Here is a 108459-nt window from a genome sequence, read left to right as displayed (position 1 = left end):
TCGTGGGCTGGATGCACTTCAAGCAAGGCGTGCAGGTCCTGATCGAGGACTACACAGGCGGCGCCACGCGCACCGCCCTGATCGTCGCCACGACCTGCCTGAGCTATGCCGCGGCGGCCGCCGGCATCTTTGCCGTGGCCCGCATCGCGCTCTGAGGAGATTACCCACATGTCCGCTTACGAATTCATCGATCACACCTATGACGTCGTCGTGGTGGGGGCCGGCGGGTCCGGCCTGCGCGCGACGCTGGGCATGGCCGAGCAGGGCCTGCGCACCGCTTGTGTGACCAAGGTCTTCCCGACCCGTTCCCACACGGTCGCAGCCCAGGGCGGCATCGCCGCGAGCCTCGGCAACATGGGCCCGGATTCGTGGCAATGGCACATGTACGACACGGTGAAGGGCTCCGACTGGTTGGGTGACACCGACGCGATGGAGTACCTCGCCCGTGAGGCACCGAAGGCGGTTTACGAGCTGGAGCATTACGGCGTCCCGTTCTCGCGCACCGAGGAAGGCAAGATCTACCAGCGCCCCTTTGGCGGCCACACGACAGAGTTCGGTGAGGGCCCGCCCGTGCAGCGCACCTGTGCGGCCGCCGACCGGACCGGCCACGCGATCCTGCACACGCTCTACGGCCAGTCGCTCAAGCAGCAGGCCGAGTTCTACATCGAGTACTTCGCGACCGACCTCATCATGTCCGAGGATGGCGAGTGCCAGGGCGTGATCGCGTGGAAGCTCGACGACGGCACGCTGCACCGCTTCAACGCGAAGATGGTGGTTCTGGCAACGGGTGGCTACGGCCGTGCCTACTTCTCGGCGACCTCCGCCCACACCTGCACCGGCGACGGCGGCGGCATGGTCGCGCGCCAGGGCCTGCCACTCCAGGACATGGAGTTCGTCCAGTTCCACCCCACCGGCATCTACGGCGCAGGCTGCCTCATCACCGAAGGCGCACGCGGCGAGGGCGGCTACCTCACCAACTCCGAGGGCGAGCGGTTCATGGAGCGCTACGCGCCCACCTACAAGGACCTCGCCTCCCGCGACGTGGTCTCGCGCTGCATGACGATGGAGATCCGCGAGGGCCGCGGCGTCGGCAAGGACGGGGATCACATCCACCTCCACCTCGACCACCTGCCGGCCGAGGCGCTGGCCGAGCGGCTGCCCGGCATCTCCGAAAGCGCGCGCATCTTCGCCGGTGTCGACGTGACCAAGGAGCCGATCCCGGTGCTGCCGACGGTCCACTACAACATGGGCGGCATCCCGACGAACTACTGGGGCGAGGTTCTCGACCCAACCGAGGACGATCCCGACCGCATCGTGCCCGGCCTGATGGCCGTGGGCGAGGCGGGCTGTGCCTCCGTGCACGGCGCCAATCGCCTCGGCTCCAACTCCCTGATCGACCTCGTGGTCTTCGGCCGCGCCGCCGCGATCAAGGCGGGCAAGGTCGTCGATCCCGAGGCGAAGAACGCCGACCTCAACGCGAAGAGCGTCGAAAGCGCGATGGATCGCTTCGACAAGCTGCGCCATGCCGAGGGCTCGACCCCGACCGCCGAGCTGCGCCTCGACATGCAGAAGGCCATGCAGGCCGACGCCGCCGTCTTCCGCACCGACAAAACGCTGGCCGAGGGGGTCGAGAAGATGACCGCCATCGCCGGCCGGATGAGCGATGTCAGCGTGACCGATCGCAGCCTCGTCTGGAACTCCGACCTGATGGAGACGCTGGAGCTCACCAACCTGATGCCCAACGCCCTCGCCACGGTTGTCTCGGCCGAAGCCCGGAAGGAGAGCCGCGGCGCCCACGCGCACGAGGACTACCCCGACCGCGATGACGAGAACTGGCGCGTCCACTCGCTGGCCTATGTCAACGGCAAGGGCACGACGCTAGGCTACCGCCCCGTCCACCTCTCGCCGCTGACGGGCCACAACGAGGGCGGCATCGACCTCGCCAAGATCGCCCCGAAGGCCCGGGTGTACTGAGGCCCAACCGCATGGAGATCCGCTTCGAGGACAAGACTTTTGCCTTCCCCGATCTGCCGCCCGGCGACCACATCGCGCGGCAGATCGAGAAGAAGCGGACGTTCTACGAAGTCGACATGCTCACAGCACTCGCCCGCCGGGTTCCGGCGGACGGCTGGGCGATCGACTGCGGCTCGAATATCGGGAACCACGCGCTGTTCTTTGCGGGCGTCATCGGATTGCGTTGCATCGCGTTCGAACCTGTGGCGCGCAACCGCCTCATCCTCGAGCGGCTGATCGAGGCAAACGATCTGATCGATCAGATCGAGGTTCGCCCCGAGGCGGTCGGCGATGCTCCGGGCGAGGTCGTCCTGACCACACCGAACGAAGGCAATGCCGGCATGTTCCGCATCGTCGAGGGTATCGACGCAGGCGAACGGGCGGCCATCGTGCGTCTGGATGACGCCCTGCCCGCCGACCGGACGCCCATCCGCCTCCTCAAGATCGACGTGGAGGGTTACGAGACCAACGTGCTGCGCGGCGCGGCTGGCGTCATTTCCCGCGACCGCCCGGTGATTGTTGCGGAGCTTGCCAACCTGACCGAGTACGACCGCTTCCGCGAGGAGCTTGAACAGCACCGCTATGTCGCGGCCGAAGTGCACAACGCGACACCCACCGTCGTCTTCGCGCCCGAAGGCCGTGAAAACGGCCGCTCCATCCGGCGCGAGATCGCGCGGTTCGAAAAGAAGCACGGCGTCCGATGATCGTAGCGAACCTCGCGACATATCCGGCCCGGCGCTCCCATCTCCTGCCCGTGATCGAGGCCATGGCCCCGCAGGTCGACCGGATCAACCTCGTGCTCAATGAGTACAATGAGGTGCCGGACGAGTTGGCGGGCGTCCCAAATCTCAATCCCATCATCCCGGCCGACAACACCCGCGACACCGGCAAGTTCATGCCCGATGTCGAGGACGCAGACCTCGTGTTCCTGATCGACGATGATCAGATCTACCCACCAGACTACGTCGACTACGCCAGGAGGTCGGTCGAGAAGATCGATCTCAATCGCTTCGTCGCCGGCTTCCACGGCACGATCTACAAGCGGCGACGGCTGAAGACGCTCTTCAAGCCGATCCTGCGCCGCCGGCAGGTCTTCTTCTTCAAGAAGGCGCTGGAACGCACGACCCGCGTCTCGCAACTCGGCACGGGTCACTTGATCGCACGGCCCTCCATGCTGCCGCCCTTTGACTACATGAAAGACGCGAAGCGCTTCGTGGACATCCGCTTCGCCCGGTGGTGCCATGAGAAGAAGATTCCGATGCTCTGCCTGGCCCGGCCCGAAGGCTACCTGAACGACATCGAATTCGATGAAACGATCTACCGCGACTTCACGATCAAGCAACACGAACACGTTGTGAGCGAAATCATGACCTTCGCTCACAAAGGAAAGGATGTGGGCCGCGCCGCTCCGCTGCTGTCGCAGTGACGGTTGCACGCCCCCAAGACTGGAGAGGATCCGCAAATGGTTGAACTCGCACTTCCCAAGAACTCCCGCGTCACCGTGGGCAAGACCTGGCCGAAGCCTGCCGGGGCCACGAACCTGCGGACATTCAAGATCTACCGCTTCGATCCCGACAGCGGCGAGAACCCGCGGGTCGACACCTATTTCGTGGATCTCGATACGTGTGGCCCGATGGTTCTGGACGCCCTCATCAAGATCAAGAACGAGATCGATCCGACGCTGACCTTCCGCCGCTCCTGCCGGGAGGGAATCTGTGGCTCCTGCGCGATGAATATCGGCGGGATCAACACGCTCGCATGCATCTATGGCCTGGACGAGGTGAAGGGCGACATCGCGATCTATCCGCTGCCTCACATGCCGGTGGTCAAGGACCTGATCCCCGACCTCACCCACTTCTACGCCCAGCATGCCTCCATAATGCCGTGGCTGGAGACCAAGACGAACCGCCCGGCGACCGAGTGGCGCCAGTCGATCGAGGATCGCAAGAAGCTCGACGGTCTCTATGAATGCGTGATGTGCGCGAGCTGTTCGACCGCCTGCCCGTCCTACTGGTGGAACGGCGATCGGTATCTCGGCCCGGCGGCCCTGCTGCACGCCTACCGCTGGATCATCGACAGCCGGGACGAGGCGACGGGCGAGCGGCTCGACCAGCTTGAGGATCCGTTCAAGCTCTACCGCTGCCACACGATCATGAACTGCACCAAGACCTGTCCGAAGGGTCTGAACCCGGCGAAATCCATCGCCGAGATCAAGAAAATGATGGTTGAACGCCGCGTGTGACGCTTTGTTTGCGCCACCCCGTTGCAAAGGCCCGCCGATCGCGCAAGATCGGTGGGCCATTTTTCATTCGGGGGGAGGAATTATGGTCCGGATATCCATCGTCGCCGTGGCGACTACAGTGCTTGCAGCGTGCGGAAGCGCGTCCTTCGGGGCGGGCCTGCGAGATGTGGCGGCTGCATGCCGCTCGTCCGAGGACATCGTCGGCACCTTCGTGATGTCCTATGAGCTCGGCGCCGATGGGGAGCAGTACCGCATCCAGACCGGTCCGAACGTGACGCAGCAGCAGGCCGACCGGATCAATGCCTGCATCGCTGCGGGTGGACCGCAGGTCGCCTCCACCGCACCCGCCCCCGTGACCATCGCAACGCCGGAGCCCACGGTACCCGCTCCAACTCCGGCCCCTGCCCCTACCCCTGCGCCGGTCGAGACCGCCGCCGGTAGCCTTCCGCTACCGACGCAATACGTCCTGCAGGCCGGCGATGCGGAGCTCTGGGCGTCGCTGACCAACGCACAGCAGCGGCGCGCACTCCTGTTCCTCGAAAGCGGCTCGACCATCCGCTCGTCGCTCGCCACCGACTGAGGTTCGGCAGCCGCGTTGGATGCGCATATCGCGACGCAGCGGAAACCCTGATTTCGAAGACAACCTCGGTGCGGCCGTTCTTTCGGCTGCCTTGGCGCTGTAGGGCTGCGCCAAGCCGCCCCAGGCGTCGATTCCGACCCGTCCGGACACCACGATGCAGCAGGCGCGCACCGACATCCGCGCGTGCAGCACCGAGGCGAACCAGTCCGCCGACACCGCCATGGTCGGCACCTCTATCGGCATGGCGCTGGCCGGCGGCCTCGTGGGTCTGGCCGCGACCGCCAGCGACGATTCCGACCTGCGCGCGCGGGCGGAGGCCAACGGCATGGACGCCTGCCTGAGCCGCAGCGGCTATTCCCGCCGCATCCTGACGCAGGCCGAGCTCGACGCGCTCGATGCGCGGACCGATCCGAACCGCACGGCCCTCCTCGACTACCTGGTGGCGGGCGGCGATCTCGCGACCTACCCGGGCGTCTGACCCGATGCGGGCGGGCGGGCACAGGCCCCGCCCGCCTTGCCCTGCGACCTTGTTCCCCGCCTCGTCGGCTCGCTTTCCCGTCCCCGCGCTCCATCTCGCGCGATGAACGCAACGACACAGGACGCGGGATGACCGACACGACGGAGACCGTCTACGAAGCCCTCACGGATGCACGCGCGCAGGACGATGCGGTGCCCGAGAGTGCGCCGCGCAACTTCGTCACGCATCTGCTCAGCCTCTCCTCCAGCAAGGTCGCCGACGGACTGATCGACCCGAAACTGGTCCTGAGCTGGCTGCTCACCAGCCTCGGCGCACCCACGCTCTATGCCGGGCTGCTGGTCCCGGTGCGGGAGGCCGGGGCGCTGCTGCCGCAGATTTTCACCGCCGGCCCGATCGCGAGCCGCGCCCGCCGCAAATGGGTGTGGGCCGCGGGGGCTGCGGGCCAAGGGATCTGTGCAGGCGGCATGGTCGTGGCCGCCCTCACCCTGAGTGGAGCCGCCGCCGGAGCCACCATCGTCGCCCTGCTCGCGGCCCTCGCCCTCAGCCGCTCGATCTGCTCGGTCGCCTATAAGGACGTGCTGGGCAAAACCGCCCCGCAACACGCGCGAGGCACCGCCACCGGGCTCGCCGGGTCCGTGGCGGCGGGCGGCACGATCCTCTATGGCCTCCTTCTGAGTGCCGGGATCTTCGACAAGCAGGTGCTCGTCATCTGCGGTATCGCGCTGGCCGCGGGACTGTGGTTGCTCGCCGGAGCGCTCTTCACCACGCTGGCGGAAGAGGCGAACCCGGGCGAAGGTGGCACGCCACGCGAGACCCTCGCGAAGCTCCCCCTCATCTGGCAGGAGCGCGCGCTCGGCCGCTTCATCCTCGTTCGCGGCCTGCTGACCGCCACCGCTCTCGCGCCGCCGTTCATGGTCACCCTCGGCACGTCCGGCGCGGGCGAGAGCTTCGGCGCCCTCGGCCTCCTCGTCCTCGCGTCGGCGGGCGCGGCACTGGTCTCCGGCTGGGTCTGGGGTCGCTTGTCGGACCGATCGAGCCGCAAGGTGCTGATCTATGCGGGCCTCGCTGCCGCCGTGACGCTGGGCCTGACGACGGCCCTCGCGCTGTCCGGACCGCTCGGCATGGTCACGCTGCCTGCGCTCCTCTTCGGTCTCATGCTCGCCTACCAAGGCGTCCGCGTCGGCCGCTCGACTTATCTCGTCGACCTGGCACCCGAAGAGCAGCGGACGCTCTACACCGCGCTCTCCAACACCGTGATCGGCGTCATCCTGATCGCCGGCGCGGGCTTCGGCATCCTCGCCCAGTTCGCCGGCGCGGCGACGGTCATCGCCATCATGGCGGCGATGAGCGCGGGCGGCGCCCTCCTCGCCCTGACGCTGGAGGAAGTGCAGGACTGACCCCGCTGCCTTGCAGAAGTATCCTCGGTGGCTGAAAGCCGCCGGAGATCAATCCTCACCCCACCCCGCACTGCGCATCTCGTGCAGCCGGCTCACGGTCCGCTGGAACTCGAACGCCCCGTCGCCTTCGGGATAGAGCGCCTCGGGCTCCGCCGCCGCGCTCGCCACCAGCCCCGCCTTTGCCTCGTAGAGCGCGTCGATCAGCGTGACGAAGCGCTTGGCTTCATTGGCCCGCGCCCGGCTCAGCGTCGGCACGTCCTCGATGAAGAGGACCCGGACCGCGTCCGCGATGGCGAGGTAGTCGCCAGGCCCCAGCGGCTGGCCGCACAAAGCCGCGAAATCGCCCCGCCCCGCCCCGTTGCGGAAACGCGGCACCACGACCTCGCGCCCCTTGCGGTGCAGCACCAGCGGCGCGCAGTCTCCGCCCGCAATCTCGCCCCAGAGCGCATCGAAACCCGGATCGCCCGCCGCGAACCAGCGCTTCGCCCCCTCTAGCCGCCCGGTCCGGTGGTCTGTGCCGTCCGAGAGCTCATGCACCTCCATCCGCTCCTTGATCAGCGCGATGAACGGCAGGAAAAGCTGGCGGTTCAGCCCGTTCTCGTAGAGCGCATCCGGATGGCGATTGGAGGTCGCGACCACGATCACACCGCGCGCGAACAGCTTCTCGAAGAGACGCCCGACCAGCATCGCATCCGTGATGTCGGTGATCTGCATCTCGTCGAAGCAGAGCAGCGTCGCACCCTCGGCAATCGCCTCGGCCACGGGCTCCACCGGATCCTCCTGCCCCCGCGCGCGCGCCGTGCCGATCCGCTCGTGCACGTCCTGCATGAAGGCGTGGAAGTGGACGCGGCGCTTCGGCTCCACCGGTGCGGTCTCGAAGAACAGGTCCATCAGCATCGACTTGCCGCGCCCGACCCCGCCGTAGATGTAGAGGCCCGGAATATCGGCCTCCCGCACCCGCTCGCGCCCCCAGCCGAAGAGGCCGAGCCGCACCTTCTTGCCCGCCTTCGGGTCGTAGCCCTTCAGCCGGCCGTGGAGCAGTTGCAGCTTCTCCGCCGCGAGCCGCTGCGCCGGATCGGCGTTGAGCGCACCGTCGGAGACCAGCGCGCGGTATCGGGGAAGAGGTCCGTCGGTCATGTGTCCCGATTAGCGGCACCGCGCCGCGCTGACCAGCCCGCGGTGCTCCGGGGCGCGCCCGATCGGGCGCGGGGCTTCCGGCGGAGATATTTGGACAAGGAGGAAGGCGGGCGAATGTACTCGTTGTGCTCGGGCGCGACCCGACCATCTCCCGCCGCGGAGGATCCCCGGGATAAGCCCGAGGATGACGTCCGGCCCGCGGCAGCGCTAAAGTCCGAGCATGACCCCGCCGATCCGCCCTGCCAGCCCCGAGGACGCCGCCACCATCGCGCGCATCCATGTCGAAAGCTGGCATGAGACCTATACCGGCCTGATCCCGAACGCCTTTCTCGACCAACTGGACGTGGCGCGCAGCACGGCCTTCTGGACGAAGCAGATCGCAGCGCCCGGCGCCAGCCGCATCCTGATCGCCGGTGAAGTCGCCTTCGCCAATGCCGGTCCGATGCGCGACGATGGCCTGCGCGCTGCCGGCTGCCTGCACGAGCTCTACGCCCTCTACATCCTCAAAAGCGGCCAGCGACGGGGCCTCGGCACGGCCCTGTTCACCACGGCCCTCGAGGGTCTCGACGGCGACACCGGCCTCTGGGTGCTGGAGGACAACCATGCCGCCCGCCGCTTCTACACCGCGATCGGCGCTGCCAGGATCCCCGGCGCCGACAAGGACGTGCCCTTCGGTGAGGCCACGCGGACCGAGCTCGCTTACCGCTGGGCATCGTCACATCAGGAATCCTGAACCGAACCCATACAATAATTCGTTTGAGCCGCCCCCGGCCTCGCGCCTACCCTCGCGCACCCGGAGGAAGCCGCCATGACCCAGTCCCGCCTGTTCACCCCCGTCCTGATCGCGGGCTCGCTCATCATGCTGGTGAGCTTCGGCATCCGTGCGAGCTTCGGCGTCTTCCAGATCCCGATCGCTGAGGAGTTTGGCTGGCTGCGCGCCGAATTCTCGCTCGCCATCGCCATCCAGAACCTCGCCTGGGGCGTCGGCCAGCCGATCTTCGCCGCGATTGCGGAGCGGTTCGGCGATCGCAAGGCGATTATCCTTGGCGCCGTGGTCTATGCCATCGGCCTTGCGCTCTCGGCCTATGCGGTGAACCCCGCGCAGATGCAGCTCCTTGAAATCCTTGTCGGCTTCGGCATCGCGGGCACCGGCTTCGGCGTGATCCTCGCCGTGGTCGGCCGGGCGACGGCGGACGAGCACCGGTCGATGGCGCTCGGCATCGCGACCGCCGCAGGCTCCGCCGGTCAGGTCGTCGGCCCGCCGGTCGCCGCGGCGCTCCTCACCTTCATGGACTGGTCCGGCGTGTTCCTCGTCTTCACCGTCCTCATTCTTGCCTCCCTCGCCTTCCTGCCGCTGATGCGCGTGCCGCAGCCCGCGCCGCGCTCGGCAGTGGAGGAGACCATGGGCCAGATGCTCGGCCGCGCCTTCCGCGACCCGTCCTACATCCTGATCTTCGTCGGCTTCTTTTCCTGCGGCTATCAGCTCGGCTTCATCACCGCGCACTTCCCGGCCTTCGTGACTGAGGTCTGTGGCCCGATCTCGCCCGGAGGAGTGCTCGACAGCGTTGGCATCTCCGACACCGCGGCGCTCGGCGCCTGGTCCATCGCGCTGATCGGTTTGGCCAACATCGCTGGCACGATCTACGCGGGCAAGCTCGGCGCGACGCTGCCCAAGAAGTACCTGCTGGCAGGCATCTATGCGGGCCGGACGGTGATCGCGGCGCTCTTCATCGCGCTGCCGATGACGCCGCTGACCGTCATCGTGTTCTCGATCACCATGGGCTCGCTCTGGCTCGCCACGGTGCCGCTGACCTCGGGGCTGATCGCGCATCTCTACGGGCTGCGCTACATGGGCACGCTCTACGGGATCGTCTTCTTCTCCCACCAGCTCGGCAGCTTCACTGGCGTCTGGCTGGGCGGCGCGCTCTACGACATCTACGGCACCTATGATGCGGTGTGGTGGGTGGGCGTCGGCGTCGGCGCCTTCTCCGCCCTTGTCCACCTGCCCATTCGGGAGAACGAGCCGAGGCCGCTCGCCGCCTGATCCATCACTCTCGTCCAATACGCCCGCCGGAGGCGGACCGGCGGGGCGTCAGCCCCGCCGCCGGACCCACAGCACGAAGGGTAGAGCGACGAAATACATCGTGATCCCGTAGACGCCGGAGGCGAGCGAGAACGGCCCGATCACCGAGCCACCGCCGATCAGCGCCCCCACCGTGATGCCGAGCGTGCCGTTCTGAACCCCCGCCTCGATGGCGATCGCGATCCGCTCCTTCGTCTCCAGCCCGCCACCGCGGGCCAGCGCGTAGCCCACCGCCAGCATCACCGCGTTGAGCACGATCAGGAGCGGCCCGAGCACCGGCAGGTTCTCCACGAACACACCCCAGTTCGCCGCCAGCGCGCCCACGATGATGATGACGAAGAGCACCGTGGCGATGCGCGAGGCCACCCGCTCGAACCGCACGCCGAAGCCCGGCGCCAGCGCCCGGAGCCCGACGCCGAGGCTCACCGGCACCGCCGTCAGCGCGAACATCGAGAGCGCCAGCGAGGTGACATTCACCTCCGGCGCGGCCTCGCCCAGGAACCAGTCCACCGCGAAGGCGACCAGCAGCGGCACGGTGACGACAGACAGCAGGCTCACCACCGCCGTGAGCGACACCGACAGCGCCACCGCCCCGCCCGCCAGCTTCGTGATGATGTTCGAGGTCACGCCCCCCGGCGCGTAGGCGAGGATCATCACGCCCACCGCAAGCTCCGGCGGCAGCTCAAACACTTGTAACAACAGGAACGCGATCAGCGGCAGCAAGGCCACCTGCGCGACCGCGCCGATCAGGAACGCCTTGGGCATCCGCGCAACCCGCGCGAAGTCCGCCGGCATCAGTCCCAACCCCAACGAGAACATGATGAACGCCAGCGACAGCGGCAGAAACACCTCGATGAGCATGTCCGTCCCTCCCCTTTTCTTTTTGTCGGCAGAGAGTGCGGCGCGACGGCCCGCCGCACCAACCGAAAACCGCATGACGTTGGGGAAGGGCGATGCGCTCCGGTCCCGAAACCGCTTTAAGTTGCACCGCGGCAAGCCTTTCCCTTGAAACGAAGCAGCCCGTCCCGCAGGAATGACGCGATCGCAGCAACGACCCTCGGGAGACGCCCCCATGGCCACCAAGACCGCGAAAGACAACATCTTCTCCGACCGCATGCTGAGCCTCGGCCTCGCACGGGTGTCGGAGGCCGCGGCCATCGCGGCGGCCAAGCTCATCGGCTCGGGCGACGAAAAGGCCGCCGACCAGGCCGCCGTGGACGCGATGCGCACCCAGCTTAACATGCTCGACATCAAGGGCGTCGTGGTGATCGGCGAGGGGGAGCGGGACGAGGCGCCCATGCTCTATATCGGCGAGGAGGTCGGCTCCGGAAACGGCCCCGGCGTGGACATCGCCCTCGATCCGCTGGAGGGCACGACCCTCACGGCCAAAGACATGCCCAACGCGCTCGCCGTCATCGCCATGGGTCCGCGCGGTTCGATGCTGCACGCGCCCGACGTCTACATGGACAAGCTGGCGATCGGCCCGGGCTATCCCGACGGCCTCGTCACCCTCGACATGAGCCCCACCCAGCGCATCCAGGTCATGGCGGCGGCGAAAGGCACGACGACCGAAGGCGTGATGGTCTGCGTCCTCGAACGCCCCCGCCACCAGGACCTGATCGCCGAGATCCGCTCGACCGGCGCCCGGATCCGCCTCATCACCGACGGCGACGTGGCCGGCGTCATCCACTGCGCGGAGGCCGAAAAGACCGGGATCGACATGTATATGGGCTCCGGCGGCGCACCGGAGGGCGTGCTCGCGGCCGCAGCACTCAAGTGCATGGGCGGCCAGATGCAGGGCCGTCTCCTCTTCCGCAACGACGATGAACGAGGCCGGGCGGAGAAGGCCGGGATCACCGATCTCGACCGAATCTACGAGCGCGATGACATGGTGACCGAGCACGTGATCTTCTCGGCCACGGGCGTCACGGACGGCTCCGTCGTGCGCGGCGCCCGGCGCGACGGCGAGTATCTGGAGACGGAGACGATCCTGATGCGGTCGAAGACCGGCTCCGTCCGCCGCCTCTTCTACCGCCAGAAAAACCAGTAACCCGGGAAAAGTCCCCTCCACCTCCAAGGGGGAGGGTTAGGGAGGGGGCAGTCACCCGATCTACCCCCGATAATCCTCCGCCCGAAACCCGTCGCCGCCGCTCACATAGGTCTCGGCCCCCGGCACGATATCGGTGTTCTGCACCGCCACCACCTGCCAGCCAGCGGCGACCTTCCGCGCGACGAAAATCAGGATGTTCTGCCGATCCCCGGCGACCGAGCCATCCGGCGCATACTGCCCCGACAGCCGCGCCCGCCCATGCACCACGGCCACATCACCCAGCATCCGCACCTTCACCCGGCCAAAGCGTAGCACGCTGTCCCGAAAGAAAGTCGTCAGCCCGTAGTGATGCGCCTTTTCGATCGCCGCGCGGTCATGCCACCAGATCCCCACGACGTTCACGAAGTCCGCATCCTCGGCCATCAGCCCGGCCAGCGCCGCCGCATCCCGCGCCATCCACGCCTCGGCAAAGGCCGCGGGAATGTCCTCTGGGGTCTGGGGCAGCTCCATCATCTTCCACCTTGAACGAAAATATCCTCGCGCGGCAGCGCGAAACCGCGTCTCAGTTCACCTCCACCACCTTGCCGGGGTTGAGGATGTTGCCCGGGTCGAGCGCGCGCTTGATCTCGGCCATCACCTGCCAGCCCGCGCCGTGCTCGGCCTCCATGTAGCGCTTCTTGCCGATGCCAACGCCATGCTCTCCGGTCACGGTCCCGCCCATCCGCAGCGCCCGCTCGGCCATGGCGTGCGCGAGCCGCTTCGCTTCCGCCAGTTCACCCTCATGGCCCGGCTCGATCAGCAGGGCGGCATGGAAGTTCCCGTCGCCCACATGGCCAAGGATTGGCCCGGGAATGGCGCTCTGCGCGATCTCCGCCGCCGTCTCCGTCACCGCCTCCGCGAGGCGGGAGATCGGTACGCAGACATCGGTCGTCACCGCCCGGCAGCCGGGGCGCAGCGCCTTCACCGCGTAATATGCGTTGTGCCGCGCGTGCCAGAGGCGGTTTCGCTCCTCCTGAGCCGTCGACCAGCCGAAATCGCCGCCGCCGAACTCGGAGACGATCTCGCGCACCGTCTCCGCCTGCTCGGCCACCCCGGCCTCGGAGCCGTGGAACTCCATGAAGAGGTGCGGGGTCTCCGGCATGTCCCGCCTGTCCCAGGCATTGACCGCCCGCACGCACTCGGCATCGAGGAACTCGATCCGCGCCATCGGCACGCCCATCTGCATGGTCGCCTGCACCGCCGCCACGGCACTGTCGATATCGGGAAAGGCGCAGACCGCGCTCGCCGCCGCCTCCGGCTGGCCCTGCAGCCGCAGCGTCAGCTCCGTGATGATCCCCAGCGTCCCTTCGGAGCCGACGATCAGCTTCGTCAGGTCATACCCGGCGGAGGATTTCCGCGCCCGGCTGCCGGTATGAATCACCCGCCCGTCGGCCAGCACCACCTGCAGCCCCAGCACGTTCTCCCGCATCGTGCCGTAGCGCACGGCGGTGGTGCCCGAGGCGCGCGTCGCCGCCATCCCGCCCAGCGAGGCATTGGCGCCGGGATCGACCGGGAAGAACAGCCCCGTCGCGCGCAGTTCCTCGTTCAGCGCCTCGCGGGTGCAGCCGGGCTGCACGCGGCAATCCATGTCCTCGGCGTTCACCTCCAGCAACGCGGCCATCTCGCTCATGTCGAGGCTGATGCCCCCCTTCACCGCCAATGCATGCCCCTCCAGCGACGTTCCGGTCCCCCAGGGCACGATCGGGCAGCCATGCTCCGCGCAGGTCCGCGCGATCAGCGCCACCTCCTCCGTCGAGCGGGGGAAGACCACGGCGTCGGGCAGCACCTCGTCATAGTAGCTCTCGTTGGCGCCATGCAGCGCGCGCACGCTCTCCCCGGTCTGCACCCGGTCGCCGAGGGTCTTGCCCAGGGCCACGATCGCCGTTTCTATGCTCATGTCACTCCCCCGGTTTTCCGCGATCCTGCGAAGACCGCGGCCCCAAGTCAAAGGCTCCCGATGTCTCGTCCGCTCACCGGCCATGACGGCCCCTACGCCGCCCCCTTCGAGACCTCCGAGCAGACCGTGCCGCCCGAGTGGATCGACTATAACGGCCACATGAATGTCGCCTACTACACGATGGCGATCGACCGGGCGCAGGACGAGCTGCAGGACGTCCTCGGCCTCGGCGAAGCGCATGCGAAGGCCGACCGCATGGGGCCCTACGTGCTGCAGACCCACATGCACTATCTGGGCGAGATGCTGGAGGGCGCGACCTTTCACGGCCGGTTCCTCCTGCTCGACCACGACACGAAGCGGATGCACATCTGGGCCGAACTGGTGAGCGAGGGCGAGGTCCGCGCGACCTCCGAGCTCATGGTGATGAACGTCGATCTGGACGCCCGCCGTGGCGCGCCGTTCCCCGACTGGGCGCTGAAGCGGCTGGAGCGGATGAAGGCCGACCACGCCGCCGTGCCCCACCCGCCCCGCATCGGCGCGCCTCTCGGATTGCGACGGTAGGGGATCGCCGCCCCAATCCACGACAGGCCCCGGATCAGGTCCGGGGCGGTAAGATGCAGAAGAACCCTACCGCCCGGCGGCCCCAAGAACTATCGGCACCCCGGCGCTGCCCCTTCGATAAATGTCCGCACGCTGTCCAGCGTCGGGGCCTGCCCTCGGAACGGTTCGCCCAGCGCGCCGAGGATGCTCAGGTGGCCGACGCCGCGATAGATCTCCAGCCGCACACGGTTGCCGCCCTTGCGCAGGGCCTTCGCGAAGCTCTCCGCCTGCTCGACGTCCACGATGTTGTCCCGCGCACCGTGCAACAGCAGCGTGGGCGGCGCCTCACCCGCACCGAAGTTCACCGGCTGGCTGGCGTCCCGCGTCGCCTCCGGGAAGATCGCACCGAACCGCGGCCCCTCGATCGGCAGGAAGTCATACGCTCCCGCAATCCCGACGAAGCCTGCCACGGACCCGCACGGATCGCTCCCCAAAGCTGCCAGATAGTGGGGGTCATGCACGATCAGCGCCCCGATATGCGCGCCCGCGGAATGCCCCACCAGCCAGACCGGCGCGCCGCCCGCCACGTCGCGGCGCACCGCTTCGACCACGGCAGCCACGTCCTCCACGAAGGTCGGGAACACCACCCGCGGCGCGAGGCGGTAGTTCGGCACTGCGACCCGCCAGCCCTCCGCCGCCAGCGCCGTGCCGATAAAGCGGTAGAAGCGCTTGTCCCCCGCCGACCACGCGCCGCCCTGCACGAAGACGACCACCGGCCCCTCCCCGCCCGGATCGTAGAGGTCGTAGCGCTGCCGCAGCTCCGGCCCGTAGGCCACGTCCCGCGTCTCCACCACGCCCTCGACCCCCGCCCGCGCGTTCACGAAGTCGATGGGCGAGCACCCGGCCAGCGCCAGCACCACACACAGCCATTTCCACATCGTCAGATCACCCGGAACAGAAGCCAGACCGTGCCCCCGGTGAAGAGATAGCCCGCCAGCGCCAGAAGCCCGTCCCGCCCGATCAGCGCGAGCCCGAAGGCGAAGATCGCCGCGGCCGCGGGCAGCATGGCGAAGGGAATGAAGCCCAGGAAGTAGATCGAGAAGGCGAGCGCCGCGCAGATCAGCGAGATCACGATGCGCGCGGGCCAGCTTCGCACCAGAAAGACGAGGCGCTGCTTCAGCAGGCTGTCCACCCGGCGCGCATAGGGCCGCGCCCAACTCAGCGCGCCCTTCAGCCGGTCATACCCGACATCGCGGTTGGCGATGAACTTCGGCAGCCAGATCCCCTTCTGCCCCACCCAGCTCTGCACGATGAAGATCAGCATCAGCGTGGCGGCCACATCGGGAAGGCCCGGGATCCCGCCGACGAAGGGGATCAGCAAGACGCCCGACAGGAGGGTGAGCAGCACACCGAGCGGGCGATCCTCGAAGGCGTGGACCAGCGCGCCGACCGTGGTGCCCTCCTGATCCACGGTCTCTCCGAAATCGTCGAGGACATCTTCCAGCGGTCGGGTTCGATCGGGCATGTCCTCTCCTTGCACGAACAACGCGTCAGAGATGTGAACGGGCGCGCGGCGGCTCAAGGACGGATTTGCAGCTTCCCGTCAGGTAGATGCGGGTGAGGCGGTTCGGGCGTCTCGGCCTCCGGGCTTGCCCTGCCCGTTGCCCATACACGCCCAACCAAAGCCGGGCGAGCGCGTGCCCGTGGGATGGCGCCCCCGCCCTGCGGACGACGCACTTTATGCCTGCAAGGTCGTTGCTACCTGCGAACCGAGCACGCTGCCGCAAAGCGCCAGCCCGCCGGAACGGGCAGGCGCTCGCCCGGCGCCTTCGGCTTGATTCCGGGCGGTTCGTCCCCGTGGCAACCGTGCTCACGCGCCGCCGGATCGAGGGAAGCACCCGAACCCAAAAGCCCCGATCCCAAAAAGCCCGCGCGCAACGCTTGCGCCACACCCGCCGCCCCCGTAAACCACCGCCAATTTGCCCGCACCCGACCCGGAGTCGCCCTCATGCCAAAGCGCACCGATATCTCCTCGATCCTCATCATCGGAGCGGGGCCCATCGTGATCGGGCAGGCATGCGAGTTCGACTATTCCGGCGCCCAGGCCTGCAAGGCCCTGCGGGAGGAGGGCTACCGCGTCATCCTCGTCAATTCCAACCCCGCCACGATCATGACCGATCCGGGCATGGCGGACGCCACCTATATCGAGCCGATCACCGCCGAGGTCGTCGCGAAAATCATCGAGAAGGAGCGGCCCGACGCCCTCCTCCCCACCATGGGCGGGCAGACGGGCCTCAATACCGCGCTCGAACTCGACGATCTCGGCGTGCTGGAGAAGTTCGGCGTTGAGCTGATCGGCGCCAAGCGCGCCGCCATCGAGATGGCCGAGGACCGCAAGCTTTTCCGCGAGGCGATGGACCGGCTGGGCCTCGAAAACCCCAAGGCGACCATCGCAAACAGCTTCGACGAGGCGATGGAGGCCCTGCCCCATGTGGGCCTCCCCGCCATCATCCGCCCCGCCTTCACGCTCGGCGGCACCGGCGGCGGCGTCGCCTACAACCGCGAGGACTACGAGACCATCTGCCGGAGCGGCCTCGACGCCTCCCCCGTCTCCCAGATCCTGATCGACGAGAGCCTGCTGGGCTGGAAGGAGTACGAGATGGAGGTCGTCCGCGACAAGGCGGACAACGCGATCATCATCTGTTCCATCGAGAACGTGGATCCGATGGGCGTCCACACCGGCGACTCCATCACCGTCGCCCCCGCCCTCACGCTGACCGACCGCGAATACCAGATGATGCGCAATGCCAGCATCGCCGTGCTGCGCGAGATCGGGGTGGAGACCGGCGGCTCCAACGTGCAATGGGCCGTGAACCCGGAGAACGGCCGCATGGTCGTGATCGAGATGAACCCGCGGGTGTCTCGGTCGTCGGCTCTGGCGTCCAAAGCCACGGGTTTCCCGATCGCCAAGATCGCGGCGAAGCTCGCCGTCGGCTACACGCTTGACGAGCTGGACAACGACATCACCGGGGTCACTCCTGCCTCCTTCGAGCCGACCATCGACTATGTCGTCACCAAGATCCCCCGCTTCGCCTTCGAGAAGTTCCCGGGCTCCGAACCGAACCTGACCACCGCCATGAAGTCCGTGGGCGAGGCCATGGCCATCGGCCGGACCTTCCATGAGAGCGTGCAGAAGGCGCTCGCCAGCATGGAAACCGGCCTCACCGGCTTTGACGAGATCACCTTCGACGGGCGCGAGGCTCTGGTTGCCGAGCTCTCCAAGCAGACCCCCGACCGGCTCCGCGTCATCGCGCAAGGGATGCGCGAAGGCCTGGGCGATGACGAGATCCAGGCGCTCACCTCCTTCGACCCGTGGTTCCTCGCCCGCATCCGCGAGATCGTGGAGGAGGAGGCGCAGATCGCCGCCAGCGGCCTGCCCGAGACCACGGCCGGCATGCGCCGGATCAAGATGATGGGCTTCACCGACGCCCGCCTTGCCCACCTCACCGGCCAGTCCGAAACCGACGTGCGCCACCACCGCCATCGGCTCGACGTGCGCGCGGTCTTCAAGCGCATCGACACCTGCGCCGCCGAGTTCGAGGCACAGACCCCCTACATGTACTCGACCTACGAGGCCGACATGATGGGCGAGGTCGAGTGCGAGGCCCGGCCCACCGACGCCAAGAAGGTCGTCATCCTCGGCGGCGGCCCCAACCGCATCGGCCAGGGCATCGAGTTCGACTATTGCTGCTGCCACGCCTGCTTCGCGCTCACGGACGCGGGCTACGAGACCATCATGGTCAACTGCAATCCGGAAACGGTGAGCACCGATTACGACACCTCCGACCGCCTCTATTTCGAGCCGCTGACGCTGGAGCACGTCCTCGAAATCCTGCGGGTGGAGCAGGAAAACGGCAGCCTGCAAGGCGTCATCGTCCAGTTCGGCGGCCAGACCCCGCTCAAGCTCGCCAACGCGCTGGAGGCCGAGGGCATCCCGATCCTCGGCACCTCGCCCGACGCGATCGATCTCGCCGAGGATCGCGAGCGGTTCCAGGCGATGCTCAACGAGCTGGGTCTCAAGCAACCGCGCAACGGCATCGCGTCGTCGGCCGCGGAGGCCATGCGCATCGCGGACGAGGTCGGCTACCCGCTGGTCATCCGCCCCTCCTACGTGCTGGGCGGGCGCGGCATGGAGATCGTGCGCGATACTGCGCATCTGGAACGCTACATCGCCACCGCCGTGCAGGTCTCCGGCGACAGCCCGGTCCTGCTGGATTCCTACCTTGCCGGTGCGGTGGAGGTCGACGTGGACTGCCTCAGCGACGGCACCCGCGTGCACGTCGCCGGCGTGATGGAGCATATCGAGGAGGCCGGCGTCCATTCCGGCGACAGCGCCTGCTCGCTGCCCCCGCATTCGCTCGACGCCGCCACTGTGGCCGAGTTGAAGCGGCAGGCTGAGGCGATGGCCCTGAAGCTGAACGTCGTCGGCCTGATGAACGTGCAGTTCGCGATCAAGGACGGCGAGATCTTCGTGCTGGAGGTTAACCCCCGCGCCTCGCGCACCGTGCCCTTCGTGGCGAAGGCCGTGGGCTCGCCTATCGCCTCCATCGCCGCACGGCTGATGGCGGGTGAGGCCCTCGACGCCTTCGAGCTGAAACCCGCCGAAACCCCGCATATTGCGGTCAAGGAGGCGGTCCTGCCCTTCGCCCGCTTCCCCGGCGTCGATACCCTGCTCGGCCCGGAGATGCGGAGCACCGGCGAGGTCATGGGCCTCGACACCTCCTTCGAACGCGCCTTCCTCAAGGCCCAGCTCGGCGCGGGCGTGGACTTGCCGCGGGAGGGCACCGCCTTCATCTCGATCAAGGACGCCGACAAGGGCGCCGCGATGCTGGAGGCGGCGCAAACCGTCGCGGGTCTCGGGTTCGAGATCGTGGCCACCACCGGCACCGCTGCATGGCTTGCGCAGAACGGCGTGACGGCGACGAAGGTCAACAAGGCGCATGAGCCGCGCCCCAACATCGTGGACGCGATGAAGGACGGCACCGTCGCCCTCGTGATGAACACCACCGAGGGTGCGCAGTCGATCGCAGACAGCCGCGACATCCGCCGCGTCGCCCTGAACGACAAGATCCCCTACTACACCACCGCCGCCGGGGCCCGCGCAGCAGCGCTCGCCATGCGCAATCGCCTCGATGGTGAGATTGCGGTGATGCCGATCCAGGGGCTTGGCGCGGCCTGAAGGCTGCGTCCTCGGCCCTGTGCCGGTGCTTCAGGTCACTTTTGAGATCGGGTTAACAGACCACCGCACGGTGCTGCGGTGCACAGGTGTCATACGCTCTGTGCGCGCAAATCACACGCGTTTCATACGCTCCTTCAGAGCCCGAATGACGTCACGGCAATTCAGCGGGTCGTCGGCGTGGGGGCGGTGGGTCAGAACGTGTGTTGCACGCGGGTGTGGCGTGTCCGCACCGCTCTCCACGATGCGCAGCGGGACATAGCGACCGCCCGCCAGCCGCGCGTAGATCGCCACCGCACCTGGCGCCGGGACGTGTAAGCCCCTGACCTCGAAGCGGAAACGCATCCCATCTTCGCCATCGAGCCAGATGGCGCCGAGATGATCCGCCCGGGTCTCCTCGTTCGAGAAGTCGAACAAAACCTGCCCATTTCCTTGCCTGTTATCCCACAAGGTTTGGACCTAGGGCGGTTTGTGTCAACCACATATTGCGATAGTGTCGCAGCCAATTTCCGGATTCGAGAAACTCCCAACAATGGCAAAGCTTTACTTCAACTACTCGACGATGAATGCCGGCAAGAGCACGATCCTGTTGCAGGCCAGTTACAACTACCGCGAGCGCGGCATGGACACGCTTCTCCTCACGGCTGATCTGGATCGCCGCGCGGGGCACGGCACCATCGCCTCCCGCATTGGAATCGCCTCGGATTCAGAGACTTACGTGCCCGAGGACGATCTCTTCGCCCGAGTCGCGGAGCGGCTGGAGGAACGCACCCTCGCCTGCATCTTCGTCGACGAGGCGCAGTTCCTGACCAAGGAGCAGGCCTGGCAACTCGCCCGCGTGGCCGACGATCTGGGCGTGCCGGTAATGGCCTTCGGGCTGCGGGTGGACTTCCGCGGGGAGCTCTTTCCGGGCTCCGCGACGCTGCTGGCGCTGGCGGATTCCTTGAGGGAAATCAGGACGATCTGCCATTGCGGGCGCAAGGCGACGATGGTGATCCGGCAGGATGAGAACGGGCGGACGCTGACCGATGGCGAGCAGGTGCAGATCGGCGGCAACGAGACCTACGTGTCGCTCTGCCGGAAGCATTGGCGGGAGGAGACGAGGAACTAGCCCCCCCCCCTCACGGGGAACTAGCCCCCCCCTCCCTGGCCCTCCCCCCGCGGGGGAGGGGACGACAGTTAGGGCACGTATTTCTGTACGAAGCCCACGACCCGCTTCACCGTGTCGTTCTCGAAGAGCCGCGGCACGTAGTATTGCCCCGCCGCGCGCTTCGTGACCTCGGTCATCGTCGGGTACGGTGAGACCATCGAGGTCAGCGCCGAGATCTTCAGCCCGTTCGCGATCGCCAGCGCATAAGGTTGTATGAGCTCACCCGCGCGCATCCCGACCATGGAGGCGCCAACGGGTTTTCCCTTGTGCACCATGACCTTGATGAGCCCCTCGGTCCGTTTCTCCGCCTGAGCGCGGTCGTTCTCGGCAAACTTGAAGCGGAGCACCTCGACACCTGCGCCGTGCCGCTTCTTCGCCTGCGCCTCCGTCAGGCCGACCTGCGCGATCTCCGGGTCGGTATAGGTCGCCCACGGGATGTGGTCGCTTTTCGCCTTCGAGGGCAGGCCGAACAGCATGGACTTGATGATCACCGTGGCGTCGTAGCTCGCCTTGTGTGTGAACTGCAGCCCGCCGGTCACATCGCCGATGGCGTAGACGCGCTTGTTCGAGGTCTTCAGCCCCTCGTCCACCTTGATCGCGCGGTCATACTTCACACCCGCCTTGTCGAGGTCGAGGCTATCGACATTGGCCTTCCGCCCCACCGCGACCAGCAGGTGCGAGCCGGTGACGGAGCGGCCATCCTCGGCGCTCACGGTCACGCCGCCCTCGGGCGAGACCGTGACCACCTTGAACCCCTCCTCGATTTCGACGCCGTCCGCGCGGATCCGCTCCAGCGCGATGGCGGTGATCTCGGGATCGTCCTTGTTGAGGACCTTGTCACCCTCAACCACCGTCACCGGCACGCCGAGGCGGGCATGGGCCTGCGCCATTTCCATCCCGATGGGGCCGCCGCCGATGATGACCAGCCGGGACGGCGTCTCGCGCAGATCGAACAGCGTCTCGTTGGTCAGGTAGTCCACCTGATCGAGCCCCTCGATCGGCGGCACCAGCGGGGAGGAGCCGGTGGCGATGACGAAGCGCCGCGCCTCGATCACCGTATCGCCGGCCTGCACCTCGGTCTCGGAGATGAAGCGGCCGTACTCGGTGATCACGTTGACGCCCAGGCCCTCGAACCGCTCTACGCTGTCATGGGGCGCGATGGCGCCGATGACCTCGTGCACGTGATCCTTCACTGCGGCGTAGTCGACCTGCGGCGTCACGTTGGCGATGCCGAAGGCCGCGGAGTGCGCTTGCGCATGGGCGTAGTGTGCGGCGGAGATCATCGCCTTCGACGGCACGCAGCCGTAGTTCAGGCAGTCGCCCCCCATCTTGCCGCCTTCGAGCAGCGTCACGCTGGCGCCCATCTGGACGGCTCCGGCTGCGACGGACAGGCCTCCGGAGCCTGCACCGAGGATGCAGATATCGGTCTTGATGCGGTTCATCTGATTATTCCTCGACAGGCAGGGCGGACTTACCGCGGATGGCCTTGATGACGATGGGAAGCGCCGCGAGGGCACAGAGACCCAGGATCGGCCCGATGATGTGCGGCTCGAAGATGATGCCGAGGTTCGGGCTTTCCCCACGGGCAAAGACCTCGCCGAGACCCACGCCGACCCACGTGTAGACGACAGAGCCCGGCATGATGCCGAAGAAGGTGGTGAACGCGTAGTTGCGCAGCTTCACGCCGACCAGCGCCGGGATGAGGTTCGCGGCGAAGAACGGGATCGCGGGCACGAGGCGCATGAGAAAGAGCACGCTGATCTCGTTCTCGTTGAGCGCCTTCTTCATCTTGGCGACCGTGCCGCCGGAGGCATCCATCTTCGCGGCGAGCGTCTCCCCCAGGCCCGCCTTCGCGGCAAGGAAGATCGCGATGGCGCCGATCGTGGCCCCCGTCACAGACAACAGCACTCCGCCGACAAGGCCAAAGAGGAAGCCCCCCGTCAGCGTCATGATCGCCGCCCCGGGCAAGGAGAAGGCGACGACGACGATGTAGGCGACCACGTAGACGCCGGCGGCGAGCACGTAGTTCGCATCGCGCCAGGCGATCAGCGCCTCGCGGTTTTCACGCAACGTGTCGAAGGTGAGATAGTCGCGCAGGAAGATGAAGCCGAGCACCGCCACCGCCAGGATGGCGATCAGCGGCAGTGCGCGCTTGAGGTCGAAGCCTTGCTTGGGGTCGGACATGGGCCGGTCCTCCGGTCGGGGGTGAGCGTTTCGGGTCGGCCCACATCTGCGCGGCTTCGGCAGGCGGTGGAAGAGGCCTCACGCCGGGTTGACCCTGCACCGCCATTTGTTTCAAAGCAGGGCTCCGACAAATCCGTGAGCGGGGAATTGACTTCACCCGGACCGCGCCGTAACAGGGCGGCTCACGAGAATTCGGGGTGACGAATCCGCCTATTGCTGGCGTCGGCACCCGCGCGGGGGACGTCCTCGCGGCATGACGAGGGCGCCCGAGCGGCGCAAGGAGAGACGAGATGAAGCGCACCTTTCAGCCGAGCAACCTAGTCCGCAAGCGGCGCCACGGCTTCCGCGCCCGCATGGCGACGAAGAACGGCCGCAAGATTCTGAACGCGCGCCGCGCGCGGGGCCGCAAGAGCCTCAGCGCCTGATCCGGACCTGATCCGATGACCCAGCCGCCGAAGGCTCCGCTCGTGCAGCCGGAGCCTCCGGCGGCTTTGTCGTGGGCGGATGTCGGCGTGATGCGCAAGCGGCGGGACTTCCTGGCCGCGGCCCGCGCACGGCGGCAGGCGATGCCCTCGATGGTGGTGCAGGCTCGCAGGCGGCGGCAGGACGAACCGTCCGAGACCGCGGTGCGCATCGGCTATACCTGCTCCAAGAAGGTCGGCAACGCGGTCGCCCGCAACCGCGCGAAGCGCCGCTTGCGCGAGGCAGCGCGTCTGGTGCTGCCCGGCCTCGCCCGGCCCGGCTGGGATTACGTGCTGATCGGGCGGCGCGACGTGACGGCGGCGCGGCCCTTTGAACTGCTGAAATCCGACCTAGCGGCGGCGCTTGCGAAGGTGCACGGATGACGCCGCTCGCCCACGTCCTCGCCCTGCCCGTCCGGGCCTACCGCGCCGTCTTCTCGCCCTGGGTCGGGCACAACTGCCGCTACCAACCGACATGCTCCGCCTACGCTCTGCAGGCGCTGGAAAAGCACGGCGCCTTGCGCGGCGGTTGGCTCGCCCTGCGCCGCATCGGGCGCTGTCACCCATGGGGCGGCTTCGGCATCGACAACGTCCCGGACTGACCGACAGTACCCACTCGGGGCGCTGCCCCGAGACCTGGGCTCCGCCCGTCCGGGCCTGAACCCCCGGGATACTTCGAGACAGATGAAGGAGGGCCGCATATCGGTCGGGCCTTCCTCGTCGCATCGGGCGTGCCTACTTAACGGAGGTATTGGAGCACCGGAGACGACCGATGCGTGTCGAGCTGACCTGCCATATCGACGCTCCGCCGGACGAGGTCTGGCGGCTGTTGCAGAGGTCGGCCCTGCTTGAGCACATAGCGGCGCCACTCGTCGTGTTCCGGCCGATCGATGGCCCGTTTCCGGAGCACTGGTCGCCCGGGCGTTATCGGGCGTGGATGCTGCTCGTCGGCGTTCTGCCGATGGGGCGGCAATGGATCGACATCAGCTTTCCCGACGAGTTCACCCTGCGCGACAACGGCGCGGGCGATCTGGTGCGGCGGTGGGATCACTGGATCTTCGTCGAGGCGGAGGGGAATGGTACACGCTACACTGACCGGGTCGATGTGGAGGCGGGCCTGCTGACGCCGTTCATCTGGTTCTTCGCCCGCGTCTTCTACGCCCATCGCCAGCGTCGCTGGCGGGCGCTGGCCGCCGATGGGTTCCGCGCCTTCGCGACGTAGAACGGCCCGGCGCATCGTGCACCGGGCCGCCTGCTGCCCTGCGGTCCGGCCTGCGGCGGCTGCCGTCGGGCCGGACCGGCGGAGCGGAGCTCAGAAAAGGGCCCGGCGCAGGGCCGTGATGAAGCCGTGGGCCGTGCGGGAGCGCTCGCGATGCGCGCGCTCCAGAGCTTCGTGCAGGCTCATGGGCTTTGCGGTTTCGTCGAGGTAGCGGCTGTCGAGACTGTCGAACATCTTAACTCTCCTGATCCGGGGCGGCGGGGCGCCGCGCTGTCTTGAGACTGAATATGCTGACGGATCGCCTCTCCGACAAACGAGTCTTTCTTCCGGGTCGGATAAGCTATATTTAACTGAGCCATGCCGGATCGCCTGCCACCGCTCACCGCCCTGCGCGCCTTCGAGGCCGCCGCCCGCCACATGTCGTTCCGCGATGCGGCCGATGAGCTCGCAGTCACGCCTGCGGCCCTCAGCTATCAGATCAAGAGCCTGGAGGAGCATCTGGGCGCGCCGCTCTTCCGCCGTCTCAACCGCGCCGTGGAGCTGACGGAGGCGGGGCGCGCACTACTACCGGGCGCGAGCGAGGGCTTCGATCAGCTCAGGCTGGCCTGGCGCGCGACGCGACGGATCGTCGATGACACGACACTGACGATCACCGCCGGGCCGGGCTTCACGGCGAAGTGGCTGGCGCCCCGCATGTTCTCCTTTGCCCAGGCGAACCCGGATATCGACCTGCGCGTCTCGGCCTCGTTGCGGATCATGGACCTGCCGCGGGACGAGATCGACGTCGCGATCCGCTTCGGGCGCGGGCAGGACGAGGGACTGTTCTCGACACCCCTGCTCGACGAATGGGTCTCCCCGATCATGGTGCCGGAGATCGCGGAGCGGGTGCGGCGGCCGGAGGATCTTCTGAACGAGACGCTGATCCACGACGACAGCCTGAACTTCCTCAACCCCTGGCCCGGCTGGGCGCTTTGGCTGGAGACCGCGGGTGTCACCGCCAGCAACCTCCATGGCCCGAGCTTCAGCCAGGCGGATCACGCAGTGGACATGGCGCTGGAGGGTTCGGGCGTGGTGCTGGGCCGAGCCTCGCTCTGCGATCGCTACCTGATGTCGGGGCGGCTGGTGGCCCCCTTCAGGCTGTCGCTCGCGACGGAGGCGCATTACCGCTTCATCTGTCAGGAGGGGGCGGAGGAGCGGCCGATCATCGCCCGCTTCCGCGCCTGGCTGGAGGAGGAGATCAAGCCGACCGCCGCCCTCGCCGACACGCGCGAGATCGTCCGCTTCTGACCCCTTTCCCTTTGCCGCGCGCCTGCCTACCTTCGCGCCGACGGAGGTGCGCCATGAAGATCGGCATTCTGGAAACGGGCGAGGTCGCGGGCAAGCTCGGCGAGGATCACGGGCAGTATCCCCCGATGTTCGAGGCTCTGCTGGGCGCGGCCGACCCCGGCCTCCGCTTCGAGACCATCCGCGTCGTCGCGGGCGAGATGCCGGAGAGCCCAGGGCAATGCGACGGCTGGCTCGTCACCGGCTCGCGCCACGGGGTTTATGACAATCTGCCGTGGATCGAGCCGCTGAAGAGCTTCCTGCGCGACTGCATCGCGGCGCGCGTGCCGGTGGCGGGCATCTGCTTCGGCCACCAGATCCTGGCCGAGGCCATGGGTGGCAAGGTCGTCAAATCCGACCGCGGCTGGGGCGTCGGCGTCCATGCCTACGAGGTGCAGGCGCAGCCCTCCTGGATGGAGGGGCTGGGCGAGATGTTCGCCGCCCGCGCGGTGCACCAGGACCAGGTCGTCGAGCGGCCGGAGAACGCGACGGTGCTGGCGAGCTCGGCCTTCTGCGACTACGCCGCCCTCGTCTACGGTGATATCGAGCGGCCTGCGGCGATCAGCGTCCAGCCGCATCCCGAGTTCACTGCCGAGTTCGTGGGCGACATCATCCACAAGCGCATCGGCGACACGATCCCGACCGAGACCGGGGAGATCGGGCTCGCGAGCCTCGCGCAGCCCGTGCACAACGCCGAGTGGGGCCGCTGGATCGCCCGCTTCTTCCGCGACGCGGCGACGTGAAGGCGACGCTGATCGGCAGCGGCGCGGTCGCGCTGTGGGCGACGCTGGCGCTGTTCACCGTGATGGCGGAGCCCGTGCCGCCTTTCCAGCTCACCGCGATCTGCTTCGCCATCGGAGGACTGATCGGCGTGGCCTGGACGCTCGCCGGCCGCGGCTTCGGGGTGCTCAAGGGGCTCGGCTGGCCGGTCTGGGCGATCGGGATTGGAGGCCTTTTCGGCTACCACTTCTTCTACTTCACGGCGCTCAGGAATGCGCCGCCGGCGGAGGCCGGGCTGATCGCCTATCTCTGGCCACTGCTGATCGTGCTCTTCTCAGGCCTCCTGCCCGGGGAGCGGTTGCGGCTCGGCCATGTCGTAGGCGCGCTCATCTCCTTCGCCGGGGCGCTGGTGCTACTGGCGCAGGCCGATCTCAGCTTCTCCGGCGAGCACGCAGTGGGCTACGGCGCCGCGATCCTCTGCGCGCTGCTCTGGTCGGGCTACTCGGTGCTGTCGCGGCTTGTGGGCAGTGCGCCCACCGAAAGCGTCGCGCTCTTCTGCCTCGCCACCGCGGTGCTCTCGACCGGAGCGCATCTGGCGCTGGAGGAAACCGTCTGGCCCAACGGCCTGCGCGGCTGGGCGGGTGTCCTGCTGCTCGGCCTCGGCCCGGTGGGCGCGGCCTTCTACCTGTGGGACATCGGGGTGAAGAAGGGGGATATCCAGTTGCTCGGCACCGCCTCCTACGCGGCGCCCCTGCTCTCGACCCTGTTGCTGGTGGTGACGGGTGCGGCCCCCGCGACTGTGACGCTCGCGGTCAGCGCGCTCCTCGTGACCGGCGGGGCGGTGATCGCCGCCCGCGCCGGGAGGGGCGTCAGGCCCGGCCGCTCAAGCGCGTGATCTCTTCCTTCAAGCGCAGCTTCTGCCGCTTCAACTCGCTCAGGCGCAGGGAATCGGTCCCCGGATTTCGCTGCGCGGTCTCGATCGATTTGGACAGTGTCTCGTGCTTTTTGCGAAGCTCGGTCACGTGCGCGTTCAGACTCATGCGGGTCGTCCTCCTCTTCTCTCTCAACCCTTCTAATCTGGGGCGAGAGGAGGTGAATTGTCAGGGCTGATTTTGCGGACGATTCGACTTAAGCTTCGCCCAGACTCAGGCTTGCCCCCTCAGTCAGTATCCGTTCCGCCACCGCTGTGAAGTCCGGCGCGTCCGCTATATGGCGCTCGCCCTCATGCACGATGAGCGGTGCCAGAAGGCGCAGCGGCGCCCGCCCACCCTTGGTCGCTTGCACGATCACCCGCCCCGCATCGCGGCCCGTCCGGGGCGCCAGCGGCAGCACGAGGATACCGCCCGCGCGCCCCTCCAACGGCGCGATGATGCCCGCCAGCCGCTCCGCCCGGTGGATCAGGGTGAGCGTGCCGCGCGGCTTCAACCGGCGCAGAGCCGCGTCGATCCACGTGGCGAGCGGCGTCGCCTCGCGGTTGGCCGTGTCCCGGCCCGCATCTGGCGAGGGCAGGCTGTCGGTGGCGAAGTAGGGCGGGTTCGCGATCACGTGATCGAAGCTCCGGCCCCGCAGCTCCGCGGGCATCTCGGCGAGGTCGCCCTCCACCACCTCGCCGTCCAGCCCGTTCTCCGCCAGGTTCCGCCGCGCGAGCGCCGCATAGCCTGGCTGCAGCTCCAGCCCCGTCAGCGCGGCCCCCGTCCGCCAGCCCAGACAGCAAAGCGCCGCTCCGGCCCCGCAGCCGAGCTCCAACACGCTCTCCCCATCTCGCGCCGGGCACGCCGCCGCCAGCCACACCGGATCCGTCGCCGCGCGGTAGCCCCGCCGCGGCTGGTGCAGCATCACCCGCCCGCCCAGAAAGGCGTCGCGCGTAAGTTCATGCTCGGAAAACCCGCTCACCGCCGGCTCGGCTCGATCCCGTTATCGGTGAGGATCGCACGGGCCTGGAACGCTTTTTCCCGCGCCACCATCATCCGGCGCGGCAATATGCCGATAGAGCCCTCGAGCACGCTCATGTGGACGTCCAGCACGAAGGAGTCTATCTCTTCGGCGCTCAGCAGCGCCTGGGCGAAGCTCAGTGTCACGGGGTCGTTGGTGCGCAGGATCTCTTCCATGCCATCGGTCTATCCCGGGTCCCCCCACCCGTCCACACCCGCGCCGGCGGGGCCTGCCAGGATATCGATGTGACCACCCCCATCACCGCGCTCCAGTCCCTGCTCGCTCCGAAGATGGAGGCCGTCAACGCACTGATCGCCACCCGCATGGCGAGCGAGAACGCCCCCCGCATTCCGGAGGTCACGGCCCACCTGATCGGCGCGGGCGGCAAGCGGGTGCGCCCGCTGATGGTGCTCGCCGCCGCCGATCTCTGCGACTATGCGGGCGATCATGACGTGCGGCTGGCCGCGACGGTGGAGTTCATCCACACCGCGACCCTGCTCCACGACGATGTGGTGGATGAGAGCGAGCAGCGCCGCGGGCGGCCCACGGCGAACCTGCTCTGGGACAACCCGTCGAGCGTGCTGGTCGGCGACTACCTCTTCGCCCGGTCCTTCCAGCTGATGGTCGAGACTGGCTCCTTGCGCGTCCTCGACATCCTCTCGAACGCCGCGGCCGTGATTGCGGAGGGCGAGGTGCTCCAGCTCTCGGTCGCGCGCAATCTCGCTACGGATGAGGAGACGTATCTCAAGGTGATCCGCGGCAAGACCGCGGCCCTCTTCGCCGCAGCCTCCGAAGTCGGCGGCGTGATCGCGGGCACCTCGGAGGCGAAGGTCGACGCCCTGCGCACCTATGGCGACGCGCTCGGCATCGCCTTCCAGATCGCCGACGACCTGCTGGACCTGACCGGCGACGACATCGGCAAGAACACGGGCGACGACCTGCGCGAGGGCAAGCTGACCCTGCCTGTGATCCGCGCCGTCGCGGGCGCCGATTCCGAGGAACGCGCCTTCTGGGACCGCGTCATCGCGCGCGGCAGGTACCAGGACGGCGACCTCGAGCAGGCGCTCGACCTCATGACCCGCCATGACGCGATCGAAACGACGCGCAAGACAGCGCTAGACTGGTCCGCGCGGGCGAAGGACGCGCTCGACCTGTTCCCGGAGGGCGAGATGCGCGACACGCTGCGCGCCCTCGCCGACCATGTGGTGGTCCGCCTGCTCTGACGCGCCCGCGCCTTCATCTGTCCCGAAATATCCCCGCCGGAGGCAAACGCGCCCTCAACCGGACGCCGCGATCGCCGTCGGCATGACCCACCAGCCCGGATGCGCGCGGCGCAACGTCTCCGCCGCCGCCAGCGCCTCGGCGTCACTGCCAAACAGCGCAAAGCAGGTCGCACCAGAGCCCGACATCCGGGCCAGCGCGGCACCGGGTAGCGCTGCCAGTTCTGGCAAGACCTGATCGAGCACCGGCGCAACCGCCCGCGCCGGGGCCTCCAGATCGTTGCGCTGCTCTCGCAGCCAGCCCGCGAAGTTATGGAAATCGGTAAACCGCTCAGGCAGGTCTATCGGCCGCCCGAAGCGCTCCAGCCGGGCGAAGACCCGCGCCGTCGCGACCGGCACGCCGGGATTGACCAGCACCAGCCAAGCCGGAGGCAAAGCCGGCGCCACACTCAGCTCCTCACCGATCCCCCGCATCCTTTGGGGCGCCGCGGACAGGCACACGGGCACATCGGCGCCGAGCGCAGTAAGCGTCGCCGCTTCTGGCAGTGCGCCGCCATTCATCCGCGCTAGCAGCCGCACAGCCGCCGCCGCATCCGCCGAGCCGCCGCCGATGCCGGAGGCGACCGGCAGGTTCTTCCACAGCCGCAGCGCCGCCCCCGGCCCACCCATCCGCTCGGCCGCGCGCAGCACGAGGTTGTCGCCGCCTGCATCCAACGCCGAGCCGAACGGCCCGTCCAGCGTCAGAGACAGGGTCGAGGCGGGCTCCGCCTCCAGCACGTCACCGCATTCGGCAAACACCACGAGGCTGTCGAGCACGTGCAAACCATCGGGCCGCCGCCCGGTCACGTGGAGCGTCAGGTTGATCTTGGCGCGGGCCAGTTCCCGCAACGGCGCAGCCGTCACGGGTTACTCGGCAACCTCGAGCGGGGCGTCGCCCACGCCGTTCGCCTCTTCCTCCTGCAGCACCACGTCGAGACCGACATCGAGCTTGCGCAGGATGCGGGCCCGATCCTCGGGCTCCGGGTCGAAGGAAAGGGCGCGCTTCCACTGGAACTCCGCCTCGCGCTTGCGGTCGACCATCCAGTACACATCGCCGAGATGGTCGTTGATGATCGGGTCGACGGGGGCGAGTTCCACCGCCCGCTCCATCGGCTCCACCGCCTCCTCGAACCGGCCGAGGCGGTAGTAGACCCAGCCCAGAGAGTCGGTGATGTAGCCATCGTAAGGCCGCTGCGCGACCGCCCGCTCGATCATGTCGAGCGCCTCTTCGAGGTTACGGCGTTCCTCGACAAGCGAATAGCCGAGATAGTTGAGCACCAGCGGGTTTTCCGGCTCCAGCTCCAGTGCTTGCCGGAAATCGGCCTCCGCAGCGGGCCAGTTGTCGGCCTGATGATGCGCGATGGCGCGCTGATAGAAGACGAGCCAGTGCTGCTCCTCAGGCTCACCGACCAGCGTCACGGCGCGGTCGAGCACGCGCACCGCCTCGTTCGGGCGCTCCGCCTGGCGCAGGGCCTCGCCCAGCAGGTAGTGCGGGCGCAGGCGATCCGGATAGGCGCGGGTCAGGCTGGTCAGCACGCCGATCGCCTCATCGATCCGCTCGGCATCTTCCAGGGCCTCAGCCCGACCCAGCTCCGCCTCGATGAATTGCGGCGCGGTGGCGGGAACAGCATCGTAGGCCTCGGTAGCAAGCTCGTGCTGGCCCTGGTTTCGCAGGATGCCCGCGACGGTCAGCAGCGCCTCGACGAATTGCGGCTCCAGATGGGTGGCGAGGCGGCCGTAGATCAGCGCCACATCCTGCCCTTCGTTGCCAAGCACGGAGGCGAGGTCGAAGAAGACCTCCGACACGCCTTGCTCCGCCGTGCGCACGACGTCGAAGGTGATCTCCTCCCCCGCCGCGAGCCGGGCGCCCAGCGCCTCGAACTCCGCATCGCCGAAGCCGGTGGCGAGCACCTCGTCCACAAGGCTCGACGCTGCCTCCCGCTCGCCGGTCGCGGCCAGAAGCTGGATACGCGCAAGGGTCGAGCGGCGGTTGAGGCGAACGGGACCGGCGCCGGTCTCCTCCATCCGGGCGGACGCTTCCTCAAGCCGACCCTGCGCGCCGAGCGCGAGGCCCACATGGTAAGCTCCGAACATCGCGTAGGTATCGTTGCCCGAGATCGCCTCGAAGACGGCCAGCGCCTCCTCCGAATCGCCCATAGTCAGGAGCACCCAGCCCCGCAGCAGGTCGGCGAGCAGCGGCGTCATCCCCTGCTCCCCCTGGTCGAGCCGGGCGAGCGCTTGGGCCGGGTTGTTCTCCTTGATGTCCTGGGTCATCGCGACCAGTGTCGCGAACTGGTTCTCACCGTTGAGGTTGAGCAGCCGCTCCGCGATGGTCGCGGCCACAGCCACGTCGCCCTTGGCCACATGGGCCTGCATGGCGCGCTGCAGCAGCACCGAGTTCTCCGGATCGTAGGCCAGGGCGCGGGTGTAGTAGAGCGCGCTTTCCACGTGGTCGGAGCGCAGTTCGGCCTGCGTGGCAGCGAGATAAGCGCCCGAAAGCGTCCGGGCCTCGCCCCCTCCGACGGCAAGGAACAGGGCTGTACTTAGGGCGAGGGCATGACGCAGGCGCATGGACGGCTCCAAAGGTGGCTTGCCTCAAAAGTTATGCGCGCCGCCCGGCAAGCGCAACGCACGTCGCTGTGGGCATTTGCCTCAGTTGCGCGGCGCCCACGCCTCATTCGCCTGCGCGGCACCCCACCGCTGCAGCTCCGCAAGCAGGACGCGGGCACGCTCGCCCTCGGGGCCGAGGCGGTACTCCACGACCTTCGGCGGGTCCGCGACCAGTTCCCGCCGCTCGATCAGGTCATCGGCCTCGAGCGCCGCGAGCTGCTGGGCGAGCATCTTGTGGGTGATCGGCACGAGCGCGCGGTGCAGCGCGGCATAGCGCATCGGGCCATCGGCGAGCGTCAGCAGAATCGGCACCTTCCACCGGCCCATGAGGCGCTTCAGCGCCTCGGTCGCGGCGAAGCGCGGACAGGGCCGGTCGCGATGGGCAATGCGGGCCATACTCACCTCAAAGTGCGATCTTCCACGCGTCGGGCGCGGGGTGTCAGGTCTCCTCACCGAGAAGGAGATCGACCATGAAGATACTGATGACAGGCGCTACGGGCTATGTCGGATCCGCGACGGCGAAGGCGCTTCTGGCCGCCGGGCACGAGGTCACCGCTGCCCTGCGGGACGCGAGCCGGACCTCAGCACTGCCGGCGGGCGCGGCTCACCTCGTGGCCGATCTGAACGAACCAAAGGCCCTCGCCGACGCCGCACCCGGCCACGACGCCGTTCTGCATCTGGGTTTTCCCAGCCACGGCGCCGACTGGTTTGCGGCGGTGGAGATGGAGCGGGCAGCGCTCGACCATCTGGCGGACGCGCTGACGGGCACCGAAACACGGCTGATCGTAACGAACGGCACCATCTTCCTCGATCCCTCCAACGGCCCAATGGACGAGGACACACCCGTGCTTGACGATCACCCGGCGGCGGTCCGCGCCCGGTCACTCATGGCCCTCCGGACCCGGCCCGGCCTCGCCTGCACGGAAGTCCGCCTCGCCTCCTTCGTCCATGGCCGCGGCGGCAGTGTCTTCCTGCCGATCCTCATGAAGCACGCTCGCGAAACCGGAGAGGTCCCGGTGGTCGACGACGGAGCCGCCCGGCTCTCCGCCCTTCACGTGGACGACGCGGCCCAGGCCTTCCTGAAGCTGATCGCGGCTGACAACCCTGCCCCGCTCTACCATGTCGCGGCCGATGACAGCCCCACCGCCCGCCAACTCGCGGAGGCCACCGCCGCGGCCACTGGTGCCAGCCCGAAGCAGGTCAAACCGGACGAAGCGGCCGCAGCCCTCGACCCCTTCACCGCGATGTTCCTGCAAACCGACAACCGCCTCGACAGCCGCCGCATCCGATGCGAGCTCGGCTGGGCGCCGCAGGCCGACACGACCCTGATCGCCGACGTCGCCTTTGGCTCCTACCGCTAGGCCCTTCACCTTCGCGAAATACGCAAGACGGCCCGCAGGGCTAAAAAGCAGTCGGGGGCCTGAAGGCCCCCGTCCGCTGGATCACATGTTGGGATAGTTCGGTCCGTCGCCACCCTGCGGGACCGTCCAGACGATGTTCTGGAGCGGGTCCTTGATATCGCAGGTCTTGCAGTGGACGCAGTTCTGGCCGTTGATCTGGAACTTGTCCGATCCGTCCTCTGCCTTCACGAACTCGTAGACCCCTGCCGGGCAGTAGCGCTGCGACGGGCCGGCGAATTTCGGCAGGTGCACGTGGGTCGGCAGGTCCGCGTCCTTCAGCTTCAGGTGCGTCGGCTGGTCTTCCTCATGGTTCGTGCCGGAGAACGACACGTTGGTCAGCCGGTCGAAGCTGATCTTGCCGTCGGGCCGCGGGTAGTCGATGGGCTTGTGGCGCTTGGCAGGCTCCGTTGCCTCCGCATCGGTCTTGCCATGGCTGATCGTGCCGAAGAGCGGCCGGCCGAGGATGGTGGCCGCCCACATGTCGACGCCGCCACCGACGAGGCTCGCGGTCAGGCCATACTTGGACCACATCGGCTTCACGTTGCGCACTTTCTTGAGGTCCTCGCCCACCGGGCCGTCGCGCAGTTCCTTGTCGTAGCCGGTCAGTTCATCGCCCGAGCGGCCCTCCTGGATCGCGGCATAGGCATGCTCCGCCGCCGCCTTGCCCGAGAGCATCGCGTTGTGGTTGCCCTTGATCCGCGGGACGTTCACGAGCCCGACGGAGCAGCCGAGCATCGCACCGCCCGGGAAGCACGCCTTCGGCATCGACTGGAAGCCGCCTTCCGTGATCGCCCGCGCGCCATAGGCGACGCGCTTGCCGCCCTCCAGCACCTTCGCGATCTCCGGGTGATGCTTGAACCGCTGGAATTCCATGTACGGGAAGACATGCGGGTTGGTGTAGTTCAGGTGCACCACGAAGCCGAGATACACCTGATTGTTCTCGGCGTGGTACATGAAGGAGCCGCCACCGGCGTTCGAGCCCAGCGGCCAGCCCATGGTGTGGGTGACCTGGCCGAGCTTGTGGTTCTCCGGCTTGACCTCCCAGATCTCCTTCATGCCGAGGCCGTATTTCTGCACGTCGGACGCGGCATCGAGGCCGTACTGCGCGATCGCCATCTTCGACAGCGAGCCGCGCACGCCCTCGGCGAGGAAGACATACTTGCCGTGCAATTCCATGCCCGGCTCGTAACCCGCGCCCTTGGTGCCGTCCTTCGAGATGCCGAACTCGCCCGCGACGACGCCCTTCACTTCACCGTTCTCGCCGTAGACGAGCTCGGAGCAGGACATGCCGGGGAAGATCTCGACGCCCAGCGCCTCGGCCTGCTCGGCCATCCAGCGGCAGACATTGCCCATAGAGACGATGTAGTTGCCGTGGTTGTTGAGGAGCGGCGGCATCGGCCAGGTCGGGATCTTGAGCGAGCCCTGCGGGCCGAGGACCATGAACCGGTCCTCCGTCACTTCCGTCGTGATCGGCGCGCCTTTCTCCCGCCAGTCGGGCATGAGCGCGTCGAGGCCAACGGGATCGAGCACCGCGCCGGACAGGATGTGGGCGCCGACCTCGGAGCCCTTCTCGAGCACCACCACGTTGAGGTCCGCATCGAGCTGCTTGAGCCGGATCGCGGCGGACAGCCCCGCAGGCCCCGCCCCGACGATCACGACGTCGTATTCCATGCTCTCGCGCTCGATCTCTGCCATTGCGTTCCTCTTCGCCGGTCGAGAAATATCGTTGCGCAAAGAGGTATTCAGAGGTTACGCGCAGGTCAATCGGCTGCTGTGCCGAACGCTTGGTCACGGGCGCTTCTGTCGCGCCTCGTGACGAAACGTTTTGGAGAACCTTGGCCACGCCGCTTTCGCTGGTCGCCATCTTGCAACGCCGACGCGCCAGACCTATCGTCTTTGAGGCCGCGTTCCGAGAGGACGCGGCTTTTTCAGTGAAAGACATTTCTGCGCCCCGTGTCTTTTCGGGGCCGGTGGAGGAATGAATGGACAAGGTGCCCCTGACCGAGAAGGGTTTCGCGAAACTCGATGCCGAGCTCAAGAAGCTGAAGCTGGAGGAGCGACCCGCCGTGATCTCCGCCATCGCGGAGGCCCGCGAGCATGGCGACCTGTCCGAGAATGCCGAGTATCACGCCGCGCGTGAGAAGCAGTCCTTCATCGAGGGCCGGATCAAGGAGCTCGAAGGCGTGATTTCCCGCGCCGACGTCATCAAGGTGACGGGCCTGTCGGGCTCCATCAAGTTCGGCGCGACCGTCACCATCGCGGACGAGGACACCGACGAGGAGAAGACCTACCAGATCGTCGGCGAGCAGGAGGCCGATATCGAGGCGGGGCTGCTCAACATGCGCTCGCCCATCGCGCGCGCCCTGATCGGCAAGGAGGAGGGGGACAGCGTCGAGGTCGTGACGCCCGGCGGCACCCGCTCCTACGAAGTCGTCAGCGTGGCCTTCAAGTAGGAGCGCGGCATGGGGGGGATCTGGCGCGGATGGCTGTTGGCCGGGGGCGCGATCCTCGCCTGGGCCGCCGTGGTCCTCGCCTGGCTGCTGACCCAGCCGGCCCCCGGCATGGCCGTCGCCCTCTTCTGCGCTCTCGCCGTGTTGGTGCCCGGCGGGCTCGCCTTCGTCCTGGCACTCACCATCCGGCGGCTGGAGGACTGGCGGGCGGAGGCCCGCGCGCTCGCCTTCATCGTTGACGAGTTGCAGGAGACACCGCCCGTCCCTGCGAAACCGTCCAAGGAAGTCTCCGACATGCTCGCCCGGATCACCGAGCGGCAGCGGGTGACGGACCGGGCGCTCTATGCTCTCCTGGAGGGGCGGGAGGCCGACCGGACCGTGCTGGAGAAGGTGGCGGAGAATGCGGCCCGGGCTGCTGAAAGCGGCAAACCCAGCCGGTTGCTCGCCAAGCCCCTGCGCCCCGCGCCGAAGCCCGAGACGGCGCAGCGCTCCCTCCCCTTCGACGAGCCGTCGGCGGCGGAGCCCTCCGGCCCACCCGAGTGGCCGGAGATCCTGCGCGCCCTCAACTTCCCGACCGATGCGGACGACACCGCGGGCTTCCGCGCCATGCGCCGCGCGATGCAGGACCGCTCCGTTGCCCAGGTCCTGCGCGCGGCGGAGGACGTGCTGAACCTGCTCTCCCAGGACGGGATCTACATGGACGATCTCGACCCGGTCGCCACAGACCCCTCCCTCTGGCGCCGCTTCGCCGAAGGTGAACGCGGCAGCGAGCTTGCGGGGCTCGCCGGCATCGAGGACACGACCGCCATCAGCCTCACGCGCGGACGGATGCGCACGGACGAGGTGATGCGCGACACCGCGCTCCACTTCCTGCGCCACTTCGACCTGCTGTTGAAGGAGATGGCGCCGACACTGGCCGACGAAGATATCGGGCGGCTCGCCGACACTCGCACCGGCCGCGCCTTCATGCTGCTCGCGACCGTGACCGGCGCGCTCGATTAGCGCACGGTCTCGCCACCGTCCCAGATCCGACCGAGCCACAGGGCGAGCACCAGCCCGATCAGCGACATCACCCCGGCGATCCCGTAGGTGAGCCCGCCCGCCATCGGATAGACCACCGAGGCGATCGCCATACCGAGCGCCATCAGCACCCCGCCCGCCGCCGAGCTGAACATGCCCTGGGCCGAGGCCGCCAGCCGCTCCGGCACGGCAGCCGCGATGAAGGCGATCCCGCCCAGATGCCCCGCGCCGAAGGTCAGCGCGTGCAGCACCTGAAGGCCCCAGAGCGTCGCCCCCGTCGGATCGAACATCATCCAGCCCCAGCGCACCACCCCCGCCGCGGCACTCAGTGCAATAGCCCCCACCGCGCCGAAGCGCCGGATCAGCCAGGTTCCGGCGATCAGCATCAGCACCGTCTCCATCGCGACGGCAAAGGCCCAGAGCTGCCCGATCACCGGCTCGCTGACCCCCAGCGCCTCCCAATGCAGGGAACCGTAGGCGTAGAGCACGGCATGCGAGCTCTGCGCCATGCCGATGGCGACGATGAAGATAACGAAGCGCTTCTCCGTCAGCATCCGCCCCAGGTCACCCAGCCGCGGGGGATGCGGCTGGCGCACATTGCCGCCGCCCGGATGCGTCCACGCGGTCCAGACGCAGAAGATCAGCGCCACCACGATCCACCACTGTGCGACGACCACGCCGTAGCGCGCGATTAGCCAGCCGACCGCGAGGCTCGCCAGAAGGAACGACAGCGAGCCCATGGAGCGGACAGGCGCATAGCCGAAGCCTCCCGTCCGTGCCGCGGCCGTGCCCAAGGCATCCGCGATCGGGATCATCCCGGCAAAAACGACACCCGTGACCAGCGTCGCGACCAGCAGCACGCCGCGCGCATCGAGCAGCCCGTGGACGGCGAAGGTCACCGCCCCGATCCCGGCCACCGCCGCCAGAACCGCGCGCCGCGCGTCCAGCCGGTCGGCGAGCGCCGGCACCGCGAGCCCCGCCAGCACCCGGATCACGATGCCGGCGGCTGTAAATCCCCCGATCTCCGCCGCGGTCAGCCCCCATTCGGCGAGCCAGAGCGGCCAGAACGGCAGGTGCACACCGAGTGCGGCAAAGATCGCGGCATAGGCGGCAGCGGTCCGCAGCCCGGCAGGGCTCAGCGCATTCGGTCGGGGCATGGTGATCTCCTCACGCCGGAGCGGCCCGCCACTGCTACCACCGCAGCCGCCTCGCGCAAGCACCCGCCTTCATCTTTCTCCAAATACGCGATCCGAGAGGGGTCAGAGGCCAAACGCCTCGAACGGCAGGTACCGCACCGGGGTGCCGGGTTTCACGTCGAGCCCGTCGTCCGGCAGCTCGCACAGCCCCTCGGCCCAGCTCAGGCCCGAGACGCGGCCGGAGCCTTCGGAGGCGAAGACCTCCACCTGCCCGTCCCGCACCCGCGCGCGCAGGTACTCGCGCCGACCCGGCTTCTTGCGTTTCTCGAAGGCCGCAGGCAGCCACAGCGGCTGCGGCACCTGCCAGCCCGCCCCCGCCATCAGCCCCAGCGCGGGCCGGGCGAAGATCAGCGTGCAGACGAAGGCCGCGACCGGGTTGCCCGGCAGGCCGAAGACCGGCGTGCCCTGCCACATCCCCAGCGCCAGTGGACGCCCCGGCTTCACGGCGATGCGCCAGGTGGAGACGGAGCCCTCGGCGGTCAGAAGGGCCGAGATGTGATCCTCGTCCCCCGCCGATGCGCCGCCGGAGGTCAGGATCGCATCGGCCTCCGCCGCGCCACGCTGGAGCGCGGCCCGAACCTCGCCCTCCCGATCCCGCGCGATGCCCAGATCGACCGGCGCGTAGCCCCAGCGCCGGACCAGATCGAGCAACATCGGCCGGTTCGCGTCGAAGATGGCACCCGGACGGGCCGCGCTGCCGGGCTCCACGACCTCATCCCCGGTAGACAAGACGGCAACGCGCAGAGGCTTGCGCACGGCGAGCCGGTCCACCCCTACGGCACTTGCCAGCGCGAGGTCCTGTGGGCGCAGCAGTAGCGGCGCTGCGAGGACCTCGGCCCCGGCCTCGGCGTCCTCGCCAGCAGGGCGGACATTGGCGCAGGGCTTCAGCCGCGCCTCGAATCGGACCGCACCATCCTCGACCGCCACATCCTCCTGCAACACGATCGTGTCGGCCCCCTCGGGCAGCACTGCGCCGGTCAGGATGCGCAGCGCATGACCGGGTGGCACGGTTCCGTCGAAGGGCGCCCCCGCCGCCGCACGGCCCGGGGCCAGCGGCAAACGCACCGGGCCGGCGAGCCCCGCCGCCGCGAACGCATACCCGTCCACCGCCGCATTGGCCGCGGGCGGGTTGGACCGGCGGGCCACCACGGCCACCGCCAGCACCCTTCCGCCAGCCTGCGCCACCGGGACCTGCTCCACCTCGGCAATCGGGATGAGACCGGCGCGCAGCCGCTCCAACGCCTCGTCCACCGGCGTCCAGTCCACGCCCGGCGGTAGGGCGAAGCAGTCGTTGGAGAGCTTGGGTGTCGATGCAACCGCACCCGGCACCCCGAGGATCCACCCCTCCTCCCGCGCGATGACCTCGGGCTGCTCGACGGTAGGGCTCAGAAGGCTCGCCAGCGTCCCTTCCCGATCCCACTGCGCGATCCGCTCCGCCGTCACGGCGACCTGCACGGCGTCCTTGATGTCGCCGTCGCCGAGCCGCGTCTTCACCGCGTCGTTGAAGAGGGAGGGATAGATCTCCGCCAGCACCGCGTCGCCCTCCGGCACCGTGAGGCCGGTGTCGAAGGGCCAGACTTCGGCCCCGGTCTCCGCCGCCAGCCGCTCCAGCGCCGCGACACCGAGGATCGCCTGCGAGCCGACGGAACCTGCGCCCGCGAGCTGCCAGACCTCCTTCGCGCCGCGCACCTGCTCCTCGATCAGCCGCCGGCGCGGCAGGCCGTGGCCGTCGCGCAGATCGGTGAAAGGGATCTCCGCCCAGCGGTCGCGATGCGACTTCGACCAGTACGGGCCGACGCCCGGCAAGGCCCGGTTGACAGCCTCGGCCACGTCATAGCGGTTGTTGGCGTTGTCCGGCGCATCCTCGATCCGCCCCGCGAACCAACGCCAGAGGTCGCGCGCCCGCGCCTCTCCGGTCAGATGCGCCGCCAGACCCCGCGGCCAGCCGAAGGGAAAGTCGAAGCCGACGAGGATGCGGCGCCCCGCGACACGATCCTCCCAGATCAGCGCGGCGATCGCCTCCAGCGCCGCCGCCCGCGTTCGATGATAGGTCGGCAGCTCCGCCACGCCGCCGCGCACCACGCCGATCCAGATCGCATCCGCCGCGGGCTTTGCTGGCGAGGGCTGCGAGCGCGCCGACCAGTCCACCGCGACATGCGTGTCGAAGATCATGCGAGGCCGACCTCGCGCAGGATGAACGCCGCGATCGCCTCCGTATCGTCGAGCGGTAGGACTGGCACCGCCAGCCCCTCGGGCGCGCTGTCGCTCGCCACCGCACGGATCGTGGGATCGTCCCGCGCGATCAGCGGTTGGCCGGTGGCCACCCGATGCGCCTCGACCTTCGGATGGCGGTCGCGCTTGTAGCCCTCGACCAGCACCAGATCGACCGGGGAGAGGCGCGCAAGCAGCGCCTCCAGCGGCGGCTCCTCGTCGCCGCGCAGCTCGTGCATCAGCGCCCAGCGGTTGCGCGAGGCGAGCAGCACCTCGGTCGCACCGGCCTCCCGGTGGCGATAGCTGTCCTTGCCCGGCTGATCGACGTCGAACGAATGGTGCGCGTGTTTGACGGTGGAGACGGTGAAGCCGAGGCCCGCAATCTCGGCCACCAGCCGCTCGACCAGCGTGGTCTTGCCGGAATTCTTCCAGCCGGTCACGCCGTAGAGCCTCATGCCCGCGCCCTCGCCCGCTCCAGATCCTCGGGGGTGTTGACGTTGAAGAACGGGTCTTCGCCGTCGAAGACGACGCGGGCGACGCCGTGCGGATCGGTCCAGGCGATCACCTTACGGGTGCCACCGGAGAGGGCCGCGCGCAGGTCGTCGCGCAGGGAGACGGACCAGAGGCCGAACGTGGGATGCCGGTCGAAGCCGCCCTCGCGGGCCGTCTCGGCCCGCGCGAGCGGTACACGCTCCGACACCATGCCGAGGTAGAGGCCGTGAACCAGGCTCTCCGGAAAGAACGGCGTGTCGGCGGCGGCGGTGGCGATCAGATCGAACCCCTCACCCGCAGCCCAGTCCATGCCCGCAAGCACGCCAGCGAGCGGTCCCGGATGGCCTTCAACATTATCGGCGATCACGGGGAGGCCGAATGCGGCAAACCGCTCCGGATCGCCGTTTGCATTGATCGCCAGGGCCTCCACCTGCGGGCTGAGCCGGTCGATGACGTGGGCGAGGATCGGCTTGCCGCCGAGCTCCAGCAGCCCCTTGTCACCGCCGCCCATCCGGGTCGCGAGACCACCGGCGAGGATCACCCCGGCGATCTTCACGAGCGCCCCAAAATCTTCGATCGAAGATTTTGCCCAAGACTTTTCGGAGGAAAAGTCTTCACCCCGCCGCTCCCTTCCGGCGCAGTTTCGCCGGTTCGTCCTCGACCGCGGCGGGGTCGGCGTCGCGCACCAGGCGATCCGCACCCGAAAGGCAGATGAAGCGTTTGCCCCGCATCCGCCCGATCAGCGTCAGACCCACGCGCCGGGCGATCTCCACGCCCCAGGCGGTGAAGCCCGAGCGGCTCGCGAGCACCGGGATGCCCATCAGCGCCGTCTTGATCACCATCTCGGAGGTCAGGCGCCCGGTGGTGTAGAGCATTTTGTCCTCAGGCCCCACACCCTCCATCCGCATCCAGCCTGCGATCTTGTCGACGGCGTTGTGGCGCCCGACATCCTCCATGTAGACGAGCGGGCGGTCGGCTCGGCAGAGCACCGTGCCGTGGATCGCGCCCGCCTCCAGATAGAGGCTCGGCGTCGTGTTGATCTCCTTGGCCAGCGCGTAGAGCCAGGAGGTGCGGACCTCCGCGGCGGGCAGTGTCACGCCGTCGAGCCCCTCCATCATGTCGCCGAAAACGGTTCCGACCGCGCAGCCCGAAGTACGGGTCTTACGGCTCAGCTTCTCCTCGTAATCGGTGGCGCGCTCGGTGCGCACGACCACGGTCTCGACCTCCTCGTCGAAATCGACGCCAGTCAAGCGGTCGGTCGGCAGCAGCATGCCCTGGTTGGCGAGATAGCCGACGGCGAGCCATTCCGGATGGTCTCCGATCGTCATAGCCGTCACGATCTCCTGACTGTTGAGGTAGATCGTCAGCGGCCGCTCCTCGACGACGCGGATCTCCTGCACCTGCCCCTCGTGGTCCACGCCCTCGACCGCCCGCGTCAGCCGCGGGTTCGCCGGATCGGGACCGATGAGGTAGCCGCTCATGCCGCCTCCGCCCGCGTGAAGCGGCCCTTGCGCAGGAAGGCGCCGACCTGCGTCGCGGCATCGGCGGAGAGCGGCAGCATCCCGTGAATCGTCGTGGTCAACAGCGCATCCGCGTGGTCGATGCCGAGCGCGGAGGCCACGGGCACCATCCCGTCGGACGGCCCGTCGATACCCCAGAGCTCCGTCACCCGGCCCAGCGGGGCGGAGCCCGCGATGATGCCGAGGTCGCGGGCGATGGCGGGCGGCAACTCCTCCAGTCCCAGATCCGCCGCGGCGATCCTTTCGAGTGCAGGCCCCATCAGATCGGCCACGAAGCGCACGTCGCGAAACGCCTCGGCCATCGGTGAGCCCTGGTTGGGCGAGCCGAGCTGCACGACGCGGCGCACACTGTCGGGATGGTCGCATTTCAGCCGCAACGCCAGAACGCCGCCAAGCGAGTGGCCCACGAGGTGGCAGCCCTCCGGGGCTTCACGCGCGATCTGCGCTTCGAGCACCGCCTGCGCCTCGGCCGGCGGCACGTGTCGGGAGGGGTAGTCGAGCAGAAAGGTCGCGAAGCCCAGCCGCTCCAACCGGTTCGCCATGACCCGCATCGAACCGGGGCCGCGCCCCAGCCCGTGGATCAGCCCGACCGGCCTGTCTGTGCTCATCCCGTCCTCCATCTCGCCCCCGAGTTAGAGAGCTTTGCCCGGGCCTTGTCCACCGCCCATCGTCCCTTCATCGCGTCCGGCGATTGCGCCCGTCACAATTCAGCATTTGTAGATACCGGCCGCGATACCTATCCCTCAGGATCGGAGGATTTCACGATGAGCGGACCGAGCACGCGCACATGGTACTGGCAGGGCGTCCGCGACGGGCTGCCCTTCACGCTGGTGGTGACCCCCTTCGCGCTGCTCTTCGGCGTGGTGGCGACCGAGGCGGGGCTCGACATCGCGAGCACGATGGGCATGACGATCCTCGTGATCGCGGGGGCCGCGCAGTTCACCGCGCTCGCGCTGATGGAGGAGCAGGCGCCCACCTTCGTCGTCCTCCTGACCGCGCTGGCGGTGAATCTGCGGATGGCGCTTTATTCGGCGTCGATGAGCACACATCTGCGCGGCGCGCCGGTCTGGCAGAAGGCGATCGCGGCCTATTTCCTGGTAGATCAGTCCTATGCCGCCGCCGCCCTTAAGTACGAGCGGGAGCCGGGGGCGTCAGTCTCCGCCAAGCTCGGCTACTTCTTCGGAGTGATGACGCCGGTCGCGCCGCTCTGGTACGGCTTCACGCTGGTGGGCGCGGTGGCGGGTTCTGCGATCCCGCCGGAATACGCGCTCGACTTCGCGATCCCGATCACCTTCATCGCGCTGGTCGCGCCCTCCTTGCGGTCGCTGCCGCATCTGGTGGCGGCGACGGTGTCGGTCGTCCTGGCGCTGGCGCTGGTCTGGGTGCCCTACTCGCTCGGCCTGATCGCGGCGGCGATCGTGGCGATGGCCGCAGGGGCTGCGACCGAGATCGCGTTGGAGCGGCGGAGGGCCCCGGCATGATCGATCCTGTCACGGTCTGGACTGTCATCATCGTGCTGGGGCTCGGCACTTTCCTGATCCGCTTCTCCTTCCTCGGCTTGATCGGCGACCGGGACCTGCCGGACTGGGCGCTGCGCCTGCTGCGCTACGTGCCGGTGGCAGTGATGCCAGGACTGGTCGCACCGCTTGTCGTCTGGCCCGAGGCGACGGGCGGCAGCCCCGACGCGGCACGGATCGGCGCGGCGCTGGCGGCCTTCGCGATCGGGGCGGCAACGCGGAACACGCTGGGCGCGATCCTGGGCGGGATGGCGGCGCTGTATCTGCTGCTATGGGTGACGTAGCTCCGGGGCGCTGCCCGCCGCCGCCGCCAGGCGAAACAATTACAACGGCAACCCGCCGCCCGCGCGAACCGTCCTGAGAGCGAAGCTCGAATGCATCTGGGCCACGCCCGGCAGGCGGGACAGGTATTCGCGGTGGATACGGGCGAAATCCTCGCTGTCCGCCGCCATGACCTTCACGAGGTAATCCGCGCTGCCCGCCATTAGGTGGCATTCCACGACGTCCGGCACGCGGGCGAGCGCTGCTTCGAACGCATCGAGCACCTCCTCGCTCTGCCCCTGCAAGGTGATCTCCACGAAGACGACCGTCTGCCGCCCCACCGCCCGAGGATCGAGGCGCGCGATGTAGCCGGTGATGACGCCCGCCTTCTCCATCCGCCGCACCCGCCGGTGGCAGGCCGACGGCGAGAGGTGCACCTCCTCCGCCAGGGCCGCGTTCGTCAATCGCCCGTCCCGCTGGAGGGCGCTAAGAATCGTCAGGTCGAGCGTATCGAGCTCCATCAACGCAAGATCCTTCGACAGATCAGCGCCAGAACGCCGATGTTTGCAGCGCACAATGCCGCCTAGCGCAGGATCTTCGCAAGCACATTCGCGGCACAACACGGCACACTTCCCGCAAACAGGAGGTTTCGACATGCGCATCGGTTGTCCTAAGGAGATCAAGACCCGCGAGTATCGCGTGGGCCTTAGTCCCGCCGCAGTCACGGCCCTCACAGCCCGGGGCCACTCGGTGGTGATCGAGACCGGCGCCGGAGAGGGCGCGGGTTTCGACGACGACGCCTACCGCGCCGCGGGGGCCGAGATCGGGGACGTGGACGCCGCCTTCTCCGCCGACATGATCGTCAAGGTGAAGGAGCCGCAGGCCGTCGAGCGCGCGCGCCTTTCCGAGGGGCAGCTTCTCTTCACCTATCTCCACCTCGCGCCCGACGTGCCGCAGACCGAGGAGCTGCTGGCCTCGGGCTGCACCGCCATCGCCTATGAGACCGTCACCGACCGCGACGGCCATCTGCCGCTGCTCGCACCGATGTCCGAGGTCGCTGGACGGCTCGCGCCGCAGGTCGGCTCCTGGGCCCTGCAGAAGGCCAATGGCGGCCGCGGCGTACTGATGGGCGGCGTGCCCGGCGTCGGCCCGGCGGAGGTCGTGGTGCTCGGCGGCGGGGTGGTCGGCACCCATGCGGCCCGGATCGCGGCGGGGATGGGGGCGGAGGTCACGGTGCTCGACCTCTCCCTGCCCCGGCTGCGCCAGCTCGACGACCTGTTCTCCCGCGACTTCCGCACGCGCTACGCCAGCGAGGCCGCCATCGCAGACCTCATCACCCGCGCCGACATGGTGATCGGCGCCGTCCTGATCCCCGGGGCCGAGGCGCCGAAGCTCGTCCGCCGCGCCCACCTGCCCACGATGAAAACCGGCGCGGTGCTGGTGGACGTTGCCATCGACCAGGGCGGCTGCTTCGAGACCTCGACGCCCACCACCCATGACGAGCCCATCTACGAGGTGGACGGCATCGTGCACTACTGCGTGGCCAACATGCCGGGCGCTGTGGCCCGCACCTCCACCATCGCGCTCGGCAACGCCACGATGCCCTTCGTGCTGGCGCTGGCCGACAAGGGCTGGGCGCGGGCCTGTGCCGAGGACCCGCACCTCGCCGCCGGTCTCAACATCCATGCCGGGCAGCTCACGAATGCCGCCGTGGCACAGGCGCAGGGGCGGGACTTCGCCGCCCCCGCGGAGGTCGCTCAGGCCGCCGCCTGATCCTTGGCGAGCAGGTCGCGGATCTCGGCCAGGAGCTCCTCCTGCGTCGGGCCCTTGGGCTCGAGCTCGGGGGCCTCTTCCTTCTCCGCCACGCTTTCCTTGATCCGGTTCACGCCCTTGACCAGCAGGAACACGACGAAGGCGATGATCAGGAAGTTGATGACCGCGTTGATGAAGGAGCCGTAGGCGAAGGTGGCCACGCCCGCATCCTGCGCCGCGGCAAGTGAGGCGAACTCGCCCTCGCCCAACAGAACGAACTGGTTCGAGAAGTCGACGCCGCCGGTGATGATCCCGATGATCGGATTGATCAGATCCTCGACGACGGAGGTCACGATTGCGGTAAAGGCCGCGCCGATAATGATCCCGACGGCCATGTCCATGACGTTGCCGCGCGCAATGAAGTCCTTGAATTCCTGCCACATGGTGAGCGTCCCCTGGTTGACGGTTCCGTATTGAAACGGTGCACACACAACTTTTGCGTGTGCAAGTTTTCTTTCGGCAACAGAACAATCTCGGCGTTTGGGATAGTTTGTTTCGGCTAGGGCGATTGGACGCAGCGCGCCGCCGGGATAGCTCCTGACCCGCACCACACATCAGGGAGAGGCCCGTGTCCGACCTTCTCGACCACCCGATCACCAAGCTCCGCCCACCCCAGCATCCCGACCGCCTGCAGCTCTACTCCTTCCCGACGCCCAACGGCATCAAGGTGAGCGCGATGTTGGAGGAGACGGGTCTGCCCTACGAGGCGCACACGATCTCGATCATGCGCGACGACCAGATGACGCCGGAGTTCCTGGCGCTGAACCCCAACAACAAGATCCCCGTGATCATCGATCCGGACGGCCCGAACGGCACGCTCGCCCTCTTCGAGACGGGCGCGATCCTGATCTATCTCGGCGAGAAGACGGGCCAGTTCTATCCGACCGCGCCCGAGAAACGCTTCGAGGTCACGCAGTGGCTGATGTGGCAGATGGGCGGGCTCGGTCCGATGCTCGGCCAGTTCGGCCATTTCTACAAGTTCGCCGCCGACAAGGTGAGCGATCCCTATGCCAAGACCCGCTACACGGACGAGGGCAAGCGGCTCCTGAAAGTGCTCGACGGCCACCTGCAGGACCGGGAGTTCGTGGCGGCCGGCGAGTACACCATCGCCGACATCGCGATCTGGCCCTGGATCAACGTCATCGCCTTCTATGGCGGGGAGGAGGCGCTGGGCCTCGCCGACCTGCCCAATGTGGTGCGCTACCGCGATGCCTGCCTCGCCCGGCCCGCCAGCCAAGCCGCGCGCAACATCCCGCCGCGCGACGGCTGAGGCCCCGCGACGCCGCGCCGCTGGACCGGCGCGGCGATTCCTGAGACGCTAACGCGGTGCGACCGGGGATCCATCGAGATGAGCGACGTCGACACCCGCCTGAAACCGAAAGCGAAGACCAAAACGGAGCGTCCGCCGCTCTACAAGCTCATCCTGCTCAACGACGACTACACCCCGCGCGACTTCGTCGTGACGGTCCTCAAATCGATCTTCCGCATGAGCGAGGGCGAGGCGATGGGCGTCATGCTCACCGCCCACCAGCAGGGCGCCTGCGTCGTCGCCGTCTTCACCAAGGAGGTGGCCGAGGCGAAGGCCCAGCAAGCCACCGACGCCGGCCAGAGCCAAGGCTACCCCCTCGCCTTCACGACCGAGAAGGAGGGTTAAGCCCGCATCCCAGTCGCGATCTTTTCCGCCATCATGATGGTGGGTGCGTTGGTGTTCCCGCCGATTAGCGTCGGCATCAGGGAGGCGTCGACGACCCGCAGGCCCTCGACCCCGCGGATGCGGCCCTCGGGGTCGGCGGGCGCGTCGGGGCCGCCCATGCGCACCGTGCCGACCGGGTGGTAGATGGTGTCGGCGCGGGCGCGGATGTGCTCGACGAGGTCCTCGTCGGCGACGCCCTCGGTGTAGATCTCCCGGCTGCTATAGGTCCGCAGCGGCGGCGCGTCCATGATACGGCGCATGGCCGAGACGCCCTTCATCAGCACCTCCAGATCCTCCGGCGCGTCGAGGTAGTTCGGATCGATCGCCGGCGCCTTGCGCGGATCGGACGAGGCGAGCCGGACAGTTCCGCGCGATTTCGGCCGCAGCACGCAGGCATGGCAGGAAAAACCGTAGCCCAGGTGCAGCTTGCGCGCGTGGTCGTCGATGATTGAGGGCACGAAGTGGAGCTGCACGTCGGGCCGGTTGAGCGCCGGATCAGTGCGGAGGAACGCCCCCGCCTCCGACCCCGGGCTCGCGATCATCGAGGTTCCGTCACGCCGCCATTGCAGGCTGTCGCGGATGAGCTGCGTGATCCCCGCGAGGCCGATGCCGAGGCCCACCGGCCGGTCGGACTTGTAGCAGAGGATGAAGTCGAGGTGGTCCTGCAGATTGGCGCCGACCTCCGGGCTGTCATGCAACACCTCGATCCCGTGCTCGGCAAGACGCGCTCCGGGCCCGATGCCGGAGAGCTGAAGCAGGTGCGGTGAGCCGAACGCACCGGCGCTCAGGATCACCTCGCGCCGTGCGCGTACCGTTTTCTGCCCGCCTTTTCGGTAGGTTACGCCGGCCGCGCGGTTCTCCTCGAACACCACCCGCTCAGCCTGTGCGCGTGTGATCACATGCAGGTTCGGCCGGTCCATCACCGGATGCAGATAGGCGGCCGCGGCCGAACAGCGCTCTCCGTTCCGTTCGTTGCCGGAGTACTGCGTGACCTGAAAGAGCCCGGCGCCCTCCTGCTCCGCCCCGTTGAAATCTGTTGTCCGGCGGAGCTGCGTCTCGGCGGCGGCATCGACAAAGGCGTGGCTGATCTCGCGCGGTGTCTGCTGATCGCTCACTGCGAGCGGACCGCCGACCCCGTGCAGATCGTCGGCACCTCGCGAGTTATGTTCGCAGGCCCGAAACCATGGCAGCACGTCGTCCCACGACCAGCCCTCGGCGCCCGCCGCGGCCCAGTCGTCGTAATCGGAAGGATGCCCGCGGACATACAACATCGCGTTGATGGCCGACGAGCCGCCCAGCGCCTTGCCGCGCGGCTGGAAGCCCCTGCGGTTGTTGAGATTTTTCTGCGGCACCGTCTGCAGTGCCCAGTTGTTTACCTTGGGCCGGCCCGAGATCATGGTGGCGATGCCCAGCGGCGCGCGGATCACGAGGTCGCGGCCCTCGCCACCCGCCTCCAGCAGGCAGACCGTGATGCCCGGATCCTCGCTGAGGCGCGCGGCCATCACGCAGCCGGCCGAGCCGCCGCCCACGATAACGTAGTCGAATTCCATCCGTCCCCTCCCGTTTTTCCGCGAGGGTCGCAGGATGGGACTAGCCGGGCAAGCGCCCCGTCAGCACGTAGCGCAGGATCTCGGCTACCTGACGCGGCGTCTCGCAGACCGCGTTCGCCGCCGCATCCACCTCCTTCAGCGCGTGGGCGTGATCGGAATTGTGCAGGATGACGAGGGACTTGCCGAGGGCCGCGGCGTAACCAGCATCGAAGGCCGCATTCCACTGGCGGTACTTCTCACCGAAGCGGACGACGACCACGTCCGCCTCCTCGATCGCGTGGCGGGTTCGGATCGCGTTGATCTTCGCGCCCTTGTGGTCGTGCCAGAACTTGTTCGGTTCGGCGCCCAGAATGGCCACGCCGCAATCGTCGGAGGCCGCGTGATCGGTCACCGGCGCGGTAAAGGTCACGTCCAGCCCCTCGGCAGCGCGAGCCACCTCCTCCCGCCAGTCGGTGTGGATCTCACCGGAAAGGTAAACGGTCCAGGCCATGCGCGTTAACTCCGTTCGGGCCCGTGCACAGCGCGTATGATTTGCGTATGACGCGCGTATGCCAAGCGTTTCAGTCGGGAAAGGGCGTTAACCTTGGTAAACGCCCTCTCTCTTCACGAAATATCCCCGCCGGAGGCCGGCTAGCGCCGTCAGGCGCGCAGCTCTCCGCCGGTCGCTTTCTTCACCGCAGCGACGACCTTTTCGCCGACCGCCTCGATCTCCTTGTCGGTCAGGGTCGCCTCGGTCGGTTGCAGCCGCACCGCGATGGCGACGGATTTCTTGCCCGCGCCCATCTGCGCCTCGGCCCGCTCACCAGCGAAGACGTCGAAGACGCTGACCGCCTCGATCAACGCCTTGTCGGCGCCCTTGGCCGCCCGCACCAGCTTGTCGGTTTCCAGGTCCGCATCGACGATGAAGGCGAAGTCGCGTTCGACCGCCTGCAAATCGGCCAGCGTCAGCGCGGGCCGGGTCGCCGACTTCCGCTTCGGGAACGGGATGTTGGCGAGGAAGACGGTGAAGGCCATGGCAGGCCCCTTCAGGTCCAGCGCCTCGACCACGCGCGGGTGCAGCTCGCCGAAAACCGCGAGCGGGTTCTTCGGGCCAAGGCCGAGCACAGCAGAGCGGCCCGGATGGTACCATTCGGGCGCGCTGCGCATCGGCATCAACCGCTCGACCGGTGCGCCGAGGGTGGCAAGCAGCGCCTCGGCATCCGCCTTCACGTCGTACAGATCGACGGGCCGCCGGGTGCCGTGGGCGTTGCGCGGCGCGGTCTGGCCGACGCGGATGCCGGTGGCGAGCAGCTTCTCCTCACCCGGCTCGCCGCCGGGGAAGGCCATGCCGACCTCGAAGAGCGCGAGATCGGCGAAACCGCGTGCTTGGTTACGAGCGGCGGCGTTCATCAGGCCGGGCAGGAGGGTGGGCCGCATGTGGCTCATCTCGGAGCTGATCGGGTTCGCGACCTCCGTCGCGTCCGTCCCGCCACCGAAGAGCGCCGCATGGTCCGCCTGGATGAAGGAATAGGTCACGCACTCATTGTAGCCGAGGCCCGCGATCGTGCGCCGCGCGCTGGCGGTCCGGGTCTGCATCGGAGTGAGCACGGGCTTCGCGACGCCGGGCTTCGCGCGGCGCATCGGCTTGCCTTCGAGCTTGGTGAGGGAGGCGACGCGAGCGACCTCTTCGACCAGGTCGGCCTCGCCCTGCACGTCGGGGCGCCAGGAGGGGACGCCGACGCTGATCTCACCCGCCTCGGCGAGGGGGGCGACCGGACTGAGGGCCGCCATGGCCTTCGCCACGGTGCCGGGCTCGGCGCAGTCGAAACCGAGCGCTTCGAGAATGCGGATCTGTTCGGCGCGCGGGATCTCCATGCCGACAAGGCTCACGACCCGCTCGGGCCGCAGGATGTAGCGGCGGGCGGTGTCGGGCACCTCACCGGCCTGCACGACCTCGGAGGCCTCGCCGCCACAGAGATCGAGGATCAGGCGGGTGCCGAGCTCCATCCCATCGGGGGTGAAGGCAGGGTCCGCGCCGCGCTCGAACCGGTAGCGGGCGTCGGAGTTGATCTTGAGCGCGCGGCCTGTATTCGCCGTGCGGATCGGGTCGAACCAGGCCGCTTCCAAGTAGACGTTGGTGGTCGTCTCGGTGCAGCCCGAGAGCTCACCGCCCATGATGCCGCCGATCCCCTCAGGTCCTGCCTCGTCCGCGATCACGGTCATGCCGTCCGCGAGCGCGTAGTCCTTCCCGTCGAGGGCCGTCAGCGTCTCGCCGTCCTTCGCGAAGCGCACGGTGATGTCGCCCGTCACCTTGTCCGCGTCGAAGACATGGAGCGGGCGGCCGCGGTCGTAGGTGACGTAGTTGGTGATATCGACGAGCGCGGAGATCGGGCGCAGGCCGATGGCGATCAGGCGCTGCTGCATCCATTTCGGGCTTGGGCCGTTGGTCACGCCGCGGATGTGGCGGCCGAGGAAGAGCGGGCAGGCCTCATCCGCGACCTCGGGGGCGAGGTACACCTTGATCGGGCTGTCATACTGGCCGGGGACCGCCGGGATATCGGCCTGTTTCAGCGTACCGAGGCCACGGGCGGCGAGGTCGCGGGCGATGCCGCGCACGCCCAGCGCGTCGGGGCGGTTGGGGGTGATCGCGATCTCGATCACCGGGTCGTTGAGGCCCGCATAATCGATGAAGCGCTGGCCGACCTGCGCGTCCTCGCCCAGCTCGATGATGCCGTCATGCTCGTCCGAGAGCTCCAGCTCGCGCTCGGAGGCCATCATGCCGTGGCTCTCGACGCCGCGGATCTTGCCAACCTGGATGGTGGTGTCGATGCCCGGGACGTAGTCGCCGGGCTGAGCGACGACGACCTTGATGCCGGCACGCGCATTGGGCGCGCCGCAGATGATCTGCTGCGTACCGTCGGCGGTCTCGACCATGCAGACGCGCAGACGGTCGGCGTCGGGGTGCTTCTCTGCCGACTGGACATAGCCGATGCGGAAGGCGCCGAGCCGGTCCTCGGGATTTTCCACGCCCTCGACCTCCAGCCCCAGATCGGTGAGGGCGTAAAGGATCTCGTCCAGCGTCGCCTCGGTGTCGAGGTGATCCTTGAGCCAGTTGAGGGTGAATTTCACGGCACGGCCTCCTTCGTCGTCGGAGGACCGTCTAGCGCATCGCCTCCCGCCGCGAAAGGGGGGCGGAGCCGGGGCTGAGCCGGTCCTTCGTCTCGCCAATCAGGCGGGTCGCCGTCTCGGCCAGGGCGCGGATCTCGTCGGAGATGACGCCGAAGCTGCGCCCGGCCTCGCCGCCCGCCCGCGCGGCCTCGACCGAGGCGTTGAGCGCGATGAGGCGCACCTGCAGGCCAATCTGTTCGAGCTGGCCGACGAGGCCGTCGATGGTCGCGCGGTTGCGCTCGATCTCCTGTATCCGCTCGTCGGCGGCGGCGCGGTTGCGCTCGGCCATCAGGTTGAGGAGGTCGTAGACGGCGGGCACGACATCCTCGCGCGAGCGGCGCGCGATCTCGACCGCGGTGGGGCGGTCGATCCGGACCTGTCCGGACAACAGGCCGCGCAGGTCGCGCAGGAAGGAGCGGATCACGTTGGCTGGTGCGTCGGCGCGCTGGTCGAGGGTCGCCACCTCGTCGCCGTCGACCACGGCGCCGCCGTCGAGGGCGCGGTCCAGCATCTCCCGCATCAGGGGGGTGAGGCCGTCGGCCTCCTCCGCCGAAGCCGTGGCGTACTGGATAGCAAGCGCCCCGAGGTTTAGCGAGAGGCCGCGGACCGTGCCGAGGCGGGTGAGCGCGCCGGTGCTGTCGACCTCCGAACTGAACGGATCCTTCTGGAAGATCCGGTGCGTGCCGGTGCCACCAGGCCGCGTGGCGATGGGTGCGGGACTGTTCATGCGACCTCTGATGACGTGTCGGGGGCGGAGCGGCCCCGCGCATTGCCCATCGCGGCGTCGAGCCGGTCGACATGCTGGCGGGCATCGCGCGCAAGGCGGTTGGTGGTGTCGGCGAGGGCGCGGATTTCCTCGGCGATCACGCCGAAGCTGCGGCCCGACGCGCCGCCGGCGCGCGCCGCCTCGACCGAAGCGTTGAGCGCGATGAGGCGGACCTGCAGGCCGACCTGCTCGATCTCGACCATGATGCCGTCCACGGCGCTGCGCATCTGGCCCGCGGTCTCAAGCCGTTGGCTGGCGGCCCGCGCCTCCTCCTCCCCCAGCCGGTTGATGAGCTTGCTGATCGCGGGCGAGAACTGGTGCCAGATCGCGTCCGAGAGGGCGACGGCGGTCTTGCGCGACATGCTGAGCGAGCCGCTGCGCGCCGTCGCGTCCTCCAGCCGCCGAAGGACGGAGCGGATCACCTGGATGTCGCCGCGCAGCTCACCGGTGTGGTCGTCGCGCTCGGCCTCCGGCAGCAGTTCGTCGAGGGAGGCCCGGATCTCCTGCACCTGCATGTCATAACCGTCGCGCAGGGCCTGTCGTTCCTCCTCACTGTCGGCAGTGGCGGCGGTGAGGGCGATGTTGGCGCAGAGGAGCGCACGGCCACGGCAGAGGCCGACGCGCAGCATCCGGTCCCCCATGGGGGCGTGAAAGACGTCCTCTTCCGTCGTGTCACGCATGAAATGCCCTTGCCGCCGATGCTCCGCTCCGTCCCTCGTCGCACGAAGCGGTTGCAATGGCGTTAACGGCGCAGGAGTGCGAAGAGCAGGAGCGGCAACAGCAGGACCGCCCAGATCGCCGCGTTGACCAGCGTGAGCCTGAGCGCGACGTCGAAGGGCATCCGGTCCGATGTGAGCATGGCGATATGACCGCCCACCACCATCAGGGCGAGCACGATAAACCAGAGGCGACGCAAGCTAGACATGCCGCGAAAAGAACGCGTCGCCCTGCCAGCCGCAATTCACCAGAGGGTCGCGCGGCGGGACGCCTCAGGCGAGATCCTCGACGAGGCGAAAGCGTTCGAAGACCAGCATCATCTCGGGATCGAACCCACCATTGCGCTTGAAGTACTCCGCATGACCGGCGCGCCAGCCCTCCAGCGTCTCGTCCTCACCCTCGGCCAGCGCCAGCTCCTCGGGCACGTCGCAGAAGCGGATCTGCTCGGTGTGCAGGGTCTCGATCACGAAGACCGGGTTGCCATCCCAGTCGAGCGCGATGTCTCGACGGCCAACCACGGGCACGTCGTCCTTGCCGGCTTCGTAATCGGCAAGCGGCCCGCATGTCGCCCGCTTCTTGCCGGCGCGGACCAGCGCGATCAGCCTGTCGCAGAGCATGCGGCTGTCGCCCATGGTGAAGGTGATGGCGCCGGGATAGCGGGCGGAGAGCTTCTCAATTGTATTACAGTCGTTTCTCACCACTCGCCTCCGAGGCGATTGCGCACTTCTTCCTTAAGCAAAGCAACAGACACGTCATAAAGTATGGGCAGCGTCACAGATCCCGCCCGATGCTTGATCTTAGACCATCTGCTCTCCGAGCGCACTGCTTCTAAAAAATCATGACCCTGACTAGTAAGGCGGTAGCTGGTCTCACCAACTGGAAGCATCAAACCAGCATCACAAAGAAGCTCTATATGATAGTAACGCTTCTTTTCTTCCAAACTAGCACCAAGCGTCAGCGAAGAAAGCACGATAAAATCGCTGCTCGACTCAAACTCTGTCAAAAGCTCGCGAAGATAGTCCTCGTCTCTCTTCAACGACTCAACCCGCCCTGTACGCTGGGGACGTCGAGCGCCGCGAAGCCGTAGTGGCGCAGCCAGCGCAAGTCGCTGTCGAAGAAGGCGCGCAGGTCGGGGATGCCATATTTCAGCATCGCGATGCGGTCGATGCCCATGCCGAAGGCGAAGCCCTGCCACTGGTCGGGGTCGATGCCGCCGGCCTCCAACACCTTGGGGTGGACCATGCCGGACCCGAGGATCTCCAGCCAGTCGTCGCCCTCGCCGATCTTGAGCTGGCCGCCAGCCCAAGAGCAGCGGATGTCGACCTCGGCCGAGGGTTCGGTGAAGGGGAAGTGCGAAGCGCGGAAGCGCAGCTCGACCCCGTCCACCTCGAAGAAGGCGCGGCAGAACTCCTCCAGCGTCCACTTGAGGTTCGCCATGGAGATGTCGCGGTCGATGGCGAGCCCCTCGACCTGGTGGAACATCGGCGTGTGGGTCTGGTCGTAGTCGGCGCGGTAGACGCGCCCCGGGCAGATCGTGCGGATGGGCGCGCCATGCTCCTGCATCGCGCGGATCTGCACCGGCGAGGTGTGCGTGCGCAGCACGTGGGGCGGACGGTTATCGCCCTCGCCCCGCTTCATGTAGAAGGTGTCCATCTCTGCCCGCGCGGGATGGTGGCCGGGGATGTTGAGCGCGTCGAAATTGTACCAGTCGGTCTCGATCTGCGGGCCTTCGGAGACCGTATAGCCGAGATCGGCGAAGATCGCGATGACCTCCTCGCTGACCTGGGAGATCGGGTGAAGCGTGCCGGATTGCGCGGGCCGGGGCGCGGCGCTCACATCCATCCACTCGGTCTTCAGGCGCTCCTCGAGGGCGGCGTCGGCCAGCGCGGCCTTGCGGGCGATGAGGGCGGAATTGAGCTCGTTCTTCAGGGCGTTGAGCGCGGGGCCGGCGGTCTGCCGCTCCTCCGGGCTCATCTTGCCGAGCTCGCGCATCTTGAGGCTGACCTCGCCCTTCTTGCCCAGCGCGGCGACGCGCGTGTCCTCCAGCGCGGCCTCGTCGGAGGCGTCTGTGATGCGGGAGAGCCAGGTGGCGCGGAGCGTGTCGAGATCGGTCATCGGAAAGCCTCGTCGGATCGGTGGGAGCGGGGTATCACATGGCGGGCCGATTGCAAGATTGCGGGCGGTGGACCGGGGCGGCTGCCCCGGACCCCGCGGATATTTGCACAAGGAAGAAGGGGCGTGGGGCCGTGGGGATCACTGTGGGAATCGTGGGCTGCGGGGTCGGCGGGCTCGCGCTCGGCACCTTGCTGGCGCGGCAGGGCGTGCGGGTCGTCATCCATGAGCGGTTCGAGGCGGCTGGGCCTGTGGGATCGGGCCTCGTCATCCAGCCGGTAGGGCAGCGGGTGTTGGCGCGCCTCGGCGTGCTGGAGGAGCTGCTGGCCGCGGGTGTGAGGATCGAGCGGATGCTGGGGCATGAGGTGCGCGGCGCGCGCCGGGTGCTCGACGTGCGCTACGACGGTGCGGGGGCCGGGCGGTTCGGGCTCGCGCTGCATCGCGCGACGCTGTTCGAGGCGCTGCATGGCGCGGCGCGCGCGGCCGGGGTCGAGATCGTGACCGGGGCCGAGGTTGTCGGCGTGACGGAGGCGCCGGGGCGGCGGCTGGAGCTCGCGGGCGGCGGGCGGAGTGGTCCCTTCGATCTGATCGTGAACGCAGGCGGTGCCCGCTCCGCCCTGTCGCCGGAGTTCGGGCGGGTGCTGTCGTTCGGTGCGCTCTGGGGCACGGTCCCCGCGGAAGGGCTGCCTCCGGTGCTGCGCCAGCGCTATCGCCGTGCGTCGAAGATGCTGGGTGTGCTGCCGGTGGGCCGGGTGCCCGGGCGCGCGGGGCCGCAGGCGACGATCTTCTGGTCGTTGCCGCAGACGGCGGAGGCGGCCTGGCGGGCGACGCCGCTGGCCGACTGGCACATGGAGGTCGCGGCGCTGTGGCCCGAATTCGCGGAGCTTGCCGCCGGGATCACGACCCATGACGACCTCACCTTCGCCCGCTACCGCCACGGGTCCCTGCGCCGGGTGGCGGCGCGGGAGCTGGTGCATATCGGCGATGCCGCGCATCGGGCGAGCCCGCAGCTTGGTCAGGGGGCCAACATGGCGCTCGTCGATGCCGCCGTGCTGGCCAAGGCGCTGGAGGGCCATGCGGTCGATGCCGCCCTCCGCCGCCATGCGCGGGCCCGCGCACTGCACGTTGCGCTCTATCAAGGGATGAGCGCGATCTTCACCCCATTCTACCAGTCCGAGAGCCGGGTGCTGCCGATCCTTCGCGATCGTGTCATGATGCCGCTGAGTCTGATCCCGCCGATGCCACTGATGCTCGGCCGTCTCGTCGGCGGGGATCTTTGGTGGACCGGGATGGGCCCCGACGCGGCTGCCCCGGCGCAGGAGCAAGCCGCGTGAGGGGAGTGTCATGGAGACGGAGCGCCTCAAGGCCATCGTCGATTTTCTGCAGGCCGCCGAGGCGCTGAAGGACACGCTGCGCTCCGGCCATACCGGCGCGGGGCGGCGGGAAAGCACGGCGGAGCATACGTGGCGGCTGTGCCTCCTCGCGCTGTTGCTGGAGGGGGAGACGGAGGTCGACGCGCTGCGGCTGCTGCAGCTGTGTATCGTGCACGATCTGGGCGAGGCGATCTCCGGCGACATCCCCGCGACCGAGCAGCAGGCGGAGGACGGCCGCAAGGAGCGGGAGCGGGCGGACATGGCCCGGCTCTGCGCCCCCCTGCCCCCAGATCTGCGCGACCGGATGATCGGCCTCTGGAAGGAGTACGAGGCGGGCGAGACGGCGGAGGCGGTGATGGCCAAGGGCCTCGACAAGATCGAGACCATGCTCCAGCACCTCGCCGGGCGGAACCCGGAGGATTTCGACTACGGCTTCAACCTCGGCTACGGGGTCGGTCGCACGCAGCGGCACCCCTTGCTGCGGACCCTGCGGGCCGAGGTCGATGCCCGTACGCGGCGGCGCATGACGGAGTGACTTGTTTTTCACCGGCCGGTGATGAATGATCGGGCCATGGCCCGACCGCTCGGACATGACCCGCAGGAGATCCGTCGCCGGACGCTGGAGGCGTTCTGGATCGGCGGCTATGCCGAGACCTCGCTCGCGGATCTGGAGGCGGCGACCGGGCTCGACCGGCGGCAGCTCTACAACGGCTTCGGCGACAAGACGGCGATGTTCGTGGCCGCACTTGAGGATTTCGATGCTGTGGCCGGGCAGATGTTCCTCGCCCCGCTGGAGGCGGAGGGAAGCGGGCTGGCGGAGATCGCGGGGCTGCTGCGCGGCTTCGTGGAACTCTCGCGGGAGCCCGAGGGGCGGCGAGGCTGCCTCGTCTGCAACACGGCGCGCGAGGCGGCGGCGGACCTGCCGATCGTGCGCCCGCGCGTCGCCGCCTATTTCGACCGGATCGAGCGGGCCTACCTGACGGCGTTGACCCACGCGCGGGACGCCGGGGCGCTCGCGCTGGACGACGAAGCCTTGCGCCGCACCGCGCGAATGCTCTTCGGTGCCCATGTCTCGCTCTGCGTGCTGGCGCGGGCCAGGGTGGATACAGACGTGCTCCACGACATCGCGGAGGAGACGCTGCGACGGCTTGGCTGACTTATTTGCCCATTCTTCACTGATCGTTGAACATGGAGGACGCAATGACAGAGACGAAAGTGAGTGCGCAGGCGGCGGCCCTGCGGCGAGAGTTGAAGCTCGATGCGGAGTATCCGTTCGAGAGCCGGTTCGTCCGGACGCCGCAGGGCATGATGCACTACGTGGATGAGGGATCGGGGGCGCCAGTCCTGCTGCTACATGGCAACCCGACCTGGTCGTTCCTGTGGCGGCGCTTCGTGACCGGGCTGTCGGAAGCGCACCGGGTAATCGCGCCGGACCATATCGGCTTCGGCCTGTCGGAGAAGCCGTCGGACAGTGCGGCCTATTCGATCGACACGCATATCCGGAACCTGGAAGCGCTGGTGGAGCGGCTCGATCTCACGGACATCACGCTGGTGATGCAGGACTGGGGCGGGCCGATCGGGCTCGGCATGGCGGCGCGGCATCCGGGGCGGATCGCGCGGCTGGTCGTGATGAACACGTTCGGGTTCTGGCCACCCGCCGACGGGATGGATCCGGAGAACCTGCCCCTGCCCGCGCCGCTGCGGCTGATGCGGGCTAAGGGGCCGGGGGACGTTCTGGTGTGCCGCTTCGGCTTCTTCGAGCGGGTGGTGATGCGGATGGCGACCGGGGACGGGAGGGCGCTGCGGCGGGTGCACCACGCCTACAAGGGGGTGTTCCGCAGCCCGGCGGAGCGGGCGGGCGTCATGGCGTTTCCGCGGCTGATCCCGACACGCTCCGCCCATCCGTCGGCGCAGATCCTGCTGCGGGAGACGGGGCCGTTCCTGGAGCGCTTCGAGGGTCCCGCCCGGATCTTCTGGGGCATGAAGGACCCTCTGTTCCCACCAGAGGCGCTGGCGGCGTGGCGGACGCGGCTGCCGCAGGCGGAGGTGACGGAGCTGCCGGAGGCGAAGCACTACCTGCAGGAGGATGCGCCGGAGGAGATCGTGGCGGGGCTGCACCGGTTCCTCGCCGCTTAAGCCGCGAGCAGGCGGTATTCGCGCGGTTGCAGCAGCGGCCGCGCGGCGGGGCCGTAGCTCTCGGGCATAGCGCGCAGGTCGGGGCGGATGGCGAGTAGCGTCTCGCGCAAGGCGGCGTCCATCACGTCGAGACCGGTGCGGCCGGGTAGGAAGGTCTCCGCGGCCACGCCGTTCGCGCGGACCACGTGGTGCTGTTCGAGCAGGATGTGGTGGTAGTCGACGGGACCTGCCGCGATCCGGCGCGCGGCCCGGCCGTCGACCAGCGCGCGGGCAGGCACCAGCAGCTCCGCCGTGCCGAACAGCAGCATGGCCCGCGGGCCGCGCAGCAGCAGGCGATGCTGGGGTGAGACGACGAGGGCGGAGGTGTTGCCCAGCACCCCCGGCGCGATGCGCACGGGGCGCGTGCGGCCGCTGGCGACCATGCGGGTGCACCCGGCCCAGACCACCGCTTGCGGACCGGCATCGAGGGTGAGGACGAGATCGCCGGGCCGCAGATCCTCGATCGGTCGCGGCCCGTGCGGCGTCTCGATCCGCGTTCCGGCGGCGAAGCAGACCGAGCCGGACGCCCCTTCCGAGATCGGCTCGTTGCTCTGGGTGCCGGGGTTGGGCTGGTTGAACTGGATCGAGTAGGTGGCGCTGTTTGGATCGGTCGGGACCGGCAGGTTGGTGGAGGTCGCCCCGTCCGCCGGGCCGCCCGACGCCGTGATGTTCTGCGTCCCGCCGCCGATGTCGTAGAAGTCGATGACGGTGGAGGTCGAGCTGTCGACCAGCGCATAGGCCTCGTAATTCGTCGACCCGCCCCCGTCGGGATCGGTCAGCAGGATCGGGAAGGTGTCGGCGGAGATGACGTAGACCCACTCCTTCGCATCCGCGTCGAAGCTCTTGCGCACGCCCGCGTCGGTTAGCGAGATCTCGATGCCGAAGCTGCCATCGGCCTGGTAGAAGCCCACGACGAAATCGTCCTCGTTCGCCTCCTCCGCCTGGGAGAGGGAGACCTCGAGGAATTCATCGATCCCGGTGGAACGCGCGAAGGCGTTCGAATAGTGCAACTCGCTGATGCGCGCCATGCGCCGCACCCTTCCCCACGTTCAGTCCCCACGCCGCACAGCATAAGGGCCCCCGCACGGCTGTGCGAGGGCCCCCGATTGTCTCTTTCGTATAGCCGCTTAGGCGGGCAGTGCGGCCTTTGCCTGGTCCACGATGGCGTTGAACGCATCGGGCTCGTGCACGGCGAGATCGGCGAGGACCTTGCGGTCCACCTCGATGCCGGCGAGCGACAGGCCGTTGATGAAGCGGCTGTAGGTCATCGCTTCGTCATGGGCGCGGACGCCTGCGTTGATGCGCTGGATCCACAGGGCGCGGAAGTTGCGCTTGCGCGCCTTCCGGTCGCGGGTCGCATACTGCTGCGCCTTGTCGACGGCCTGCGTCGCGGTGCGGAAGTTCGTGGAGCGCGCGCCGTAGTAGCCTTTGGCCTGCTTGATGACCTTGCGGTGGCGGGCGTGCGTAACCTTGCCGGATTTCACTCGGGACATGTGCCTGGCCTCCTGATCAGCGGTTGTACGGCATGTATTTCTTGACGATGCCCTCGTCGGGCTTCGACAGGACGGTCGTGCCGCGGGCGTCGCGGATGAACTTGTTGGTCCGCTTGATCATGCCGTGGCGCTTGCCGGCCTGCGCAGCCTTCACGCGGCCGGAGGCGGTCATCTTGAAGCGCTTCTTGGCGCTCGACTTCGTCTTCATCTTGGGCATTTCGATCTCCTTGGTCGGGTCGTGGAGATGCGACTCGGCAGCCCGTGTCGCCGGCCGCATCGGGATAGAGCGCGTGGCATTAGACGCATCGCGCCCGCTTGGCAAGGGGAATCCGTGCTATGATGGCCTCCCATCCAGAGGAGGACAGAATGCAAAAGATCACGGGTCACGGCGATTCCGGCACGCTCGTCCGCGCCTATACCGCCGTCCGCCGCCGCACGGCACCCGAAGGCAGCGCACCCGCTGCCAAGACGCTCCACCGCCGCGCGCTGAAGGGGCCGCGGGCCCGGCTGGGGCACTATCTGCGCATCGACCGGGGCGTCGAGCGCTGAATTAGAAACCGAAAGGTTGCGCTTTATCGCACGTCTCCCATATAGCAACTCATAGGTTGCATATAGGAGAGCCCGATGACCGACCTGGCTGACACGATCGAGCGTGAGCTGCGCATCGCCGCCCCGGTGGACAAGGTCTGGACCGCCCTGACCGACTACAAGGAGTTCGGCGCCTGGTTCCGCTGCGACCTCGACGGGCCTTTCGTGCCCGGTGAGGTGACGCGCGGCGTGATGCGCTACGACGGAACGCCCGGCAAGGCGATCTACATGCGGACCGAGGAGCTGGAGGCACCGCGCCGCTTCAGCTTCACTTGGCCGCTGGACGAGGATCTGCCCTTCGAGGATGCCCATGCCGACGGGCGCACGACGAAGGTGACGTTCGAGCTGGAGCCCGATGGCGATGCGACCGTGCTGCGGCTGGTGGAGATCGGCTTCGAGAGCCTGCCAGAGGGCACGCGCCTGCCGCATTTCCGGCGCAACCAGAAGGGCTGGACCGCACAGATGGAGAACCTGACCGCCCATGTCACATGATCCCGCTGCCGCCGCCGCGCTCGCACCGCTCTTCGGGGCACTTGGCGATCCCACACGGCTTGCCATCGTGGCGCGGCTCGGCGGCGGCGCGGACCTGTCGATCACGGCACTGGCGCGGGGCACGGACATGACCCGGCAGGCGGTAACCAAGCATCTGCGAGTGCTGGAGGATGCCGCCATCATCGGGCGGCGCAAGGCGGGGCGGGAGGTGCGCTATTCGCTGCGCCCCGACCGTCTGACCGAGGCGCAGCGCTTTCTCGACGCCGTGGGCGCGGAATGGGACGCAGCGCTGGTGCGCCTCGCCGATCACGTCGAGGGCGGCTAGCCGAAGACGAGACCGCCGTCGACGATCAGGTTCTGCCCGGTGACGGCCCGCGACCACGGGCTCGCGAAGAAGAGGACGGCATCGGCCATCTCCGCGGGCGTCGTGACCTGGCCGAGGGGCGTCTGCGCGGCGACGATGTCGAACACCTCCTCGGGCGTGGCTGCACTCGCATCGGTAGTGCGCAGCAGCCCGCCGGAGACCATGTTGACCGTGACGCCGAGGGGCCCGAGCTCCTTGGCCGCCGTGCGGGTGAGGGCCAGCAGCGCGGATTTCGCGGCCGTATAGTCATGGTAAGGCACGACCGGGTTCTGAACGAGGTTGGTGCCGATGGTGATCAGCCGCCCGCCCCCGGCGACCTCCCAACGCGGGCGCATGACACGGATCATGTTGAGCGCGCCGCCCACCGCCGTCTCCCCCTGCCGGGCGATATGCTCCCACGCCAGCGTGTCGAGATGGGTGCGCGCGTCGCCGTTGAAGCTGTAGTCGGCGAGCGCGTTATGGATGATCGTGGTGGGCGCACCGAACCGCTCCTCGACCGTGGCGATCATGGCCTCGACGGCATCGGGATCGGTGACGTCGGCCTGCACGGGAAGCGCCCGCGCGCCGAGCTGGCCAGCAAGCGCGAGGGCTGCGTCGGCGCTGTTGCGGTAGTTGATCGCGACGCTCGCGCCCTCCCGCACGAAGGCGGCGGCGATGGCCGCACCCAGGCCGCGTCCGGCTCCGGTCACGAGGACGCACTGGTCCTGCAAGGTAGACGTCATTCGGTTTGTCCCTTCTCGAAGGCGTGGAAATGGTGGACAGGCCCGTGGCCGCCGCCGACATCGAGCCGGTCGGAGGCGGCGATGGCGGATGCAACATAGCGCTTGGCAGCGGCGGCCGCGTTGGGCAGCGGCAGACCCCGGGCGAGCAGCGCGGCCAGCGCCGCCGACAGCGTGCAGCCGGTGCCGTGAGTGTTTGCGGTCGCGTGGCGCTCCCCCTCCAGCCAGGTGAGCGCGTCGGACATGGCCAGGAGATCGGGACTTTCGCCCCCGGCGAGATGCCCGCCCTTCAGCAACACCGCATCGGGGCCGAGGGAGAGGAGCGCGCGGGCCTGCGCCTCCATCTCCGCCGGAGTGGCGGCCTCCGCGGTATCGAGCAGGTCGGCGGCCTCGGGCAGGTTCGGGGTCAGCACGGTGGCGATGGGCAGCAGGTCGTCGCGCAGGGCGCCGACCGCCTCGGGCGCGAGCAGGCGGTGGCCGCCTTTCGCGACCATTACCGGATCAACAACGATAGGTGCCTTGAGGTCGGCGAGCGCCCCGGCGACGGCCCGGATGATGTCGGCGGTGCCGAGCATCCCGGTCTTCACCGCATCGACGCGGATGTCCTCGCGCACCGTCTCGATCTGACGGGCCACGAAATCGGGGGCGATCATCTCTGCCGCCGCCACGCCGCGGGTGTTCTGCGCGGTCAGCGCCGTGAGTGCCGCCATCGCATAGCCGCCATTCGCACTGATCGCCTTGATATCGGCCTGGATGCCGGCGCCGCCTGAGGGGTCGGAGCCCGCGATGGACAGGATGTTGGGGATCATGAGGCCCTCCATTCGGCCAGCAGGGAGCGGGTCGCGGCCTCAGGGTCCGGCGCGCGGGAGATGGCGGAAACCATGGCAGCCCCCACAGCACCGCTCGCCCGGACCGCGGCCATGTCACCGGGGCCGACACCGCCGATCGCCACGCAGGGCAGCGGCGTCGCGGCGACGATCCGCGCAAGCCCGTCGAAGCCGATGGGCGGCGCGTGGTCCGGCTTGGTCGCGGTGGCGCGCACCGGGCCGACGCCGAGATAGTCGACGGCGCCTTCCGGGATGGCAGCGAGTTGGTCGGCATTCTCGACGGACAGTCCCAGAAGCTTGCCCGGGCCAAGCGCCGCGCGCGCTTCCCGTGGATCACCGTCGCCCTGCCCGATGTGGAGGCCGTCGGCATCGGCGGCGCGCGCAACCTCTATCCGGTCGTTGACGATCAGCCGGATGCCGCGGGGCGCGAGCAGATCTTTCAGCCCGCGGGCGAGCGGGATGAGCTCCGCATCCGGCAGCGTCTTCTCGCGGAGCTGGATGGTGGAGGCGCCGCCGCGGGCCGCCGCCCGGGCCTGCGCGGCGAAGGTCAGCGGCGCGCTGGGATCGGTGACGAAGTAGATCGGGCCGATCATACCGGAACGATCCGCGCGCTTGCGTTCACCTCCGCCGGGGTCACGGCGTGGAGCGCGTCGAGAAAGGCGACCTGGAAGCTGCCGGGACCCGCCGCCTGCGCCGCGGCGCGCTCGCCCGCGATACCGTAGTAGGCGAGCGCCGCGGCGGTGGCCTCAAGCGGCGGCTGCCCGGCACAGAACGCGCCGACCACGCCGGTCAGGGAGCAGCCGAGGGCGGTGACCCTGGTCATCAGCGCGTGCCCGTTGCCGACGCGCAGGCCGCTTGTGCCGTCGGTCACGAAGTCCTCGGCCCCGGTTACCGCGACGACGCCGCCCGTGCGGGTGGCAAGGGCGCGGGCGGCATCCTCCGCCGCCGCGACGCTATCGCCCGCATCGACGCCGCGGGCCTTTGCGGCGGTTCCGGCGAGGGCCAGGATTTCGGAGGCGTTGCCGCGCACCACCGTGGGCCGCGCTTCGATCAGGCGGGCGCAGAGCTCCTGCCGGAAGCGGGTGGCGCCGACGCCGACCGGGTCGAGCACCCAGGGACGGCCAGCGGAGGTCATCACGGCGGCCGCCTCCTCCATCCCTTGCGCCCATTCGGGGTCCGCTGTGCCGATGTTGACGGTGAGTGCTGCGGCGATCCCGGCGAACTCCGCCACCTCGGCACGGGCATGGACCATGGCGGGCGAAGCGCCGGCGGCGATCAGCACATTGGCCATCACGTTCATGGCAACGAAGTTGGTGATGTTGTGGACCAGCGGTGCGGCGTCCCGCATCGTCGCGAGGTACTGTCCGGGATGTTCCATCAGCTCTCCCCTGCGGCGGGGAGAGACGGGGACGAGGGGCGGCAGATGCCGCGTCCGACCACCGCGACTTCCTCCGCCGGCATTATCCGGTTCAGGTTCGAGGGTTCTTCTCAGCCCGAGTGAACGAGCGCCCCTGTCGCAGGTTCGGGATCGCAGCCCGGGCGTTGCGTGTCAAGGGCGAGCGGCAGGGAGCGGGACGCGCGCCCGGCCTGGAAAGCGCTTGTGGGACAGGATTGAGATGTCCGTCCCCTCAAGCGTCGATCTCGCGGAATCTATGAACGACATCGCCAACGCGCCCTCCGAGGGGGAGGTCGGGCGCGGCCCGGCGGTGCCGCCGCGCGGGACGCTGCTTCGGAGTAGTACTACCACGGACGTGATCCGGGGTCTTTCGCCAAGGAGCGCCTCGAGGCCAGAAGGTCCCGGCGCTTCGGCCGGGACGGTGGCAAGGGTCGTCAGAGTCGGGCTTGGCCCGTCCATCGCATGCATTGGGAGATCCTCGGGTCAGGCCCGAGGATGACGTTGTGCGGGAAAGCGGGCGATCCCGGCTCTGCGGCCGGGACGGTGGTGCCTCGTGCAACCGCCCCGGACCTGATCCGGGGCCTTTCGGTGCGGAGATCCATGCAATCAGCGATGCCCGCCGAAGGGCGGCACCGGCCCCCTCAAAACACCTGCGCGGCGACGTCGATCAGCGCCAGCATCACCGCGCCGAAGCTGGCGGATGCGGGGGTGGCGAACTCGATGAAGAGGGCAAGGCCCAGCGCCGTGGCCGCCCAGAAGGCGGGTCGCAGCCAGCCATCATTCGACAGGATCGCCTCGACCCCGCGCCCGATCAGGGCGAGGATCGAGGCGCCGTAGGCAACGAGCAGCCAGTCGAGGGCGCTCACCCCTGTTCGCCCTCGTAGATGTCCTTCTCCCGGCAGGGTGCGACGCGCAGGATGTTGGTGGTACCCGGCATGTTGAAGGGCACGCCCGCGGTCACGATGATCTTGTCCGTTTCCTCGGCGAAGCCCTGCTGCACCGCGGCGCGCACCGCGGCGACGACGGCGAGCTTGAATCGGTTGACCTCCGGCGTGATGACGCAGTGCAGGCCCCAGACGAGCGAGAGCCGCCGCGCGGTGGAGATCATCGGGGTCAGCGCCAGAACCGGCACGCGCGGCTTCTCGCGGCTGGCGAGGATCGCCGTGGTGCCGGAATGGGTGAACGTGCAGATCGCCTTCACCTCGATCGTCTCGGCCACCTCGCGCGCGGCGGTGGTGATCGCGTCGGCCTGGCCGCGATGGGTGCGGGTGCGGCTCGCCTCAATGATCTGGCGGTAGACGGCATCCTGCTCGACCTCCACCGCGACGTCGTTCATGGTCTGCACGGCCTCGACCGGGTAGTCGCCGGCGGCGGACTCCGCCGAGAGCATCACCGCGTCCGCGCCCTCGTAGATCGCGTGGGCGACGTCTGAGACCTCGGCCCGCGTCGGCACGGGAGCGGAGATCATGCTCTCCATCATCTGGGTGGCAACGATCACGGGCTTGCCCACGTCGCGGCACTTGCGGATCAGCTTCTTCTGGATCGGGGGGACGGCTTGCACCGGGAGCTCCACACCGAGATCGCCCCGGGCGACCATGACACCGTCGGTCGCCTCCAGGATCTCGTCGAAGGCGCGGACGGCGGCAGGCTTCTCGATCTTCGCGATCAGGGCGGCGCGGCCCTTGGCGAGCGTGCGGGCCTCCTCCACGTCGGCGGCGCGCTGGACGAAGGAGAGCGCCAGCCAGTCGACGCCGAGCTCGCAGACGAACTCCAGGTCCTTCTTGTCCTTCTCGCTGAGGGCAGCGAGCGGCAGGACCACATCGGGCACGTTCACGCCCTTGCGGTTGGAGATCTCGCCCGCGACCTCGACGATGCAGTCGGCACTTTCCTTGTCGCAGGCCTCGACCTTCAGCCGGATCTTGCCGTCGTTGACGAGGAGGGTGGAGCCGGGCTCCAGCGCCTCGAAGATCTCCTTGTGCGGAAGCTGGACGCGGGTCGCATCGCCCGGTTTGTCGTCGAGGTCGAAGCGGAAGCTCTGCCCCTCCTCCAGCTCGATCGGGCCGTCCTTGAAGACGCCGCAGCGCAGCTTGGGGCCCTGCAGGTCGGCGAGGACGCAGATCGGGCGCTGCGTCTCGTGCTCGATCTCGCGGATGAGCTGGTGACGCTCCGCGATCTCCTCATGGCTGCCGTGGCTCATATTGAGGCGGAACACGTCGGCGCCGGCCTCGAAGAGCGACTTGATCATGGTGCGGGAGGAGGAGGCGGGGCCGAGCGTGGCCACGATCTTGACGCGACGGTCGCGTTTCATACGGTTTTCCTTCTTGTCCCAACGGCCCGGGGGTGACGGGCCAAAGCGGTTCGGTCGCGCCTCGTTTACTGTCACCGGTCGGGCCTGTCCCGCAAAAATCGGGACAGATCATGTCTTTTTGCGCTGTCCTGCGCGCAGAGGCAAAGCTAGATCAGGAGCGCTGAATCACAACATGAGCGACCGCTGGATGCCGCAGGACTGCTACGAAACCGTGAAGGGCGCGCCGGGCCACCGGCTGGTGCTGACCTGCGACCACGGCTCCAACCGCGTGCCGGAGGAGCTGGGCGATATCGGGCTGAGTGCAGACGACATGGCGCGGCACATCGCGTGGGACGTCGGTGCGCGGGGCGTGACGCTGGGTCTCGCGCGGCGGCTCGGGGGCGCGGCGGTGCTCTCCACCGTGAGCCGGATCGTGATCGATCCGAACCGGGCGGAGAACGATCCCACGCTGGTGCGCCGGATCTACGACCGCAGCGTGGTGCCGGGCAATCGCGGTGTCGATGCGGCCGAGCGGGCCCGGCGGATCGCGGCCTACTACGCGCCCTATCATGCGGCGGTAGATGCGAAAGTCGACGCGGTGCTGGCGCGCGGCGAAGTACCCTCGGTCGTTGCCATCCACTCCTTCACCCCGCAGCTCGCCGGACGGCCGCCGCGGCCCTGGGAGGTCGGGATCCTCTGGGACGGTACCGACGGGCGGATCGCGGTGCCTTTGATGGCGCGCCTTCGGGCCGAGGGCTGGTGCGTGGGCGACAACGAGCCCTATCCGGGGACCTATGGCGGCGACAGCCAGGACCGGCACGCCATGCAGCGCGGCCTGCCCAACGTGCTGATCGAGGTGCGCAACGACCTCATTTCCGACGCGGCGGGGCAAGAGGCTTGGGCCGGGCACCTCGCGCCGCATCTGGCGGCGATCCTGGCGGATCCAGCCGTGGGGCGGCGCTTCGAGGCTGCGTAGGCGCGGGCGCTGCGGGTTTCGCGCTTCCGCGCGAGGATATTTCAGGCAAGCTGGAATGGTCAGGCGCGGGGCCAGTCCTCCATCGGGCGCCAGCCGTGGCGGGGCCGGCCGGTGTCGAGGTCGACGGTGAAGAAGTGGCCGCCGCCCTGCTGGTCCTGGCTGCGGTCAATCGGCAGGCCCGCGAGATGGCAGTAGAGCAGCGTTCCGACGCCGCCGTGGCCGGTGAGAAGCAGGCTGCCTTCCGTCTCCGCGATCGCGCGTTCGGTGGCCGAGACGATGCGGGCCTGGGCGTCGATGGCCCGCTCCCAACCGCGCACGCTCTCGTCGGGGCGGGCGAAGAAGGCGTCGGCCCTCTCCTCGAACTCCGGCGGCGGGAGGAAACCGGTGGCGGAGCGGTCGTTCTCGTGCATCCGCTCCATGATCTCCAGCGGCGCATTGGCGGCCTTGGCCAGCGGCTCCGCCGTCTCGATCGCCTTGCGCTCGGCGCTCGACCAGATGCGGGCAATACCGCCGAGATCGCCGGTCTGCGCAAGTTCCCGGACGCGGGCGGCACCCGTCTCGTTCAACCCCCAATCGGGGACCGGGATGTCGGGATCGATGCGGACTTGGGGATGGGTCAGGTAGTGCAGCAGGCGTGTCATGGGCGCGGACGCTACACCGGCTTCGCGACGGATTTCCGACAGCTGCGCACTGGAAAGCGGGCGGCTCGCGGCCTTACATAGCGCTCAAGCCAAAGGGAGAGGATCCATGGACGACCAGACGCGCCTCGAGCTCGAAGCCGCCGCCTTCCGCCGCCTGCGCGACCACCTGCGCAAGCGGACCGACGTGCAGAACATCGACATGATGAACCTGACGGGGTTCTGCCGGAACTGCCTGTCGCGCTGGTACCAGGAGGAGGCCAACGCCCGCGGGATCGAGATGGACAAGGCCGAGGGGCGCGAGGTCGTCTATGGCATGCCTTATGGCGAGTGGGTCGAGCGCTACCAGACCGAAGCGAACGACGCACAGAAGGAAGCTTTCGCCGCGGCGCCCAAGGCGCACTGAGGCCCGCTACTCCTCCGGCTCGGCGAGCTGCATGACGGCGAAGGCGATCTGTGCCGTCGCGAAGGTCGTGCCGAGGGAGAAGGTCAGCAGCACCAGCGGCCAGATGCCGAGGCCTGCACGCTCCACGAGCGTGGCGACGCCGCCGATGTTGAACTCCCAGAGGATGGTGACGAGCAGGGCCGCCAGCACGAAGCCGAGCGCGCCTGCGGTGACGAAGAGATTGACGAGCCGGGGCATCGGCCTCTCCTGCACTTGGGATCGGATATAGAGGTTACGTCCGATCGTTCCGCACGGATTGGCCGCTGCGCAACTTTATTTCGCGTTCGTTTTACCCTGAGACCGTCAGGTCGCGGTGGCGAGCGCTTCCTCGATGTAGATCTCGCGCAGGCGGCGGGCGACGGGGCCGGGAGTGCCGTCACCCAGCGTGGTGCCCGCGATCTCGACCACCGGCGTGACGAAGGAGGAGGCGGCGGTGACGAAGGCCTCGGCGGCACCTTGCGCCTCCTCCGGCGTGAAGGGGCGTTCCTCCACCTCCATCTGCGCCTCTCGGGCGAGGCGGAGCACGGCGGCGCGGGTGATGCCGTGGAGGATGGAGTTGGAGAGGTTGCGGGTCACGATCCTGCCACCCCTGGTGACGATGTAGGCGTTGCTCGACGTGCTCTCGGTCACGTGGCCGTCCTCGACCATCCAGGCATCGTCGACGCCCTCGGCCCGGGCGGCCATCTTGCACATCGAGGGCGCCAGGAGCTGCACCGTCTTGATGTCACGCCGCCCCCAACGGATGTCGTCGACGAAGGCGATGCGCAGGCCGTTGGCCGCCGCCGCCGTCTCGATCAGCGGCTTTGCCTGGGTGAAGAGGACGAGGGAGGGTTTCGGCTCCTCCGGATAGAGAAAGTCGCGATCGGCGGCACCGCGGGTGACCTGCAGGTAGATCAGGCCCTCGGTCAGGTCATTCTCCTCGATCAGACGGCGGTGGATCGCCTCGATCTCCGCATGGGTAGCGGGCGACGGCATGTCGATCTCGGACAGCGAGCGATCGAGGCGCGCCATGTGGCCCCCGAAATCGACGAGGCGGCCGTCGAGGACGGAAGTGACCTCGTAGACGCCGTCCGCGAACAGGAACCCGCGGTCGAAGACGGAGATCTTCGCGTCCTGCTCGGGCAGGTAGTCGCCGTTGACGTAGACGGTGCGGGTCATGGCGTGCTCCTGTGCGCGGCTGCCGTTCGGCGGGTCATTTTTGCAAAAAGTGTTGGAGACATCTGCCTACCCCCAGAGTGCGGCGGCGGGCGGATGGACCTCGGCGCCCTCGTAGGTGAGCGGCGGATCGCGGTCCTCGGCCAGCAGGAGCGGGCCGTCGAGATCGACGATCTCGGCCCCCTGCCCCACCAGCACGGCGGGCGCCATCGCGAGGGAGGAGCCGACCATGCAGCCTACCATGATGCGGAACCCGTCCGCGCGGGCGGCGTCGCGCAGCGCCAGCGCCTCGGTCAGGCCGCCGGTCTTGTCGAGCTTGATGTTGACCATGTCGTACTTGCCCGCGAGATCCGCGAGCGAGGCGCGGTCGTGGCAGCTTTCGTCGGCGCAGACCGGCAGTACGCGGTCGAGATCGGTGAGGGCAGCGTCCTCGCCCGTGGGGAAGGGCTGCTCGACCATCTCCACGCCGAGCTTCACGAATTCCGGGGCGAGGGTCGCGTATTGCTCCGGCGTCCAGCCCTCGTTGGCGTCGACGATGATACGGGCGGCGGGGGCGCCGGCGCGGACGGCGCGGATCCGCTCCACATCCTCCGGCCCGCCACCGAGCTTGGTCTTGAGGAGCGGGCGGGCGGCGTGGCGGGCCGCGGCGGCGTTCATCGCCTCCGGCGTGCCGAGGGAGAGGGTGTAGGCGGTGGTGAGCGCCTGTGGTTCGGGAAGGTCCGCGAGCTGCCAGGCGCGGCGGCCCGCAGCCTTCGCGGCATGGTCCCAGAGGGCGCAGTCGACGGCGTTGCGGGCGGCGCCGGGCGGCAGCATCTCCTGCAACGCGCCGGGGTCGACTGTCGCGGGCAGGCCCTCCACCTGCGCGCGGACACTCTCCACCGTCTCGCCGTAACGGGCATAGGGCACGCATTCGCCGCAGCCGGTGATGCCGTCGCGGGTGACGGTCACGGTGATGACCTGCGCCTCGGTCTTCGTCCCGCGCGAGATGGAGAAGGCCTCGGCCAACCGAAAACTGTCCGCGGTGACGGAGATCATGACGCCTCCGGCGGAGATATTTGGAGCAAGAAGAAGGTCATGGCAGCGCATCGACCAGGCGCGCGGCGCCGTGGCGGTAGGGGTCGATGGTGGGCAGGCCCATGCGCTGCTCGATGCCTTTCAGCAGGTCGGCGGCGGCGGGTTCGTCGAGGGCGGCGGTGTTCAGCGAGATGCCGGTCACGGTGCAGCCCGGGTTGACGACATGGGCCATGGCGAGGGCGCTGTCGCGCAGCGCCTCCAGGCTGGGCAGGTCGTAGCCCGGCAGACCGCGCATGTGGCTCCGCGTCGGCTCGTGACACAGGATCAGGGCATCGGGCGCGCCGCCGTGGATCAGGGCCAGCGTCACCCCGGAATAGGAGGGGTGGAAGAGGCTGCCCTGCCCCTCGATCAGGTCCCAGTGGTCGGGGTCGTTGGGCGGGGTTAGATGCTCGATGGACCCCGCCATGAAATCGGCGATGACAGCATCGAGCGGCACGCCGTCGCCGGTGATCAGGATGCCGGTCTGGCCGGTGGCGCGGAAGGTCGCCTTCATCTCGCGCGCGCGCATCTCCCGCTCCATGGCGAGGGCGGTGTACATCTTGCCGACGGAACAGTCGGTGCCGACGGCGAGGCAGCGCTTGCCTGCGCGCTTTTCGCCGTTGGCGATCGGGTAGGCCACGGTGGGCACGCGCACGTCGTGGAGTGTGCGGCCGTGCTTCTGAGCCACTGTCACCAGCGCGGGCTGGTCACGCAGGAGCGTGTGCAGGCCCGAGGCGATGTCCATGCCGTGGGCGAGCGCCTCCTCCAGCACCTGCATCCAGGCGGGCGAGATCACGCCGCCGCGGTTGGCGACACCGATCACGAGGGTCTTGGCCCCCGCCGCCGCGGCCGCCGCGATGTCCATGTCCGGCAGCTTCATGTCGGCATTGCAGCCCGGCAGACGAAGCTGGCCAATGGCCGCGTCGGGCCGCCAGTCGCGGATGCCCTGCGCGACCTTGGCGGCGAGCGGATCGGGCGCGTCGCCCAGGAACAGCAGATAGGGATGGGGGATCATCGGCGGGCCTCCGGCTTCGCGCGAGGCTAGGCCGATCCTGACCATTCGGTCAAATGCGAAGTGCGGCCGCGGCAATGCGCTACAAGGGGATTTGCCGACCTGGGCGAAGTGAAAAGGGCCGCCTGCAGGAGGCGACCCTTTCAACACGTTTTGCAAACATGCGCCGTCTGCGCGTCAGGCGGCTTGTGGTCTTGCCGGAGCGGGGGCCGCAAGCGCCATCTCCGCGCCATCGAGCACCGCGTTGGGTGCCACCTCGTCCGGCGTCGCGCAGATGCCGCGCCGTTGCATCCAACGGCCGAGCGCCGGGGATGCGGTCAGCAGCGCGAACGGGATCGCGAGGAACATGCCTGCGAGCACCGGTGCTGCCCAGGGCAGCGCGCTCGGCGCACGCCAGAGGATCAGGGCTGCGAGCACCGCGCCCGCGAGGGTCTGCGGCCAGAGCCCGCGCAGCGCCGTGAGCGGCGGCAGCGCGTAGGGATCGCGGTTCTGCCCGCCCCAGATCACCGAGCGGCCGAAGGCGAGCCCGATGAGGAAGATCGTCACCCGCATCGCCACAACCGGCGCGAGAAGCATGGTGAACGCGGTCTCCATCAGCGCGCCGAGCGCGAAGCGTCCCGCCCCGCCATAGCTGCGCACGCCACCGGGGCGCAGGGCGACATCGATCCAGCCCGCGATCTTCGGAAACAGGCTCATGCCGATCATGATGAAGAACATGGCGAGGCCGAAGGCGAGATCGACCTGCCCCACCTCGTCGTTCATCATCTTGAAGGCCGCGGCACCGGTCATCAGCATCCAGGCGGGCGCGCCGAAATACATCATCATGGCCGAGAAGATCTGGAAGCGGCTCATTGGCTTCAGGCCCTTCCAGAACATGATCGGACCGTACTGCATGTTGCCTTGGCACCAGCGCAGGTCGCGCTTGGTGAAGTCGAGGATGGTGGGCGGGTTCTCCTCCCAGCTTTCGCCCTCGACCGGCATGACGCGGCACTCGTAGCCCGCGCGGCGCATCAGCACCGCCTCGACCTGGTCGTGGCTGAGGATGTGCCCGCCGAGCGGGGCCTTGCCGGGCAGTTGCGGCAGGCGGCAGTGCTTGCGGAACGCGTCGACGCGGATCAGGGCGTTATGACCCCAGTAGGGTCCGCACTCGCCATGCCACCAGGCCGCGCCCAGCGTGAAGGAGCGCATGCCGTGCCGCATCCCGAACTGGAAGATCCGGGCGAAGGCCGAGCGGGCAGGCGCGCCGACCACGAGGCTCTGCAACAGACCGATCCGAGGATGGGCCTGACAGATGCGGACCATGCGCAGCATGGCGGCACCAGACATCAGGCTGTCCGTATCCAGCGGCAGGAAGAAGTCGAAACCGTCACCCCACTGCCGCAGGAAGTCGCGGACGTTGCCGGCCTTGTAGCCTGCATTGACCTCGCGCCTGCGATAGACCGCGTTGGAGCCCAGCGCGTGACGGTGGCGGGCCATCGCCATCTCCTCCGCCGCAGCGATCGCGGGATCATCGGTGTCGGAGAGGATGAAGATCTCGAACCGGTGGCCCCAACCCGTGGCGTCGAGCGAGCGGCGCATCTCCACCGCGCGGGCGAAAGTCGGCTCGGGCGGTTCATTGCGCAGGAAGATGGCGAGCGCGGTGCGGCTGACGATCGGCGCCGTCTCGTCGATATCGCGCATGTGCGGTGCAGCACTCTCGAGCCCGTCGCGGTGGAAATGCATGAGCCACAGGCCCAGCACCGCGTTCCAGAAGCCCATCACGGTCCACGGCGCGCCGATGCAGACGCAAACGAGGATGACGGTATCGGTGACGGTCCACCCGCCCATGCCGAAGACCTTGACCACGCCGGCGATGATCGCGGCGAGCGTCAGGAGGTTGAGCACGGCGACGATGCCGCGGCGGCGGGCAAGCAGGCCCGTCTGCTGCAGGCCGGCCGGCGTGCGCACGCTGTCGTGACCCGGGACCGGGTCCAGATGCTGGACGTGATCTTTCATACGCTTATCGTCTCGCGAAACGCGGGGAGGGAACGGGCATGGAGCCTCGGGCAATCTGGTACACGGGGCAGCGCGGTGTCGCGATCCGCCCGGCGAAACTCGGTGAAGGTGAGCTGCTGCTGCGCATGGTTGCCTCGGGCCTCTCCCGCGGGACGGAGCGCATCGTCTGGTCCGGCGCCGTCCCCGAGAGCGAGCGCACGCGCATGGCGCTCCAGACGCAGGAGGGCGATTTCGGCTTCCCGGTGAAGTACGGCTACGCGGCCGTCGCGCGGATCGAAGAAGGGCCGGAGCGCCTTCGTGGCCGTCTTGTCTTCGCGATGCATCCGCACCAGACCCTCTTTCGCCTGCCGCTCGAAGCGGTTCATGTCCTGCCGTCCACCCTGCCGCCGGCCCGGGCCACGCTTGCCGCCAACATGGAGACGGCGCTCAACGCGATCTGGGACGCCCAACTCAGACCCGGGTCCCGCGTGGCCGTGATAGGGGCCGGCCTCGTGGGCTGTCTGACGGCCTATCTGGCTGCACGCATTGGAAAAGCCAAGGTGACGTTGGCTGACAAGATAGAGAGCCGCCAAACACTGGCGAGTGAACTTCGCGTGAGTTTCGCATCTGCGAAAAACCGCCTGTCTGAGATGTCCACGGTATTCCATTGTTCCGCGAGCGCGGGGGGCCTTGCCGCCGCCATCGACGCGCTGGAGTTCGAGGGGCAGGTGATCGAAATGAGCTGGTACGGGGCCGAGCCCGTGCCGGTACCGCTGGGCGGCGCCTTCCACGCGAACAGGCTCTCCATACGCTGCTCCCAGGTGGGTCATGTGGCACCTGGCCGCCGCGCCTCGGTCAGCCATGCGGAGCGGATGCGCACGGCCATCGGCCTGCTCGACGATCCCGCGCTCGACGCGCTCGTCACCCATCACATGCCGTTCGAGGAGGCGGAGACGCTGCTGCCCGAGCGCCTCACCGAGGGGGCCGACGGCATCGCGACCGCGATCACCTATGGGTGAGCGACGCGTCAGGTGAGGTGCAATCCCCCGTCCACCGGCAGCACGACGCCCGAAATGTAGGGATTGGTCATCAGCGCGACCGCCGCCTGCGCGATGTGTTCGGGCCGCCCGGCGGTGCGTACTGGCAGTTCTGCCTCCATCCACGATCCCAGTTCCTCCCGCTGCGTTTCGGTCCAGACGTTGGTGAGTACTACCCCGGGGGCCAAAACGTTCATTCGCAGCGGTGCGAGTTCGATGGCGAGCGACCGGCCAAGCTGCATCACGGCGGCCCGCACGCCGTTCATGACCGACAGGCCGGAGTCCGGTCCGGACGGTTTCAACCCGGCCACGCTGGCGAAAAGCGTGGCGGACCCGCCCCGTTCCATCCGGGCCGCGACCGCGCGCAGGACGTGGACCTGGCCCCAGAACTTGTCGAAACTGGCGCGCATCGTCTCCTCGGTCAGCTCGGTAAAGGGGCCGCGCTTGGCGTTCTCGTCCGCAACGGCGGAGATCAGGACGTGGTCGATGTGGGGCACGTCGGCGAGCGCCGAGGTCACCGAGGCGGGGTCGAGGTAGTCCATGGGCACGATGCGCGCCCAGTCGGGACGTGGCAGCGCGTCCCGCACCGCCTCCAGCTTCGCCGCAGACCGGCTGGCGAGGATGACCTCGGCGCCCAGTTCGGAGGCAAGCGCCGCCGTCGCGGCCCCGATACCCGAGGACGCGCCGACCACCAGCACCGTCCGGTCCGTCAGCGTGAAGGGGTTGCTCACCATGGTCCGATCTCCCGTCCCGGCCGCAGCGTGGCCGATTTTTGCAATGCAGCATTGCGGATGCCGACCGATCCGCTAGGTCATGGGCAACTGCAATGCTGCGAGGAGCCGCCCATGTTCGCCGTCGAGGTCCGCGACCACATCATGATCGCCCACAGCCTGAAGGGCGAGGTCTTCGGACCCGCCCAGGCGATGCACGGCGCCACCTTCGTGGTCGACGTCACCTTCTTTCGCGAGACCCTGTCCGCCGACAACATCGTGGTGGACATGGGCCGGGCGCATGACGTGCTCAAGCGCGTTCTCGGCCCGATCAACTACGCCAATCTCGACGAGGTCTTTCCGGGCGAGGTCACGACGACCGAATACCTCTGCCGCCACATCCACACCGAGATCGCCAAGGCGGCGCGCGAGGGCGGGCTGGGGCCGGGCTCCGACGGGCTGTCGGCGCTGCGGGTGACGCTGAACGAGAGCCACGTGGCGAAGGCCTGGTACGAGGCCGCGATTTGAGCCTCGGCGATTTCGCCATCCCCGGCGATCTGGAGATGCGGACGGGCGGTTACGCCTATGACCGCCATGTGCTCGCCGCACTGCCGGGGTTGCGGCATGTCGCCTTGCCAGGCAGCTTTCCGGCCCCAACGGACGCCGATCTTGAGGAGACGCGGGCGCTGCTCAGCGGCCACGGCCCGGTGATGATCGACGGGCTGGCGCTTGGTGCTACGCCGGTGGCGCTGCTGGAGGGACTGGAGCGGCCCATCGTGGCGCTCTGTCATCATCCACTGGCGCTGGAGACGGGGCTGGACGCTGTGCAGGCGGAGGCGTTGCGGGCGAGCGAGACCGCGGCGCTGGGCGTGGTTGAGGCCGTGATCTGCACCAGCACCACCACCGCCCGCATCCTCGCGACGGAGTACGGCGTGGACGATGCGCGCATCACGGTGGCGGAGCCAGGGCTGGCCCAGATGGACGCGGCGGCACGGCAGGGCGAGCCGCCGGTGATCCTCACCGTGGGCTCTTTCACGCCGCGCAAGGGGCATGACGTGCTGATCGAGGCGCTGTTGCGGCTGGAGGACCTGCCCTGGCAGGCCCGCTGGATCGGCGCGCGACCGGACGAAGAGTGGGCCGCGCGGATCGAGGCACGGGTGGCGGAGGTCGGCCTCACCGACCGCATCGCGATCGAAGGGGCGGCGACCGACATGGCGGCGGTCTACGCGGGCGCCGATCTCTTCTGCCTGCCCTCGCATTACGAGGGCTACGGCATGGTCTTCGCTGAAGCCATGATGGCCGGCCTGCCCATCATCGCCTGCGCCGGCGGTGCCGTGCCGGACGTCGTTCCGGCGACGGCGGGTCGACTGACGGAGCCGGGCGATGCGCGTGCGCTGGCCGACAGCCTGCGGATGGTCCTCGACGATGGGCGCGTGGCTGAGCGGATGGCGACCGCTGGACGGGCCCATGCGCTTTCGCTTCCGACCTGGGCCGAAACCGCGGCCCGGATCGCCGATGTCCTCGAAGGAGTGCGGGCATGAGCTTCTCCCCCGACTGGCTGGCGCTGCGCGAACCGGCCGACCACGCGGCGCGCAGCCCGGCCCTGCTCGGCCGGCTGGAGCGCTGGGTCGGCGGGCGCGACCTGCGGATCGTCGACCTCGGCAGCGGGACGGGGTCGAGCTGGCGCGCGCTGGCGCCGCGGCTGGGCGGACACTGGACGCTGACCGACCTCGATCCGGTTCTACTGGAGCGGATGCCAGCAGGCGTGGAGCGCCGTCAGGTGGATCTCTCGGCGGAGTTGGAGGACATGGTGGTCAGGGCCGACATCGTGACCGGCTCGGCCCTCATCGATCTGGTGTCGGCAGAGTGGCTCGACCGGCTGGTCGCCGCGCTTGCGCCGTCCACGGCGGTCTACTTCGCGCTGAGCTATGACGGGCGGGAGGACTGGTCCCCTGCCCCGCCTTTCGAGGCGCAGGCGCTCGCCGCGTTCCGGCAGCATCAGGAGGGCGACAAGGGGTTCGGCCCCGCGCTCGGGCCCGGAGCGACACAGCATCTTGGGGCAGCACTTGCAGCGCGGGGCTGGCAGGTGTCGGTGGCGGACAGTCCATGGCGGCTCGGGTCCGGCCAGCGGGCCCTGATCGAAGCCCTCGCTGATGGTGCCCGCGATGCGGTCGCGGAGACCGGGGCGCTCATCGGCACTGAGCTCGAGGCGTGGTGGCAGGCGCGGCGGACTGCCCAGCGTGCCTCGGTGGGGCATCTCGATCTGCTGGCGTTGCCGCCGTCGTAACTCAGGCGCCTTTGTTGGAAACTATCCGCAAAGCTCCAACACTTTTTGCAAACATAAGTCGCGGCGTCAGCGCACCATGCGCGACAGCACCCCGTCCCGCTTGACGATGCCGTGGTAGAGCGCAGCGGCAATGTGCACCACCGCCAGCGCGATCAGCAGCCGCACGGCGAGGCCGTGGCCGTCGAGCAAGGTCCGCGACAGCTCCCGATCCGGCCCCACGAGGTTGGGCATGTCGAAGAAGCCGAAGACCGGGAGGGGCGCAGGAAACGCACTGACCCCCGCCCAGCCCAGCACCGGGACCACGATCAGCAGCACATAGATCAGCCCATGCACGATGCCGGAGGCCATGCGCTGAGCCGGTGCCAGAGGCTGCGCATAAGGCGGCTTCGGCATCACCACCTTCACAATGATCCTGAGCAGCATCAGGCCCAGCACCAGGAAGCCGACGCTCTTGTGCATGTTGTAGAACCGGTCGAAGGACCCGGCGCCGAAGGTCGCCTCGATCGCGTCGCGATTGTCGAAGTCGGTGAAGATGAAGCCTGCCGGGATCATCGCAACGAACAGCAGCGCCACGATCCAGTGCAGGGCCTTCTGCGTGATCGAGTAGCTGTATACGTCGCTCATGATGTCCGGTCCCAGGCCTCTCTCAGGTCGCAGGTGAAGAGCACGTCGCCGTCGTCGAAGACATGGACCCGCGTTACCGGGCGGCGCGCCTCCTCCAGCCGTTCGACGGGCGCGAGCTTCAGCCCCGCCTTTCCGGAGCCGAGGATCATCGGAGCCATCAGGATATGCAACAGGTCGATTGCATCGGCGTCGAGAAAGCGGGCGAGCGTGTCGGCGCCGCCCTCGATGAGCAGGCGTTCGAGACCGCGCTCGGCCAGCGCCGCCACGATGGCGCGGGGGTCGAGCTGCTCCCCGTCGCAGGGCACCTCGACCACCTCGGCCTTTGCCCGGACACGCTGGCCGGGGCGGGTGACGACGTAGACCGGGGCGGCCTCGTCGGAGAAGAGCGTCAGATCCGGATCGACGCGGCCGTTGGGGTCGATGACGACCCGGGCCGGGTTCTCCCCCGGGCAGCGCCGCACGGTGAGCTGCGGATCGTCGGCAAGCGCGGTGCCGACGCCGACCACCACCGCGTCCACTTCGGCGCGGAGACGGTGCAAGTGGTCGAGCGCCGCCTTGCCATTGATGTACTTCGAGGCGCCCGTCACGGTCGCGATCCGACCGTCGAGCGTCTGGCCGAGCTGGGCGATCACCACCGGGCCGGTCGCGCAACGCGGCGGCAGCAGGGGGGTGATCGACTTGGCGGCGGCGATATTCATCTCGGGCTCTCCCTCAACGCGGGTAGGGACTTAGCACGATGCACTCGTCAGGCGAGTGCACCACGAGGTGAGGCAGGGGCGGGGTTCGCGGCGGGCGGGGTGGGCTTGCCCCGCCAGGGCTGACCCTTGAGCCAGCCGACGAAATAGGCGCATCCGATCAGGACGGCGAAGCCCCACAGGTTCACGGCCCACCAGGTGATCGGCTCGCGCCCCACGACGTCGAGCAGGAAGCCGTTGAACCGCGACAGCGGGATCGACAGCATGAAGCAGGCGAGGCTCTGCGTACCGACCTTGCGCACGACGGGGACCACGTGGCCGATCAGGTCGTGAGTCATCCAGTGCCGCCACTTCGGACCGATCGCGGCCCAGATCAGGATGACCGATCCGATCAGGTTGAGAAGCTGGAAGACGCCGATCCGGTCCACCGGCACGAAGAGATCGGTGCCGAAGACACTGATCGCGGCCGGACCCAGTAGCCAGCCGAAGAACTGGTCGAGCGGCGGCAGCCCCACGCGCATCATGTCGATGTAAGTGTAGGGAACGGTCAGGATCACCACGATCCCGGCGAGCACCAGCGTCCCGGTCTGGGCCGCGCGCGGTGCGTCGAACCCCTCGCTCAGCCGGATGCCGCGCGGGCCGACGAGGTACCACGCAATATAGGCCGTTGCCAGGAAGTGCAGGTATCGCAGCGCCCCCTGGTCGGGCTTCAGCCACAACGGGCGGATCGCCTCGCGCGTGTCGGCGATGAGGTTCTGGATCCACCAGTCGTCAGGCAGGTAGAGGCCGCGGTGGATCTTGAACCAGGCAAACGGGATGACCAGCACCACGTAGACCACGCAGATCCAGAACAGGCGGCTGGAGCGCGGCGGCGCCTTCACCCACTTCATCCCCAGCACATAGCCTGAGAAGAAGATGAGCTGCCAGGCGAACGGGTTGAAGAACCAGCGTCCCTCGCCCCACGGCGTCGACGGCAGGTTGAGGAAGGAGAAGGTCTGCCCGATCCCGTAGAGCACCTGTTGGAGCCCGTTCAGCATTACAGGCTCCGCCATGCGATCGATCCGGAACGCGTAACCGGCGAGGTTCGAGGCCAGCCACAGCAGGAACATCGAAGCGAGCACCGCCGGCGTGCCGCCCGCGCGGTGGATCAGCATCAGGAACGGGATCATGCCGAGGATGACGATATACATCGGCAGGATGTCGAAGAGCCCGGGCACGTAGGTCAGGGTGAAGAGGCCGATCAGCGCCTCGCCCGTATTCTCGAAGAGCGGCACGACATAAGGCCCCGTGATGTAGGTCCGCTCCGGATCGCCGAGATCGTAGTGGTCGAAAATGAACAGCATGATCGCGGTGACGAGGAAAATCCCGATATGCGCCCAGTAGACCTGCCACATCCGGTGCACGATCCGCACCGCGCCCAGCCACCAGGCCCGGTCGGTGAAGATCGCGCCGAAGGCGAGGGCCGAGGCCATGCCCGAGCAGAACACGAAGAGATCCGCGCCGTCCGAGAAGCCGAACCGCGCCGGGATCCACAGCGCCCAGGTGTTTCCGGGGGTGTGCGCGAGCAGGATGATGAACATCGCGCAGCCGCGGAAGAAGTCGAGACGCGGGTCACGGGGCTTCTTCGCCTTGGGGGCGTTCACCTCGTTGACCGGCTTGGCTCCGGCTGCGGATACGTCCTGTGCAGGCTGCGCCATTGGCGCAGCCCTGGCTGCGTCGCTCGTCATGGGGTCGTGTCTCACTCCGCCGCGATACCGGCGGCGGCCAGGTCGGCGCGGCGGGCGGCGATCTGGCTCCGCCGTCTTTCGGTATAGCCGTCCTCGGCGCCGCGTTCCAGCGTGCGGCGCGCTAGCAGTCCTTCCGCCTCAGCACAGCGGCCGGCGCGCAGATGCGACTCGACCGCGAGACGCCAGAAGACGTCGCGCTGCGCGTGGCTGCCGCCAGCGCGGGGCAGATGCTCCAGCCCGCGGGCGAGATCCGTGGCCGCACGGTCGTAATCTGCAGCACGGAAGGCGAGCATGCCGCGCGCCATCGGCACGCCGGTCAGCGCGCTCACCTCGTGCTGATCGTGGTCGAGGGTCGAGGCATCGGTGGCGATGCGGGCGGTCATCGCCTCCGCCTCCGCCTCGCGACCGGTGCGCATCAGCGCCATCATGTAGTGGAGATCGGCGAAGATGAGCGAGCCATCATCCCAGCGGTTGGCGGAGAGATCGGCCAGCTCCTGCCAGCGCTCACCCACATCGACGCCCTCGACCTCCAGCCGGAAGAGCAGCGAGGCGGCGTTCGAGATGTCGCGGAAGTCGTCGGTCGGCTCGGGCCGCACCTTGCGGTCATAGAGCTCCAGCACCGGACCATAGGCGCCGCGGTCGAGGTGGAACAGGGCCAGATGCCACCACACGTGGTAGCCGAAGTTGTTGCAATGCGACCAGTGGCGCGAGCGCCCGGCGAGCCAGCGCACGCCATCCTCGGCCCGGCCGGTCATGTCGTGCACATGGGCCACGGCATGCAGGCCCCATGCGTCGTCGGGCGACAGCTCCAGACCGGCGCGGCCGACACTCTCGGCCGCCGCGTAGTCGCCATTCTCCTCCAGCGCGAAGGCCTCGCAGCCCATCAGGTAGCCGCGCATCGCGTGATCCGGCGCAAAAGCCTGCTTGGCGAGCCGGGTGGAGGCGAGCATTCCGGTCGCATCCCCCAGCATGAAGCGCACGGCCTGCGTGAGTTTCATGGCGAGCACGTCGCCCGGCCACGCCATGGTGATCGCGTCGAGTGCCGCCGCCGCCCGCCGCCAGTTCCCGGCCACCGCGGTCTCCAGCACGGCCACGTAAGCCCGCTCCCGCGCATTCGCGCCACCGGCGTCGGAGGCCTTGCGCGCCGCATCGAGCGCCATCGTCACGGTCGGCATCAGCTCGGACCGGCCCAGGAGCAGGTAGAACATGCCCTTCGCCGCATGTCCCAGAGCGAAGCCCGGCTCGGCCTCCAGCACCCGGCCCAGGTGGACCGGCGTGGACGCGCCATGGGCGAGAAACGCGCGCTGCACGGCGTTCCATTCCGCAACTAGACGCGGATCACCGAGGGTGACTTCAAGGCTGTTGAGATCCGACAGCATGTTCTCTCCGGGATCGAATTGACGCAAAGCAACATAAACCCGGTGTCGCGACTGTCTTCATCACGAGGGGGTTATTCACCGATCTGTTATCCGTCGGGAGGTCGGTTCCGCGTATTCCTGCCGAACATGAACCGAATTCCTCTGATCGCGTCCCTTTTCGTTCTTCTGTTCCTCGCGGCGTATGCGTGGGCGGTGGAGGGTGAAACACATCTGGCCGCCGTCCTGATCGGCGGGCTCGCGGGCGTGGTGCTCTACAATGCAAGCTTCGGGTTCACCGCCGGGTGGCGGAACATGGTGCTGCAGCGGCGCGGGCGGGGCCTGAGGGCGCAGATGCTGCTGATCGGGCTGGTGGCGGTGGCCGCCTATCCGCTGATCGCGGCGGGCGGCATCGGTGGCTTCGACGTACGGGGGACGGTGCTGCCGATGGGCGTGGCCTCGGCGCTGGGCGCGTTCGTCTTCGGGATCGGGATGCAGCTCGGCTCCGGCTGCGCGTCGGGCACGCTCTTCACTGCCGGAGGTGGCTCGACGCGGATGATGCTGGTGCTCGTGTTCTTCATTGCGGGCAGCGTGTGGGCGACAGCGCATTGGGATTTCTGGGCGAGCCTGCCGCGAACGCAGGCGGGCACCTCGCTGATCGTGGAGCTCGGCTGGGCCGGCGCGGTCGCCGTGATCGTGGCCGGGGCGGCAGCGATCTGGTGGCTCTCCGTCCGGGTCGAGCGGGCGGCGCACGGATCGCTGGAGGCGGGCGGGGGCACGGCACGCTGGTCGATCTGGGCGGGGGCCGTGGGCCTCGCGGTCGTGGCCGTGCTGTTCCTCCTGTTTCTCGGACGGCCCTGGGGCATCACCTATGGCTTCGCGGTGTGGGGCGCACAGGCCGTGGACGCGCTCGGCGCCGAGCCCACGACCTGGACCTATTGGGAGGGCTGGCGGCGCGGCCACGTCGAGGGCGGCGTGATGTCCTCGACCACCAACGCCTCCAATCTCGGCATCGTCGCAGGCGCCATGGCGGCGGCGAGCCTTGCCGGGCGCTGGAACCCGATCTGGCGGCTGAGCCGCCGCGACGTGCTCACCGCCGTCATCGGCGGGCTGATGATGGGCTACGGCGCACGGCTCGCCTATGGCTGCAATATCGGCGCCTATCTCGGCGGGCTGACCTCGGGCAGCCTGCACGGGATCTGGTGGCTCATCTGGGGCTTCGCCGGATCCTTCGTCGGCGTGGCGCTGCGGGTGCGCATTGGCATGGACCCGCGCCCGGCCCGCCCAATCGTCGCCTGAGCCTTCATCTTTCCCGAAAATACGCCCGCCGGAGGCCTCGGACCGCCCGCGACACGCGATCGGTCGCTTCCGGGCTGCACGACCTGCAAAGCCGGTCTAGAACGAGGGCGGAGGGAGGGGCCGATGTTCCTGAGCGTCTTCGACATTTTCAAGGTGGGCGTCGGGCCGTCGTCCTCCCATACGATGGGTCCGATGATCGCGGCCGCACGCTTTCTCGATGCGCTGCGCGACGGGGCGGACCGGGTGCCGGGCGCGGGCGCGCCAACGCGGATCCGGGTGCAGCTCCACGGCTCGCTGTCGCTGACGGGGCGGGGGCATGCGACGGATCGCGCGGTGCATCTGGGCCTGCTGGGCTTTCGGCCCGATGTGTTCGATGCTGCTGCCGCGGCGACAGCGTTGGAGGAGCTTGCGGAGACGCGTTCGCTGTCGCCCGAGGGGCTGCCGGGGCTCGCCTATGATCCCGAGCAGGACCTCGAATTCGCCTCCAGCACGCCCTTGCCCGGCCACGCGAACGGCATGGTGATCGAAGCGTTCGATGCCATCGGAAACCTGCATCTGGTCGAGACCTACTACTCCGTCGGCGGCGGCTTCGTCCTGACCGAGCGCGAGTTGGAGCGGCAGGCGGAGGCTGATACGCCACCAGACGTCCCCTACCCCTTCCGCACGGCGGCCGAGATGCTGTCGATGGCTGCAGAGAGCGACCTGAGCATCGCCGCAATGAAGCGCCTGAACGAGTTGACCGCGACAGATGCGAAGACACTCGATGGCGGCCTGTCGCATATCTGGCGCATGATGGAGGCGAGCGTCGAGCGCGGGCTGGCGGCGGACGGCATCCTGCCCGGCGGCCTCAACCTGCCCCGCCGCGCGGGTCGCATCCATCGTCAGCTTCAGGCCGAACGGGGCCTGAACCTGCCTGCGCCCCACGTGGTGAACGACTGGCTATCGGTCTACGCGATGGCCGTGAACGAGGAGAACGCAGCCGGCGGCCAGGTCGTCACCGCACCGACCAACGGGGCGGCGGGCGTGGTGCCCGCGACGATCCGCTACTGGCTCGACCATGTGCCGGGCGCGCACCCGGCGGAGATCGGGACGTTCCTGCTGACCGCAGCGGCCGTGGGCGGGCTGATCAAGAGCAACGCCTCGATCTCCGGCGCCGAAGTCGGCTGCCAAGGTGAGGTCGGCTCGGCGGCGGCGATGGCGGCGGCCGGGCTGTGCGCGGTGCTGGGCGGAACGCCGGAGCAGGTGGAGAACGCCGCCGAGATCGCGCTGGAGCACCATCTCGGCATGACGTGCGATCCGATCCGGGGACTGGTGCAGGCGCCCTGCATCGAGCGCAACGGGCTAGGCGCGATCAAGGCGGTGAGTGCGGCCTCGCTGTCGTTGCGAGGGGACGGGCGGCATCTAGTGAGCCTGGACGCCTGTATCGAGACGATGCGGCAGACGGGGCGCGACATGAGCGAGAAGTACAAGGAGACGTCGCAGGGTGGGTTGGCGGTGAACGTGCCTGAGTGCTGACGGCTAATGTTTGCAAAAAGTGTTGAAAAGATTGCTTGATAGCCTGCAGTGACACGCCCCACGTTCACTCATTGTTCACTTCCTGCGAACATCTTCACACCATGTCTCGCGAGGAAGCCAGAAGCTCGGGTTATGCCGGATGCTGTCCGCGCTGTAGCAGCACATGGTCCGCACCCTGGGGTCGGTCGGCGAATGGATCTACTCGTCGACGGTGTCGGCAATGCGGCCGGACTTTCGTCCTCCAGCCCCGGCTTCTGAAAGGTCTGCATCGCCCCGACAAGCTGATGGCCGTCGCGAAAAAGATGGCCGCCGGTCAAGTCACCTCGGTGCGTTCGATCGCGCACAGTTTCGATATTGCACACACGACAGCGTGGCGCTGGCGGATCCGGATCCTTCGCTCAACGCGCCCGCTGAGGTGCCCAAACCACGCAATTGCACCACTGCTGAACTGCCGCGAGAGCCGAAAGGGCTCGCGAGAGTGGTTGCGTTACCGCCGCGAGCCCAACGCGCCTAAGCCGCCTCGCAAGCGGTGGGTCGACTACTCGCCCTCGACCATGCCGCCTGCGAAGCTGTGGCAGACTGCCGTCGCCGCGTCACCTCAGAACGGAGCGGTCTGGATCGGAGCTGGGCAGCAGGCGAAACGGTCCCTAGACTGGCGGAATTCAGCTCTGGCCGCCAATATGGGCGCGGGCTATCAGGCGGCGCAATCCTTTCTCGCGCAGTTCCGGGGTCCAGCGACGCGGTACCTCCACCTCTGTGCTGCTTGGTTCCTCTGGCGCGAAGGCCGCAGAAAGCTCGAGTTCGCGCAACACTTTTTGCAAACATATGCCCCGCACCGCGGACCTAGACCGCGGCAGCACTCGCCCTATCCCGTCCAACATCGTGGAAAAGGTGCGTATAGGCCGCCACCCCCACCAGCGGCACGAGCAAATTGACGATCGGGATGGACAGCGGTACCGCCATCGCGATCCCCATCAGCCAGATGCGCCCGCCATGCCGGCGGCGCAGGCGGCGGGCGTCGGCCTTCGGGATGCGGCGCAGTGCGACAAGCTGGAAGTACTCGCGACCGAGCAGATACCCGTTCACCAAATAGAAGATCACGGGCGCCAGCAGCGGCACGAGCAGGTAGATCACGAGCGCCGCCAGGTTCGCCGCCACCAAAACCCCGAAGAACTGCAGGGCATCCAGCAGGGCGGCCGCGAAGGACAGCCGGGTGGCAGGCGGTAGAGCGGGGTAGTGCCGCGCCTCCACGGCCGCCGCGATATCCTCCAGGAAGAATCCGATGCAGATCGACGCGACCGGGATCATCAGGAATACCGAGGCGAGCATCACCGCCCCCACCGCGAGGCCCGTCGCCCACGCGCCCGGATCCACCACGCCGATCCACGGCAGATCATAGGGTCCCAAACCGGAGACCAGCCACGCCGCCAGCGCGTAGAGCGCCACCAGCACCCCGACGGTCAGCCCAACCGCCTTGATCAGCACCGAGCGGAACGCGCGGTCGCCGAGCTGATCCACCGCCTTCGCAATCGCGCCGATCACGTATCAACCCACCGCGTGATCGCATCGAGATCGGGCCGGGGCCGCTCGGGCGGCGGCATTGTTTCACGACCGATGTGAACGAAGCCCGCGACCATGTCGCCCGCCTCAAGACCCAGCCCCTCGTGCAGCCACGCCTCATCCTGCGCCATCCAGCCGCTCAGCCAGTTCGCACCCCAGCCCGAGGCGAGTGCCGCGTTGACCAGCGCGAGGCACACGGCCCCGGCGGAGAGATGCTGCTCGATCACCGGGATCTTGTCGGAGGGCTGCGGACGGGCCACCACCGCGACCACCAGCGGCGCATCGGCGAAGGAGGCGACCGCCTTTTCCAGCTTCTCCGGCATCTCACCGCGCTCCGCCCCGCGCCGGGCGGTCAGCGCCGCGAGCCGCTGCAGCGCCGCCCCCTCCAGCACGATGAAGCGCCAGGGCTCCAGCTTGCCGTGATCCGGGCTGCGCGCGGCGGCCGTCAGGATCGGCTCAAGCGCCGCACGATCCGGACCCGGCCCGGTCAGCGTCTTGGCGGGCCGGGAGCGGCGCGTCAGCAGGAAATCCATCACCTCGGGACGCGGTTGCAACACCATCTGTCTCACTTTCGTTCAAACGGGCCCGATGTCGGGCCTCGAACGGTACGTTTCAAGCACAAAAGCTTGCGAAGCGCCTGTAATCGGCGCAGAGTCGCCGAAAAAGAACCGGGACACGCCATGTACCGCCTAATCCGTCTCCTGAGCCTCGCGGCGCTCGCCGCGATCGGCATCTGGTATCTGGGCTTCACACCGACGGGCATCCAGCCCGCAGCCTGGCAGCCCAGCACCGATCCGGGCTTTACTGGAGTTTTCACCCCGAACAGCGCGCTGGCGGCGGTCGAGCGGCTGGATCTCGGCGATGAGCACGGGCCGGAGGACATCGCCCTCGACCAGGATGGCGTGATCTGGACCACGACGGCCGAGGGCGGGCTCTGGCGGCTCGACAATGCCGAGATGAGCCGTGTGGGACAGATGGGCGGCCGTCCGCTCGGCCTCGAATACGGGCCCGACGGGGCGCTCTACATCGCCGACAGCTATCTGGGTCTGATCCGGTGGACGCCCGCGGGCGGCTCCGAAATCCTCGCCGACGAGTTCGAGGGCGCGCCCATCCGCTATGCCAACCAGGTGGCGCCGGCGCGGGACGGCTCGGTCTACTTCTCCGTCTCGACCACCCGCCATGATCCGGAGGCGCTGGGCGGCACCCTGCCCGCCTCTGTCGTCGATCTGTGGGAGCATCAAACGACCGGCCGCGTCCTGCGCTGGACCGGCGACGCGATCGAGAAGGTGGCGGACGGCTTCTCGTTCGCCAACGGCATCGCGCTGACGCCGGACGAGGATGCGCTGCTGATCGCCGAAACCGGCGCCTACCGCATCTGGAAGCACGACCTCGCCCTCGGCGAGCGCGAGGTGCTGATCGACGCGCTGCCGGGCTTTCCCGACAACATCCAGGCGCAGGGCGACGGGACGTTCTGGATCGGCCTGGTCTCGCCGCGGCGGCCGATCGCCGACATGCTGGCGCCCTATCCCGCCGTGCGCGATGTCGTCTGGCGCCTGCCCGAGGCCGTGCGCCCGCAACCCGTTCACCATGGCATCCTGATGCGCATCGACGGCGACGGTCAGGTGCTCGAGGTCCTGCAGGACCCCGAGGGCGGCTACTCGCTCGTCACCGGCGGGATCATCGTCGGCGACCGGCTCTTCGTGAGCTCGCTGGGACAGGACGCGCTCGGCGTCATGAACGTCCGCTAGAGCACGAAGAGCACCGCGAACAGCACCAGAAGGCCGAGCGCGACCGCCCAGGTCCGCCACATCAGCGACACGCAGTGCCGGACATCTTCCGCATCCGCCGTCTTGCGGCCGTGCACGTTAAGCCATGGATCGTCTGAGGGGCCTTCGGCATAGATCCGGGGGCCGGACAGCGCGATGTCGAGGGCACCGGCCATCGCTGCCTCCGGCCAGCCCGCATTGGGGGAGCGGTGCTCGCGCGCATCCTCCAGCATCGTCTTGATCGCCGAGTCCGAGAGGGCCACGATGCCGATCAGCAGCCCGGTGAGGCGCGCAGGCACGTAGTTCATCACGTCGTCGAGCTTCGCCGCCGCCCAGCCGAAGCGCGCATGGCGCGGCGTGCGGTGCCCGATCATGCTGTCGGCGGTGTTGACCGCCTTGTAGAGCAGGAGACCCGGCAGCCCTGCCACGAGGTACCAGAAGGCTGGCGCGATCACTCCGTCGGAGAGGTTCTCGGCCCCGCTCTCGATCGCGGCGCGGGCCACACCGCTCTCGTCGAGCACCGTTGTGTCGCGCCCCACGATCTGGGCAACGGCGGCGCGCCCGGCCTCTAGGCTCTCATCCAGTCCGGTGGCCACCGCACGGACATGATCGACGAGGCTGCGCTGCGCGAGGAAGACGGCGACGACCAGGAACTCCAACGGCAGGAACAGGATCACGTCGATCAGCCAGCCGAGCACGATCGCGCCGACAGCGAGGATCGCGACCGCAAGCACCCCGTCGCGCCGCCGATCCTTGTTGAAGCGCGCATCCAGCGCCTCCACTGCGCGACCCATCAGGACCGCCGGGTGCGGCACCTTGGACCAGAGCGCCTTGGGCTCACCCACGATTGCGTCGAGTGCCATGCCAAGGGCGAGCGCCACCGTGCTCATGCCATTGCCTCCGCCAGTCTGTCGAAATCCCTGTCCCCCGCCGGCAGGCCGAGCCGTAGCCAGCGCGGGTCGTAACCGAAGGTGCGCGTCCAAATGTGGCGGCGGGCGAGTTGCTGCTGCACCGCGGCCGCGTCGTCAAACGCGTAGAGGCGGAAGAGATCGCAACCGCCGACCAGTCGCTCCGACCCCATGATCGCGTCGAGCCTGCGGGCATCGACCGCCAGCCGCGCCCGCGCCTGCTCCGCCCAGCCAGGGTCATTAAGGGCCTGCGCCGCGACGGCCAGCGCCGGACCCGAGGCCGCCCAAGGCCCCAGCCGCGCCCTCAGGATCGCCGCGTGCTCCGGCATGCAGATGGCGAAGCCAAGGCGCAGGCCGGCGAGCCCCCAGAACTTCCCGAAGCTCTTGAGCACCACGCAGCCGGGCGTCGCCGTCCGGTCGACGAAACTGGTCGTCGCAACGTCGGCAAAGCTCTCATCAACGACGGTGATCGCAGCGCCCTCCAGCACCTCCGCGCCGTAGACGCGGCCATCGGGGTTGTTGGGGTGGACGACGACACGGAGCGCGACCGGGTCATCCCCTGCCTGCACTACTTCCCGAACAGGACGGCCCCGCCCGGCGAAGGCCGCGGCGTGCTCGTTGTAGGTGGGCGAGAGGACCTCCACCGCGCCCTCCCCAGCCAGATCGGGCATGGCGGCGATCAGGGCCGAGGCGCCCGGAGCGATGACAACCTCTGCCCCGTCCGGCACACTCCAGAACGCGCGTGCGGCAGCTTCGACGGCGGCGAAAGCGCTCCGATCCGGAAGCCGGGTCCAGAGTTCAGGCGCAAGCGGAGGCAGCGGATAAGGGACCGGATTGATGCCCGTGGACAGGTCCAGCCAGTCCGTGGGCGCCCCCCCGAACTGCCGGATGGCGGCGTCCAGATTGCCGCCATGCTCCCGTTCTGGTAGAATCATGTTGGTGTCAATAACCTTGGCGCCACGAAAGGTGTGCGCAACGGATCACGTCGATCCGCCGCGCGCAAGACATCCGCGCCCATGAGCGCGCATTCGGACGGACCGATGTACGACGTTCTGATCGCATCCGATGACAGCGACGACCTGCGCGAGCGCATGGCCGCCTGTCAGCGTGCCGGTCTGAACTGCGCCGGAACCCGCGGGATGATCGAGACGCGCAACGCGCTGCTCACCGGCTATGCCCGCGCCTTCGTCCTGCCGCTGACCATGCGGCTCGCCACGGCGCTCGCCGATCTCGCCGTGCTGCGCAATCCGCGCGTGGTCATCGTGCCGCTCGCCGATGCGAGCGTGCCGAACGCGCAATGCGTCTACGACATCGTGCCGAATGCGCGCACCATGCTGAACACCCGCGTCGCACCCGAGGATCTGGCTGCGGTCCTCTGCCATGTCATCGAAACCGAAGCCCCGATGCGCGAGACGGCCTAGGCTGCCAGCCGGTCCCGCCCGTGCGGCGCCATCCAGTCGATCACCGGTCCGATGGGCACGATGCGGTGCGGGTTAATGCTCTCATGGCTCGCATGGTAGTGGCGGATGATGTGGTCGTGGTGCACCGTCTCCGCCACGCCCGGCCACTGGTAGAGCTCCCGGGTATAGGCCCAGAGGTTCGGGTACTCGATCAGCTTCGCCCGGTTGCACTTGAAGTGCCCATGGTAGACGTCGTCGAAACGGAAGAGCGTGACGACGAGCCGCCAGTCGGCCTCCGTCACCCGGTCGCCCATCAGGTAGCGGCGGGCGGACAGCCGCTCCTCCAGCCAGTCGAGCGTGTCGAAGAGCGGGTGAACGGCCGCGTCATATGCCTCCTGCGAGGCGGCAAAGCCCGACTTGTAGACCCCGTTGTTCAGCGTGTCGTAGATCCGCGCGTTCACAGGCTCGATCGCCTCGCGCAGGGGCTCCGGCCAGTAATCGTCGCGGTTGCCGGTCAGCCCGTCGAAAGCGGAGTTCAAGATGCGGATGATCTCGGAGCTTTCGTTGTTCACGATGGTCCCGCGCTGCTTGTCCCACAGGATCGGGACGGTGACGCGACCCGAGGCCTTGGGGTCGGCCTTCAGGTAGACCTCCCGCAGGAATTCCTTGCCCATCAGCGTGTCGCCGGTCGCACCGGGGAAGCTCGCGTCGAAGCTCCAGCCGTCGTTGTACATGTCGGGGTGAACGACGGAGACGGTGATGTGCTCCGTCAGCCCCTTGAGCGCGCGGAAGATCAGGGAGCGGTGCGCCCACGGGCAGGCGTAGGAGACGTAGAGGTGGTAGCGCCCGCTCTCCGCCTTGAAGCCGCCCTCGCCGGTCGGGCCGGCGCTGCCATCGGGCGTGATCCAGTTGTGATAGGCGGTGACGCTGCGCTTGAAGGCGCCGTCGCCCTTCTTGTTGACGAAATCGTCCGTGACCCACTCGCCGTCGACCAAGCGTCCCATGCGCACCTCCCTGCTGTTAACCAAGAACATGCGATGTGCGGGGGCGAGGACAACCGGCGACGGGCGCACGAACTGTCGCCGTCCGGGAAACCGGTGTGTTAACGTTCACGTCACGGCAGCGTGGCATGATGTGACGGAAAGCGATTCGAAAGCTGGACAAACGGGGCTGCCGCGCCACCTCCGAGCGGTGCTCCCAATGCAAGACAGGATCAGGCGCATGGACATCCATCTCCCCCAAGATGTCGCAACCGCACTGCGCGAGGGCGACCCCGCCCCGAAGCGCGCAAAGACCCGGCCGCGGGCCCGCATGGGCAAGCAGGTGATTGATCTCATCAGCCTCGACGAGACCGGATTCACGGTCGCGGGCGATGCGCCGCTGTTGCGTGGGCATCTGTCGCTCTATGACGGGGAGCGGCACCTCGCGGATTGCCTGATCGTCACCGCAGCGCATGAGGGGCCGCTGGTCCGCTACGAATACAAGCGGCGGACCGACGTGACCGACACGGCGGCACTCGACTACGTGCGCGATCCCTCGGCGCCGGTGGCGCTGCTGCGGTAACGCCTCCGAAGCGGCTCCGGCTCCCGGACGGACCGGCGTGCCGTGCGTATTTCTGGAAAGATGAAGAGAGCGCCTGCGGCGGAGCGGCCCTCGCCATGGCGGCGGGTGCGCCTATTGTTCCCTGCATGACGCCCTTCGCCGACCTCCTCGAAAAGCTCGCCTTCACACCCGGCCGCAACGGGAAGCTGACGCTTCTGCGCCGCTATTTCGCGGCGACGCCGGACCCGGATCGGGGCTGGGCGCTGGCGGCGCTTGCCGGCACGCTCGACCTGCCGCATGTCACCTCCTCCGTCATCAAGGGGCTGATGGAGGAGCGGATGGACCCGGTTCTGTTCTCGCTCTCCCGCTCCTATGTCGGCGATCTGGCGGAGACGGTAAGCCTGCTGTGGCCGGAGCCCGAGACCTACGATCCGCCGAGCCTCGACGAGGTGGTGACAACCCTGCTCGCCGCCAGCCGCTCAGACCGGCCCGCGGTGCTGGCGCGGCTGCTCGACCGCTGCGGCGCGTCGGCGCGGCTGGCGCTCATCAAGCTGTGCACCGGCGGGATGCGCGTCGGCGTCTCGACCCGGATGGCGCAGACTGCTCTGGCCGACGACACCCACCCGGTCGAGACCATCGAGAAGCTGTGGTTCGCGCTGGAGCCGCCCTATCCGGAGCTCTTCACCTGGCTCGAGGGCGGACCGGAGCCGGACGTCGATCTCTCCCTCGCCTACCGGCCCATGATGCTCGCGCAGCCAGTGGAGGACCGGGTGCCGACGCTGGATCCGGCTGCCCACGCCGCCGAGTGGAAATGGGACGGCATCCGGGTGCAGGCGGTCGCCACGCCCCAGGGCCGCCGCCTCTACACACGGACGGGCGAGGATATCTCCGAGAGCTTCCCCGACATCATCGACGCGATGGACTGGTACGCCTGCCTCGACGGCGAGCTTCTGGTGGTCCGCGACGGCGAGGTCGCGCCCTTCGCCCACCTGCAGAAACGGCTGGGGCGCAAGCGCGTGGGCAAGAAGACCCTCTCCGACTACCCCGCCCATGTCCGCGCCTACGACCTGCTCGACCACGCGGGCGAGGACCTGCGCGCCCTCCCCTTCACCAAGCGCCGCGCACGGCTGGAGGCGTTCGGGAGCCGCGAGCGCCTCGACATCTCCCCCCTCATCCCCTTCGACACCTGGGCCGAGCTGGAGGCGCAGCGCGACGGCGCGCGGGAGGCGGCGATGGAGGGGCTGATGCTCAAGCGCCTCGACACCGCATATGTCGCGGGCCGACCCGTCGGCATGTGGTGGAAGTGGAAGCGCGACCCGCTCGAGGCCGACTGCGTGCTGATGTACGCCCAGCGCGGCCACGGCAAGCGGTCCTCCTACTACTCCGACTACACCTTCGGCGCGTGGGTTGAGACGCCGAACGGGCGTGTGCTGACGCCGGTCGGCAAGGCCTATTCCGGTTTCACGGACAAGGAGCTGGAGGAGCTCGACCGCTTCGTCCGCAACAACTTCACCGAGCGGTTCGGCCCAGTGCGCGCCGTGAAACCCGCGCTGGTGCTGGAGATCGCCTTCGACGCCATTCAGGAGAGCACGCGCCACAAGTCCGGCGTCGCCATGCGCTTTCCCCGCATCAAGCGCATCCGCTGGGACAAGCCGATCGAGGAGGCCGACACGCTCGACCGCCTCAAGGCGATGATCGCCTAGCCCTTCACCGCGCCCTCGCTGAGGCCCGACACAAGGTACCTTTGCGCGATCAGGAAGACGACCGTGATCGGCAGGCCGGACAGGATCGCGGCGGCGGCGAAATCGCCCCACAAGTAGCGGAACTCGTTGAGGTAGAGGCGGGAGCCGACGGCGAGCGTCATCTTCTCCTCCGACCGGATCAGGACGGAGGCGATGGGGTAGTCGTTGATGAACCCGATGAAGGCGAGCACAAAGACCACCGCCATGATCGGCACCGCCAGCGGCAGAAAGATGTGGCGGAAGGTCTGCCACGGCGTCGCCCCGTCGATCATCGCCGCCTTGTCGAGCGCGGTGTCGACGCTGTCGAAGTAGCCCTTGATCGTCCAGATGTGCAGCGTGACGCCGGCGAGGTATATCATGACGAGGGAGAGATGGCTGTTGATGCCAAGGCTCGGATCGACCTCGCCCAGCGCGTCGAAGATCGCGTAGATCGCGACCAGTGCGAGCGTGCTGGGAAACATCTGGATCAGCAACAACCCGTCGAGCATCGCGCCCTTGCCCGCGATGCGGATCCGGCTGAACGCGTAGGCGGAGATCGTGGCGATCGCCAGCACCCCGGTCGAGGCGATCAGGCTGATCTTGATCGAGTTCCACATCCACAAAAGCACCGGATAGGGCGGCTCCACCACCGTCCCGTCGACCCGCGTGTAGTCGAGACCGAAGGCGAGGTACCAGTGCTCCAGCGTCGGGTTCTCTGGAATGATCGAACCAACGGCGAAGTTCCCCTCGCGAAAGGAGATCGAGAGGACCACGACGAACGGAAACAGGATCAGGAGGAGGAAGAAGATCAGGAAGCCGTGGGCCAGGATCTTCTTCACCATCAGGTCGCGCGGGCGTTCGACGATCATCTCAGGCCCTCCCGGAGCGTTTCTGCGCCGCCCGCCGCATCGCCACGAAATTGGCGTAGGAGATGGCGGCGACGACGAGGAAGATCAGCAACGTGATCGCCCCGGCCAGCCCGAATTGCTGCCCCGCATTGTCGAAGGCGAGGCGATAGGTGAAGGAGGCGAGGATATCCGTCTCCCCCGCCGGGATCACCGTACCGGGGATATCCGGCAGGCCGCGGGTGAGCAGGAAGATCAGCACCAGATTGTTGAAGTTGAACGCGAAGCTCGCGATCAGCAGCGGCAGGAAGGGCGGAATGATCTGCGGCAGGGTGATGGTGAAAAACACACGGACGGCCGACGCCCCCTCCAGCGCCGCCGCCTTCTTGTGATCCTCCGGCACCGCCTGCAGGAAGCCCATGGCGAGCAGCATCATGTAGGGATAGCCGAGCCAGGTGTTCACGATCAGCACCATGACCCGCGCCAGCGTCCCGTCGCTGAACCAGCTCGGGCGGATACCGAACAGGCTTTCGAGGATCAGGTTGATCTCGCCGAAATTCTGGTTGAACAGCCCCCGGAACACGAGGATCGAGATGAAGGCGGGCACCGCATAGGGCAGGATCAGCAGGATTCGGTAGACCGCCTTGAACCGCAGATGCGGCCACTGGAGGATCACGGCGAGCGTCAGCCCGACCGCGAAGGTCAGCACGACCGATGCGGCGGCGAAGACGAAGGTCCAGATGAAGATCGCGACCATCGGCTGGCGGATGCCTTCGGAGGTGAAGACCCGCTCGAAATTGTCCCAGCCGATGAAGACGCGCCAGCCGGGCGGCACGCGGTCGCCGCTCTCATCGACGAAGAAGCCGATGGAATGGTCGGCGGTCAGCACGCTGCCGTCGGTCCGCGTCAGCTCGTCCGGCCCGGTTCGGGTGTAGTCGGGCGTCACGGTGGCGAAGGTGCGCAGACCTGCATTGCGGAGTTCCGCGCCGTCGGGGGTGGTGAGCGTCAGCTCCTGAAGGCCGCCGCGCAGCCGCACCGCCTCCCGCCGCTCCAACAGCTCGGCGGGTGCGTCGGCCTCGCTAAGCGCCGCGGTCTGCTCGCCCGCCAGCTCCACCGGCTCCGACAACAGCCCCGCCTCCGGCAGCCACACGCGATAGGCGTCGCCATCCCGCGCCACCGCGAAAGGCTGCTCCGTCGCCGGGTCGATCGAGCCGCGGGAGGTCAGAACCTCCACCGTCCGCTCGTAGCTCAGCAGGTTGAAGGAGGAGTAGTTCGTGAAGCCGATATAGACGGTGTAGAGCACCGGAAACGCGATGAAGATCAGCACCGCCGCCACGCCCGGGAAGATGAAACGCGGGCCGTAGAACCGCTGCGCGCCGAAGATCACGGCAAAGCCCATGGCGAGCGCCAGCAGGATCGCCCCGAACAGGGGCTGCGCCAGGAGGTAGAGGTAGAACGCCGCCGCCAGCAGCACCAGCGTCACCGCCCCCACGACGAGCAGGCGCGGCAGCGGCGAGCCCTCCTCCACCGTGGCCTCCGTGGTGATCGTCATGCGCCCCTCCGCATCACGAGCCGGCGCAGCGGCGGGAGGGCCGCCGCCCCGTCCGCGTCACTCGCCCAGGATCCGGGCGGCGGCGTCGTTCAGCGCATCCTCCGGCGTCGCGGTGCCGGAGGTGATGTTGGTGAGCGCAGGCGCCATAGCGGCCCAGAACGCCCCCATCTCGGGGTTCGAAGGCATCGGCACGCCATCGGCGGCGACCTCCAGCATGCCGGAGACGAGCGGATCCTCCTGCGCCTCGGCCGCCGACATGTCCGCCAGCGCGCCCAGCGCGTCGTTCTGGTTCCAGACCGCCAGCCCCTCGTCCGTGGCAAGGTAGTTCTCGATCAACTCGACCGCGAGGTCCGCGTTCGGCGTCGCCGCGTTCACCCCAAGTGCGAGCACGCCGAGGAAGGGCGGCGCGGTCTCGCCCGCCACGGTCGGGATCGGGGCGACAGCGAAGTCGATGCCGGAGTCCTTGAAGCCGCCCCAGGCCCACGGCCCGTTGAGCACCATGGCCACTTCGCCGTTGTTCATCGCACCGTCCATGACGCCGTAATCCACGCCCTGCGGCATCACCCCGTCATCGAAAAGCGACTTGAGCACCTGCGCCCCGGCGATCGCACCATCGGTGTTCACCCCGGTCTCGGACCCGTCATAGCTGCCGTCGACCTTCTGGAAGGCGTAGCCGCCGCCCGCCATCAGCATCGGCATGGTGAAATAGGTGTTGTTGTAGTCCCAGAGGATCTTCTGCCCCTCTATGTCGAGACCGGCGATCTCCTCGAAGCTCGCCGGGGGCGTCTCGATCAGGTCGCGGTTGTAGATCAGCGTCGCCGCCTCGACCGAGATCGGATAGCCCCACGTGTTCCCGTCGAACCGGACCGCCTCCATCGCCACGGGCAGGATCCCGTCCGCCCATGCCGCCCCCGGCGCGACCGGCTGGATCAGCCCGCCGCTCGCCCATTCGCCGAAGCGATCATGGGCCCACATCACGATGTCAGGCCCGTCGCCGGTCGCCGCGGCCTGCTGGAACTTCTGCGGCAGGTCGGGGTCCACGACCTCCACGACGACCTCGATGCCCAGATCCTCGGTGAAGGCGGCGGTCGCCTCCAGCAGCGCATCGCGGTCGCGGTTTGCCCCGGTCCAGATCGTCAGCGTGTCGTCGTCGAAGGCCGCTGCGGGCAGCGCGGTCACGAGCAAAAGGGCGGAAAGCGAAAGGGCCTTGGTCATGAAATCTCCTCCCAGAGCGTCTTTTCTGTCGTTGCGAGCGTCAGCGGCTCGTCATGTGTCAGCCAGGCAAAGCCATTGCCCGGCAGGGTCAGCGTGCCATCGGCGAGGGCTGCGGCCTGCGGTCCTGCGAACTCCGTCGATCCGGTCAGGGCGAGCGTCTGCACCTCCGTCGAGAGGTTGAAGACGCAGGTCATCCGCTCGTCTCCCGCGCGCCGCTCGAAGGCGAGGAGCGGCTCGGGCAGGTCGTGGAAATGCGTTGTCCCCTCCCGCAGCGGCCGGGACGCTTTGCGCAGCGCGATCGCCTCGCGATAGAAGGCGAGGATGCCGTCGGGCGCCTGCGCATCCACCGCCCGCGCGGCCTGCGGCGCCTTTACCGGCAGCCACGGTTTCGCGTCGGAGAAGCCGGCGTTCAGCGCATCGCGCTCCCACACCATCGGCGTCCGGCAACCGTCACGGCCCTTGATCCCGGGCCAGAAGCGCAGGGCGGGCGGATCGGTCAGCTCTTCGTAGACCAGCTCCGTCTCCGTCTGGCCCAGCTCCTCACCCTGGTAGATGCCCACCGTCCCCTCGAAGGACATGAGCATCGCGCAGGTCAGCCGCGCGAGGTTATCCTCGCTCACCCCGTGTGCTGCCCAACGGCTCACATGCCGCTCCGTGTCGTGGTTGGAGAAGGACCATTTCGGGTGCCCGTCGGGCGCCCCCTTGTGGAAGCCGTCGATGCAGTTGCGGAAGAACGCGGCGCTGAAATCCTGGCCCAGCATGGCGAAACTATAGCAGACATGCAGCCGCTTCGTCCCGGCCGTGTACTGTCCCATCAGCTCGATCGCCCGCGCCGGCCCGTCGCCGACCTCCCCCACCATCATGATGTCGTCGTAGCGGTCGGTGAGCGCGCGCAGCCGCTCCAGAAAGCCGAGATTTTCCGGGCGGTTCTTGTTATAGATGTTGTTCTGCATCCCATAGAGATCCGTGGACATCACCTGGTTCTTCTTCGGCTCCGCCGGCGGGTTGGAGCGCAGATCCGCATCGTGGAAATAGTAGTTCACGGTGTCGAGCCGGAAGCCATCGAGCCCCCGGTCCAGCCAGAACTTGCATGTCTCCAGGATCGCGTCGGCGACCTCCGGATGATGGAAGTTCAGGTCCGGCTGGGCGGCGAGGAAGTTGTGCAGGTAGTACTGTCCGCGCCGCGGCTCGAACTCCCACGCCGGGCCGCCGAAATGGCTGTGCCAGTTGGTGGGCGGCGCGCCGTCGGGCAGCGGATCGGCCCAGACGTACCAGTCGGCCTTCGGATTGTCGCGGCTCGTCCGGCTCTCCCTGAACCACGGATGCTGGTCGGAGGTGTGCGAAAGCACCTGATCGGTGATGACCTTCAGCCCCAGAGCATGGGCCCGCGCGATCAGCGCGTCGAAATCGGCGAGCGTGCCGAAGAGCGGGTCGATGTCGAGATAGTCCGACACGTCGTAGCCCATGTCCTTCTGCGGGGAGACGAAGACGGGCGACAGCCAGATGCAGTCCGCACCGAGCTCCGCCACATGCTCCAGCCGCCGGGTGATCCCGTTGAGATCCCCCACCCCGTCGCCGTTGTCGTCCTGAAAAGAGCGCGGATAGATCTGGTAGATCACCGCATCCCGCCACCATTCGCGCATGTCAGCCCCCAAGCCGAGTCGGGAGCACCGTATCAAACCGCTTTCGATATTCAAAACGTTTTGAATGCGTGAAATTGCATCTGAATTGATATATTCAGGTGGTTGATTGGACATGAGCAAAATCGATTTGAGACCACGGCCTTGGCAACCCTGAAGGATATCGGCGCGGAGCTCGGCCTCTCGGTCGCCACGGTCAGCCGCGCGCTGAACGGGTTTCCGGAGGTCAGCCTCAAGACCCGCACCAAGGTGCAGGAGACCGCCGACCGCCTCGGCTACCGGCCCAATCGCGTAGCCCAGCGCCTCGTCACCGGGCGCTCGGGCATGGTCGGCATGGTGGTCAAGATCAAGCCGGACATGAGCGCCGACCAGACCTTCTTCGAGATGCTAACGGGCCTGACCGCAGCACTGTCGGCGCGCGAAACCGACCTCGTGCTCGCCGTCGACCAGGGCGGCGACCCGGTCCTGCCCTACCGCAAGCTGCTGGAGCGCGGCATCCTCGACGGCTTCATCCTGAACGCGCCGGTCACCGACGATCCGCGGGTGACCTTCCTGCGGGAGCAGGGCATCCCCTTCGTCCTGCATGGCCGGGACCGGGCAACGCCGGACTACCCGAACTTCGGGATCGACAACGCCGCCGTCTCTGCCACCTCGGTCGACATGCTCGCCCATCTCGGCCACCGCCGGATCGCACTGATCAACGGCGAACTGCGCCACGCCTATGCCGCCGAACGGCTTGAGGGATTTCGGGCGGCGATGGCCCGCCACGACCTCGCCCCCGACAGCGCCCGCAACGGTGCGACGTTCGAGAGCCACGCCTACACCCGCGCGCTGGAGTTGCTGGCGCAGGCGGACGCGCCCACCGCATTCGTCTGCGCGTCCACCGTCATCGCGGCAGGCGTGATGCGCGCCGTGCGCGACCGCGGGCTGAGCGTGCCGGGCGACGTATCCGTCATGGCCCATGACGACGCGCTGCCGCTCACCCGCGCGATCAGCTTCGATCCCGCGCTCACGGTGACCCGCGCCCCGCTGCGCGACGCGTGCGAGCCGCTCGCGAACATGCTGGTGGACCATCTGGGCGGCGTGCCGGCGGAGGCGCTTCAGGTTATGATGGACGTGGAATTGATCGTGCGCGGCTCCACCGGGCCGGCGCCGAAGGGGGGATAGCAATGGGTCTCGACATAGGGAGCACGACGGCGCTTCATCTCGCGCAGGTGACAAAGAACTACGGCATCGTCGAGGTCCTGCACGACATTGATATCGAGATGGCGGAGGGCGAGTTCCTCGTCCTCGTCGGCCCCTCGGGCTGCGGCAAGTCCACGCTCCTCAATTGCATCGCGGGGCTGGAGGAGATCACGTCGGGCACCCTCCAGATCGGCGGGCGCGATGTGACGCGGGAGCCGCCGAAGGACCGCGACATCGCCATGGTCTTCCAGTCCTACGCGCTCTATCCGACCATGAGCGTGGCCGAGAATATCGGCTTCGGGATGAAGATCCGGAAGGTCCCCAAGGCGCAGATGGACGCGAAAATCGCGGAGGTCGCAGCCCTCCTCCAGATCGACCACCTGCTCGACCGGCGGCCCAGCCAGCTTTCGGGCGGGCAGCGCCAGCGCGTCGCCATGGGCCGGGCGCTGGTGCGCGATCCGAAGCTCTTCCTCTTCGACGAACCACTCTCGAACCTCGACGCCAAGCTCCGGGTGGAGATGCGGGCCGAGATCAAGCGCCTGCACCGCACCACCGGCGCCAGCATCGTCTACGTCACGCACGACCAGATCGAGGCGATGACGCTCGCCAGCCGCATCGTCGTGCTGAAGGACGGCTACATCCAGCAGATCGGCACGCCGGAGGAGATCTACGACCGCCCCGCCAACGCCTTCGTCGCCGACTTCATGGGCTCGCCGCCGATGAACATGGTGCCGGCGGAGGTTACGGGCGAGGGCATCCGGATCGGCGACACTACCCTCGCCTTACCCACCGACGGCCTGCCCGCCCGAGTGACCTTCGGTATCCGGCCGGAACATCTGGGCCGCGCGACCGGCACACCGGATCTCACGGTCACGCCCACGATGATCGAGAACACGGGCTCGGAAAGCTACGTCACCTTCCTGCTTGGTGAGACGCCCGTCACCGCGCGCCTGCCCGGCCGCCTGCCGGAGGACAGCACCGAGCCGCTCGGCCTCGCCGTCGACCCCGCCCATGTCAGTTTTTTCAACGCGGAGACCGGCGCCCGCCTTCGCGCCTGACGTTCAGCTTCGACCAAACATCCCAAGGGGAGCCGCGCCCCGAAACGAAAAGCCCCGGCGCGATAGCCGGGGCTTCCGATGCGTCAGGCGAAAAGGATCAGAGGCTTTCCTCGATCCAGCCCTGCAGCGCGGCCTTCGGCGCCGCGCCCGTCTTGTTGGAGACGACGGCCCCGTCCTTGAACAGGAACAGCGCCGGGATGCCCCGCACGCCGAGCTGTGCCGGCGAGTTCGGGTTCTCGTCCACGTTGACCTTGGCGATCTTCACGCGGCCCTCATAGGCCTCGGAGAGCTCTTCGAGCGCCGGGCCGATCTGCTTGCAGGGCCCGCACCACTCCGCCCAGAAATCGACAACCACGGGGATGTCGGATTTCAGGACGTCGGCCTCGAAGCTGTCGTCGGTGACTTTCATCGTAGCCATGTCAGGCTCCTTGTCCGGTTATATCGTATGCCTTGCGGCCTCGGAGGCAAAACCTAGGCACCCGCCCCAACCGGGTCAAGGCGCGGTGGCGCGGGTGAGCGCCGCGTTCACGAGGGCGTGCGGCAGCTCCATCAGCCGTCGCTCGGCGGTCCACAGGACGAGCGGGACGACCGGCACGTCGAAGGCCGGCGTGAGCGCCGCGACGTAAGCACCCATCTGCCGCAGGATCGCCTCAGGCACGTCCTCGGGCCGCTCGGGCACCACGCGGTTCGACTTGAAATCGACGATCAGGACGCGGTCCGTCTCCACCACCAGCCGGTCCACGCGGCCGAACATCCGCCGCCCGCCCAGGTCCCCGCAGGCCGGCACTTCGGCGAGGCTGTCGGGGCCGAAGAAGTGTGCGAGCGCCGGGTCCTGCACCACCGCCAGCGCTTCGGAATGCACCGCCTCGGCCAGCGCGTCGGGCAGACCATCGGACCGCACCGAAGCACGCTGCTCCGGCGGCAGCTCCGCCATCCGCTCGATCAGATCGTGGATCGCCGTGCCGCGCGCCTTCGCCAGCTCCGCCGGATCGCCCTCCCCCGGCAGCGCATGCGCCCCGCCGAGATCGGAGGGCGAGACCAGCCGCACCCGCTCCGCCGCCGTGACCGGCGCGTGCGCCCAGTCGGGCAGCGCGACGGCCTCCGTTGCTACCGCCTCTTCCGCCGCGCCCGCGTCGGGCCAGTTTTCGGTGATCCGGCATCCCTCGCCGACCGCCTCCGCGGGCAAGCGCTCCATGGCGGCGGCGACCATGCCGTACCAGCACTGCTCCGCGGTCGCCTCCTTCAGCTCCGGCCCGGCACCCGCCACGATCAGCCAGTGCTCGGCCCGCGTCAGTGCGACGTAGAGCAGGCGCTCGCTTTCACGTGCCGCCTTCTCGCCCAGCGCACCTATGGCGTCCGAGACGGGATCGGGCCGAGGTTTCGCCTGCCAGACCGGCCCCACCGGGTCCACCTTGACCACCGGCGGCGGGGTCTGGGCGCGGCGCGGCCCCGTGTCCGGCAGGATGACCACCGGCGCCTCCAGCCCCTTCGCGCCATGTACGGTCATGACCCGGACCTCGCCCGCGCCCTCCTCCTGCTCGCGCTTGATCTCCAAGCCATCGGCATCGATCCAATCGAGGAAGCCAGTGAGGCTTGGCGCCCGCTCCCGCTCGTAGGCGAGGGCTTGGGCCAGCAACTCATCGATCCCGTCCACCGCCTCATGCCCCAACCGCGCGAGGAAGCGCCGCCGCCCGCCATGGCGTGTCAGGATCCGGTCGAGGAATTCGTAGGGCCGGATGAAGTCCGCCTGCCCGCGCAGGTCCTGCAAGAAAGCGGCGGCCTCCGCCAGACCCGGCTCTGCCTGCACCCGCCCGATCAGCCGCTCCCGCCCGCGGCCATGCGCCAGCTGGTAGAGCCCCGCCTCGTCCACGTCGAAGAGCGGCGAGCGCAGCGCCGCGGCCAGCGACAGGTCGTCGTCCGGCGTGGTGGCAAAGCGCATGAGCGCGAGCAGGTCGCGTACCGCCAGCTCCTCGCCCAGCCGCATCCGGTCGGCGCCGGAGACGGGCACGCCCCGCGCCTTCATCTCCCGAATGAGCGCGTTGAAGAGCACGCCGCGCCGCTGGACGAGGATCAGCACGTCGCCCGCGCCGACCACCCGCGCGCCCTCGCGACCCGGCAGCGGGGCGCGGCCGATCATGCCATGTACCGCGTCGGCCACCTGCTCCGCCAGGCGAAGCTGCGCATTGTCGGGCGAGGGCTCGTCGATCGCGCGCCACCAGTCGGTGCCCTCGTCGCCCTTCTCCTGCACCAGATACGGCCACAGATCGACGCGGCCCGGCTTCTCGTCGTCGTAGGCGAGGTGGTGCACGGCGTCGGTCACATCACCGCGTCCCGGCACCTCGAACACCGCATCGGTCAGCCGCAGGATCGCGGGCGCGGAGCGGAAGGAGTAGTCGAGCGCCACGCGCGCAAACGGCTTCTCCGCCTCCGCCAGACGGGTCCCGAACATCTCCCGCATCTCGCCGAAGGCGCGGGGCTGCGCGCCCTGGAACGAGTAGATCGACTGCTTCTCGTCCCCCACGACGAAGAGCGTCCGGTCCACGCGCCCCGCCCCGGCGCCGGCATAGAACTCCGGCGTCAACGCCTCGATCACCTGCCACTGCTCGGGGCTCGTGTCCTGCGCCTCGTCCACCAGGATGTGCTCGATCCCACCGTCGAGGCGGTAGAGCACCCACGCGGCCATGTCCGCCTCGGTCAGCAGGGCGCGGGTGCGCGTGATGAGATCGTCGAAGTCGAGCAGCCCGCCCGCCGCCTTCGCCGCCGCATAGCGGTCAAGGAACGCCTCCGCGAAGTCATGCAACGCCTTGGTCCGCGCGGCCGTTATGCGGGCAATCCGGCGCGTCCGCGCCTCCGCCACCGCCTCGGCCAGCCGGTCGAGCGCATCGAGATCCGCGTCGCCCAGCGCGCCGCGTGCGCCCCTGGTGCCGATCTTGCCACGTTTCGGCCCATGCGGTTCTTTCGCGCTCGCGCCGAACAGCAGGAACTTCTCGGCCTCCTCCTGCCGCCGCGCCGCATCCTCCGCGTCGGTGATCGCGCCGACCGTCTCGACACCTTTCTCCTGCTCCGTCGCCGTGCCCGCCGCCGCCATCGCCCCGGCGAGCCGCCGCAGCAGCGCCCGCGCGTCCTCGTCCACCACCGCCACCGGCCCCTGCGTGTCGCCGCCCAGCGCCCGTTCGCAGGCCGCCACATCGAAGCTGCCGAAGGCGTCGCGCGTCCCCAGAATCGCCCCGATCAGCCCGTCCGGTCCGTCGCCCGGCACGTGCAGCGCCATCTCGGCGAAGGTCTCGGGCCGCTCCTCCGCCAGCGCATCCAGGATCTCCTCGCGCAGCGCCGCGGCCTCCCGATCGTCCATCTCGCGGAAGCGTGGCGGCACGCCCGCCTCGACCGGGAAGCGGCGCAGGACCGCAGCGCAGAAGGCGTGGATCGTCTGGATCTTCAGCTCGCCCGGCACCTCCAGCGCCGCGGCGAACAGACGGCGCGCGCGCGGCAGGTCGTCGCCCGGCTCCTCCAATGCGGCAAGCTCCGCCCGCAGCGCCTCATCCGGCATCATCGACCACTGGCCGAGGCGGCGGAACAGGCGGTTCTTCATCTCCGCCGCCGCGGCCTTGGTGTAGGTGAGGCAGAGGATGCGTTGGGGATCGGCGCCGTGCAGCAAAAGCCGCGCCACCCGGTCGGTGAGCACCCGCGTCTTGCCGGAGCCCGCATTGGCCCCGACCCAGACGGAGCCCGCGGGGGTCGACGCGCTGTTCTGCGCCCGGCTCGCGTCGCTCAGGCTCATGTCACCACCTGCACGGGCGCAGCGTCCGCGTCCCCCCACTCGCCCCGACGCGCCAGATGGTCGTAGTCGGAGGCGAACTTCACCAGTCGCGGGCGGCTGCGCGCGATGTAGCCTTGGCCAGGCTGCGCGTATTCGGCGATCAGCGCCGCGAGCCGCTCCCACGCCTGCGCGATATCCTCGTGATGCGGATCGACCGGCACCGTCCTGGCGTCAGATCCGAGGCCGATCAGCTCCAGATGCGCGACGGGCGCGGGGTCGAGGCCCGCGAAGCCCCCGGCCTGCGCAATTGAAGCCTCCAGCGGGAGCTGCACGGCGAAGCTGCGCACCTCCTTCTCGCTCGGCGGATTGCCGGATTTGTAGTCGTATATGCGGTAGCGGCCCGCAGCATCCCGATCGATCCGGTCGGCCTTCGCGGTGAGGCGGAAGGGCGGGTCGGCGAGGTCGCGGTGTCCCCGCACCTCCAGCCCCACCGGAACGCCCGCGGCGCGACGGTCGACCTCCCGCTGCACTAGAACATCCGCGATGCGCAGGAGCCGCCCTCGCCAGAGCGCGCGGATCGCAGGGGCCGGAACCTCGGCGGTCAGCACCTCCTCGGTGATCCGGTCAAGCAGCGCGCGCGCCTCCGCCCCCTCCGCCCCGCCGAGTGCAGTCGCGAACCGCTCCATGATCGCGTGCAGCACCGTGCCCCGCATCAGCGCATCCGCCGCGCGCCCCGGCGGGTCGAGCGGTTTCAGGCCCAACACATGGCGCGCGTAGATCGCATAGGGATCGCGGATCAGCGTCTCGATCCGCGTGACGGAGAGCTGGCGCGGCCGCGCCTCCGGCGGCGGGGCCGGGTTGGGGCGCGGGGCGGGCGACATCGTTTGCGCAGGCCGGTCGAGCTCCACCGCTTCCGCCAGCAGCCGCGATCCCCGCGCGCGCATGTCTGCGAACGCCGCCGCCCCCTCTGGCCCCAGTCCCTCGATCAGGTTGGTCAGGCGGATCAGCCAGCGGCTCGCCACCGTCGGCGCGCCCTCGACCCGGGCCGCGCGGGTCATCACCACGCGCCCACCGCTCAGCGCCGACTGGATGTCGTGGGCGGCAAGGCCCGTTTCCCGCTCCGGCAGCTCCAGCCCCACGGCACGGCGCATGTCGCGGCTCAGCCACGGATCGGGCGCGGGCCGCCCCGGCCAGACGCCCTCGTTGAGCCCAGCGAGGATCGTGAGGTCCGCGCGCACCATCCGTGCCTCCAGCGCGCCGAGGATGCGGATGCGCGGCTCGGCGAGGAACGCCTCGGCCCGCACGTTCTCCGCCGCGAGCTGCGTGTCGAGGAGGCGCGCGACATCCTGCGCCCGCACCGGCCCCGCCGCGTCTGTCGCCTGCGCGAGCCGGTCGAGCACCGCCTGCGCCGCAAGGCCCGCCTCCTCGTCCCAGACGGTTGGCGTACCGGCCTCGCCGCCGCTCAGCGCCTCCGCCACCTGCCGGAGCCGGGCGATGTGATCCGCGAGGTCGTCGCCTCCCGTGCCGAGCGGAGCCAGCGCCCCGCGCAGCCACGCGATCCAGCCGGGCGCACCGTCATCGTTCCGCCGATCCTCCGCCCACCCGGCGAGCTTCGCCCAGTCCGGCGCCGGGCCGTCGAGTAGCCGCTCCCCGGTCTGGAGCCCGATGACACGCCGCAGG

The 108459-nt window shown here is 68.5% G+C and carries 118 protein-coding genes and 1 riboswitch (2 of these 119 cut by a window edge); of the genes, 52 read left to right on the top strand and 66 right to left on the bottom strand.

The window, feature by feature from the left end; translation table 11 throughout:
* The 8 genes from sdhD to I0K15_RS13705 all read left to right on the top strand — a co-directional run.
* Nucleotides 1–155 carry the end of a succinate dehydrogenase, hydrophobic membrane anchor protein gene (sdhD, locus tag I0K15_RS13740; RefSeq protein ID WP_196102076.1) on the top strand. Its footprint begins 217 nt before the window's first position, so 155 of the gene's 372 nt are visible here — the last part of the coding sequence; its start codon lies off the left edge, out of view; it ends in the stop codon at nt 153–155.
* A 13-nt stretch (nt 156–168) separates the two neighbouring features.
* The gene (gene sdhA / locus I0K15_RS13735; protein WP_196102075.1) at nt 169–1974 is read left to right on the top strand and encodes a succinate dehydrogenase flavoprotein subunit; all 1806 of its coding nucleotides are present in this window, start codon (nt 169–171) and stop codon (nt 1972–1974) included.
* 11 nt (nt 1975–1985) lie between these two features.
* Nucleotides 1986–2717 (top strand): FkbM family methyltransferase, encoded by a 732-nt coding sequence (locus I0K15_RS13730; protein WP_196102074.1) that lies wholly within the window; start codon nt 1986–1988, stop codon nt 2715–2717.
* 62 nt (nt 2718–2779) lie between these two features.
* The gene (locus tag I0K15_RS13725; RefSeq protein WP_196102073.1) at nt 2780–3439 is read left to right on the top strand and encodes a hypothetical protein; all 660 of its coding nucleotides are present in this window, start codon (nt 2780–2782) and stop codon (nt 3437–3439) included.
* 36 nt (nt 3440–3475) lie between these two features.
* A complete protein-coding gene (locus I0K15_RS13720) occupies nt 3476–4255 on the top strand; it encodes a succinate dehydrogenase iron-sulfur subunit (protein ID WP_196102072.1) in 780 nt (259 codons plus the stop codon).
* Between the two features lie 82 nt (nt 4256–4337).
* Nucleotides 4338–4835, top strand: coding sequence for a hypothetical protein (locus tag I0K15_RS13715; protein WP_196102071.1), 498 nt, complete (start codon nt 4338–4340; stop codon nt 4833–4835).
* Between the two features lie 154 nt (nt 4836–4989).
* A complete protein-coding gene (locus I0K15_RS13710) occupies nt 4990–5313 on the top strand; it encodes a hypothetical protein (RefSeq protein WP_196102070.1) in 324 nt (107 codons plus the stop codon).
* A gap of 128 nt (nt 5314–5441) precedes the next feature.
* Nucleotides 5442–6710 (top strand): MFS transporter, encoded by a 1269-nt coding sequence (locus tag I0K15_RS13705; RefSeq protein ID WP_196102069.1) that lies wholly within the window; start codon nt 5442–5444, stop codon nt 6708–6710.
* Between the two features lie 48 nt (nt 6711–6758).
* Here the strand turns inward: I0K15_RS13705 and zapE are convergent, their stop codons facing one another.
* Nucleotides 6759–7847 carry a cell division protein ZapE gene (zapE, locus tag I0K15_RS13700; RefSeq protein WP_196102068.1) on the bottom strand — a complete coding sequence of 363 codons (1089 nt, stop codon included), beginning with the start codon at nt 7845–7847 and terminating at the stop codon, nt 6759–6761.
* 220 nt (nt 7848–8067) lie between these two features.
* On the opposite strand from zapE, the gene I0K15_RS13695 reads away from it, so the two are divergent.
* Together I0K15_RS13695 and I0K15_RS13690 are read left to right on the top strand one after the other, a co-directional pair.
* Nucleotides 8068–8580, top strand: a complete 513-nt coding sequence (locus tag I0K15_RS13695; protein ID WP_196102067.1) for a GNAT family N-acetyltransferase — start codon at nt 8068–8070, stop codon at nt 8578–8580.
* A 75-nt stretch (nt 8581–8655) separates the two neighbouring features.
* A complete protein-coding gene (locus tag I0K15_RS13690; protein ID WP_196102066.1) occupies nt 8656–9891 on the top strand; it encodes an MFS transporter in 1236 nt (411 codons plus the stop codon).
* 48 nt (nt 9892–9939) lie between these two features.
* Here I0K15_RS13690 and I0K15_RS13685 read toward each other — a convergent pair whose 3' ends face one another.
* Nucleotides 9940–10791: a bile acid:sodium symporter family protein gene (locus I0K15_RS13685; RefSeq protein ID WP_196102065.1), complete on the bottom strand. Its 852-nt coding sequence runs from the start codon at nt 10789–10791 to the stop codon at nt 9940–9942.
* Between the two features lie 211 nt (nt 10792–11002).
* Here I0K15_RS13685 and glpX point away from each other — a divergent pair, with 211 nt between their 5' ends.
* On the top strand, nt 11003–11980 hold the full coding sequence (gene glpX, locus I0K15_RS13680; RefSeq protein WP_196102064.1) for a class II fructose-bisphosphatase: 978 nt from the start codon (nt 11003–11005) through the stop codon (nt 11978–11980).
* Between the two features lie 60 nt (nt 11981–12040).
* Here glpX and I0K15_RS13675 read toward each other — a convergent pair whose 3' ends face one another.
* Entirely contained in the window at nt 12041–12490 is a 450-nt protein-coding gene (locus tag I0K15_RS13675) for a YybH family protein (protein WP_196102063.1), read from the bottom strand.
* A 52-nt stretch (nt 12491–12542) separates the two neighbouring features.
* Nucleotides 12543–13916: an FAD-binding oxidoreductase gene (locus I0K15_RS13670; RefSeq protein ID WP_196102062.1), complete on the bottom strand. Its 1374-nt coding sequence runs from the start codon at nt 13914–13916 to the stop codon at nt 12543–12545.
* 60 nt (nt 13917–13976) lie between these two features.
* Between I0K15_RS13670 and I0K15_RS13665 the strand changes: the two genes are divergently transcribed.
* Nucleotides 13977–14477, top strand: a complete 501-nt coding sequence (locus I0K15_RS13665) for a thioesterase family protein (protein ID WP_196102061.1) — start codon at nt 13977–13979, stop codon at nt 14475–14477.
* 89 nt (nt 14478–14566) lie between these two features.
* On the opposite strand, the gene I0K15_RS13660 is transcribed toward I0K15_RS13665, so the two are convergent.
* Nucleotides 14567–15394 (bottom strand): alpha/beta hydrolase, encoded by an 828-nt coding sequence (locus I0K15_RS13660; protein WP_196102060.1) that lies wholly within the window; start codon nt 15392–15394, stop codon nt 14567–14569.
* Nucleotides 15395–15396: 2 nt separating this feature from the next.
* Nucleotides 15397–15981, bottom strand: coding sequence for an exopolysaccharide biosynthesis protein (locus I0K15_RS13655; RefSeq protein ID WP_196102059.1), 585 nt, complete (start codon nt 15979–15981; stop codon nt 15397–15399).
* Between the two features lie 483 nt (nt 15982–16464).
* Between I0K15_RS13655 and carB the strand changes: the two genes are divergently transcribed.
* Nucleotides 16465–19695 carry a carbamoyl-phosphate synthase large subunit gene (gene carB / locus I0K15_RS13650; RefSeq protein WP_196102058.1) on the top strand — a complete coding sequence of 1077 codons (3231 nt, stop codon included), beginning with the start codon at nt 16465–16467 and terminating at the stop codon, nt 19693–19695.
* A gap of 111 nt (nt 19696–19806) precedes the next feature.
* On the opposite strand, the gene I0K15_RS13645 is transcribed toward carB, so the two are convergent.
* The gene (locus I0K15_RS13645; protein ID WP_196102057.1) at nt 19807–20109 is read right to left on the bottom strand and encodes a hypothetical protein; all 303 of its coding nucleotides are present in this window, start codon (nt 20107–20109) and stop codon (nt 19807–19809) included.
* A 115-nt stretch (nt 20110–20224) separates the two neighbouring features.
* Between I0K15_RS13645 and I0K15_RS13640 the strand changes: the two genes are divergently transcribed.
* Nucleotides 20225–20803: a thymidine kinase gene (locus tag I0K15_RS13640; protein WP_196102056.1), complete on the top strand. Its 579-nt coding sequence runs from the start codon at nt 20225–20227 to the stop codon at nt 20801–20803.
* A gap of 68 nt (nt 20804–20871) precedes the next feature.
* Here the strand turns inward: I0K15_RS13640 and I0K15_RS13635 are convergent, their stop codons facing one another.
* Both I0K15_RS13635 and I0K15_RS13630 read right to left on the bottom strand, forming a co-directional pair.
* A complete protein-coding gene (locus I0K15_RS13635; protein ID WP_196102055.1) occupies nt 20872–22284 on the bottom strand; it encodes a dihydrolipoyl dehydrogenase family protein in 1413 nt (470 codons plus the stop codon).
* Nucleotides 22285–22288: 4 nt separating this feature from the next.
* Nucleotides 22289–23026 (bottom strand): TVP38/TMEM64 family protein, encoded by a 738-nt coding sequence (locus tag I0K15_RS13630; RefSeq protein ID WP_196102054.1) that lies wholly within the window; start codon nt 23024–23026, stop codon nt 22289–22291.
* 290 nt (nt 23027–23316) lie between these two features.
* On the opposite strand from I0K15_RS13630, the gene rpmH reads away from it, so the two are divergent.
* From rpmH to I0K15_RS13610, 4 genes are all read left to right on the top strand, one after another.
* Nucleotides 23317–23451, top strand: coding sequence for a 50S ribosomal protein L34 (gene rpmH / locus I0K15_RS13625; protein ID WP_196102053.1), 135 nt, complete (start codon nt 23317–23319; stop codon nt 23449–23451).
* Nucleotides 23452–23466: 15 nt separating this feature from the next.
* The gene (gene rnpA / locus I0K15_RS13620) at nt 23467–23871 is read left to right on the top strand and encodes a ribonuclease P protein component (RefSeq protein ID WP_196102052.1); all 405 of its coding nucleotides are present in this window, start codon (nt 23467–23469) and stop codon (nt 23869–23871) included.
* On the top strand, nt 23868–24089 hold the full coding sequence (yidD, locus tag I0K15_RS13615; RefSeq protein ID WP_196102051.1) for a membrane protein insertion efficiency factor YidD: 222 nt from the start codon (nt 23868–23870) through the stop codon (nt 24087–24089). The genes rnpA and yidD overlap by 4 nt, the downstream gene beginning before the upstream one ends.
* A gap of 170 nt (nt 24090–24259) precedes the next feature.
* Nucleotides 24260–24709, top strand: a complete 450-nt coding sequence (locus I0K15_RS13610) for an SRPBCC family protein (protein WP_196102050.1) — start codon at nt 24260–24262, stop codon at nt 24707–24709.
* A gap of 90 nt (nt 24710–24799) precedes the next feature.
* Here the strand turns inward: I0K15_RS13610 and I0K15_RS13605 are convergent, their stop codons facing one another.
* Nucleotides 24800–24940, bottom strand: coding sequence for a hypothetical protein (locus tag I0K15_RS13605; protein ID WP_196102049.1), 141 nt, complete (start codon nt 24938–24940; stop codon nt 24800–24802).
* 123 nt (nt 24941–25063) lie between these two features.
* Between I0K15_RS13605 and gcvA the strand changes: the two genes are divergently transcribed.
* Genes gcvA through yddG form a run of 3 tightly spaced genes read left to right on the top strand, consistent with a single transcriptional unit; the run spans nt 25064 to nt 27644 of the window.
* Nucleotides 25064–25993 (top strand): transcriptional regulator GcvA, encoded by a 930-nt coding sequence (gene gcvA / locus I0K15_RS13600; RefSeq protein ID WP_196102048.1) that lies wholly within the window; start codon nt 25064–25066, stop codon nt 25991–25993.
* A gap of 53 nt (nt 25994–26046) precedes the next feature.
* Complete coding sequence (locus tag I0K15_RS13595; protein ID WP_196102047.1) at nt 26047–26772, top strand: type 1 glutamine amidotransferase; 726 nt, start codon at nt 26047–26049, stop codon at nt 26770–26772.
* Nucleotides 26769–27644 (top strand): aromatic amino acid exporter YddG, encoded by an 876-nt coding sequence (gene yddG, locus I0K15_RS13590; RefSeq protein ID WP_230374121.1) that lies wholly within the window; start codon nt 26769–26771, stop codon nt 27642–27644. Before I0K15_RS13595 ends, yddG begins: the two co-directional genes overlap by 4 nt.
* On the opposite strand, the gene I0K15_RS13585 is transcribed toward yddG, so the two are convergent.
* From I0K15_RS13585 to I0K15_RS13575, 3 genes are all read right to left on the bottom strand, one after another.
* On the bottom strand, nt 27619–27789 hold the full coding sequence (locus tag I0K15_RS13585; protein WP_196102046.1) for a YdcH family protein: 171 nt from the start codon (nt 27787–27789) through the stop codon (nt 27619–27621). The two genes, yddG and I0K15_RS13585, sit on opposite strands and share 26 nt — an antisense overlap.
* Nucleotides 27790–27877: 88 nt before the next feature.
* A complete protein-coding gene (locus I0K15_RS13580; protein ID WP_196105474.1) occupies nt 27878–28585 on the bottom strand; it encodes a tRNA1(Val) (adenine(37)-N6)-methyltransferase in 708 nt (235 codons plus the stop codon).
* Between the two features lie 53 nt (nt 28586–28638).
* Entirely contained in the window at nt 28639–28857 is a 219-nt protein-coding gene (locus I0K15_RS13575; protein ID WP_196102045.1) for a putative signal transducing protein, read from the bottom strand.
* Between the two features lie 114 nt (nt 28858–28971).
* Here I0K15_RS13575 and I0K15_RS13570 point away from each other — a divergent pair, with 114 nt between their 5' ends.
* Complete coding sequence (locus I0K15_RS13570; protein ID WP_196105475.1) at nt 28972–29904, top strand: polyprenyl synthetase family protein; 933 nt, start codon at nt 28972–28974, stop codon at nt 29902–29904.
* A gap of 54 nt (nt 29905–29958) precedes the next feature.
* Here the strand turns inward: I0K15_RS13570 and I0K15_RS13565 are convergent, their stop codons facing one another.
* The 3 genes from I0K15_RS13565 to I0K15_RS13555 form a co-directional block, all read right to left on the bottom strand.
* Nucleotides 29959–30804: a 4-(cytidine 5'-diphospho)-2-C-methyl-D-erythritol kinase gene (locus I0K15_RS13565; protein ID WP_230374120.1), complete on the bottom strand. Its 846-nt coding sequence runs from the start codon at nt 30802–30804 to the stop codon at nt 29959–29961.
* Nucleotides 30805–30807: 3 nt separating this feature from the next.
* Nucleotides 30808–32511, bottom strand: a complete 1704-nt coding sequence (locus tag I0K15_RS13560; protein WP_196102044.1) for a tetratricopeptide repeat protein — start codon at nt 32509–32511, stop codon at nt 30808–30810.
* Between the two features lie 81 nt (nt 32512–32592).
* Nucleotides 32593–32946 carry a winged helix-turn-helix transcriptional regulator gene (locus I0K15_RS13555; protein WP_196102043.1) on the bottom strand — a complete coding sequence of 118 codons (354 nt, stop codon included), beginning with the start codon at nt 32944–32946 and terminating at the stop codon, nt 32593–32595.
* A gap of 74 nt (nt 32947–33020) precedes the next feature.
* Here I0K15_RS13555 and I0K15_RS13550 point away from each other — a divergent pair, with 74 nt between their 5' ends.
* On the top strand, nt 33021–33911 hold the full coding sequence (locus I0K15_RS13550; RefSeq protein ID WP_196102042.1) for an NAD-dependent epimerase/dehydratase family protein: 891 nt from the start codon (nt 33021–33023) through the stop codon (nt 33909–33911).
* Nucleotides 33912–33992: 81 nt separating this feature from the next.
* On the opposite strand, the gene I0K15_RS13545 is transcribed toward I0K15_RS13550, so the two are convergent.
* Nucleotides 33993–35645 (bottom strand): electron transfer flavoprotein-ubiquinone oxidoreductase, encoded by a 1653-nt coding sequence (locus I0K15_RS13545; protein WP_196102041.1) that lies wholly within the window; start codon nt 35643–35645, stop codon nt 33993–33995.
* 287 nt (nt 35646–35932) lie between these two features.
* On the opposite strand from I0K15_RS13545, the gene greA reads away from it, so the two are divergent.
* Complete coding sequence (gene greA / locus I0K15_RS13540) at nt 35933–36403, top strand: transcription elongation factor GreA (RefSeq protein ID WP_196102040.1); 471 nt, start codon at nt 35933–35935, stop codon at nt 36401–36403.
* A gap of 9 nt (nt 36404–36412) precedes the next feature.
* The gene (locus I0K15_RS13535) at nt 36413–37402 is read left to right on the top strand and encodes a hypothetical protein (RefSeq protein WP_196102039.1); all 990 of its coding nucleotides are present in this window, start codon (nt 36413–36415) and stop codon (nt 37400–37402) included.
* On the opposite strand, the gene I0K15_RS13530 is transcribed toward I0K15_RS13535, so the two are convergent.
* From I0K15_RS13530 to I0K15_RS13505, 6 genes are all read right to left on the bottom strand, one after another.
* Nucleotides 37399–38577, bottom strand: coding sequence for an MFS transporter (locus I0K15_RS13530; RefSeq protein WP_196102038.1), 1179 nt, complete (start codon nt 38575–38577; stop codon nt 37399–37401). The two genes, I0K15_RS13535 and I0K15_RS13530, sit on opposite strands and share 4 nt — an antisense overlap.
* A 102-nt stretch (nt 38578–38679) precedes the next feature.
* The gene (locus I0K15_RS13525) at nt 38680–40788 is read right to left on the bottom strand and encodes a molybdopterin-binding protein (protein ID WP_196102037.1); all 2109 of its coding nucleotides are present in this window, start codon (nt 40786–40788) and stop codon (nt 38680–38682) included.
* The gene (mobB, locus tag I0K15_RS13520; RefSeq protein WP_196102036.1) at nt 40785–41282 is read right to left on the bottom strand and encodes a molybdopterin-guanine dinucleotide biosynthesis protein B; all 498 of its coding nucleotides are present in this window, start codon (nt 41280–41282) and stop codon (nt 40785–40787) included. The genes I0K15_RS13525 and mobB overlap by 4 nt, the downstream gene beginning before the upstream one ends.
* Entirely contained in the window at nt 41279–41830 is a 552-nt protein-coding gene (mobA, locus tag I0K15_RS13515; protein ID WP_196105472.1) for a molybdenum cofactor guanylyltransferase MobA, read from the bottom strand. The genes mobB and mobA overlap by 4 nt, the downstream gene beginning before the upstream one ends.
* A 103-nt stretch (nt 41831–41933) precedes the next feature.
* The gene (locus I0K15_RS13510; RefSeq protein ID WP_196102035.1) at nt 41934–42800 is read right to left on the bottom strand and encodes a formate dehydrogenase accessory sulfurtransferase FdhD; all 867 of its coding nucleotides are present in this window, start codon (nt 42798–42800) and stop codon (nt 41934–41936) included.
* Nucleotides 42797–43447 carry an esterase/lipase family protein gene (locus I0K15_RS13505; protein WP_196102034.1) on the bottom strand — a complete coding sequence of 217 codons (651 nt, stop codon included), beginning with the start codon at nt 43445–43447 and terminating at the stop codon, nt 42797–42799. Before I0K15_RS13505 ends, I0K15_RS13510 begins: the two co-directional genes overlap by 4 nt.
* A 156-nt stretch (nt 43448–43603) precedes the next feature.
* Between I0K15_RS13505 and I0K15_RS13500 the strand changes: the two genes are divergently transcribed.
* Together I0K15_RS13500 and I0K15_RS13495 are read left to right on the top strand one after the other, a co-directional pair.
* Nucleotides 43604–44320 carry an AzlC family ABC transporter permease gene (locus I0K15_RS13500; protein ID WP_196102033.1) on the top strand — a complete coding sequence of 239 codons (717 nt, stop codon included), beginning with the start codon at nt 43604–43606 and terminating at the stop codon, nt 44318–44320.
* A complete protein-coding gene (locus tag I0K15_RS13495) occupies nt 44317–44640 on the top strand; it encodes an AzlD domain-containing protein (protein WP_196102032.1) in 324 nt (107 codons plus the stop codon). Before I0K15_RS13500 ends, I0K15_RS13495 begins: the two co-directional genes overlap by 4 nt.
* Before the next feature lie 39 nt (nt 44641–44679).
* Here the strand turns inward: I0K15_RS13495 and I0K15_RS13490 are convergent, their stop codons facing one another.
* Nucleotides 44680–45138, bottom strand: coding sequence for an Lrp/AsnC family transcriptional regulator (locus I0K15_RS13490; RefSeq protein ID WP_196102031.1), 459 nt, complete (start codon nt 45136–45138; stop codon nt 44680–44682).
* Between the two features lie 133 nt (nt 45139–45271).
* On the opposite strand from I0K15_RS13490, the gene ald reads away from it, so the two are divergent.
* Nucleotides 45272–46390, top strand: coding sequence for an alanine dehydrogenase (gene ald / locus I0K15_RS13485; protein WP_196102030.1), 1119 nt, complete (start codon nt 45272–45274; stop codon nt 46388–46390).
* Here the strand turns inward: ald and mscL are convergent.
* Nucleotides 46375–46812, bottom strand: a complete 438-nt coding sequence (mscL, locus tag I0K15_RS13480) for a large conductance mechanosensitive channel protein MscL (RefSeq protein ID WP_196102029.1) — start codon at nt 46810–46812, stop codon at nt 46375–46377. The genes ald and mscL overlap by 16 nt on opposite strands.
* A gap of 185 nt (nt 46813–46997) precedes the next feature.
* Here mscL and I0K15_RS13475 point away from each other — a divergent pair, with 185 nt between their 5' ends.
* Both I0K15_RS13475 and clpS read left to right on the top strand, forming a co-directional pair.
* Nucleotides 46998–47699 (top strand): glutathione S-transferase N-terminal domain-containing protein, encoded by a 702-nt coding sequence (locus I0K15_RS13475; protein ID WP_196102028.1) that lies wholly within the window; start codon nt 46998–47000, stop codon nt 47697–47699.
* 78 nt (nt 47700–47777) lie between these two features.
* A complete protein-coding gene (gene clpS, locus I0K15_RS13470) occupies nt 47778–48083 on the top strand; it encodes an ATP-dependent Clp protease adapter ClpS (RefSeq protein ID WP_196102027.1) in 306 nt (101 codons plus the stop codon).
* Here clpS and I0K15_RS13465 read toward each other — a convergent pair.
* The 9 genes from I0K15_RS13465 to pheS form a co-directional block, all read right to left on the bottom strand.
* A complete protein-coding gene (locus I0K15_RS13465; RefSeq protein WP_196102026.1) occupies nt 48080–49672 on the bottom strand; it encodes a GMC family oxidoreductase in 1593 nt (530 codons plus the stop codon). The genes clpS and I0K15_RS13465 overlap by 4 nt on opposite strands.
* A 40-nt stretch (nt 49673–49712) precedes the next feature.
* Nucleotides 49713–50162, bottom strand: a complete 450-nt coding sequence (locus tag I0K15_RS13460; RefSeq protein ID WP_196102025.1) for a YtoQ family protein — start codon at nt 50160–50162, stop codon at nt 49713–49715.
* Nucleotides 50163–50311: 149 nt separating this feature from the next.
* Nucleotides 50312–52780, bottom strand: a complete 2469-nt coding sequence (pheT, locus tag I0K15_RS13455; RefSeq protein ID WP_196102024.1) for a phenylalanine--tRNA ligase subunit beta — start codon at nt 52778–52780, stop codon at nt 50312–50314.
* Between the two features lie 31 nt (nt 52781–52811).
* On the bottom strand, nt 52812–53546 hold the full coding sequence (locus I0K15_RS13450) for a methyl-accepting chemotaxis protein (protein WP_196102023.1): 735 nt from the start codon (nt 53544–53546) through the stop codon (nt 52812–52814).
* On the bottom strand, nt 53543–54265 hold the full coding sequence (locus tag I0K15_RS21185) for a methyl-accepting chemotaxis protein (RefSeq protein WP_196102022.1): 723 nt from the start codon (nt 54263–54265) through the stop codon (nt 53543–53545). Before I0K15_RS21185 ends, I0K15_RS13450 begins: the two co-directional genes overlap by 4 nt.
* 62 nt (nt 54266–54327) lie before the next feature.
* Nucleotides 54328–54510 (bottom strand): phenylalanyl-tRNA synthetase subunit beta, encoded by a 183-nt coding sequence (locus I0K15_RS13440; protein WP_196102021.1) that lies wholly within the window; start codon nt 54508–54510, stop codon nt 54328–54330.
* Nucleotides 54511–54574: 64 nt separating this feature from the next.
* Nucleotides 54575–55000 carry an ASCH domain-containing protein gene (locus I0K15_RS13435; protein WP_422393983.1) on the bottom strand — a complete coding sequence of 142 codons (426 nt, stop codon included), beginning with the start codon at nt 54998–55000 and terminating at the stop codon, nt 54575–54577.
* Nucleotides 54997–55338: a DUF2513 domain-containing protein gene (locus I0K15_RS13430; protein WP_196102020.1), complete on the bottom strand. Its 342-nt coding sequence runs from the start codon at nt 55336–55338 to the stop codon at nt 54997–54999. The genes I0K15_RS13435 and I0K15_RS13430 overlap by 4 nt, the downstream gene beginning before the upstream one ends.
* The gene (gene pheS / locus I0K15_RS13425) at nt 55335–56417 is read right to left on the bottom strand and encodes a phenylalanine--tRNA ligase subunit alpha (protein ID WP_196102019.1); all 1083 of its coding nucleotides are present in this window, start codon (nt 56415–56417) and stop codon (nt 55335–55337) included. The genes I0K15_RS13430 and pheS overlap by 4 nt, the downstream gene beginning before the upstream one ends.
* Before the next feature lie 131 nt (nt 56418–56548).
* Here pheS and I0K15_RS13420 point away from each other — a divergent pair, with 131 nt between their 5' ends.
* Genes I0K15_RS13420 through I0K15_RS13405 form a run of 4 tightly spaced genes read left to right on the top strand, consistent with a single transcriptional unit; the run spans nt 56549 to nt 59923 of the window.
* Nucleotides 56549–57748, top strand: a complete 1200-nt coding sequence (locus I0K15_RS13420; RefSeq protein WP_230374119.1) for an FAD-dependent oxidoreductase — start codon at nt 56549–56551, stop codon at nt 57746–57748.
* A 10-nt stretch (nt 57749–57758) separates the two neighbouring features.
* Nucleotides 57759–58322 carry an HD domain-containing protein gene (locus I0K15_RS13415; protein ID WP_196102017.1) on the top strand — a complete coding sequence of 188 codons (564 nt, stop codon included), beginning with the start codon at nt 57759–57761 and terminating at the stop codon, nt 58320–58322.
* A 36-nt stretch (nt 58323–58358) separates the two neighbouring features.
* A complete protein-coding gene (locus I0K15_RS13410; protein WP_196102016.1) occupies nt 58359–58943 on the top strand; it encodes a TetR/AcrR family transcriptional regulator in 585 nt (194 codons plus the stop codon).
* A gap of 44 nt (nt 58944–58987) precedes the next feature.
* Nucleotides 58988–59923, top strand: a complete 936-nt coding sequence (locus I0K15_RS13405) for an alpha/beta fold hydrolase (RefSeq protein ID WP_196102015.1) — start codon at nt 58988–58990, stop codon at nt 59921–59923.
* Here I0K15_RS13405 and I0K15_RS13400 read toward each other — a convergent pair.
* The 3 genes from I0K15_RS13400 to rpmI form a co-directional block, all read right to left on the bottom strand.
* Nucleotides 59920–60990 carry a Hint domain-containing protein gene (locus I0K15_RS13400; RefSeq protein WP_196102014.1) on the bottom strand — a complete coding sequence of 357 codons (1071 nt, stop codon included), beginning with the start codon at nt 60988–60990 and terminating at the stop codon, nt 59920–59922. The two genes, I0K15_RS13405 and I0K15_RS13400, sit on opposite strands and share 4 nt — an antisense overlap.
* 99 nt (nt 60991–61089) lie before the next feature.
* Nucleotides 61090–61455, bottom strand: coding sequence for a 50S ribosomal protein L20 (rplT, locus tag I0K15_RS13395; RefSeq protein WP_196102013.1), 366 nt, complete (start codon nt 61453–61455; stop codon nt 61090–61092).
* Nucleotides 61456–61471: 16 nt separating this feature from the next.
* Nucleotides 61472–61672: a 50S ribosomal protein L35 gene (gene rpmI / locus I0K15_RS13390; RefSeq protein WP_196102012.1), complete on the bottom strand. Its 201-nt coding sequence runs from the start codon at nt 61670–61672 to the stop codon at nt 61472–61474.
* A gap of 149 nt (nt 61673–61821) precedes the next feature.
* Here rpmI and I0K15_RS13385 point away from each other — a divergent pair, with 149 nt between their 5' ends.
* The 3 genes from I0K15_RS13385 (at nt 61822) to I0K15_RS13375 (ending at nt 62860) form a co-directional block, all read left to right on the top strand.
* Nucleotides 61822–62004: a hypothetical protein gene (locus tag I0K15_RS13385; protein ID WP_196102011.1), complete on the top strand. Its 183-nt coding sequence runs from the start codon at nt 61822–61824 to the stop codon at nt 62002–62004.
* A gap of 75 nt (nt 62005–62079) precedes the next feature.
* A complete protein-coding gene (locus I0K15_RS13380) occupies nt 62080–62535 on the top strand; it encodes an SRPBCC family protein (RefSeq protein WP_196102010.1) in 456 nt (151 codons plus the stop codon).
* Nucleotides 62525–62860, top strand: a complete 336-nt coding sequence (locus I0K15_RS13375; RefSeq protein ID WP_196102009.1) for an ArsR/SmtB family transcription factor — start codon at nt 62525–62527, stop codon at nt 62858–62860. The genes I0K15_RS13380 and I0K15_RS13375 overlap by 11 nt, the downstream gene beginning before the upstream one ends.
* Here I0K15_RS13375 and I0K15_RS13370 read toward each other — a convergent pair.
* The 6 genes from I0K15_RS13370 to pyk all read right to left on the bottom strand — a co-directional run bounded on the left by I0K15_RS13370 (nt 62857) and on the right by pyk (nt 68149).
* Nucleotides 62857–63621, bottom strand: coding sequence for a 3-oxoacyl-ACP reductase (locus tag I0K15_RS13370; protein ID WP_196102008.1), 765 nt, complete (start codon nt 63619–63621; stop codon nt 62857–62859). The two genes, I0K15_RS13375 and I0K15_RS13370, sit on opposite strands and share 4 nt — an antisense overlap.
* Nucleotides 63618–64427: a bifunctional hydroxymethylpyrimidine kinase/phosphomethylpyrimidine kinase gene (gene thiD, locus I0K15_RS13365; protein WP_196102007.1), complete on the bottom strand. Its 810-nt coding sequence runs from the start codon at nt 64425–64427 to the stop codon at nt 63618–63620. Before thiD ends, I0K15_RS13370 begins: the two co-directional genes overlap by 4 nt.
* Nucleotides 64424–65038, bottom strand: a complete 615-nt coding sequence (gene thiE, locus I0K15_RS13360) for a thiamine phosphate synthase (protein ID WP_196102006.1) — start codon at nt 65036–65038, stop codon at nt 64424–64426. The genes thiD and thiE overlap by 4 nt, the downstream gene beginning before the upstream one ends.
* Nucleotides 65035–65823 carry a hydroxyethylthiazole kinase gene (thiM, locus tag I0K15_RS13355; RefSeq protein WP_196102005.1) on the bottom strand — a complete coding sequence of 263 codons (789 nt, stop codon included), beginning with the start codon at nt 65821–65823 and terminating at the stop codon, nt 65035–65037. The genes thiE and thiM overlap by 4 nt, the downstream gene beginning before the upstream one ends.
* A gap of 51 nt (nt 65824–65874) precedes the next feature.
* A riboswitch (TPP riboswitch) is annotated at nt 65875–65968 on the bottom strand.
* Nucleotides 65969–66482: 514 nt separating this feature from the next.
* Nucleotides 66483–66707: a hypothetical protein gene (locus I0K15_RS13350; RefSeq protein ID WP_196102004.1), complete on the bottom strand. Its 225-nt coding sequence runs from the start codon at nt 66705–66707 to the stop codon at nt 66483–66485.
* A complete protein-coding gene (gene pyk / locus I0K15_RS13345; RefSeq protein WP_196102003.1) occupies nt 66704–68149 on the bottom strand; it encodes a pyruvate kinase in 1446 nt (481 codons plus the stop codon). Before pyk ends, I0K15_RS13350 begins: the two co-directional genes overlap by 4 nt.
* Nucleotides 68150–68321: 172 nt before the next feature.
* Between pyk and I0K15_RS13340 the strand changes: the two genes are divergently transcribed.
* Nucleotides 68322–69104, top strand: coding sequence for an N-formylglutamate amidohydrolase (locus I0K15_RS13340; RefSeq protein ID WP_230374118.1), 783 nt, complete (start codon nt 68322–68324; stop codon nt 69102–69104).
* Nucleotides 69105–69163: 59 nt separating this feature from the next.
* On the opposite strand, the gene I0K15_RS13335 is transcribed toward I0K15_RS13340, so the two are convergent.
* A complete protein-coding gene (locus I0K15_RS13335; RefSeq protein WP_196102002.1) occupies nt 69164–69745 on the bottom strand; it encodes a histidine phosphatase family protein in 582 nt (193 codons plus the stop codon).
* 106 nt (nt 69746–69851) lie between these two features.
* Between I0K15_RS13335 and I0K15_RS13330 the strand changes: the two genes are divergently transcribed.
* A complete protein-coding gene (locus tag I0K15_RS13330) occupies nt 69852–70148 on the top strand; it encodes a DUF1244 domain-containing protein (protein WP_196102001.1) in 297 nt (98 codons plus the stop codon).
* A gap of 6 nt (nt 70149–70154) precedes the next feature.
* On the opposite strand, the gene I0K15_RS13325 is transcribed toward I0K15_RS13330, so the two are convergent.
* The 5 genes from I0K15_RS13325 to mdoH form a co-directional block, all read right to left on the bottom strand.
* The gene (locus I0K15_RS13325) at nt 70155–70385 is read right to left on the bottom strand and encodes a hypothetical protein (protein ID WP_196102000.1); all 231 of its coding nucleotides are present in this window, start codon (nt 70383–70385) and stop codon (nt 70155–70157) included.
* Between the two features lie 105 nt (nt 70386–70490).
* On the bottom strand, nt 70491–71345 hold the full coding sequence (locus I0K15_RS13320; RefSeq protein WP_196101999.1) for a D-amino-acid transaminase: 855 nt from the start codon (nt 71343–71345) through the stop codon (nt 70491–70493).
* A gap of 66 nt (nt 71346–71411) precedes the next feature.
* Nucleotides 71412–72377: an N-acetyl-D-Glu racemase DgcA gene (gene dgcA / locus I0K15_RS13315; RefSeq protein WP_196101998.1), complete on the bottom strand. Its 966-nt coding sequence runs from the start codon at nt 72375–72377 to the stop codon at nt 71412–71414.
* A gap of 37 nt (nt 72378–72414) precedes the next feature.
* On the bottom strand, nt 72415–73410 hold the full coding sequence (gene dgcN, locus I0K15_RS13310) for an N-acetyltransferase DgcN (protein ID WP_196101997.1): 996 nt from the start codon (nt 73408–73410) through the stop codon (nt 72415–72417).
* A 174-nt stretch (nt 73411–73584) separates the two neighbouring features.
* Nucleotides 73585–75402, bottom strand: coding sequence for a glucans biosynthesis glucosyltransferase MdoH (gene mdoH / locus I0K15_RS13305; protein WP_196101996.1), 1818 nt, complete (start codon nt 75400–75402; stop codon nt 73585–73587).
* Between the two features lie 38 nt (nt 75403–75440).
* Between mdoH and I0K15_RS13300 the strand changes: the two genes are divergently transcribed.
* The gene (locus I0K15_RS13300) at nt 75441–76400 is read left to right on the top strand and encodes a zinc-dependent alcohol dehydrogenase (protein WP_196101995.1); all 960 of its coding nucleotides are present in this window, start codon (nt 75441–75443) and stop codon (nt 76398–76400) included.
* Between the two features lie 8 nt (nt 76401–76408).
* On the opposite strand, the gene I0K15_RS13295 is transcribed toward I0K15_RS13300, so the two are convergent.
* Entirely contained in the window at nt 76409–77152 is a 744-nt protein-coding gene (locus I0K15_RS13295; protein ID WP_196101994.1) for an SDR family oxidoreductase, read from the bottom strand.
* Nucleotides 77153–77263: 111 nt separating this feature from the next.
* Here I0K15_RS13295 and I0K15_RS13290 point away from each other — a divergent pair, with 111 nt between their 5' ends.
* From I0K15_RS13290 to I0K15_RS13280, 3 genes are read left to right on the top strand one after another with little or no spacing between them, the layout of a single operon-like run.
* Nucleotides 77264–77656, top strand: coding sequence for a 6-pyruvoyl trahydropterin synthase family protein (locus I0K15_RS13290; protein ID WP_196101993.1), 393 nt, complete (start codon nt 77264–77266; stop codon nt 77654–77656).
* Nucleotides 77653–78669: a glycosyltransferase family 4 protein gene (locus I0K15_RS13285; RefSeq protein WP_196101992.1), complete on the top strand. Its 1017-nt coding sequence runs from the start codon at nt 77653–77655 to the stop codon at nt 78667–78669. The genes I0K15_RS13290 and I0K15_RS13285 overlap by 4 nt, the downstream gene beginning before the upstream one ends.
* Entirely contained in the window at nt 78666–79415 is a 750-nt protein-coding gene (locus I0K15_RS13280; protein WP_196101991.1) for a class I SAM-dependent methyltransferase, read from the top strand. Before I0K15_RS13285 ends, I0K15_RS13280 begins: the two co-directional genes overlap by 4 nt.
* Before the next feature lie 66 nt (nt 79416–79481).
* Here I0K15_RS13280 and I0K15_RS13275 read toward each other — a convergent pair whose 3' ends face one another.
* The 4 genes from I0K15_RS13275 to I0K15_RS13260 are packed head-to-tail and all read right to left on the bottom strand — an operon-like array spanning nt 79482 to nt 83840.
* Nucleotides 79482–80039 carry a cytochrome b gene (locus I0K15_RS13275; RefSeq protein ID WP_196101990.1) on the bottom strand — a complete coding sequence of 186 codons (558 nt, stop codon included), beginning with the start codon at nt 80037–80039 and terminating at the stop codon, nt 79482–79484.
* A complete protein-coding gene (locus tag I0K15_RS13270; protein WP_196101989.1) occupies nt 80036–80737 on the bottom strand; it encodes a RibD family protein in 702 nt (233 codons plus the stop codon). Before I0K15_RS13270 ends, I0K15_RS13275 begins: the two co-directional genes overlap by 4 nt.
* A gap of 47 nt (nt 80738–80784) precedes the next feature.
* Nucleotides 80785–82461, bottom strand: coding sequence for an OpgC family protein (locus I0K15_RS13265; protein WP_196101988.1), 1677 nt, complete (start codon nt 82459–82461; stop codon nt 80785–80787).
* A gap of 11 nt (nt 82462–82472) precedes the next feature.
* On the bottom strand, nt 82473–83840 hold the full coding sequence (locus I0K15_RS13260; protein WP_196101987.1) for a tetratricopeptide repeat protein: 1368 nt from the start codon (nt 83838–83840) through the stop codon (nt 82473–82475).
* A 126-nt stretch (nt 83841–83966) separates the two neighbouring features.
* On the opposite strand from I0K15_RS13260, the gene I0K15_RS13255 reads away from it, so the two are divergent.
* The 3 genes from I0K15_RS13255 to I0K15_RS21310 all read left to right on the top strand — a co-directional run bounded on the left by I0K15_RS13255 (nt 83967) and on the right by I0K15_RS21310 (nt 87565).
* Nucleotides 83967–85115: a YeeE/YedE family protein gene (locus I0K15_RS13255; RefSeq protein WP_196101986.1), complete on the top strand. Its 1149-nt coding sequence runs from the start codon at nt 83967–83969 to the stop codon at nt 85113–85115.
* 123 nt (nt 85116–85238) lie between these two features.
* Nucleotides 85239–86630 carry an L-serine ammonia-lyase gene (locus I0K15_RS13250; protein ID WP_196101985.1) on the top strand — a complete coding sequence of 464 codons (1392 nt, stop codon included), beginning with the start codon at nt 85239–85241 and terminating at the stop codon, nt 86628–86630.
* 101 nt (nt 86631–86731) lie between these two features.
* Entirely contained in the window at nt 86732–87565 is an 834-nt protein-coding gene (locus tag I0K15_RS21310; protein WP_479684962.1) for a transposase, read from the top strand.
* On the opposite strand, the gene I0K15_RS13245 is transcribed toward I0K15_RS21310, so the two are convergent.
* Both I0K15_RS13245 and I0K15_RS13240 read right to left on the bottom strand, forming a co-directional pair.
* On the bottom strand, nt 87474–88172 hold the full coding sequence (locus I0K15_RS13245; RefSeq protein WP_196101984.1) for an EI24 domain-containing protein: 699 nt from the start codon (nt 88170–88172) through the stop codon (nt 87474–87476). The two genes, I0K15_RS21310 and I0K15_RS13245, sit on opposite strands and share 92 nt — an antisense overlap.
* Nucleotides 88169–88747: a nitroreductase family protein gene (locus I0K15_RS13240; protein WP_196105469.1), complete on the bottom strand. Its 579-nt coding sequence runs from the start codon at nt 88745–88747 to the stop codon at nt 88169–88171. Before I0K15_RS13240 ends, I0K15_RS13245 begins: the two co-directional genes overlap by 4 nt.
* A 123-nt stretch (nt 88748–88870) precedes the next feature.
* Here I0K15_RS13240 and I0K15_RS13235 point away from each other — a divergent pair, with 123 nt between their 5' ends.
* A complete protein-coding gene (locus I0K15_RS13235; RefSeq protein WP_196101983.1) occupies nt 88871–89938 on the top strand; it encodes an SMP-30/gluconolactonase/LRE family protein in 1068 nt (355 codons plus the stop codon).
* Here the strand turns inward: I0K15_RS13235 and cbiB are convergent.
* Together cbiB and I0K15_RS13225 are read right to left on the bottom strand one after the other, a co-directional pair.
* Nucleotides 89935–90846 (bottom strand): adenosylcobinamide-phosphate synthase CbiB, encoded by a 912-nt coding sequence (gene cbiB / locus I0K15_RS13230; protein ID WP_196101982.1) that lies wholly within the window; start codon nt 90844–90846, stop codon nt 89935–89937. The two genes, I0K15_RS13235 and cbiB, sit on opposite strands and share 4 nt — an antisense overlap.
* Entirely contained in the window at nt 90843–91799 is a 957-nt protein-coding gene (locus I0K15_RS13225; RefSeq protein WP_196101981.1) for a threonine-phosphate decarboxylase, read from the bottom strand. Before I0K15_RS13225 ends, cbiB begins: the two co-directional genes overlap by 4 nt.
* Before the next feature lie 81 nt (nt 91800–91880).
* Between I0K15_RS13225 and I0K15_RS13220 the strand changes: the two genes are divergently transcribed.
* Complete coding sequence (locus I0K15_RS13220) at nt 91881–92285, top strand: hypothetical protein (protein ID WP_230374117.1); 405 nt, start codon at nt 91881–91883, stop codon at nt 92283–92285.
* Here I0K15_RS13220 and I0K15_RS13215 read toward each other — a convergent pair.
* A complete protein-coding gene (locus I0K15_RS13215; RefSeq protein ID WP_196101979.1) occupies nt 92282–93268 on the bottom strand; it encodes a glutathione S-transferase family protein in 987 nt (328 codons plus the stop codon). The two genes, I0K15_RS13220 and I0K15_RS13215, sit on opposite strands and share 4 nt — an antisense overlap.
* A 217-nt stretch (nt 93269–93485) precedes the next feature.
* On the opposite strand from I0K15_RS13215, the gene I0K15_RS13210 reads away from it, so the two are divergent.
* The gene (locus I0K15_RS13210; RefSeq protein ID WP_196101978.1) at nt 93486–93827 is read left to right on the top strand and encodes a hypothetical protein; all 342 of its coding nucleotides are present in this window, start codon (nt 93486–93488) and stop codon (nt 93825–93827) included.
* 125 nt (nt 93828–93952) lie between these two features.
* Nucleotides 93953–95509, top strand: a complete 1557-nt coding sequence (locus tag I0K15_RS13205; RefSeq protein ID WP_196101977.1) for a cisplatin damage response ATP-dependent DNA ligase — start codon at nt 93953–93955, stop codon at nt 95507–95509.
* Here I0K15_RS13205 and malG read toward each other — a convergent pair.
* Genes malG through I0K15_RS13185 form a run of 4 tightly spaced genes read right to left on the bottom strand, consistent with a single transcriptional unit; the run spans nt 95506 to nt 100782 of the window.
* Nucleotides 95506–96396, bottom strand: a complete 891-nt coding sequence (gene malG, locus I0K15_RS13200) for a maltose ABC transporter permease MalG (protein ID WP_196101976.1) — start codon at nt 96394–96396, stop codon at nt 95506–95508. The genes I0K15_RS13205 and malG overlap by 4 nt on opposite strands.
* A 1-nt stretch (nt 96397) precedes the next feature.
* Entirely contained in the window at nt 96398–97924 is a 1527-nt protein-coding gene (gene malF / locus I0K15_RS13195; RefSeq protein ID WP_196101975.1) for a maltose ABC transporter permease MalF, read from the bottom strand.
* Nucleotides 97925–97981: 57 nt separating this feature from the next.
* A complete protein-coding gene (malE, locus tag I0K15_RS13190) occupies nt 97982–99139 on the bottom strand; it encodes a maltose/maltodextrin ABC transporter substrate-binding protein MalE (protein ID WP_196101974.1) in 1158 nt (385 codons plus the stop codon).
* Entirely contained in the window at nt 99136–100782 is a 1647-nt protein-coding gene (locus I0K15_RS13185) for an alpha-glucosidase family protein (protein WP_196101973.1), read from the bottom strand. The genes malE and I0K15_RS13185 overlap by 4 nt, the downstream gene beginning before the upstream one ends.
* Nucleotides 100783–100923: 141 nt before the next feature.
* Between I0K15_RS13185 and I0K15_RS13180 the strand changes: the two genes are divergently transcribed.
* Nucleotides 100924–101946 (top strand): LacI family DNA-binding transcriptional regulator, encoded by a 1023-nt coding sequence (locus I0K15_RS13180; RefSeq protein WP_196101972.1) that lies wholly within the window; start codon nt 100924–100926, stop codon nt 101944–101946.
* Nucleotides 101947–101948: 2 nt separating this feature from the next.
* Nucleotides 101949–103022, top strand: a complete 1074-nt coding sequence (locus I0K15_RS13175) for an ABC transporter ATP-binding protein (RefSeq protein ID WP_196101971.1) — start codon at nt 101949–101951, stop codon at nt 103020–103022.
* A 97-nt stretch (nt 103023–103119) separates the two neighbouring features.
* Here I0K15_RS13175 and trxA read toward each other — a convergent pair whose 3' ends face one another.
* From trxA to addB, 3 genes are all read right to left on the bottom strand, one after another.
* Nucleotides 103120–103440 (bottom strand): thioredoxin, encoded by a 321-nt coding sequence (gene trxA / locus I0K15_RS13170; RefSeq protein ID WP_196101970.1) that lies wholly within the window; start codon nt 103438–103440, stop codon nt 103120–103122.
* A gap of 75 nt (nt 103441–103515) precedes the next feature.
* Nucleotides 103516–106800 carry a double-strand break repair helicase AddA gene (addA, locus tag I0K15_RS13165; RefSeq protein WP_196101969.1) on the bottom strand — a complete coding sequence of 1095 codons (3285 nt, stop codon included), beginning with the start codon at nt 106798–106800 and terminating at the stop codon, nt 103516–103518.
* On the bottom strand, nt 106797–108459 hold the 3' portion of the coding sequence (addB, locus tag I0K15_RS13160; protein WP_196101968.1) for a double-strand break repair protein AddB. The gene runs 1241 nt beyond the window's last position; the window shows 1663 of its 2904 coding nt (coding positions 1242–2904); its start codon lies beyond the right edge, outside the window; it ends in the stop codon at nt 106797–106799. Before addB ends, addA begins: the two co-directional genes overlap by 4 nt.

It is taken from the genome of Pontivivens ytuae (genome assembly GCF_015679265.1).
In the GTDB taxonomy this organism is placed as follows: Bacteria; Pseudomonadota; Alphaproteobacteria; order Rhodobacterales; family Rhodobacteraceae; genus Pontivivens; species Pontivivens ytuae.
This window is presented reverse-complemented; position numbering and strand designations above follow the sequence as displayed.

Coding starts and splice junctions, on each gene's coding strand:
- sdhA (WP_196102075.1), top strand. CDS start 169: ATGTCCGCTTACGAATTCATCGATCACACCTATGACGTCGTCGTGGTG.
- I0K15_RS13730 (WP_196102074.1), top strand. CDS start 1,986: ATGGAGATCCGCTTCGAGGACAAGACTTTTGCCTTCCCCGATCTGCCG.
- I0K15_RS13725 (WP_196102073.1), top strand. CDS start 2,780: ATGGCCCCGCAGGTCGACCGGATCAACCTCGTGCTCAATGAGTACAAT.
- I0K15_RS13720 (WP_196102072.1), top strand. CDS start 3,476: ATGGTTGAACTCGCACTTCCCAAGAACTCCCGCGTCACCGTGGGCAAG.
- I0K15_RS13715 (WP_196102071.1), top strand. CDS start 4,338: ATGGTCCGGATATCCATCGTCGCCGTGGCGACTACAGTGCTTGCAGCG.
- I0K15_RS13710 (WP_196102070.1), top strand. CDS start 4,990: ATGCAGCAGGCGCGCACCGACATCCGCGCGTGCAGCACCGAGGCGAAC.
- I0K15_RS13705 (WP_196102069.1), top strand. CDS start 5,442: ATGACCGACACGACGGAGACCGTCTACGAAGCCCTCACGGATGCACGC.
- zapE (WP_196102068.1), bottom strand. CDS start 7,847: ATGACCGACGGACCTCTTCCCCGATACCGCGCGCTGGTCTCCGACGGT.
- I0K15_RS13695 (WP_196102067.1), top strand. CDS start 8,068: ATGACCCCGCCGATCCGCCCTGCCAGCCCCGAGGACGCCGCCACCATC.
- I0K15_RS13690 (WP_196102066.1), top strand. CDS start 8,656: ATGACCCAGTCCCGCCTGTTCACCCCCGTCCTGATCGCGGGCTCGCTC.
- I0K15_RS13685 (WP_196102065.1), bottom strand. CDS start 10,791: ATGCTCATCGAGGTGTTTCTGCCGCTGTCGCTGGCGTTCATCATGTTC.
- glpX (WP_196102064.1), top strand. CDS start 11,003: ATGGCCACCAAGACCGCGAAAGACAACATCTTCTCCGACCGCATGCTG.
- I0K15_RS13675 (WP_196102063.1), bottom strand. CDS start 12,490: ATGGAGCTGCCCCAGACCCCAGAGGACATTCCCGCGGCCTTTGCCGAG.
- I0K15_RS13670 (WP_196102062.1), bottom strand. CDS start 13,916: ATGAGCATAGAAACGGCGATCGTGGCCCTGGGCAAGACCCTCGGCGAC.
- I0K15_RS13665 (WP_196102061.1), top strand. CDS start 13,977: ATGTCTCGTCCGCTCACCGGCCATGACGGCCCCTACGCCGCCCCCTTC.
- I0K15_RS13660 (WP_196102060.1), bottom strand. CDS start 15,394: ATGTGGAAATGGCTGTGTGTGGTGCTGGCGCTGGCCGGGTGCTCGCCC.
- I0K15_RS13655 (WP_196102059.1), bottom strand. CDS start 15,981: ATGCCCGATCGAACCCGACCGCTGGAAGATGTCCTCGACGATTTCGGA.
- carB (WP_196102058.1), top strand. CDS start 16,465: ATGCCAAAGCGCACCGATATCTCCTCGATCCTCATCATCGGAGCGGGG.
- I0K15_RS13640 (WP_196102056.1), top strand. CDS start 20,225: ATGGCAAAGCTTTACTTCAACTACTCGACGATGAATGCCGGCAAGAGC.
- I0K15_RS13635 (WP_196102055.1), bottom strand. CDS start 22,284: ATGAACCGCATCAAGACCGATATCTGCATCCTCGGTGCAGGCTCCGGA.
- I0K15_RS13630 (WP_196102054.1), bottom strand. CDS start 23,026: ATGTCCGACCCCAAGCAAGGCTTCGACCTCAAGCGCGCACTGCCGCTG.
- rpmH (WP_196102053.1), top strand. CDS start 23,317: ATGAAGCGCACCTTTCAGCCGAGCAACCTAGTCCGCAAGCGGCGCCAC.
- rnpA (WP_196102052.1), top strand. CDS start 23,467: ATGACCCAGCCGCCGAAGGCTCCGCTCGTGCAGCCGGAGCCTCCGGCG.
- yidD (WP_196102051.1), top strand. CDS start 23,868: ATGACGCCGCTCGCCCACGTCCTCGCCCTGCCCGTCCGGGCCTACCGC.
- I0K15_RS13610 (WP_196102050.1), top strand. CDS start 24,260: ATGCGTGTCGAGCTGACCTGCCATATCGACGCTCCGCCGGACGAGGTC.
- I0K15_RS13605 (WP_196102049.1), bottom strand. CDS start 24,940: ATGTTCGACAGTCTCGACAGCCGCTACCTCGACGAAACCGCAAAGCCC.
- gcvA (WP_196102048.1), top strand. CDS start 25,064: ATGCCGGATCGCCTGCCACCGCTCACCGCCCTGCGCGCCTTCGAGGCC.
- I0K15_RS13595 (WP_196102047.1), top strand. CDS start 26,047: ATGAAGATCGGCATTCTGGAAACGGGCGAGGTCGCGGGCAAGCTCGGC.
- I0K15_RS13585 (WP_196102046.1), bottom strand. CDS start 27,789: ATGAGTCTGAACGCGCACGTGACCGAGCTTCGCAAAAAGCACGAGACA.
- I0K15_RS13580 (WP_196105474.1), bottom strand. CDS start 28,585: ATGCTGCACCAGCCGCGGCGGGGCTACCGCGCGGCGACGGATCCGGTG.
- I0K15_RS13575 (WP_196102045.1), bottom strand. CDS start 28,857: ATGGAAGAGATCCTGCGCACCAACGACCCCGTGACACTGAGCTTCGCC.
- I0K15_RS13570 (WP_196105475.1), top strand. CDS start 28,972: ATGGAGGCCGTCAACGCACTGATCGCCACCCGCATGGCGAGCGAGAAC.
- I0K15_RS13560 (WP_196102044.1), bottom strand. CDS start 32,511: ATGCGCCTGCGTCATGCCCTCGCCCTAAGTACAGCCCTGTTCCTTGCC.
- I0K15_RS13555 (WP_196102043.1), bottom strand. CDS start 32,946: ATGGCCCGCATTGCCCATCGCGACCGGCCCTGTCCGCGCTTCGCCGCG.
- I0K15_RS13550 (WP_196102042.1), top strand. CDS start 33,021: ATGAAGATACTGATGACAGGCGCTACGGGCTATGTCGGATCCGCGACG.
- I0K15_RS13545 (WP_196102041.1), bottom strand. CDS start 35,645: ATGGCAGAGATCGAGCGCGAGAGCATGGAATACGACGTCGTGATCGTC.
- greA (WP_196102040.1), top strand. CDS start 35,933: ATGGACAAGGTGCCCCTGACCGAGAAGGGTTTCGCGAAACTCGATGCC.
- I0K15_RS13535 (WP_196102039.1), top strand. CDS start 36,413: ATGGGGGGGATCTGGCGCGGATGGCTGTTGGCCGGGGGCGCGATCCTC.
- I0K15_RS13530 (WP_196102038.1), bottom strand. CDS start 38,577: ATGCCCCGACCGAATGCGCTGAGCCCTGCCGGGCTGCGGACCGCTGCC.
- I0K15_RS13525 (WP_196102037.1), bottom strand. CDS start 40,788: ATGATCTTCGACACGCATGTCGCGGTGGACTGGTCGGCGCGCTCGCAG.
- mobB (WP_196102036.1), bottom strand. CDS start 41,282: ATGAGGCTCTACGGCGTGACCGGCTGGAAGAATTCCGGCAAGACCACG.
- mobA (WP_196105472.1), bottom strand. CDS start 41,830: ATGGGCGGCGGTGACAAGGGGCTGCTGGAGCTCGGCGGCAAGCCGATC.
- I0K15_RS13510 (WP_196102035.1), bottom strand. CDS start 42,800: ATGAGCGGCTACCTCATCGGTCCCGATCCGGCGAACCCGCGGCTGACG.
- I0K15_RS13505 (WP_196102034.1), bottom strand. CDS start 43,447: ATGAGCACAGACAGGCCGGTCGGGCTGATCCACGGGCTGGGGCGCGGC.
- I0K15_RS13500 (WP_196102033.1), top strand. CDS start 43,604: ATGAGCGGACCGAGCACGCGCACATGGTACTGGCAGGGCGTCCGCGAC.
- I0K15_RS13495 (WP_196102032.1), top strand. CDS start 44,317: ATGATCGATCCTGTCACGGTCTGGACTGTCATCATCGTGCTGGGGCTC.
- I0K15_RS13490 (WP_196102031.1), bottom strand. CDS start 45,138: ATGGAGCTCGATACGCTCGACCTGACGATTCTTAGCGCCCTCCAGCGG.
- ald (WP_196102030.1), top strand. CDS start 45,272: ATGCGCATCGGTTGTCCTAAGGAGATCAAGACCCGCGAGTATCGCGTG.
- mscL (WP_196102029.1), bottom strand. CDS start 46,812: ATGTGGCAGGAATTCAAGGACTTCATTGCGCGCGGCAACGTCATGGAC.
- clpS (WP_196102027.1), top strand. CDS start 47,778: ATGAGCGACGTCGACACCCGCCTGAAACCGAAAGCGAAGACCAAAACG.
- I0K15_RS13465 (WP_196102026.1), bottom strand. CDS start 49,672: ATGGAATTCGACTACGTTATCGTGGGCGGCGGCTCGGCCGGCTGCGTG.
- I0K15_RS13460 (WP_196102025.1), bottom strand. CDS start 50,162: ATGGCCTGGACCGTTTACCTTTCCGGTGAGATCCACACCGACTGGCGG.
- I0K15_RS13450 (WP_196102023.1), bottom strand. CDS start 53,546: ATGAACAGTCCCGCACCCATCGCCACGCGGCCTGGTGGCACCGGCACG.
- I0K15_RS21185 (WP_196102022.1), bottom strand. CDS start 54,265: ATGCGTGACACGACGGAAGAGGACGTCTTTCACGCCCCCATGGGGGAC.
- I0K15_RS13440 (WP_196102021.1), bottom strand. CDS start 54,510: ATGTCTAGCTTGCGTCGCCTCTGGTTTATCGTGCTCGCCCTGATGGTG.
- pheS (WP_196102019.1), bottom strand. CDS start 56,417: ATGACCGATCTCGACACGCTCCGCGCCACCTGGCTCTCCCGCATCACA.
- I0K15_RS13415 (WP_196102017.1), top strand. CDS start 57,759: ATGGAGACGGAGCGCCTCAAGGCCATCGTCGATTTTCTGCAGGCCGCC.
- I0K15_RS13410 (WP_196102016.1), top strand. CDS start 58,359: ATGGCCCGACCGCTCGGACATGACCCGCAGGAGATCCGTCGCCGGACG.
- I0K15_RS13405 (WP_196102015.1), top strand. CDS start 58,988: ATGACAGAGACGAAAGTGAGTGCGCAGGCGGCGGCCCTGCGGCGAGAG.
- I0K15_RS13400 (WP_196102014.1), bottom strand. CDS start 60,990: ATGGCGCGCATCAGCGAGTTGCACTATTCGAACGCCTTCGCGCGTTCC.
- rplT (WP_196102013.1), bottom strand. CDS start 61,455: ATGTCCCGAGTGAAATCCGGCAAGGTTACGCACGCCCGCCACCGCAAG.
- rpmI (WP_196102012.1), bottom strand. CDS start 61,672: ATGCCCAAGATGAAGACGAAGTCGAGCGCCAAGAAGCGCTTCAAGATG.
- I0K15_RS13385 (WP_196102011.1), top strand. CDS start 61,822: ATGCAAAAGATCACGGGTCACGGCGATTCCGGCACGCTCGTCCGCGCC.
- I0K15_RS13380 (WP_196102010.1), top strand. CDS start 62,080: ATGACCGACCTGGCTGACACGATCGAGCGTGAGCTGCGCATCGCCGCC.
- I0K15_RS13375 (WP_196102009.1), top strand. CDS start 62,525: ATGTCACATGATCCCGCTGCCGCCGCCGCGCTCGCACCGCTCTTCGGG.
- I0K15_RS13370 (WP_196102008.1), bottom strand. CDS start 63,621: ATGACGTCTACCTTGCAGGACCAGTGCGTCCTCGTGACCGGAGCCGGA.
- thiD (WP_196102007.1), bottom strand. CDS start 64,427: ATGATCCCCAACATCCTGTCCATCGCGGGCTCCGACCCCTCAGGCGGC.
- thiE (WP_196102006.1), bottom strand. CDS start 65,038: ATGATCGGCCCGATCTACTTCGTCACCGATCCCAGCGCGCCGCTGACC.
- thiM (WP_196102005.1), bottom strand. CDS start 65,823: ATGGAACATCCCGGACAGTACCTCGCGACGATGCGGGACGCCGCACCG.
- pyk (WP_196102003.1), bottom strand. CDS start 68,149: ATGAAACGCGACCGTCGCGTCAAGATCGTGGCCACGCTCGGCCCCGCC.
- I0K15_RS13340 (WP_230374118.1), top strand. CDS start 68,322: ATGAGCGACCGCTGGATGCCGCAGGACTGCTACGAAACCGTGAAGGGC.
- I0K15_RS13335 (WP_196102002.1), bottom strand. CDS start 69,745: ATGACACGCCTGCTGCACTACCTGACCCATCCCCAAGTCCGCATCGAT.
- I0K15_RS13330 (WP_196102001.1), top strand. CDS start 69,852: ATGGACGACCAGACGCGCCTCGAGCTCGAAGCCGCCGCCTTCCGCCGC.
- I0K15_RS13325 (WP_196102000.1), bottom strand. CDS start 70,385: ATGCCCCGGCTCGTCAATCTCTTCGTCACCGCAGGCGCGCTCGGCTTC.
- I0K15_RS13320 (WP_196101999.1), bottom strand. CDS start 71,345: ATGACCCGCACCGTCTACGTCAACGGCGACTACCTGCCCGAGCAGGAC.
- dgcA (WP_196101998.1), bottom strand. CDS start 72,377: ATGATCTCCGTCACCGCGGACAGTTTTCGGTTGGCCGAGGCCTTCTCC.
- dgcN (WP_196101997.1), bottom strand. CDS start 73,410: ATGATCCCCCATCCCTATCTGCTGTTCCTGGGCGACGCGCCCGATCCG.
- mdoH (WP_196101996.1), bottom strand. CDS start 75,402: ATGAAAGATCACGTCCAGCATCTGGACCCGGTCCCGGGTCACGACAGC.
- I0K15_RS13300 (WP_196101995.1), top strand. CDS start 75,441: ATGGAGCCTCGGGCAATCTGGTACACGGGGCAGCGCGGTGTCGCGATC.
- I0K15_RS13295 (WP_196101994.1), bottom strand. CDS start 77,152: ATGGTGAGCAACCCCTTCACGCTGACGGACCGGACGGTGCTGGTGGTC.
- I0K15_RS13290 (WP_196101993.1), top strand. CDS start 77,264: ATGTTCGCCGTCGAGGTCCGCGACCACATCATGATCGCCCACAGCCTG.
- I0K15_RS13280 (WP_196101991.1), top strand. CDS start 78,666: ATGAGCTTCTCCCCCGACTGGCTGGCGCTGCGCGAACCGGCCGACCAC.
- I0K15_RS13275 (WP_196101990.1), bottom strand. CDS start 80,039: ATGAGCGACGTATACAGCTACTCGATCACGCAGAAGGCCCTGCACTGG.
- I0K15_RS13270 (WP_196101989.1), bottom strand. CDS start 80,737: ATGAATATCGCCGCCGCCAAGTCGATCACCCCCCTGCTGCCGCCGCGT.
- I0K15_RS13265 (WP_196101988.1), bottom strand. CDS start 82,461: ATGACGAGCGACGCAGCCAGGGCTGCGCCAATGGCGCAGCCTGCACAG.
- I0K15_RS13260 (WP_196101987.1), bottom strand. CDS start 83,840: ATGCTGTCGGATCTCAACAGCCTTGAAGTCACCCTCGGTGATCCGCGT.
- I0K15_RS13255 (WP_196101986.1), top strand. CDS start 83,967: ATGAACCGAATTCCTCTGATCGCGTCCCTTTTCGTTCTTCTGTTCCTC.
- I0K15_RS13250 (WP_196101985.1), top strand. CDS start 85,239: ATGTTCCTGAGCGTCTTCGACATTTTCAAGGTGGGCGTCGGGCCGTCG.
- I0K15_RS21310 (WP_479684962.1), top strand. CDS start 86,732: ATGTCTCGCGAGGAAGCCAGAAGCTCGGGTTATGCCGGATGCTGTCCG.
- I0K15_RS13235 (WP_196101983.1), top strand. CDS start 88,871: ATGTACCGCCTAATCCGTCTCCTGAGCCTCGCGGCGCTCGCCGCGATC.
- cbiB (WP_196101982.1), bottom strand. CDS start 90,846: ATGAGCACGGTGGCGCTCGCCCTTGGCATGGCACTCGACGCAATCGTG.
- I0K15_RS13225 (WP_196101981.1), bottom strand. CDS start 91,799: ATGATTCTACCAGAACGGGAGCATGGCGGCAATCTGGACGCCGCCATC.
- I0K15_RS13220 (WP_230374117.1), top strand. CDS start 91,881: ATGAGCGCGCATTCGGACGGACCGATGTACGACGTTCTGATCGCATCC.
- I0K15_RS13215 (WP_196101979.1), bottom strand. CDS start 93,268: ATGGGACGCTTGGTCGACGGCGAGTGGGTCACGGACGATTTCGTCAAC.
- I0K15_RS13210 (WP_196101978.1), top strand. CDS start 93,486: ATGGACATCCATCTCCCCCAAGATGTCGCAACCGCACTGCGCGAGGGC.
- I0K15_RS13205 (WP_196101977.1), top strand. CDS start 93,953: ATGACGCCCTTCGCCGACCTCCTCGAAAAGCTCGCCTTCACACCCGGC.
- malG (WP_196101976.1), bottom strand. CDS start 96,396: ATGATCGTCGAACGCCCGCGCGACCTGATGGTGAAGAAGATCCTGGCC.
- malF (WP_196101975.1), bottom strand. CDS start 97,924: ATGACGATCACCACGGAGGCCACGGTGGAGGAGGGCTCGCCGCTGCCG.
- malE (WP_196101974.1), bottom strand. CDS start 99,139: ATGACCAAGGCCCTTTCGCTTTCCGCCCTTTTGCTCGTGACCGCGCTG.
- I0K15_RS13185 (WP_196101973.1), bottom strand. CDS start 100,782: ATGCGCGAATGGTGGCGGGATGCGGTGATCTACCAGATCTATCCGCGC.
- I0K15_RS13175 (WP_196101971.1), top strand. CDS start 101,949: ATGGGTCTCGACATAGGGAGCACGACGGCGCTTCATCTCGCGCAGGTG.
- trxA (WP_196101970.1), bottom strand. CDS start 103,440: ATGGCTACGATGAAAGTCACCGACGACAGCTTCGAGGCCGACGTCCTG.
- addA (WP_196101969.1), bottom strand. CDS start 106,800: ATGAGCCTGAGCGACGCGAGCCGGGCGCAGAACAGCGCGTCGACCCCC.